Raw genomic sequence first — 109,607 nt, 5'->3', positions numbered from 1 at the left:
GGCAGAAGTTGACGATGTTCTTGACCAGATGGCGCTTGCGCGGATTGCCGTCGAGGCCGGCGATGAAGTGGCGGTCGATCTTCACATAGTCAACCGGAAAGTCGCACAAGAGCTTCATCTCGCCGTGGCCGACGCCAAAATCGTCGATTGCCAGCTTGAAGCCGGATTTCCGCAGCCGCGCCACGAGGCCGGCAAATTCCGGCACGCTGGTATTGTCGAAGCGTTCGGACAGCTCGAAGCACACCGAGGATGGCGGTATATTGGCCAGGCGCAGGTGTTGCAGCACGCTGTCGAGCAGTTCGTCGCCCTGGGCGATCAACCGGACGTCGAGATTGAGAAAGAGCGTGGTGTCGGAGAAATGCGGCAGCGTGGCGAACTTGGCGAGCGCCCGGCTCGCCACCATCTGCTCGATCGATACCAGCTGGCCAGAGGCCGCCGCCTGGTCGAGCAGGTCGAGGGGGCTATCGAAGCCGATCCGATCATGGCCGCGCATCAGGCTCTCATAGCCGAACACGGCGCCCGTGCCGACCTCGACGATCGGCTGCAGGGCGTTTTCGACGACCAGCTTGGCAAGGGTCAGCAACTGGTCATTGGCAAAGCGGCGCAAGATGCCCGTCTCCAACGCGGCGCCAGTAACCATTGTCTTTCTCCAAAATCCATTTGTTTTTATGGCCGCAAGGCTTGCTTGGAAATCGTCAAGAAAACCTTTCCGAAATGTGAAGGTTCGATGAAGGTTTCATGACCCACGGACCGGACAAAGCCGAAGGCCCGCTGCCGACGAAGCGGGCGGCGCGTAGCTCTCGCGCGGCACGGCATGCGCGGGGAAGGCTGAGGGATCAGACGGCTCGGGCGCCATCGAGCAGGCGACAGCCGAGCGCGACGATGGCGTTCTTGTCCCGGCGATATTTGTCGTCGAGCTCCGCCAGCGCCTCGGGATCGTCGAGCACGACCTTGGGATTGGGTTCCTCGAACGGGAACTTCCTTATCAGCGTACCCATGCTGGCCAGTTCCGTCCGCGTCAGGATGTCCTGCAAGGCCTCCATCACCTGCCAGCCCTTGGCGGTCAGCGAACGATTGATGGCGAGATTTCCCGGCGGAACGAAAAGTTCGACAGGGACACCGGGCGCCAGAACATCGAGCACCGCGCCAGGAGCATCGCGATAGTGCTCGTAGGTCCAGACCGTCAGCCGGTCGGCGCCCACCACGTTTGCAACATCGGCCACGACCTCGGCCCAGCCACGCGCGCCACCCAGGAAATCCGCCGTCACGCTTTCGAGCGGAGGCACACGCCTGCCCTGGATGACCAGATGAAGGTACATCGAGACGATGAATTCCGGGTAGTTGCGGATGCAGAGGAAATAGTGGGCGTCGTTCGGCCCGGCCGCGCGTTTGACCGCGGAGACCATGCGCACGGCATGGGGATAGAGCCTGTGTTTGGCCGCGATCGGTGCCAGGCCGCCCAAAAGGTTCTCATCCGAGATCACCACCAGGGACGAGCCCGACGAAGGGACAAGCTGGTCGCGAAACCTGCTTTCGATCGTCGGCGAAAGCAGCCTGATGAAGGCGGGGTATCTGTTTTCAATCCGGTTGAGAAAGGCCGAATAACGCTTTCGGAACTCCGGCATGGGGATATAGGCCATGCCGGCGTCCGCGAATTTCGCCTCGTTCTTGCGCAAGTGAAACTGAAGAGAGGTGCTGCCCGTCTTGTGGGCGCCAAGATGGATATGCAGCTTCATAAGACCCCTTCAGCCTTCACCGATGCCGACCGGCTTTGGCGAAAGCGGTCCCGACGCTTCTAGCATGTTTGCCGACACGGCCTCAACTCGAGAGGGCGCTGCGGCTGCGCGAGAAAGAGGTTTCAACAGCGGAACACTGCGCGGTCGAGCACGGACGACGCGTTGAAAGGCCGTCCGTTGCGTCAAGCCACAGGCCCGCCGGACCACGCATCCGGTCTCACCTGCTGCCCGGATCAAGGCCTGCGATCAGACGAACATCATCAGGACAACATAGCCGACCGTGATCATGATCAGCCCGACGATCAGCATCGGCAAAAGGGAACTGCCGCCGTCGATCGTCTCGGCCGCCAGCGTCTTCGGAGTGTCTTTCTCGGGGGTCTCGGCCATGGTTGTTCTCCTCTTGTCAGGGCAGGGTTCTTGGGGCGGCCGGCGTGGTGTCCCCCACGGAGGACACGGTCTCGGCCCTCCGGCGATAGGGCCTGCGCGGGCGGGGCGGCGCGTCGGGCAGAAAGGCGGCGAAGGCGGCGGGCTCGAGCGCGATATCGGCGAGCGTGTAGCGGTCCAGCGCCGACAGGAAAGCGCCGATCGCATCGCCCAGCATGCCCGAAAGCTTGCATGTGCGGGTCAGGACACACTGGTTGCCGGTGGCGAAACATTCGACGACGGCGAAATCCGGTTCGGTCAGCCGGACGACATCGCCGATGCGGATCGTCTCGGCGGGCCGGGCGAGCAGCAGCCCTCCCGACCGGCCGCGCAGCGCCTTGAGGAAGCCGCCGCGCGTCAGCGTGCTGGCGACCTTGTTGAGATGGGTCTTCGATACGCCGAAGGCGCGCGACGCCGCCTCGATGGTGAACGACGTCTCGCCGCTCGATGCGGCGAACATCAGCATGCGCAGCGCATAGTCGGAAAAACTCGTCAGGCGCATGGCCGTGCTCCGCGCTGCGTCACCTCAGCGGCATATCCCGCCGCGATCACAGCGCGTCCTCGCCGATCGGCAGGATGTGCATGGCGTTCTCGCCGCGGTGAAAGGCGATCGCCAGGCGGAAGCTGTGGGCGATGCGAAGCGCGCGGTTGATGAACAATTGCGCGACCTCGGGCGGACAGAGCCGCCGGACGGTGGCGCGAAACAGTGAGAGCCAGCGGCGAAAATGCCGTTCGTCGAGGCCCTCGATCGCCAGATGCGGCGGCAGCGGCCGGCCGTCATAGCGCGACGTGCGCAGCAGGGTCGCCGACCAGAAGTCACACATCTTGTCGAGATGCGCCGGCCATTCGTCGGCGGCGATCTCCGCCGCGAAGACGGGTCCGAGCAGGTCGTCGCCGCGGATCTCGTCATAAAAACCATGGACCACGGCGCGGACCGTTTGCTCGTCCAGCATGTCGGGCAAGGGGATGCCGTCTATGAGGATGGTCCTGTCGATCCGGCTTTCTTCGATCACGCCTGCCGCTCCTTGTCTCTCATCGTGGGATCAAGCCTGATCGTTAAAACATAGATTGTCAATCTATGTTTTAAACCGGACTTCCAGCCCATCGCGGGGCCGCCGCTGTCGGCGATCAAGAGGTGTCGCAAACGGAACGGAATCTGGCCTCGCTAAAAGGGGACTCTGGCCCTTTGCCCGCTTATATGCTTGGCTCAGCGAAGAATTTGCCGGATCATTGCCAGACTGGGGTCGAACATGCGCGCACAGCCGAAAGCCAGCCATTTCATCGACGGTGAATATGTCGAGGATACCGAAGGTGCCGTCATCGAGAGCCTTTATCCGGCGACAGGCGAGGTGATCGCCAAGCTGCATGCGGCAACGCCGTCAATTGTCGAGAAGGCCATCGCTTCGGCCAAACGGGCGCAGAAGGAATGGGCGAAGTTAAGCCCGATGGCCCGCGGCCGGATCCTCAAGCGCGCCGCGGAGATCATGCGGGAGCGTAACCGCGCGCTTTCCGAACTCGAAACGCTCGACACCGGCAAGCCGATCCAGGAGACGATCGTCGCCGACCCGACCTCGGGGGCCGACGCCTTCGAATTCTTCGGCGGCATCGCGCCGACCGCGCTCAACGGCAGCCAGATCCCGCTGGGCGGAGACTGGGCCTATACCAAGCGTGTGCCGCTCGGCGTCGTAGTCGGCATCGGCGCGTGGAACTATCCGCAGCAGATCGCCTGCTGGAAGGGCGCGCCGGCGCTCGCCGCCGGCAATGCCATGGTGTTCAAGCCGTCGGAAGTCACCCCGCTCGGGGCGCTGAAGATCGCCGAGATCCTGATCGAGGCCGGGCTGCCGAAAGGCGTGTTCAACGTCATCCAGGGCGACCGCGACACCGGGCCGCTGCTGGTCTCCCATCCCGACGTCGCAAAAGTGTCGCTCACCGGCTCGGTGCCGACCGGCCGCAAGGTGGCAGGGGCGGCGGCGAGCCAATTGAAGCACGTCACCATGGAGCTCGGCGGCAAGTCGCCGCTGATCGTCTTCGACGATGCCGATGTCGAAAGCGCGATCTCGGGCGCCATGCTCGCCAATTTCTATTCCACCGGCCAGGTCTGCTCGAACGGCACGCGCGTCTTCGTGCACAAGGGCATCAAGGAGAAGTTCCTCGCCCGGCTGAAAGAGCGCACCGAGGCGATCCTGATCGGCGACCCGCAGGACGAGGCAACCCAGATGGGACCGCTCGTCTCCTGGGCGCAGCGCGAGAAGGTGCTCGGCTACATCGCCAAGGGCAAGGCGGAAGGCGCCACCCTCGTCACCGGCAGCGGCATCCCGAACAACGTTTCGGGCGAAGGCTATTTCGTCCAGCCGACCGTGTTTGCCGACGTGACCGACGAGATGACGATCGCCAGGGAAGAGATCTTCGGGCCGGTGATGTGCGTGCTCGATTTCGAGGAAGAGGCGGACGTGATCGCGCGGGCCAATGCCAGCGAATTCGGGCTTGCGGGCGGTGTCTTCACCGCCGACATCACCCGCGCCCATCGCGTGGTCGACGAACTGGAAGCCGGCACGCTGTGGATCAACACCTACAATCTCTGCCCGGTCGAGATTCCCTTCGGTGGCTCAAAGCAATCCGGCTTCGGACGGGAGAATTCGGCCGCCGCGCTGGAGCACTATACCGAGTTGAAGACGGTCTATGTCGGCATGGGCAAGTGCGAGGCGCCGTATTGATTGAAATCTGCCCCTCACCCTAACCCTCTCCCCGCAGGCGGGGAGAGGGGACGCGGCCCAAGGGGCGTCACCAAAAATGGAACCGGCGCGGCATATCCCTTCTCCCCGCTTGCGGGGAGAAGGTGGCGGCAGCCGGATGAGGGGCAGTCCAGATGCAGAACGCAGACTACATCATAATCGGTTCCGGCTCGGCCGGATCGGCCATGGCCTACCGCCTGTCGGAAGACGGCAAGCACACCGTCCTGGTGCTGGAATATGGTGGGTCGGATGTCGGGCCGTTCATCCAGATGCCGGCCGCGCTCGCCTGGCCGATGAGCATGAAGCGCTACAACTGGGGTTACCTGTCGGAGCCCGAACCGAACCTCAACAATCGGCGCATCACCGCGCCGCGCGGCAAGGTGATCGGCGGATCGTCGTCGATCAACGGCCTGGTCTATGTGCGGGGACACGCCGAGGACTATAACCGCTGGGAAGAGCTTGGCGCGCGCGGCTGGGCCTATGCGGACGTTCTGCCCTATTTCAAGCGGATGGAGACCTCGAGCGGCGGCGAGGCCGGATGGCGCGGCACCGACGGGCCGCTGCATGTGCGGCGCGGGCCGGTCAACAACCCCCTCTTCCATGCCTTCATCAAGGCCGGCGAGCAGGCCGGCTTCGAGCTGACCGAGGACTATAACGGCTCCAAGCAGGAAGGCTTCGGCCTGATGGAGCAGACGATCCACAAGGGCCGGCGCTGGTCGGCGGCCAATGCCTATCTGAAACCCGCGCTGAAGCGGCCCAACGTGTCGCTCACCCGCTGCTTCGCGCGCCGCGTCATCATCGAGAACGGCCGCGCCACCGGCGTCGAGATCGAGCGCAACGGAAAAATCGAGGTGGTGGGCGCCAATCGCGAGGTGATCGTCTCGGCCTCGTCGTTCAATTCGCCGAAACTGCTGATGCTGTCGGGCATCGGACCGGCGGCGCATCTGAAGGAGATGGGGATCGAGGTCGTCGCCGACCGTCCCGGCGTCGGCGCCAACCTGCAGGACCACATGGAATTCTACTTCCAGCAGGTCTCGACCAAGCCGGTATCGCTCTATTCCTGGCTGCCGTGGTTCTGGCAGGGGGTGGCCGGCGCGCAATGGCTGCTCTCCAAGGGCGGGCTTGGCGCTTCCAACCAGTTCGAGGCCTGCGCCTTCCTGCGCTCCGCGCCGGGCCTCAAGCAGCCGGACATCCAGTATCATTTCCTGCCGGTCGCCATCTCCTATGACGGCAAGGCGGCGGCGAAGAGCCACGGCTTCCAGGTGCATGTCGGCTACAACCTGTCGAAGTCGCGCGGCAGCGTGACTTTGCGCTCGCCCGACCCGATGGCCGATCCGGTGATCCGCTTCAACTATATGAGCCATCCGGAGGACTGGGAGAAGTTCCGCCACTGCGTGCGGCTGACCCGCGAGATCTTTGGCCAGCAGGCCTTCGACCAGTTCCGCGGCCCGGAAATCCAGCCGGGCGAGCATGTGCAGACGGATGATCAGATCGACGCCTTCCTGCGCGAACACCTGGAAAGCGCCTACCACCCTTGCGGCACGAACAAGATGGGTCGCGCCGACGACCCCATGGCCGTGGTCGATCCGGAATGCCGGGTGATCGGGGTCGAGGGGCTCAGGGTGGCGGACTCATCGATCTTCCCGCACGTGACCTACGGCAACCTCAACGGCCCGTCGATCATGACCGGCGAAAAGGCCGCCGACCATATCCTCGGCAAACAGCCCCTGCCCCGCTCCAACCAGGAGCCGTGGACCAATCCGCGCTGGCAGACCAGCGACCGGTAAGGCTCAGTGGTAATCATCCTCGCGCTGGTGGCGGACGGCGGCGATCGTCACCGTTCCGCCGTCATCCACGCGAAAAAGCACCACATAGCCGCTCGAGCCGAAAGGAACAACGAGTTCGCGCAGAAACGGATCTCCTCCGCGAGCCTTTCGACAACTGAAGGGAAATCGTTCCAAGAACGTTACGGCTTCTGCAATCGCCTCATAGGCGTGTACCGCCGTGTCCTCATCTCGATCAAGCAGATAGGCGTAGAGCCGTCGCACATCTTCGCGTCCCTTTACCGACCACTTGACCGCGTAGATCATTTTACGGCGCTTTCCGCGCGCTTGGCGTCAAGCATGCCCTTCAGTTCGCTCAACACCTCTTCCGACGTGAAATAGACCCCCGTCCGCTCCGATTCCGCCAGCGACGCCAACCCTCGGGCGATGAATTCGGCCTGGGTCTTGCGGTAGTGGATCTGGGCCTTGACCGAATTCTCGACGAAGGCGGAGAGGCTTTCACCCTCCTCGAGCACGCTTTCGGCGGCGGCCCGCAGTTCGGGATCGACGCGGAGCGAGGGAAGCGTTGCGGTCTTCATGGGAACCTCCTGCGTTGCAAATGCGATGCATCGTACCGCCGCGTATGGACGTGGTCAACTTCGCCGGGGCCGTTGCTTTGAAACCGACCCAGAACTCCTCCATCTGGCGTGCCATTCAGCGTCGGTTCCGTCGCCTCAGAGCTGATAGGGCATGCGCATTCCCGGATTATCAGGCGGAAAGTCCTTGCTGTTGCGCGTGACCAGGATCGCCCCGCGACTGTCGGCGCTCGCCCAGATGATCGCATCTGGCAATTTGATGCGTTGCGTTCGTCGCAGTTCGACCGCCCTCTCCGCCACCGCCTCGTCCAGCTGGATCACCTCGAAACCGGACAGAAACGACCTTGTCGCCTCGGCGAGCGGCGCCGGCGCGCCGACCATGACTTCCATCCAGGTGACGATGCTGATCGCCCTCTCCTCATAGAGGCCGAGTTCTTCCCTCGCCTGCGGGATGCCGTTCAGATAGTCGATCAGGATATTGGTATCGAACAGCGCCGCTACCATTCTTCCCGCAGTGCCTTCTGATAGGCCAAGCCATCGACACCCGCCTCGCCCCAAAGGCCGAAGGCCGCCTGCTCCTCCGGCCGCTGCTTCTTGGCCAAAAGATCGCCGACGGCTTCACGGATCAGGGATGCGCGCGAAACCCGTTGACGCTGCGCAATCTGATCGAGAGCGGCCAGGGCTTTCTCATCAATGTCCACGAGCGTGCGCATGGCGAAACCTCATAACTGATATCGCACGATGATATACATCCGATGCGGGCAGATTTAAAGCCCGGTTCCCGCCCTCGCCTCGATCGAAACCGCCCTCTACTGCCCGAACAGCTTCCACCGTGTGGGACGGAAGCGGATGTCGGCGCCGACGGCGACGGGGGCGTCGAGGGGTACTTCGATCTCGAGATGGTAGGGCTCGTGGCCGTTGTTGGCGACGTCGATCTCGGCGATGCGCGTTCCCGCAAGGCGGCGGCAGGCGGTGACCTTGCCGTAGAGGGATTGGCTGTCGGTGGTCACCACGACGTCCTGCGGGCGGAAAAACAGCTCGCCCGGCCCCTCGCCGTTCTCGGTCGTGCCGATCGGCTCGCCCTGGAACAGAACCATCTTGTCGCGGACCGTCACGGGCACATGCGAGGACTCGCCGATGAAGGAGAAGACGAAGGGCGAATTGGGCGTGTCGTAGACATCGTCGGCGGTGCCGACCTGCTCGACCTTGCCCTGGCTCATGACGACCACACGGTCGGCGAGTTCCAGCGCCTCCTCCTGGTCGTGGGTGACGAAGAAGGTCGTGTGGCCGGTGCGGTCGTGGAATTCCTTCAGCCAGCGGCGCAGTTCCTTGCGCACCTTGGCGTCGAGCGCGCCGAAAGGCTCGTCGAGCAGCAGCACGGTTGGCTCGATCGCCATGGCCCGGGCGAGCGCCACGCGCTGGCGCTGGCCACCCGAGAGCTGCGCCGGATAGCGTTTTTCCAGACCGGTCAGGTGGACCATGTCGAGCAGGTCGGAGACACGCTTGCGGATTTCATGGGCGGGCGGGCGGTTGGCCTTGGGGCGCACCTTCAGGCCGAAGGCGATGTTTTCTGCGACGGTCATGTGGCGAAACAGCGCGTAGTGCTGGAAGACGAAGCCGATATGGCGCTCCTGCACGCTCTTTTCCGAGGCATCCTCCTCGCCGAAGAAGATCTTGCCGGCGGTCGGCTGTTCGAGGCCGGCGATCAGGCGCAGAAGCGTCGTCTTGCCGGAGCCTGAGGGGCCGAGCAGCGCGATCAGTTCGCCGGAGCGGATATCAAGCGAGAGGTCGTAGAGGGCCGGAAACTGGCCGAACTCCTTGCGGATATTGGTGATCGTGACATCCATCGGAGGACCTTTCAGTGTTTGCGGCTGCCGGCGATCGCGTGGCCGTAGCGAAGTTCCAGAACGGTCTTCAGCGCCAGCGTCACGAGGGCAAGGAGAGCAAGGAGCGTCGAGACGGCGAAGGCCGCGACGAAATTGTATTCGTTGTAGAGGACCTCGACATGCAGGGGCATGGTTTCGGTCAGCCCCCGCACATGGCCCGACACCACCGAGACGGCGCCGAACTCGCCCATGGCGCGGGCGTTGCAGAGCAGGACGCCATAGAGCAGGCCCCATTTGATGTTGGGCAGCGTCACGTACCAGAAGGTCTGCCAGCCGCTGGCACCGAGCGAAAGCGCCGCCTCCTCGTCGCCTGTGCCCTGTTCCTGCATCAGCGGGATCAGTTCGCGGGCGACGAAGGGGAAGGTGACGAAGACGGTGGCAAGCACGATGCCGGGCACGGCAAACAGGATTTCGATGCCGTAGCTCTTGAGGAACGGGCCGAGCACGCTCTGCGAGCCGAACAGCAGCACATAGACCAGGCCGGAAATGACCGGCGAGATCGAGAAGGGCAGGTCGATCAGGGTGATCAGGAAGGTTTTGCCCTTGAATTCGAACTTGGCGATCGCCCAGGCTGCGGCCACGCCGAAGACCAGGTTGAGCGGCACGGCGATCGCCGCGACCGTCAGTGTCAACTGGATTGCCGAGAGCGTATCCGGATCGCCGAGCGCCTCGAAAAAGGCCGGCACGCCCTCGCGGAAGGCCTCGATGAACACCAGAACGAGCGGCAGGAGCAGCACGAAGGCCATGAAGGCAAGCGCCACCGCCATCAGCGACAGCCGAGCGAGCGGGCCTTCGGTCGAGGCGTCGCGGAAACGGGGCTTGGCCATGGAGGAGGGCTTAGCGGACATTGGCATATCTCCTCCGGCTCCACATCTGCAAAAGGTTGATGAACAGCAGCATGGCGAACGAGATCACCAGCATGATGCAGGCGATCGCGGTGGCGCCGGCATAGTTGAACTCCTCCAGCCGGATGACGATCAGAAGCGGCGCGATCTCCGAGACGTAGGGGATGTTGCCGGCGATGAAGATGACCGAGCCGTATTCGCCGACGCCGCGGGCGAAGGCGAGCGCAAAGCCGGTGAGGATCGCCGGGGTCAGCGCCGGAAGGACGACCATGCGCAGCGTCTGGAACCGGGTGGCGCCGAGCGTCGCCGAGGCCTCCTCGACCTCGCGGTCGAGCTCCTCCATCACCGGCTGGACCGTGCGCACGACGAAGGGCAGGCCGACGAAGACCAGCGCCACGACGATGCCGACCGGGGTGAAGGCGATCTTGATGCCGAGCGGGGCGAGCAGCGCGCCGATCCAGCCGTTCGGGGCGTAGAGCGCGGCAAGCGAGATGCCGGCAACGGCGGTCGGCAGGGCGAAGGGAAGATCGACCACCGCATCGAGCAGGCGTCGTCCGGGAAAATCATAGCGCACCAGCACCCAGGCGACGATGACGCCGAAAACGGCATTGATGGCGCCGGCCGCCAGCGCCGAGCCGAAGCTTACCTTCAGGGCGAGCATGGTACGCTCGTCGGCGGCGATGGAAAAGAACTCCGCCCAGCCGAGCGAGGCCGAACGCCAGACCAGGCCCACCAGCGGGATCAGGATGATCACCGTGAGATAGAAGATCGTGTAGCCGAGCGTCAGCCCGAAGCCCGGCAGGATGCTCGGCTGGCGCCAGTTCTTCATCATCTGTCCCGTCGTCATTGCCTTGGGCCCACCCGCATAATGCCTTGAATACCGCCTGCCACAAGCCCCGGACGATTACTGAGGTCGGGGCTTCATCGACCGATCGACGATCGCCTACCGAGCCGGCTTGTAGATCTGGTCGAAGATGCCGCCATCGGCGAAGTGGGCGGGCTGCACCTTGGCCCAGCCGCCGAAAATCGGATCGTCGATCGTGACAAGATCAACCTTGGCGAATTTGGCCAGGTCTTCCGCCGCCACCAATTCCGGCCTGGACGGACGGTAGAAGTGCTTCACCGCGATCCTCTGGCCTTCCTCGGAATAGAGATATTGCAGATAGGCCTCGGCGACCTTGCGCGTGCCCTTGGCATCGACATTTCCGTCGACCACGGCAACCGGAGGTTCGGCGAGGATCGACTGCGGCGGGGCGACGATCTCCACGGCGCTGTCGCCGAACTGCTCCAGCGCAAGATAGGCTTCATTCTCCCAGGAAAGCAGCACGTCGCCGATCTGGCGCTGGGCAAAGGTCGTCAAGGCGCCCCGTGCGCCGGTATCGAGCACGGGCGCGCGCCTGAACAGTTCGGCGATATAGTCGCGGATTTTTTCCTCATCGCCGCCATATTGCTTGTGGGCCCATGCCCAGGCGGCGAGATAGTTCCAGCGCGCTCCGCCGGAGGTCTTCGGATTGGGCGTGACGATCTGCACGTCGCCCTTCACCAGGTCGCCCCAGTCGCGGATGCCCTTGGGGTTGCCCTTGCGCACCAGGAAGACGATGGTCGAGGTAAAGGGCGAAGAGTTGTTTTCCAGACGGCCGCGCCAGTCCTTGGCGATCTTGCCGGTCTTTTCCGCGATGGCGTCGATGTCGCCTTCGAGCGCCAGGGTGACCACATCGGCATCGAGGCCGTCGATCACGGAACGGGCCTGCTTGCCGGAACCGCCGTGGGATTGACGGATGGCCACGTCCTCGCCGGTCTCGGCCTGCCAGTGCTTGGCGAAGGCGGCATTGTACTCCTTGTAGAGTTCCCGGGTGGGATCATAGGAGACATTCAGCAGACGGGTGTCGGCATGAGCCGGAACGACGAGACCTGTGGACAGCGACAGCCCGACAAGGAACCTGCCCAACTGTTTCGTGAAGCTGTTCATCGCAACCTGTCCTTCCCCGTTTCCTCACGTTAAGACTACTGGTCAGGTCGTGTTAGTCAACGCGAGCGGAAAAATAGCAAAACAGTACCCTGAGCCACAGGGCGAGGGAAAATGCGGGACGGTGCCCGGCGCAAGAATGCAGGTAATTTCGTTCGCCAAACCGGGATGTCACAGAAAAGTCACGTTTGCGAAAACCACCGCCCAAAAGTGCAGGAGCGAAACATTTCCGCTCCCGGCGGCAGATCTACACCGTTTCCTCGATGGCAATCCGAGCCGGATGCCCGTTGAGAGCATCGGCAATCGTCGTGGAGAACAGCACGGCGCGCGTCTCGTCGGCGACACGGGCAAAGACATGGCGGACCTCGCAATCGCTTTCGCCATTGCAGTCCTCGCAGCGGCGATAGGCCGTGAGTGACAGGCAGGGCAGCGGCGCGATCGGCCCGTCGATCAGCCGCAGCACCTCGCCATAGGTGATCTCGTTTGCGGGTTTCAGCAAAAGATAGCCGCCCTGCTTGCCGCGGCGGCTGGTGACCAGGCCGTTGCGCTTCAAGTCCAGCAGGATCTGCTCGAGGAACTTCTTCGGGATGTTCTGCCGGTCGGCGATGTCGGAAATCTGCAAGGGTTCGCCGGCCTCGGCGCGCCCCAAGGCCGAAAGCGCTCGCAAGGCGTATTTGGCTTTTTGCGAAATCATCGAAGAACCGATTGCTGGCCGATGCGGTCGCCCGACCGCCTGCTTCGCAGCGTTTAGCCCAATTCGCATGGAAAAACAAACTGGCGCCTGCACGCCTAGCGGAGAGACGAGGAGCGGACCCGCGGCGGCTTTTCTTCCGAAACCGCCAGTGAGAGAGATATTTGCTCGCCGGTCCGGTTGTTTGGGAATGGCTGTTTCTCGTCCTGCCGGCATTTTGTTGCGATACTTTCACACAGCTCAGCTAGCAGGATCGACACATGACCTCCCAAGACCATGAGATGCGTGCGCAACGGCTCGATGCCGAACTGGCCGGCCTCGACCTTCCCGGCCGGCTGGCCCTCGTCGCCGCGTTCGGCGGCCGCGCCGTGTTCACCACCAGCCTCGGCATCGAGGACCAGGTGATCACCGCCGCGATCGGCCTGGCGCGGCTGCCGGTCGAGATCTCGACGCTGGAAACCGGCCGGCTGTTCAAGGAAACCGCGGATCTGATCGGCGAGACCGAGGAGCGCTTCGGCATTTCCATCAGGCGCTTCCATCCCGAACAGGACGACATCGACGCCTATGCGGCGAAGTATGGCCTGAACGGCTTCTATGAGAGCGTCGAGGCCCGCCATGCCTGCTGTCATGTGCGCAAGCTGGTGCCGCTCGCCAAGGCGCTTTCGGGCGCCACGATCTGGATCACCGGCCTTCGCCGCGGCCAGTCGGGCAACCGTGCAGCCACCCCCTTTGCCGAATATGACGCCGAGCGCGATCTCATCAAGGTGAACCCGCTGGCCGACTGGTCGCTCGAAGACATCAATGCCTATGTCGAGGCCGAGGCGGTGCCGACCAATCCGCTGCACAAGCGCGGTTATCCCTCGATCGGCTGCGAGCCGTGCACAAGGGCCATCAAGCCCGGAGAGAGCGAACGCGCCGGCCGCTGGTGGTGGGAGAACGACGAAAAACGCGAATGCGGCCTGCACGTGCCGGAAGCGGCAGCGACGCCGCTGGAACGCACACCGGCCTGATTTGAAGGAAATGCCCCTCACCCTGACCCTCTCCCCGCAAGCGGGGAGAGGGGACGGAGACAGCGCAATGCGGCCTTCTCCCGATCTCTATGCTGAAAAGGGGCGGAGACGGTGCGGCAAGTCCCTTCTCCCCGCCTGCGGGGAGAAGGTGGCGGCAGCCGGATGAGGGGCAAGGCCCGACGAAATGATACCCGGCATCACCGGGCGCCAAGGACAAGAGACAATGCATCATTCGGAATTCGACCCCCATTCCAAGGACCAGCCGGCCAAGCCGCCGCTCGATCCGCATCTGAAGGCGCTCGAGAACGAGGCGATCCACATCTTCCGCGAAGTGGCCGCCGAGTTCGACAAGCCGGTCATGCTCTATTCGATCGGCAAGGATTCGTCCGTGCTGCTGCACTTAGCGCGCAAGGCCTTCTATCCCGGCCGCGTGCCCTTCCCGCTCCTGCACGTGAACACCGGCTGGAAGTTCGCCGAGATGATCGCCTTTCGCGACGAGATCGTCGAACGCTACGACCTCGACCTGATCGAGCACATCAATCCGCGCGGGGCGGCCGAGGGCGTCACCCCGTTCAGCCATGGTTCGGCGCTCTACACCGACATCATGAAGACGGAAGGCCTGCGCCAGGCGCTCGACGCCGGCCAGTTCGACGCCGCCTTCGGCGGCGCGCGCCGCGACGAGGAAGCGAGCCGCGCCAAGGAGCGCATCTATTCCTTCCGCACCCCCGACCATCGCTGGGACCCGCGCAACCAGCGCCCGGAACTGTGGAACCTCTACAACGGCCAGATCCGCCGCGGCGAGAGCGTGCGCGCCTTCCCGCTGTCCAACTGGACCGAGGTCGACATCTGGCGCTACATCCAGGCCGAGGACATTCCTCTGGTGCCGCTCTACTACGCCAAGAAACGGCCTTATGTGGAGCGCGACGGCATGATGATCCTCGCCGAGGATCCGCGCCTCGAACTGCTGCCCGGAGAGGTCAAGCAGGAAGGCATGATCCGCTTCCGCACGCTCGGCTGCTTCCCTCTCACCGGCGCCATCCGCAGCCACGCGACGACGCTGGAGGAGGTGATCGCCGAGCTGGAAATCGCCACGGTCTCCGAGCGCCAGGGCCGGGCCATCGACCGCGACCAGTCGGGATCGATGGAGAAGAAGAAACGCGAAGGATATTTCTGAGATGACCGCCGCCATTACCGCCCTCGCCGCCGAGCTTCCGGACGTCCATCCGGCCTTCGTGACCCGCGATTCACGTCCGCTGCGGCTCATCACCTGCGGCTCGGTCGACGACGGCAAGTCGACGCTGATCGGCCGCCTGCTGTGGGACACCAAGGCCGTCAAGGAAGACCAGGCCGCGACGCTGCACCGCGATTCGGGCAAGCAGAACGACCTCGGCCTGCCCGACTTCGCGCTTTTGCTCGACGGCCTGCAGGCCGAGCGCGAACAGGGCATCACCATCGACGTCGCCTATCGCTATTTCGCCTCGGACAAGCGCTCCTTCATCGTCGCCGACACGCCCGGCCACGAGCAGTATACCCGCAACATGGCGACCGGCGCCTCGACCGCCGATCTCGCCATCCTGCTGGTCGATGCCCGCACCGGCCTGCTGGAACAGACCCGCCGCCACGCCACCATCGCCTCGCTGATGGGCATCAAGCAGTTCGTGCTCGCGGTCAACAAGTTCGACCTCGTCGGCTACGACCGCGCCGTCTTCGACCGGATTTCCCATGACTTTAAAGAACTGGCGCTGACCCTCGGCGTACGTCAGGTCACCGCCATCCCGATGTCGGCGCTGAAGGGCGAAAACGTCGTCTATTCCGGCGCAGCCGTGATGCCGTGGTACGACGGCCCGACACTGGTCGAGGCGCTGGAACTCGCCACGCTGCGGTCTGCCCAGACCACGGGCTTCCGCCTGCCGGTGCAGCGCGTCTGCCGCCCGGGCGAAAGTTTTCGCGGCTATCAGGGCACGGTCGCCGGCGGCGCGGTGAAGCCGGGCGACGGCGTCATCATCCTGCCGTCGGGCCAGATCGCCAATGTCAAGCAGATCGTCACCTTCGACCTGGTGCGCAATGCCGCGGTTGCGGGCGACGCCATCACGCTGGTGCTCGACCGGCAGGTCGACGTGTCGCGCGGAGACATGATCGTCTCGCTCGACAGCCAGCCGCAGTCGGGCATGTCCTTCGACGCCCATCTCGTGGCGCTCCAGCCGGACGGCATCCAGCCAGGCAGGCGCTACTGGCTGAAATCCGGCTCGCGCCGCCAGCGCGTGCAGGTCAATCCGGTTTCCCAGCTCGACCTCAAGTCGGGCAAGTGGAACCCGGCCGAGGCGCTCGCTATGAACGCCATCGGCAAGGTGCACCTCGCCTTCGACGAAGCGGCGATCTTCGACCCCTACGAGCAGAACCGCTCGACCGGCGCCTTCATCCTGATCGATCCGGACACCAACAACACGGTGGCCGGCGGCATGGTGACGGCCAAACGGGCCGATCTGGGCGGGCTCAACGCCAATGACGGCCGGGTGATCCTGTCGCTGCCGGCGGATCTCGCCGAACAGATCATGGCCACCGAACTGCTCGCCAGCCGCCGCGACGAGGTGGAAACCCGCCGCGTCACTAATGCCGCCGCCCGCGACCTCATCGACGGCATCGACGGCTGACACGAGGTTCTCCCCGGACGCCAAGCGTCCCACATGCCCGCTCCCTCACCCGGAGCGGGCTTTTTTTTCGTTCGGATGGTTCGAGGATCAGGCCTTGTGGTCGCGGCGGACCGGGGCACCGCGGGCGATGTTCAGTTCCTCGCGGATGACCCGGTCGTCGCCATCCAGAACGGCGCGCCAGATGCGATTGCCGATGCGCAGGCTCAATCGGCTGGTGCCGGCATCCTCGCCCTCGCCCACCTCGACGGTGCTTTTCACCAGCCCCTGCGCCTGCTGGCGGCGAAAATCCTGGGGTGCCAGGCCGAAACGCCGGGCAATCTCGGCCGGATCGAGGATGAAGTCGCCCTTGCCGTCGCGTTCGATCTGCATCCGCTTCTCCTTCGCGTTCATCCGTTTCAGCCGACCGCGAGCATCGGCCTATTGAGCTGAGGTTTCAAGTCCCGCCCCTCCCCGAGGGCCAGGGCACGTGAAACGGCGGAGAGCAGATCGGTTTGCGAGATCAGCCCTTCGATCCGTTCGTCCTCGTCGATGATGACCACGGCATGGGCCTTTCCGTCGGTCAGAAGCGGCAGGAGCGCCAATGCCGGATCATGCGGCGAGGCGGTTGCAGCCCGCGAGATATTCGCTCCGATCGCACCGTCGGCGCCGATCAACTCGCGAAGACCGACCGTGCCGAGCAGCCGGCCTTCGGCATCGGTGACCGGCAGCGTGCGGATATTGTGCCGCAGCAGAAGCGCCCGCGCCGTCTCCGGCGTATCGTTCTCACTGACCCGGATGACGTCGCGCGACATGATGTCTCCGCAGGACAGAGGGCCATGCCGGCGGATGGTGGCCTGCAGTTCCACCTGCCTCAGCAATTGCTTGAGATCGCCGCGGTCGATGTCAAAGGTCTCGTGCATGGCCGCAAGGGCCGCCTCGATATCGGCCTCGCTGAAGCCTGCGCGCAGTTGCGGGGGAAGGTCGCGCGTCTGATGGAGATTGGCGACGACGGGTGGGGCAAGGTGCGGATAGGCGCGGCGCGACAGCTTGTGTGCCACGATGCCGAGCGTAACCAGGATGGCCGAGTTGAGGCCGACCGGGACGATGGGAAAGAGCAGCCCCCAGTCGGCGATCGCCTGCCCGCCGAGCACGGTCATCATTGCGACCGCCCCGCCCGGCGGGTGAAGGCAGCGCGTGAGCGACATGGCGGCGATCGCCAGCGAGACGGCAAGGCCAATGGCAAGGGCCGGCTCATGGATGAAATGTGCCACGACCAGGCCGGAAAGCGCCGAAAGAGAATTACCGCCGATGATCGACCAGGGCTGGGCGAGCGGGCTGGCGGGAACGACGAAAAGAAGGACGGCGGACGCACCGATCGGCGCAACGATCAACGGCAGATGCGGATCGGGACCGAGCAGCAGGCCGCAGAGAAAGCCGGTCAGGGCCGTCGCGACCAGCGCGCCGAGGCAACCGATGAGCCGTTCGGTGAGTGTCGCGCCGGCAAGGATCGGGTTGAACAATTGCCTGAGGGCAGCCCTTGCCGAACGGCGGGCGGGATCGCTGGTGGTCATCGAAGTGCTTTGTCCCGGAATTCTGGCAGCGTTGGCAGGAAACAGGTCCCCCCTTATTGGCCAGATCGGCTTCTTGTTAAAGGTAGGAAGTTGCGCAATTGCACCCTGCACCGGAATGTTTCTTCAGGCGCCGGACACGCCTGCCGGTGACCGTGCCGGGAGCGGAGCGACCTCGTTGGCAGCCGCTCTCCAGGTCCTCTTCATCCGGGGACGTGAGCGATCCAGTTCTTAAAGGGCAATGCCAAGAAGACGACAACTTTGCGAATCTGGAAAAAGGCATAGTGTTGAAACGAAAAAAGCCCGCAATCGCGGGCTTTTCTAGCTGGTCGGAGTGGAGTGATTCGAACACTCGACCCCCACGTCCCGAACGTGGTGCGCTACCAGACTGCGCTACACTCCGTGCCAGCGGCGCCTCTATAGACCAGCGTTTTTTCTTGCACAAGCGGTGATTTGAAGATTTCCTGCGGAAGACGTAAATTTCGTGACGGATGCGGGCGCGTCCTCTCCGCCCAAGAGGGCGGGAGCGCCTGAAAATACGGCGGAACGTGGCCCCTTGGCATCATTGGCGAAAAATACGCGGTACAGCCGGAAGAGGCGATTTTCATCCACCCGGTTTGCGGCTAAAGCCGGCATTGCGAAACGGCGCCGATGGGCGGAGAATCAGGGGCTCCGGGCGGCCGTCTTCGCCGACATGAGCTCAAGGGACAGAGAAATGAATTTCCGCGTGATCACCATGGCCGGCCTTGCGCTGGCACTTGCCGGTTGCACCACTACGGGTGTCGCCACGAACCCGATCGAGGCGCGCTGGAACGGCCAGCAGGCCGGCGCCTTCTTCGCCAAGTTCGGCCCGCCGATTACCGATGTCGAGACCGGTGGCACGACGCTCTACACCTGGCGCGGCGGCTACAAGACCCGCGCCGTGCCGGCCGTCTACGAGGATCTCGGCAATGGCAAGAAGGGCAAGCTACTGAAGCCGGCGCGCTCCGAATATCTGCGCTGCGAAGTGCAACTGACGGTGTCGCCCGACTACGTGATCCGCGGCGTGCGCACCGTCGTCGACAAGCGCACGGACGGCAAGAGCTATTGCGAGGAATTCCTCGCCGGCGAATGATCGATCGCCGCGACTCGTTCGTGACAGGCAAAAGCGCCCGCGGATCATTCCCGGGCGCTTTTTCGTCGTCGTCGCTTGCTGCGGGGTAACGTCAGAGCAGCAGGTCGAGGAAGCGCTCGGTTCCGGAATTGGCAATCTGCAGCGCCTGGATGCCGAGCTGTTCCTGGGTCTGCAGTGCCTTCAGCCGTGTCGCTTCGGCATTGAGGTCGGCATCGACCATCTTGCCGACGCCGGATTCGATCGAATCCTGCAGGTCCTTGGTGAATTCCGACTGCAGCTCGATGCGCGTGCTGATCGCGCCGAGCGATGTCGCCACCTCGATGGTGCGTTCCGCCATGGCATCGACGACGCTGATCATTTCCTCGATCTCGGCGTCGGTCGTCGCCTCGGTCAACATGATCTCGTCATAGGCGCCGCCGTTCTCGCCGTTGAACAGCACCCAGGACTTGGAGGTGCCGAGCTCGGTGGCGAAACCCGAGCCGGTGAGGATGCCGCTGTCGCCAGACAGGTCGTCGACGAGGAAATTGACGTCGGTCGTGCCGGCCGTCCCGGCAATCTCGTAAGTTATGCTCGTCACCGTCACACCGCCATCCGCATCGCGCCGGAAGGAGCCGACGAGTTCGCGATCGACGTCGTCGGCGAGGTCGGTGCGCTTCAGCCAGTTCTGTTCGGAAAAGCTCGACGCACTGGCGATGGTCTTCAGCTGATCCTTCAGCTGGTCGAGATCGGTATTGACCTTGTCCCGGTCCACCCCCGGCTCGCGCGCCAGAACCAGCAGTTTCTTGATTTCGACCAGCGTGTCGGTGGCGGCGGAGAAGCCGTTGTTGGCGCTGTCGACAATGCCGCTCGCCAAACCAAGCGCATCCTCGACGGCTGACAGCATCTTGTTGTCGGAGCGCATGGTCGTGGCGATCGACCAGTAGGCGGCATTGTCTGCCGCCGTGGCGACCCGCTGACCGGAGGACATCCTCCCCATGGTGGCGTCGCGATCGCCCGTCGTCGACCGGAGAACGTCGAGCGCAAGAATAGCGCCGTTATTCGTGTTAAAACTCAGCATACAACACCTACGCAATACTGTTCGTCCGAAGAGGGCGTCGTGGATGACACCCTCCCGAAAGAAACTCAGAACAAACACGCCTCACGAACGCACTACCGACTGGAAGCCATGTGTTTATACATGCGTTAGGGTTAACGCATGCCTTACGGGCTCCGGTATTTATGGTTAATATTCAGTGTATTACACGAGCTTAGCCAAAACCTCCAACAAAGGCGGGATGGCCTGTGGACGCGGCCGGGCAGGAACCAAGCGCGTCTATGCGCGCCCCCTTGACTTCGTTCCCTCTTTGTTCCATCCGATACTCATGGCCGTCAGCATCGACACCCTCGGAAAGGCAACCCGCCACAACATGCTCGTGGTGGCAACCTGCCGGCATTGCGAGCGGCAGGCGCGGTTCCTCGCGAGCGATCTCGCCGGCTTCTACGGCCATGGGCGCGACCCGCGCACCCTGCCCTTCCGCTGCAAGACCTGCGACCGGCGCGACTGCCGGGTGACGCTGATGGACTGGCCGTTCGACCGCACGCCGGAGACCATCGTCTGGCGGCCGGTGAAGGTGCGGGGATAAATGGGGGCACGACCGGGCGGGCATTCCGGTTGCCACAGTGATGCGCAATTGTTTCTTCGCAATCCATAATAGAATTGCGCCGTCATTAGATTCCGTCATCAGGACTTATAATCGATTATTATTCGAACTGTACTTCGCTACCGATCGAGAAATAACGCCATGACGAAATGTTGACTTCGCAGTCATTATTCATTCAAGAGGGGAAGCGCCATGGCGACCGTCAGTTATTTCTTTCCGGGTGGTATCTATGCGTGCGCTCACCTCCCTCGACTTCTCTGTGATTTGGGCGACACCCGTACCCGTACGCGAGACCACGGTCCGACAGGCCGTGGCCGGCCCATCGGTCTTGTGCGGTTTCGCCTGCGAGCACCGGCGCGTCTTGCTTTGCCTGCGGGCGCGGGGCAGACCTTAGGATCGGCGCCTTACTCGCCCGAGATCGGCTTCCTTCCGCGGATCCGGACGGCCAGACCAAAGCCGATCCTGCTGACGAACATCGTCAGCACGAAGGCGATCGGCCAGGCCATGGCAAACTGCCGGGGCCAGACATGGAGCCATTCGGCGGTAGGGCCCAAGGCGATCAACGACATGATCCCGGACATGGAGAAGGCCATCATGAAGGTCATAAAGATCTGGGCGAGCAGCAGGGTTTTCTTGTCGAGCATAAGGGGTCTCACTGTCTAAGGGTCGAGCGTGACAGGAACCAAAAACCCGTCACGGCACCACCCTGGATTAGGATTGGTGCCGTGGGTTCGCGAGATGCGACTTTATCCCGCAAGGCGGGGACCGGAATAACCAAACCGGCCTCAAATTTTTTCGGCAAGCGCCTGAATAAAGCAGTCGGCCGCCAAGTCAAGTTCAGCGTGCGGCACTCCCTTTCTGCACTTGTCCAATCGGCAAGCGCATGGAAAACTGGGCCGACCTCAAGGAAGGACAAGCATGAAGCATATCACCGGCGCCGGCCTCGTCTTCAAGGCCCTCTTCCTTGCCGCTCTCGCCTCGCCCGCCTTGGCGGCGCTTTCGGGCTTTTACGACAGCGCGGAAAAGATCACGACGATCCTCTCCAGCAGCCTGGTGGCGGATGCCGTCGGCCAGGCACCGGTCGAGTCGATTGCCAACACCGGCACGCGCGGGGACGGAGCCAGCGAATGGCAGGTCCGCACCCAGGAGTGCGATCTCACGGTCTATCTGATCCCGGTCTTGCCCGAGGGACCGGGCAAGACGACCTATAGGCTGGATATTCCCGGTCGCTGTGAGTGAGAGGGATGAGGGCAATGGGTCCCCCTTAAGCGACAGGAACCGTCCGCCAGCCAAGCCGGACGCCCGCCCTGCGCCGATTTGACAAGAAAGCATAGAAAACCGTATATATTTGCTGCACGGCACAATCCTGTGACCGCGTCATGACAGACGGCTTTGGCAGCGCGATGCAACTGACACGCTTTTCCGACTATGGCCTGCGGCTGATGATGATGGCCGCCGCCAACGGCGAGCGGCGCATCACGATCGAAGAAACCGCCCGAACCTTCGACATTTCACGCGCCCATCTGATGAAGGTGGCGCAGCTGCTGGTGCGCGAGGGCTTTCTCAAGGCGGTGCGCGGGCGCGGCGGCGGTCTCACCCTAGCGCGGCCCGCCGAAAGCATCACCATCGGCGCCGTCGTGCGGGCCACGGAAAGCGATTTCGCCATCGTCGAATGCATGGGGCCCGGCAACCAGTGCCGCATCACGCCGGCTTGCCGGCTGCGCGGCGTGCTGGGCGAGGCGCTCGGCGCCTTCCTCCAGGTTCTCGATCGCCATACGCTTGCCGAACTGGTCCTCAGGCCCGAGGATTTCGGCTTCGCCAGGGCGGCATAAGATCTTCAACCTGCCGGCACTGCCTTGCCGGGACCGGCCGGCGTCGCGGATGGCTGGCGCCTATCAAGATAGCGCCGTATCCCGGCCTATTGCCTGACGGCCTGCAGGCAGGCGATCATCTCGCCGGCGCAAGCCTGGGCCCTTAACCGCCCGTCCTCTTCCTTTTCCCGCTCGGCAAGATCGAGATAACAGTCGAGCAGCAATTCGCACAGCGGCACCAGCCTTGCGTCCGCCCCTTCCGGTACGGCATCCAGCACTGCCGACCTGCCGAAGGGCCTCGCCACGGCCGCCGCACTTCGCGCCTGCGCTGCCTCGGCCAGGGCGCGAAACCGCTCGGCCTCCTTGCCCGCAACCCGGAGCGCCCGCGCCTCGAGATGGTCGGAGAGGCGAAGCTCCAGGGCGGCGATCTCGCCGCGCGCCGGGCTTGCGCCGGAACGGCGCAGGTCATGAAACGCCCGGCGTCGCTCGCGCCGCAAGGTCGCGACATGGCCAAGCTCCTCCCTCGCCATCCGCTCCGCCGCCTGACGGATCTCCTCGGACGGCGCGTGGGCCGAGACATAGCTCCAGAAGACGAAGGCGCGCTCCTCGTTGCGCACCGCCATGGAAAAGGCGCGGTAGGAATTGAGGAGTTCGGGCGCGACGAAGGCTGCGCCCTCATCGTCGAACATCGGCTCCTGCAGGGCAACCGGCGGCGGAACGGCGACGTTCGAGTGCGCGATCCAGCGGTCGACGGCCCCGAGATGGCCCTCCTCCTCCGCCACCAGCCTCTCGAAGACGGCAGCCAGATCGGGCCGGTTCTCGTGTCGCATGCGCTCGGCAAGCGCCACATAGCCGGCGATTGCCTCCTGCTCCATCGCTCTGGCGAGCGCCAGAAGTTCGTCCATCGTCTCGACTGCCCAAGGCTCGTCTCTGCTGTCCGTCATGGCACTCCCCCGGATCGGTCACAAGGCCTCACTCAACCGCTGTCATTATGCCGAAAAGATACCTTTTGTATATTTGATTTGAATCAACGAGTTTTTGCTTTAGGCTGAATAAACACAGCGTTATCGCACGAGCACCCGCAGAAAAAGACGAGGCCGATGACAAAGAGCGCGACACTTCAGCACCGCATTCCTTCGCTCCCGGCCTGGTTCGCAATCCTCGTGATCGCCTTCATTGCCGCCCTTTCCTTCGCCTCTCCCGGCCATGCCGCCGGCCAGCTCGCCACCTATCTGGAGAAGGTCGAGCCCTCTGAATTGTTCGACGGGGCCGACCGATTCGGCGAGCTGAGCGGCGATCCACCGATCGCGCCCGTCATGCGCGGCGACGAACTGCTCGGCTATGCCTATCTCAATTCCGACTTCTCCAGTTCGATCGGCTATTCGGGCAAGCCGATCCACATCGTCGTCGGCATCGATCCCAAGGGCGTGATTCGCGGCTTCAAGCTGGTCGACCACAAGGAGCCGATCGTGCTGATCGGCATCCCCGAGGAAAAGGTCGTCGCCTCGATGAACGCGCTCATCGACAAGGACATGGGGCGCGTCGCCTCTGGCGCCGAACGCCCGCCGCAGGTCGACATCGTCAGCGGCGCGACCGTCACCGTTCTGGTCATGGGCGACAGCGTGTCGCGCGCCGCCGTCCAGCTCATTCGCAGCAATCGCTTGGGCGTGGACCTGGCGACCGGCGTTGCCGCCGCGACCGAGACCCGCAAGCTCGACCTGTCGAAGACCGAGACCAGCGACTGGCAGACGCTTTTGGGTGACGGCTCGGTGCGCAGCCTGCGCATGACGGTCGGCGAAGTGTCCGAGGCCTTCCGGCAGGCAGGCCAGACGATCGCCGCCGACAAGCCCGAGACCAAGACGCCGGGCGACCGCTTCATCGATCTCTACCTCGCCCCCGTCAGCGTTCCGACCATCGGCCGGACCCTGCTCGGCGACGCGGCCTATGACCGACTGGCATCGCGGCTGAAGCCGGGACAGACGGCCCTTCTGGTTGCCGGCGACGGCGCCTATTCGTTCAAGGGCTCGGGCTATGTGCGCGGCGGGATCTTCGACCGGATCGAACTCCTGCAGAACGGCCAGGGCGTGCGCTTCCGCGACCGCGACCATACCCGCCTGCCCGCGCTCGCCGCCGACGGCGCGCCGCGCCTGCGCGAGATCGCGCTGTTTGTCGTGCCCGCCGAATTCGCCTTCGACGTCACCCAGCCGTTCGAATTGCAGATGCTCGTGCAGCGCAGTGCCCAGGGACGCGACAAGTCCATTCTGCCCTATAACCTCTCCTACATCCTGCCCGACAGATATGTGACGATCGAGCAGATCCCCGCCCCTGCCGCAGTCCCGGCGCCGGCCACCGCGGCACCGGCTGCTCCGGCAACGGGCGCCGGCAGCGACCAGTTGACCGACCAGCAGATCGCCGACGGCCAGCCGCTGTGGATGCGCATGTGGGACATGAACCGCATCAATATCGGCATCACCATCGCCGCGCTGATCGTGCTGACCGCCATCTTCTTCTTCCAGGACTGGCTGGTGAAGCGTCCCATTCTGTTTGCATGGGTGCGCCGCGGCTATCTGCTGTTCACGCTGGTCTGGCTCGGCTGGTATGCCAATGCGCAGCTGTCCGTGGTCAATGTACTGACCTTCGTCAACTCGCTGATCACCGGCTTCAACTGGGAATTCTTCCTGTCGGCGCCGCTGATCTTCATTCTCTGGGCCGCGGTCGCCGCCGGCCTCTTGTTCTGGGGGCGCGGGCCGTTCTGCGGCTGGCTCTGCCCGTTCGGCGCGCTTCAGGAACTGACGAACAATCTGGCGCAATGGCTGAAGGTGCCGCAGGTTCGCCTGCCCTGGGGCCTGCACGAACGCCTCTGGCCAATCAAATACATGATCTTCCTCGGCCTGTTCGGACTGTCCCTCTATTCACTGGCGCTCGCCGAAATGTTCTCCGAGGTCGAGCCGTTCAAGACCGCGATCGTTCTGAAATTCGCCCGCGAATGGCCCTTCGTCATCTTCGCGCTGACCATGCTGTCGGCCGGCCTGTTCATCGAGCGCTTCTATTGCCGCTATCTGTGCCCGCTCGGTGCGGCGCTCGCCATCCCCGGTCGCATCCGCATGTTCGAATGGCTGAAGCGCTATCCCGAATGCGGCTCGCCGTGCCAGCGCTGCGCCAAGGAATGTCCCGTCCAGTCGATCCATCCGGAGGGGCAGATCAATGTCAACGAGTGCATCTACTGCATGCACTGCCAGGAACTCTACCATGACGACCACCGCTGTCCGCACATGATCCAGGTGCGGCTGAAGCGGGAGAAATTCATGGCCCTTTCGTCGCCGGCCACGCGGGGAGACATCCCGCCGAAGGTCGCCGTCACCCACAATGGCGCACCGATCGGCAAAGCCGACGGCGCGTCCGAACAGCCTGCGTGATCAACCAGCCAAGGAGAGGCAATCATGTCAAACGAAGAAAACCAGATGCGCTTGAACCGGCGCCAGATGCTGGGATCCACGGCTTTCGTGGCCGCGGCCGGGGCGGCGACCGTCGGTGGCGCCATCAGCCTCACCGGTGGTTCGGCAACGCCGGCGGCAGCACAGGACTCAGACGAACACAGCTATGAGGTCAAGCCGGGCGAACTTGACGAATACTACACCTTCTTCTCCAGCGGCCAGTCGGGCGAGGTCCGCGTCGTGGGGCTGCCGTCGATGCGCGAACTCATGCGCATACCGGTCTTCAACCGCTGCAGCGCCACCGGTTGGGGCCTGACCAACGAAAGCCGCAAGGTCCTTCTCGAAGGCATGCTGCCGGAAGACCGCGAATTCATGGCGGACCAGGGCGGCATCTTCCTGAACGGCGACCTGCACCATCCGCATCCGTCCCAGACGGACGGGACCTATGACGGCCGCTATCTCTATGCCAACGACAAGGCCAATACGCGTGTTTGCCGCATCCGCCTCGACGTCATGAAGTGCGACAAGATCATCCAGCTGCCGAACCAGCATACGGTCCACGGCCTGCGCGTGCAGAAGTATCCGAAGACCGGCTATGTCTTCTGCAACGGCGAAGACCGCGTGCCGATCCCGAACGACGGCAAGATCCTCGACGATCACAAGCAGTATCACGCCATCTTCACCGCGGTGGACGGCGAGACGATGAAGGTCGCCTGGCAGGTCATGGTTGACGGCAACCTCGACAATGTCGATGCCGACTATCAGGGCAAGTACTGCTTCGCCACCTGCTACAACTCGGAGGAAGGCGTCAATCTCGCCGAGATGATGGGCAACGAACAGGACTGGATTGTCGTGTTCAACCTGAAGCGCATCGAGGAAGCGGTCGCCAAGGGCGATTTCAAGGAAATGGGCGGCGTTCCGGTGATCGACGGTCGCAAGGGCTCGCCCTATACCCGCTACATCCCCGTGGCCAACAGCCCGCACGGCATCAACACCGCTCCGGACGGCATCCACGTCGTGGCCAACGGCAAGCTGTCGCCGACCGTCACCGTCTTCGACGTGCGCAAGTTCGACGATCTGTTCGACGACAAGATCAAGCCGCGCGACTGCGTCGTCGCCGAACCGGAACTGGGCCTTGGTCCGCTCCACACCGCCTATGACGGCAAAGGCAATGCCTATACCACGCTGTTCATCGACAGCCAGGTGTGCAAGTGGAACATCGAGGACGCCAAGAAGGCCTATGCCGGCGAGAAGGTCGATCCGATCCGCCAGAAGCTCGACGTGCACTACCAGCCGGGCCACAACCACACGTCCATGGGCCAGACCAAGGAAGCCGACGGGAAGTGGCTGATCTCGCTCAACAAGTTCTCCAAGGACCGCTATCTGAACGTCGGGCCGCTGAAGCCGGAGAACGATCAGTTGATCGACATTTCCGGCGACGAGATGGTCATCGTTCATGACGGCCCGTCCTTTGCCGAGCCGCATGACGCGACCATCGTGCATGCCTCGAAGATCAACCCGGTCAACGTGTGGAACCGCGAGGACCCGTTCTTCGCCGATGCGGTGGCACAGGCCAAGGCCGACGGTGTCGACCTGATGGCCGACAGCACCGTCATCCGCGACGGCAACAAGGTGCGCGTCTATATGACTTCGGTCGCTCCGGCCTTCGGGCTTGAAAGTTTCCAGGTCAAGCAGGACGACGAAGTCACCGTCTACGTCACCAATATCGATGAAGTGGAAGACCTGACCCACGGATTTGCCATCATCAATTACGGCATCAACATGGAGGTTCCGCCGCAGGCCACCGCCTCGGTCACCTTCAAGGCCAAGAAGCCCGGTGTCTGGTGGTATTATTGCTCGTGGTTCTGCCATGCCATGCACATGGAGATGAAGGGCCGCATGTTCGTCGAACCGAAGGCGGCATGATGATCCTTCGTCCACTGACGAAAAGACTTGGAATGGCGGCCCTCCTGGCCGCCATTCCAGCCATGGCAGCGGCGGCGGAACGCATCGTTTCGCCGGCCGGCCCGGCATTGCAGGAGGTTGTCGCCCAGGCGGCGCCAGGCGATGTGCTGACGCTCGAGCCGGGCGAATATGCCGGGCCGATCACCATCGCCAAGTCGCTCACACTTGCGGGCAAGCCAGGCGCCACCGTCATCGGCAACGGCAAGGGCAGCGTGGTGACGATCGCCTCGCCCGGGGTCACCGTGCGGGGACTTTCGGTGACCGGGTCCGGTCGAGACCTGACCTTCCGGGATTCCGGCATCTATGCCGCCAAGGAAGCGACCGGTGCGATCATCGAGGACAACACCGTCACCGACAACATGTTCGGCATCTATCTCTACGGCGCGGTCGATTCCATCGCCCGCAACAACCGGGTCGTCGGGCTGAAGTCTGGCCGCATGAGCGAGGTCGGCAGCGGCGTCACCATCTGGAACGCTCCCGGCGCCAAGGTGATCGGCAACGACATCCGCTTCGGCCGCGACGGGATAGCCACCATGGCCAGCAAACGCAACGTCTTCAGCCACAACCGGTTCAGCGACCTGCGCTTCGCCATCCACTACATGTACACGAATGACAGCGAAATCAGCGACAATGTCTCGATCGGCAATTCGGTCGGCTATGCCATCATGTTTTCCAACCGGCTGAAGATCACCGGCAACATTTCCGACGGCGACCGCGACCATGGGCTCCTGGTCAATTCCGCCAACGGTTCGGAGATCCGCGACAATGTGGTGATCGGCCGGCTGCAGCCGATCGATCGTTGGCTCTCGGCCGGGCAACAGACCGGCGAGCACGGTGTTCCCGCCTCTGATGGCACAGACGCGGCCGTCCTCGGCGATCAGCGCCTCGGGCCGCAAAAATGCGTCTTCCTCTACAATGCCAACCGCAACCGATTCATGGACAACAGCTTCGAGAACTGCTCGATCGGCATCCATTTCACCGCGGGTTCCGAGGGCAACCGCATGAGCGGCAACGCCTTCGTCAACAACCGCAACCAGGTCAAATATGTCGGAACGCGCTATCTCGACTGGTCGGATGAGGGCCGCGGCAATTACTGGAGCGACAATCCGGCCTTCGATCTCGACGGCGACGGCATAGCCGACAATCCCTACCGACCGAACGACCTGATCGACCAGGTGCTGTGGACCTCGCCGCAGGCAAAGATCCTGATGTCGAGTCCGGCCGTGCAGGTCATCCGTTGGGCGCAGGCCCAGTTCCCTGCTCTCCTGCCCGGCGGCGTGGTCGACAACCATCCATTGATGGCGCCCATCGCGCCGAAGAAAGCACTTCAATGACGGCGACTGTGAGTACCGCCGGCGTTTCCAAACGCTATGGCGCAGTTCAGGCGGTGAAGGACGTGAGCTTCACGCTCAATGCCGGAGAGACCATTGCGCTCGTCGGCCATAACGGTGCGGGAAAGACGACGCTGATCAAGCTGATGCTCGGCCTGATCCGTCCGACCACCGGGACCATCAGCGTGCTCGGCGAAGACCCGGCGCGCGGCGATTTTCATGTTCGCCAGCGGCTGGGATACCTGCCGGAAAGCGTGTCCTTCCATATGGCGCTGACCGGGCGCGAGACGCTTTCCTTCTATGCCCGCCTTAAGCGCGTGACGCTTTCTTCCGCCGACGCCCTGTTCGAGCGCGTGGGCCTCGCACAGGAAGCGGCCGACCGGCCGGTGCGCACCTATTCCAAGGGCATGCGCCAGCGCCTCGGGCTTGCCCAGGCGCTGCTCGGGAACCCACGCGTCCTCTTGCTCGATGAGCCGACCAGCGGCCTCGATCCCGCGCTGCGGCGCAATTTTTACGACCTGATCACCGATCTGCGCGCCGCCGGCGCCACGGTGCTCCTGTCGTCGCATGCCCTGACCGAACTCGAGGACCGGGCCGATCGCGTCATCATCGTCGATCGCGGCATCAAGATCGCCGACGGCACGCTCGACGAATTGCGCGGCATTGCCCGCCTGCCGACCCGCATCGGCGTTCGCTTGGCGGACACGGGCGCCAGCCCCGGATGGACGCGCGGCGGCACCGAGTGGAAAGGTGGCGCAAGCGGCCTGTTCGAGGCCAATGTGGCGCCCGAGGACAAGATCGCCCTGCTCCATGACATGACGGCCGACCCTTCCCTGCTCGCGGCGCTTTCGGTTGCCGAACCGACGCTCGACGAGCTCTATGCGCATTTCCTCAAAGGGCAGTCGCCGACATGACGAATTTCCTCATCATCGCCCGCAAGGAGATCCAGGAAGGCCTGCGCAATCGCTGGGTGCTGGCGACCACCCTTCTGCTTGCGGCGCTGGCTTTGACTCTCTCCTTCCTCGGCAGCGCACCGACCGGCAATGTCGGCGTCAATCGCCTCGACGTGGTGATCGTCAGCCTGTCAAGCCTGACCATCTTCCTCGTGCCGCTGATCGCGCTCCTGTTGTCGCACGACGCGATCGTCGGCGAGACCGAGCGCGGCACCATGCTGCTGCTCTTGAGCTATCCGATCGGCCGCAGCGAGGTGATCTTCGGCAAGTTCCTCGGTCATCTGGCCATCCTCGCCTTTGCAACAGCAATCGGCTACGGCGCGGCGGCCGGCGCCCTGACCATCACGGGAAGCGAAATCGCGGCCGACAGCTGGCGCGCCTTCCTGTCCATGGTCGCCTCCTCCGTCTTGCTCGGGGCCGTCTTCCTCGCCATCGGCTATCTCACCAGCACGCTGGTCGGCGAACGCAGCACGGCGGGCGGCATTGCCATCGGCATCTGGCTGTTCTTTGTGCTAATATACGACATGGCACTGCTCGGCGGGCTGGTCGCGGCCAAGGGCAAGGCCGTGCCGGCCTTATGGCTCGACCTTCTGCTGCTCGCCAATCCGACCGATGTCTACCGCCTGCTCAATCTCGCATCGGGCAATGCCGGCGCATTGTCGGGCATGGGAGGGATCGCCGCCCATACCGGCCTCACAGCCCCGGTCCTGGTCGCCACGCTGGCGCTGTGGACGATCGTGCCTCTCGGCTGGGCTACCGTCATTTTCTCAAGGAGGGAAGTATGAGACTTTCCATCGCCATCGGCGCACTCGCCGCCTCGCTCCTGCTTGCCGCCTGCAACGACAAGGAGGAAGCCGCCATGCCGCCCCCGTTTGCCCTCACAGAGGAGGCCATGGGGCGTTATTGCGGCATGAACGTGCTCGAACATGCCGGCCCCAAGGGTCAGATCATCCTGGAGCAGATCCCGGAGGCCATCTGGTTTTCCTCCGCCCGCGACACGATCGCCTTCACCATGCTGCCGGAGGAGCCGCGCGACATCGCCGCGATCTACGTCTCCGACATGAGCAAGGCGACGAACTGGGACAAGCCCGGTGCAGAGAACTGGATCGACGCGAGGAAGGCCTTCTTCGTCATCGAAAGCGCCCAGCGCGGCGGCATGGGCACCGAGGAGGCCGTTCCCTTTTCCAGCGAGGCCGACGCCAAGGCCTTTGCCGAAACGCACGGCGGCCGGCTGGTCTCGTTCGACGCCATGCCCAAGGATTACATCCTCGGCTCGGGCAGCGAAGCCCCGACCGACGGCTCCGCCTTCGACCCTGAGGCCAATAGCGACAACGCGGAAGGACACGATCATGGCTGAACCGATTACGCGCCGCCGGGCGATGACCATCATGGCCGCCGCCGCCGGCCTGCCGCTCATTCCCTTTGCCGGGGCGGCATTGGCCGCGGCCGGACCCGTCGTCTGGAAAGGCCAGGCGCTCGGCGCGCCGGCCACCTTGGTCCTCAATCATCCCGACCGGGCCAAGGCCGAAAGGCTGGTCGTCAGGGTCGTCTCCGAGGTCGACCGGCTGGAATCGGTGTTCAGCCTCTATCGGAAGAACTCCGCTCTGACCGAGCTCAACCTCATGGGCGCGCTCGCCGCACCTCCGGGCGAACTCGTCGCCCTGCTCGCGACCTGTCACGAGGCCTGGAAGACCAGCGGCGGCGCCTTCGATCCGAGCGTGCAGCCGCTCTGGTCGCTCTATGCCCGCCACTTCTCCAAGAAGGGATCGGATCCGGCCGGACCATCGCGGCAGCAGTTGGACGAGACCCTGCCGCTGGTTGATTTTTCCCGCGTGCGCTTCAATCGCGACCGCATCGCCCTTCCCCGCGCCGGCATGGCGCTGACGCTGAACGGGATCGCCCAGGGTTATATCACCGACCGGGTGGTCGCGCTTCTGCGGGCCGAAGGCGTTACCAGCAGCCTGGTCAGCATGGGCGAAAGCCGGGCGATCGGGGCGAAGGCCGACGGCAGTCCCTGGCGCATCGGCCTTGGAGAAACCGAGGACGAAGCGACACCCGACACCGTCGCGGCAATCATCGACCGCGCGGTTGCAACCTCGAGCGCCTCGGGCTTCCATTTCGACACGGCGGCCCGCTTCGGCCATATCCTCGACCCGCGGCTCGGGAGCACCGCGCCGAAATACCGGCGCATGACGGTGATCGCCCCGGATGCGACCACGGCGGACGCGTATTCCACCGCCTTCAGCCTTCTCGAGCCGGACGCCATCCGCGCCATCCTCGACTTCGAGCGGGACATCTCGGTCGACCTCGCCATGGTGTCCGGAGACCGCCTGCGCCTCGGCCGCCCGGTCGATATTCGCTGACCGCACCGCGCGCGGCAGGGTGCGCAACGCGTTCTGCCGGGCCGACGGTGCCAACCCTCGGCAAGCCGTTCGGAATGCGCGGGAGAGAACCGCTACCCGCGACAGCGGTTACCGTGCGGATACCCGATACTGAAAGGAACTAAAAGTTCTCAGATTACTTTAGGTGATCACTTGGCTAGACCGGACGTGCAGTGCAACTCCAGTGAGTTGACGGCCACGAAAGGAAGTCAGATGAAAACCACCCTCATGGCGGGCATGGTCCTGCTTTACGCGACGAGCGCGCTGACCGGCGAGCTTCACCCCTATCACGGCGCCGCCGACATCGCGCCACCCATGGCACGCAACGATGCCTATGATGCCGTCCATGCCGAGGGCCTCGGGCCGCTCGTCGACGCAAAGAAAGGCTACCGGATCGAGGATCTGGGCGCCGGTGCCTTCATGGTCACCGAAGGTATCTACCAGATGATGATCCTGCGCACGGGCACCGGCCTGGTCGTCGTCGATGCGCCGCCCTCGATCGGCGACAGGATAATGGCTGCGGCGAACGAGATCGCACCCGGCCAGCCGATCACCCACCTCGTCTACAGCCACGCGCATGTGGATCATATCGGCCATGCCGGAGCCCTGCTCGCGGCGAATCCGGGACTGACGATCGTCGCGCATGGCGAAACAGGCGCTATCCTTCAGCGCGCCAACGACAAGAGCCGGCCGCTTCCGACCGAGGTCTTCGACGGAACAGACAAGCCGTTCTCCCTCGAAGTCGGCGGCGAGACCCTGCGGCTCAACTATTCCGGACCGAACCACGAACCGGGCAATATCGAGATCTGGCACGAGAAGAGCCGCACGCTCATGCTGGTCGATGTCATCTTCCCGGGCTGGATGATGTGGCGCCGCATGGCGATCGCCCACGACATACCCGGCGTCTTCGATCTCGTCGGCGGCATCAACGCGAAATACGACTATACGCGCCTGATCGCCGGACATGTCGGGCGGACGGGCACGCGTGGCGACGTCGAACAGCAGCTGGCCTTCATGACCGACCTGCACGCCGCCGCCGCGACGGCGCTGGGTTCGACCACGCCGGGCGAAGGCATGCGGACGCAGGACAAGACCAACCCCTGGGCGGTCTTTGACAATTACATCGACCGGGTGACGGTGACCTGCGTCGCGTCGCTTACGCCGAAATGGCGCGACAAGCTCTCTGCCTTCGACGTCTTCATCTACGACCAGTGCATGGCGATGGAGCAGAGCATTCGCGTCGACGGCCCGAGCCTTTGATGCCGGCTTAAACGGCGGCGGGCAGCTCCATGTCGGTGGGGCTGCCTTCGACCTCCACGGTTTCCGAGGGCGGCGCAGTGCCGCCCTTCTGCTTTGCCTTCAGGCGATAGCCGACATCGACGATCGCACGGATGGCAGGCAGGAACTCCTGTCCATGCTCCGTCAGCTTGTATTCGACCGAGGGCGGCGAGGTCGGCATGACAGTGCGACTGATGACGCCGCGCTCCTCCAGTTCCCGCAGGCGCTGCGTGATGACCTTGCCCGAGACGAGGGGAATGTCGGCGCGCAGCTCGGAGAAGCGGCGCGGCCCCGACGAGAGATACCAGAGGATGTTGGGCGTCCAGGCGCCACCGAGGACGGCCATGCATTCGGATAGCGGACACAAGGGCGTCGGCGTGCGGTTCTTTCGGCGTTTCAACGGCATGGGCGTCCGATCCGTGCGGGGTGGTGGTTACCGCAGGGATACCGCATTCAGATGGGAACCTCAAGTTCCCAGATTACCTATGGTGACTTTTGAGCTAGATGGGACCTGCAACAGCAAACAGGGAGTTCCCATGAAACTTTACTTCAAGCCCGGCGCCTGCTCCATGGCCTCGCACATCGTGCTGAACGAGATCGGCGACGCGTTCTCGATCGAAGCCGTCGACACAGAGACAAAGCGCACCGCATCGGGCGCCGACTATCTGAAGATCAACGCGAAGGGCAAGGTTCCGGCACTTCAGAGCGACGGCGAGATCCTGACCGAGGGTCCGGCGATCCTGCAATACGTTGCCGACCGCAAGGGGCGGCGGGATCTGGCGCCCGAGGCCGGCACCTTCGCCCGCGCACGCCTGGCGGAAATGCTCAACTTCACCGGCACCGAACTGCATGTCGCTTTCGGGCCGCTGTTCAATCCCGCCGCCGACGAGGGCAGCAAGGCGGCCGCACGCCACGCCGTCGCTGCCAAGTTCGATTGGCTGGAACAGCGCCTTTCCGACGGTCGCCGGTTCCTGATCGGCGACGGTTTCACCATTGCCGATGCCTATGCCTTCGTCGTCACCAACTGGGCCAACTTCACCGGCATCGACCTCAGCCACTGGCCGCACCTTTCGGCCTTCATGGACAGGGTCGCCACACGTCCCGCCGTCCAGAAGACGCTGCGCGCAGAGGGGCTCGTATAAAGATGAGCGATCGCCATTCCCTGGAGGCGGTGGCATCGGTCGTGGAGACCTATTTCGAAGGTCTCCACCATTCGGATACCGATCGCCTTCGCCGGGTCTTTCACCCGCTTGCCCAGTATGTGACCGTGTCGGACGGGACTTTGCTCCACCGCGACATGGACACCTATTTCGACGTCGTCGACCATCGCCCCTCCCCCGCCTCGCGTGGAGAGAGCCGCACGGACGAGATCGTCCCGATCGAGTTCGCCGGCCCCGCGACGGCGCGGGTCAATCTGCGTTGTTCCATCGCCTCGCGGCACTTCATCGATTTCCTGTCGCTGATCCATATCGAAGATCGCTGGCAGATCATCTCGAAGGTCTTTCACTTTTCCGAAGAGGATCGCTGATGCCTTACGTCAACCTGAAAATCACCCGTGAAGGCGCGACGGCGGCGAAGAAGGCGGAATTGATCGCCGGCGTGACCGACCTTCTGGTGCGGGTCCTCAACAAATCGCCGGCCACCACCTTCGTCGTCATCGACGAGGTCGAGACCGAAGACTGGGGCGTCGGCGGCTTGCCGGTGCTCGACTATCGCGCGCGGCTTGCCGGCCCCACGACAGGCTGAACGGATCCGGCGAACCGATCCGACCGCCAAGGGCCCGGGTTCCGCAGTGATGCGGGACCCGGGCCAAATTGCATTCCAGCGAGCCGCGATCGAAATCCGCAGAACGCACAGCAGACTGGTCGGACAGGATGAACCGCCCCGGCAAAACTCGACCGCCCACTGAAGCGATGAACGCCGCTCGGCCCGGTTCGGCTGACGATTCTTGTCGAGTTGAACCGTAATTCGCGTGGTAGGCAGACGCACGCAAATCGGTGCTGCGGAACTTTTCGACACCTCCTTGGTTCTCCGATGAGCCCTTTGGCGGCGATGACGAGTCGAAAATCGCCGCCCTGAGATCATCGATGATCAGACCGAGCAAATCGAACTGTCGGTCTGAGGTCGACAAGAAAGTGAAGGAGTGAGCCATGCATCACATGTCCCCGGAAATGAAGGAATGCATCGACAACTGCCTGTCCTGCTACAGTGAATGTCTCTCGATGGCGATGGGGCACTGCCTCGAAATGGGTGGTAAACACACGGAACCGAAGCACTTCAAGCTCATGATGGCTTGCGCCGAAATTTGCCGGACCTCTGCCCATTTCATGCTGATCGGCACAGAGCATCACAAGCACACCTGTCGAGAATGTGCGGAGATATGCCGCGAGTGCGCCGAAGACTGCGAACGTGTCGGCGACATGCAGAGCTGTGTAGAAGCCTGCCGTCGGTGTGCGGAGAGCTGCGAGCGCATGGCAGCCTAGCAAGAAGCCGGCGAAGGTTCCTGACCTTCTCCGCCTTGCGGCAAGTTCTCTCAGATCGAAACGTCAGTGCGAACTGTATGCGCCGTTTCCTGCCCCATGCGGCTCGCATTGATGCGGTCTTGAAAAGGTCCGTCCGCTGCCAGGCGGACGGACTTTCCTATTGCGCGAGAACCAGGTGATCCGCGCCGACACTCAGATACTCGCTCGCCACCGGCCGATAATCCACGGGACGGATCGGGGTCTTGCGCTCGATCTGGGCGGCTGAGGCACGCTCGCGGCGGCGGCTCGGATCGGCGACTGGAACCGCATCAAGCAGCTGGCGCGTGTAATCATGCCGTGGCCGCTGCAGGACATCATCCGTCGCACCGATCTCGACAATCCGCCCCTGGTCGAGGACGGCCACCCGGTGGCTCATCTTTTCGATGACGGCAATATCATGCGAGATGAAGAGATAGGCGATCCCGTCCTCGCGCTGCAGTTCCTGCATCAGGTCGATGACTTCCGCCTGGACCGAGACGTCGAGCGCCGACACCGCCTCGTCCGCGACGATGATTCGCGGCTTCGACGACAGTGCGCGTGCGATGCAGATCCGCTGGCGCTGGCCGCCGGAGAACTGGTGGGGAAAGCGATCGATGCTGGCGGCCGGCAACCGTACCCGGGCCAGCAGTTCCACCGCCATGTCGCGCCGTTCACGCGCGTTGAGGGCGGTGTGAATGATGAGCGGCTCCGTTACCAGCTCCGCCACGGACATGCGTGGATTGAGGCTGGCATAGGGGTCCTGGAAGATCATCTGCAGGTCCCGCCGCATCGGCCGCATGTGGCGACGCGAAAGCGGCATGAGGTCCTTGCCGGCGAAGAGGATTCGACCGCTTTCCGGCTCTACGAGCTTGAGAACCGAACGGCCGATGGTCGACTTGCCGGAGCCCGATTCACCGACAAGGCCGAGCGTCTCGCCGGCGCGCAGGGTGAAGCTGACATCCTCGACGGCATGAACCCGTGCAACGAGCCGCTTCAGCATGCCTTTGTGGATCGGAAACCGGGTAACGAGGTTGTTGACCTCAAGCACCGTTTCGGCGGCCCGGCCCTCTTCCCTCCGGCGCGCCTCCTCGCCGGCCGTGGAGCGTGGCGCGGCATAGACGGGGGCGCCGGAGCCGAGCTTCGGCACGGCATTGAGCAACTGGCGGGTATAGTCGGCGCGCGGCTGGCGAAACAGCATACCGGTGTCGGCCGTCTCGATCATTCGGCCTTGGCGCATGACGACGACCCGGTCGGCGATCTCCGCGACAACTCCCATGTCATGGGTGATGAAGACGACCGCCGTTCCGCTGCTCTGCTGCAGCTCGCGGATAAGATCGAGAATGCCGGCCTGTATGGTGACGTCGAGCGCCGTCGTCGGCTCGTCGGCGATCAGCAGCCGTGGCGAACAGGCCAGCGTCATGGCGATCATCACCCGCTGGCGCATGCCGCCCGATAGCTCGTGCGGATATTGCGACAGCCGGCGGCCGGGGTCGGAGAGGCGGACGCGGTCGAGAAGGTCGCGCGCCTCGCGCAGCGCCTGACTCGGCGACAGCTGCTTGTGATGGATCAAGGTCTCGCAGATCTGGTCGCCGATCCTCAGCACCGGATTGAGCGAGGTCATCGGCTCCTGGAAGATCATCGAGATGGAATTGCCACGGATGCGCTGCAACTGCGCTTCGCTGCTCGCGGCGAGATCGACGACGCTGTCGTCATCGAGCCGGAAGGCGATACGGCCCTTGTCGAGCCGCCCTCCCTCCCGCTCGATGAGGCGCAGGATGGAGAGGGCGGTGACCGACTTGCCGGAACCGGATTCCCCGACGATCGCCAGCGTCTCGCCGGCAAAGAGATCGAAGGAGAGATCCTGAACCGCGGCCAGCGGCGTGTGGCCCGGACCGAACGAGACCGACAGGTTCTCGACCGAGAGCAGCGGGGTTCTGGCATTGCCGGTCATCGTCATACCTATTCGGCCGCTTGCTGGAGATGGCGAAGCCGGATCTCCGGGTGCTCGTGGAACGGCGGCAGCGGCTCGATCCAGCGGCGTGCAGTCTCTTCGGCATCGAGCGAGACCCGCATGGAATCCTTGCCGAACACGGTCCAGTCGATCCGCTCGGAAAGTTCGAGCAGGGCATAGGAACCGGCGGGCTCGGGATGGGTGGTGAAGGTCTCGGTCAGCGATTGCAGGGTGAAATGCGGCTGGCCGTTGACCATGGTGAGCGTGTTCCAGTGCACGTGGCCGGCAAAGCAGGCGACCGGCACGCGGGCTCCGGCGAGAATGGCACGCACCCGCTCGGCAGCCCCCGGATAGGTCGAGGCGTCCGGATTGCGCTGGAAATAGTAATTGCCGGCCTGGGAATGACCCGAGACGGGAACGTGGCTGAAGATCGCCAGCGGACGCGTTGCATTGCGCACCACGCCGGCCAGCCAGAGCAGGTCGGCCTCCGGCAGGATGAAACCGCCCGGCCTGTGGATCTTGGCGTCGGCCCGCCAGATCACCAGCGTCCAGTCGCCCATGTCGACCGTCGTGCTGGAGAGATCCTGGCCGAGGATGGCGGCGTTCTCGTCGACGCTCAGATAGTCGCGGTCGTGATTGCCGCAGATGTGAAAGCGCGGAACGTTCATGCGAGAAAAGATCGCGGCGACATCCTGCTCCAGTTGCTTGTCCGTCTGCTTGTCGCAATCGGAGATGCGGTCGCCCATGTCGATGACGGCGTCCGGCCTGGTCGCCTCGACGAAACGGGAGAATTCCTCGAGCAGGGAGAGCGCCGAGGAACCTTTCTTGGTGAAGTTGTCCTTGCCGTGATGGATATCGGTGACGATGCAGAGGCGTGTCGTGGCCATGGGAGTTCCGCTTGTGAATGGGAGTGGAACCGGGCGGCTGAGGCGCCGCCCGGCAGTATCGGGTCTTAGTTGGAAGCGACCGAGATCGAGCCGGCACGGAAGTCGAGTACGTAAGGGATGTGGCCCGGCTTCGGAGCCCACTGGATGCCCTTCTGCATGGCCCAGGATTCGTAGGGCTGATAGAGGACGAGCATCGGCGGGTCCTGCTTGATCCGGTCCATCAGCTCGGCATAGGCGGCCTTGCGGTCCTCGACCTTCTCGGAGAAGCGGAACTTCTCCCAGGTCTTGGCATAGGCTTCGTCGGTCTTGAATCGGCCCTCGCCTTCCGACGGACCTTCCGGTGCCCACATCACGCCGAACGAGCCGAAGGGGTCGGCGAAGTACATCGGGTTCGACCAGTTGCGCACCATCATGGTCGGATCTCCGCCCGTCCACTTGTCGTCGACATTGATGCTGGTCTTGATGCCGATCGCATTCCACATCTCGGCGATCGCCTGCATGGCGAGCAAGCCGTTGGTGTAATAGACGGCCGAAGTATCCATGCGGATCTCCTCGCCCTTGTAGGAGGATTCGGCCAGCAGCTTCTTGGCCTTTTCCAGGTCGTATTCGAAGGTCTTCAGCTCCGGCATGTAGAGTTCGCCGAACTGCTTGTAGGTATGGGTCGAGGGGACCACGGCCTTGCCCAGCCACAGCGCCTCGTTCAGCGTTTCGCGATCGACCGCGTAGCTAATCGCCTGGCGGAACTTCGGATCCTTCATCACTTCGTTCTGGGTGTTGAAGATCAGGATGTGGAACAGCGGCGTGACGTCGCTGGCAACCTTCAGATTGCTGTCGGCCTCGATCGTTGACAGCTGGTCCGGCGGCACGTTGGTGATGAGGTCGACTTCCTTGTTCTTCAGCGCCGTGATGCGGCTCGCCATTTCCGGAACGTAGGAGACGGTCACCTTATCGAAGGGCGCCTTGTCGCCCCAGAACGCGTCATGGCGCTCCCAGACGAGCTTTTCGCCGGGCACGAACTGCGCGATCTTGTAGGGGCCGGTGCCGACCGGGGCGAGCGAGAAGGCTTCGAAGTCGGCATCCTCGGCGACGTTCGGATCGCCGGTGAGCGCCTTGGTGTATTTCTCCGGAATGACCATCAGCTGCTGCATGTTGATCAGGGTTTCCCAGAGCGGCTCGGGGCGCTTGGCGACGATGCGGATCGTGTGATCGTCGACCTTCTCGGCGCGGTCGAAATTGCCCAGACGGTCCTTGGCGCGGACGATATAGGGCTTGAAGGTCGGCTTGAGCATGCGGTTCAGCGAGAAGATGACGTCGTCGGCTGTCATCGGGTCGCCGTTCTGGAAGACCACCCCTTCGCGCAGCTTCAACTCCATCACGGTCGGCTCGACGAGCTTCCATTCGGTCGCGAGGCCCGGACGGAACGTCGTCTCGGCGGTCTCCGAATCCTTGTCGATCAGGACGTCGAAGCTGTTGTAGTAGAACTGCGAACCGACGTTGGAGTGGTCGCGGCCCGGATCGAGATAGGGCGGCATGTTGGCCGAGCCGACCTTCAGCTCGGCGGAAAGGGCACTGCCGCTCATGAGCGCGAAAAGCGTCGAAGCGATGATCATCGTGGTCTTCATGGTGGTCTCCGTTGCAGGGCTTGAAAGATCCGGACGGTTTGTCAGGCCGCCGGCAATGAGGTCGGCGGCGGACCGCCGCTTGGGGTCTTGGCGCTCAGCGGTCCCGCAGGCGCACGTCCATACGATCGCGCAGCCGGTCTCCGAGCATTTGCACGACGAAGGTAATCAACAGGATCAGCAGGGCCGGCGCCGCGACGATCCAGGGGGCGGTGTGCATGTAATCCCGGCCGATGCCGACCATGGAACCGAGCGTCGCAGTCGGCGGCCTGAGGCCCAGCCCGAGGAAGGAAAGGCTCGATTCCAGCAGCACGATGTTCGAGAAGTTGAGCGTGAACATCACGACAAGCGGCGAAACCACGTTGGGCACGATGTGCCGGAAGGCGATCCGGAGCGGCGAAGCACCGGCCGCGCGCGATGCCTCGATGAAGGGCATTTCGCGAAGCTTCAGCACCTCACCGCGGATGATGCGGGCATACTGCTCCCAATAGGCGATCCCCAGCACGACGATGAGCACCTGCATGTCGCTGCCGAAGACGGCGACGGCCAGGAGGGCGACAAGGGTGAAGGGAACGGCGATCTGGATATCGACAAGCGCCATGACCAGGGCATCCGCGCGCCCGCCCGCAGCGCCGGCCAGAAGGCCGAGCGTCCCGCCGATCAGCATTCCGATGATCGCGCCGGAAAGGGCGATCGACAGCGTCATCTGCAAACCGTAGAGGCAGCGCGACAGCACGTCTCGGCCGAGTTCGTCGGTCCCGAAGATATGGCCGACCTTCGCGCCGGCAAAACCGACGGGCGGCTTCAACCGCGATAGCAGGCTCTGTGCATTGGGTTCGAACGGCGAAATGAGCGGCGCGGCGAGAGCCGCAAACACCAGCAAGGCGCCCAGAACCAGAACCAGCCGCATCGGCCAGTCCAGTCCGGACCAGACGCGCCGCACCGTGGCCGGCCACCGCAGGCGAGCAAAGAGCGGGCTGCGGGACGTTTCGGGCAAGGAATCAATCGTGGTATCGGACATTTTCGCCACCCTTTCTCACGCGTTCCTTCCGAGGCGGACCCTCGGATCGGCAAGGCCGTAGGCAAGATCAACCAGGAGGTTGATGACGATGACGGCGAGCGCAACGGCAAGCACGCCGAACTGAAGGACCGGATAGTCCCGGCGAATGGCCGCGGAGACCAGGAGCTCGCCAATGCCGCGCCAGGAGAAGACCGTTTCGATGACGACGCTGCCGGCAGCGGCAAGGCCGGCGATCTGCAGGCCCAGCACCGAGAGGATGGTGATGTTGGCGTTGCGCAGCGCATGCTTGAAGATGACGACCCGCTCCGGCAGCCCCTTCGCCCGCGCCGTGCGCAGGTATTCCTGGCTGAGCACATCCAGCATGGCATTGCGCGTGAAGCGCGTCATCCCCGCGATATAGAAGGTCGAAAGCGCCGTGACCGGCATGACGAAGTGCAGCCAGGTGGAATTGCCGGTCGACGGAAGCCAACCCAGCCAGAAGGAGAAGATCAGCAGCAGCAGGATGGCGAGAACGAAATTGGGGATGGCATAGCCGAAGAAGGCGCCCCCCATGATAGCATTGCCGATCCATGAATTGCGATAGATCGCGGCGGCAATGCCCGCCGGCACGGACACCACGAGCGTCAGCAGCACCGCGCCGATCAGAAGCTGCAACGAGGGCCAGACCCGCTCGGCAAAGATGACCGCCACCGGACGCCGCTCGATCAGCGACAGGCCGAAATTGCCGTCCATCAACGACGCGATGTAGCGGACGAACTGCTCGCCGTAAGAGCCGTCCAGCCCGTAATACTCGACGAGCAACTGGCGGTCCTTCGCACCGAGACCCTCGCCGGCCAGGAAATCGATCGCATTGCCGGAAAGCCGGGTGGCGAAAAACACCGCCGTGACGATGACCGCGACGGTCAGGCACGTACGCAACACTCTGCTGATGACGAATTCGAACATTCGCTCCACCTCGTAACTTGTCTAGACTGTATGGACATGTTCTGTTACAGCGATGTTGCCGACACATGATTGTTTTGTGACGCGGCTTGAGCCGGCTGGAAGCACCGGACAAAGAGGGAATACGGCGCGCACAGCGCCTCAATTTCGGTCAGGCAAGGGTCAGCGAATGGACATTTCGAACAACCCCATGTGGCGCGACCGGGAACTGCCGGTCTGGCGGCAAATCGAGGCGGACCTGGAGGTGGACATCCAGACCGGCGTGTTCGGCGCCGGCGAAAGGCTGCCGAGCGAGCATGAACTGACAGCCAAATACGGCGTCAACCGGCATACCGTGCGCCAGGCGCTTGCCAGCCTGGCACAGAAAGGCATCGTCAAGGCACACCAGGGCAAGGGTGTCTTCGTTGCCGACGAACCATTCGAATACCGGCTCGACCGCAACGCCAAATGGAGCGAGGTGGAGAAGCGCTTCGACGGCGGCTCCGGCGGACGGCTTCTCGACAGCTACGAGCAACCCGCCAGCCAGGCGATCGCCCGCGCGCTTCAACTCGAGGTCGGCACGCCGCTGATCGTCACGGAAACCCTGCGCACGGTCGGTCCCGGTATCGCCACCTATGGCTATCACATGTTTGAAAAGCAGAGGTTCGAGGGAATAGCCGCGGCTTTCCAGGAGACCGCGAGCTTCACCCGGGCGCTTGCCACCTTCGGCGTCGATGCCTTCTTCCGCGCCTCGACCTGGATCGACTGCCGCATGCCGCGGCCGCGCGAAGCGGCGGCGCTTGCCGTATCCATTTCGCTGCCGGTCATGATCATGACCTATGTCGACACCGACGGCGCCGGGACACCGATCCTCTATGGCCACGGGGTTTTCCCGAAACGCATGATGCGGATCAGGATCGACACCTGACCGCGCAGTTTCGCATCTGTCCCAAAGCAGCGGAGCCATTTAGACTTCGTCGATGACGGCTCGCGTTCTCGACCTTCCATGCGGAGGATTGAGACAAGACCCGTCGTCGCCGTGAGCGCAATCCCATTGGACGGGGCCAGGATCCTGGTCGTCAGCGCCCGCCATGGCCGCATAATCTAAACCAAACGGTCTCCGGCAAAGCCGAGGCGGTTCACCGTGCAGGAGCGGACGCTTCCCTTGGCGACAGTCATGTACGGCAGTCAATGACGACAATCGCTGACGACAATCGCTGACGACAACGTGTCAAGATCGATTCCAAGCTGACGGAATATGCTGGAAATGCTGGCTTTCGGCTTGAAAAGGAGAGACTTGGCTGGGGCGCCAGGATTCGAACCTGGGAATGCCGGTACCAAAAACCGGTGCCTTACCGCTTGGCGACGCCCCAACGTGCGCGGCGGCGAATAAGCCGCTTGCGGATGGGCGTCTGATTAGCAAAGGCCGGCCCGAGCGGCAATGACCTTGTGACGCTTTTTTTGGAGGCGCAAGACGGTCGAAGGTTTCGGCCGACACAAAGGGCCCTGGCTGGCACGGGTACAGTCGGGGCCAATCCTTTTTGCACGGAACGAATGGCGCCGTCGGGGGTTTTGCCTTGCATCCACCGCTCAACGCAACCAGGCACAAGGAGTTTATCATGCCCTCCATCAATTCCGCACGTATCCTCATTCTCGCCACCGACGGCTATGAGCGCTCCGAACTGCGCTTTCCCCTCGACAAGCTGAAGGCCCATGGCGCCAAGGTCGAAATTGCTTCGCTCAAGAAGGAGCCGATCAAGAGCTGGGACGAAAAGAACTGGGGCGACACGGTCAATGTCGACCACCTTGTCGGCGATGTCGCGGTCGATGACTACGACGCGCTGGTCATCCCCGGCGGCCAGATCAATCCCGATATCTTGCGCGCCGACAAGGGTGCCGTGGACCTGGTGAAGAGCTTCGTGCAGTCCGGCAAGCCGGTCGCCGCAATCTGCCACGGTCCGTGGTTGCTGGTCGAGGCCGGCGCGCTCAAGGGCCGCAAGGCGACGTCCTATGCCTCGATCAAGACCGACCTGATGAACGCCGGCGCGGCCTGGCGCGACGAGGTGGTGGTGACCGACCAGGGCATCATCACCTCGCGCAACCCGAACGACCTCGATGTCTTCGTCGCCAAGATCGTCGAGGAGGTCGAGGAAGGCCGTCACGACCGCCGCGCGGCTTAAGCTGCGCATTCGCGGGCGCAATGAGCGTCATCCGGCTTGCGCACTCCGTCCGAGGACGGATGCCCCCTCTCCCGGTCTCGACCGGGAGAGGTTTTTTACGTCAGGCGTACATTTGCCTCCCGCACGCCTCGCCTTCCCACGCTCGCTTCGCGAACCTCCTGATTTATGCCGGAGCGCGGTAACGGGAGGTTTCGCATGGCCCTTTACGGCAACCCTCCTGCGGTGCGATAGCTGAGGCCTAGTCTCGCATCGCCAAAGGAGCTTCTCGATGCCCGGATATTCCGCCCGCCCGCCCGCCATTCCCACGCTGCTGGTCGACGACGCCGTGGTGCGGGTGACCCGCTGGGATTTCGAGCCGGGCGCGGCAACCGGTCATCACGTCCACGGCATGGGCTATGTCGTCGTCACCATGACCGAATGCGAATTCCTGATCGAGGACGCGACCGGCGAACATCGGTTGAAAAGGCCGGTCGGCGAGGTCTATCGCCGCGATGCGGGGGTCGAACACAATGTGATCAACGGCGGCAAGAAGCCGATGTCCTTCATCGAGATCGAATACAAATGAGCGCGCCGCGCGATCAGGCCGAGGCGCCGGAATTCGACCTTTCGTTCCAGCCTCTCCATGGGCAGGCGGTGCCGGTGGCCGAGGATGTCCAGCGCATCACGGTCAACAATCCCGGCCCGTTTACCTTCCACGGCACCAACAGCTATATCGTCGGCGAAAAATCCGTCTGCGTGATCGATCCGGGTCCGGAAGACGAGGCCCATTTCGCCGCGCTGATGGCGGCACTTGCCGGCCGCGAGGTGACGCATATCGCCGTCAGCCATACCCACAAGGACCATTCGCCGCTGGCCCGCCGACTGAAGGCCGAAACCGGGGCGATCATCGTCGCCGAAGGCCCCTATCGCCCGGCGCGGCCGCTGCACGAGGGCGAGGCCAATCCCTTTGCCGAAAGCTCCGACCTCGACTTCGTCCCCGATATCACCCTTGCCGATGGAGACGTGATCGAGGGCGACGGCTGGCGGCTGTCCACCATTCTCACCCCCGGACACACGGCCAACCACGCAGCTTTTGCCCTCGACGATCGTGGCATCCTCTTTTCCGCCGATCATGTCATGGCCTGGGCGACCTCGATCGTAGCCCCGCCGGATGGCGCGATGGGCGACTACATGGCCTCGCTGGAGCGGCTTCTCGAGCGCGACGACCGGATCTATTTTCCCGGGCATGGCGGGCCGGTAAAGGACCCGACGGCCTTCCTGCGCGGGCTTCGCACCCACCGCCGCATGCGCGAGCGGGCCGTGCTGGAGCGCATCCGGGCCGGCGACCGGCTGATCGCCGACATGGTCAAGGTGATTTATGCCAGCACCGACCCGCGCCTGCATGGCGCGGCAGCGCTCTCCGTGCTGGCCCATCTGGAGGACCTGGTCGAAAAGGGCGAAGTGGCGACCGACGGGCCGGCGCGGCTCTCAGGCGTCTACCGGCTCGGCTGAAAGCGCGAGACGGGTCAGTCGCCGGCAATGCCGAGCAGTTCCGCGTCGAGCGCGTGCAGGAAATGTTCGGCGATCTCGGTGCCGATGCCAAGATCGTGCGGGCCATAGCGGCTGGCGACACGCAGGTCGACCAGGGTCGTCTCCACCTCCTCGCGCAAGCGGATGACCACGTCGAACGGCAGGCCGAGCGCGAAGGTGCGGGTCACGGCCTGCAACCGCACGGTACCGATCGGTTCGGGCGGCAGGGTCGTTGCGGGGGATTCGGGTTCGGGGCGCGGCAGAGGAACGGGAACGCCTTGCGGCGCGGCATTCGGATCGAAACCGGGATTGTCGGCTGCCTCCGGTGCCGCAGGCGAAAGTGGCTGGAACTCGGGCACGGCAAATTCCTGCCCTCGCTCGGCGATGACCATAAGACCGTTGGCATCGGCCACCTTGCGCACCGCTTCGTAAACGCGGTCGAGTGCGCCTTCATAGCGTCGGCCGGTAAAGCCCGGATAGGCCCGCGCCTGGAGGTCGCGGCTCTCCCGCGTGACCGGCGGCCGGTCCAGCCATTGCTGCCGGGCTGTGGGTTCCCGCAGCCATTGCGGCGGATCGACGAGATCGCTCGAGACGTCGTAGATCGGCGGGCGATCGAGATAGCGCCAGGCCGCCCAGCCGGTCAGCCCGAGCGGCAGCGTGGCATAGAACAGCGCCCAGCCAGCGGCCACTCCGCCGAGCGCTCCCACCTGCCAGAGCCGGCCAAGGCCGATCAGGGCAAAGGGCACGGCGAGCGCCGCCGGCACGGCGGCAAGCGCCGACAGCGCGACGAAATCCGGGGTGGTGAGCGGCCCGAAGCGGTGGGCGAGGACGACGATCGCCAGCACCGCGGCGCCAAAGACCCCGAGCCGCCAGGCGAGGAAGGCCGAGCGAGATACGGGTCTGTCATAGCGGATGGTCATCGGGGCGACACCGGATCAGTCGGGAGGAGAAGCGAAGCAGTCGACCCTGTTTATCGTCTGGCCGTTTGGGCGACAAGCGGACACAGCGTGCCCGCCTCTTGCGCTCGCGACCTAGGATTTGGGCGGCGTGGGCTCAGCGGATGTGGATGGCGCAGGGGCCGTCGGCTCCGGTGCGCCGACCGTGCCGTCGAGATCCAGGACCTCGCCGTTCAGCGTCGGCGCCGAGCCGTCCTCGGGGACCAGAAGTTCGATAGCACCGCCATCCGGCTGCGACGGATCGGGCAGCGACGGCGCCTTGAGCGGCATCGGCACATAGAGCGACACCAGCACGATGACGCCGATGACGATCAGCCAGCTTCCGACGATGCGCGAAGGGATCTTGAGCCAGGGGCCGCGAAAATGGCGCAGCATGAGGGCGGGCGCGAGAACCAGCCAGAGTGCGCTCAAGACCGTGCCGAAGGCGAAATCCACGAGGCCGACGCCGAGGTCGTCGAGGCCGACGAAAAGAGAGAAGGAGAAGGCCACGGCAGCGGCGGCCAGCATCACCGCCCATTGACGCCAGCGCCCGGTCAACCAGAGCGCCGCACCGGTCGATATGACAGCCGCCGGGGCGATCAGATAGAGCACCTCGCCCAGCGGCGACGAGAGAATGAGGCGGAAGATCGGATCGAAGAAGGTCAGCATGACGGCCAGCACGCCGAGGAAGATCCCGACCACGGCGAGGAAATCGCGGCGGGTCTCGGCCATGGCGGCGCCGAGCGCCAGGCCCAGCATGGCGAGCGCCAGGTCGTAGACCGAGAAGGTGAACAGCGCGCCGAGTTCGAGGAAGCCGTAGTCGTGTGGGATGCCCTGCGACAGCAGCAGGCCGATGACGCCGGCATTGAGCAGCCAGAGCGAGCGGCGAAACGACGGGTTGGCGAAGATCGCGGCGAAATCGGGCCGGTTGCCGGCGTCGGCCGGGCTTGCGGCCGAGGCGGCAGACTGGGCGGAGGCGGCAGCCGCACCGGCCGCGGACTTTCCGCTCGCACTGGCGGCGCCCCTGGTCTTGACCTTGACTTCAGCCTGTCCCTTCGGCGCGGGCGTGGCCGTCTCCGGGCGGGAACGCTGGCCGTTCGCGGTGCTGCCGTCGGCCCTTACCCTTGCCTTCGGACGGGATCTCTGGCTCTGGCGGCGCTTGCTCATCGGTCGTCCCGTCTTTCTGCTGTCTCGATTGAAAGGCTAGGCCTCGGCTATTCCACAAACGGCTTGCTTTGTCATCCGCCGTGACGAGAATCGCCGGCAGACAGGCCGGCAGACAGGCAAGTGCGGGAATGGCCGACATGATGCGGATCTTGATGTTGAACGCCGTCACGCGGCGCGAGCGAAAGGACGCCACCAGTTTCGTCTTCGACACCGTCAATCGGCTCGGCGGCTGGATCGACGACGTGCAGATGTATTCCAACCTGATGAACACGATCCGCCTGACGCTTACCGCCGGCGCCTACCCTGCCCTCATTGCCGCGCTGCGCGAAGGCGACATTGCGGTCGATGAGCCTGAGGCGGGCCCGGCCCCTGCAAATCCGGCGGCCGAGCGCATGGCCACCTTGCAGATCACCTTCATGCACGACGAGCCGGACATGAAGCGCGACGTTCCGGCGGTGCCCGGTTAGGGATCAACCTTCGCGGCACTGCCGATCGCCGCCTGTGCCGCCGACAACCTGGCGATCGGCACGCGGAAAGGGGAGCAGGACACGTAGTCCAGATTGGCGCTTTCGCAGAAGTGGATCGAGGCCGGGTCGCCGCCGTGTTCGCCGCAAATGCCGAGCTTCATGTCGGGCCGGGTCTTGCGGCCGCGCTCGGCGGCGATACGGATCAGTTCGCCCACGCCGTCGAAATCGAGCGAGATGAAGGGATCGTGCTCGATGATGCCCTTGCGCTGATAGGTCGGGATGAAGGCCGAGGCATCGTCGCGGGAGATGCCAAAGGTGGTCTGCGTCAGGTCGTTGGTGCCGAAGGAGAAGAATTCGGCGGCCTCGGCGATGACATGGGCACGCAGCGCCGCGCGCGGGAGCTCGATCATCGTGCCGACGAGATAGGAGATTTCAAGGCCCGCCTCGGTCATGACGTCGTTCGCCACCTTGTCGATCAGCGCCTTGACATAGTCGAGCTCGGCTTTCAGGCCGACCAGCGGCACCATGATTTCCGGAACGACGGCCGCGCCGGTTTCGCGGGCGGCAACGACGGCGGCCTCGAAGATGGCGCGGGCCTGCATTTCGGCGATTTCCGGATAGGAAATGGCCAGGCGGCAGCCGCGATGGCCGAGCATGGGGTTGAACTCGTGCAGCGCGTCGACCCGCTGGCTGAGCAAGTGCGGGTCCATGCCCATCGCGCTCGCCACTTCGGCGATCTCTTCCTCGGTCTTCGGCAGGAATTCGTGCAGCGGCGGATCGAGCAGGCGGATGGTCACCGGCAGGCCGTGCATGATGGAGAAGAGTTCGGTAAAATCGGAGCGCTGCATCGGCAGAAGCTTGCCGAGCGCGGCGCGGCGACCTTCCTCGTTCTCGGCGAGGATCATCTCGCGCATAACCTGGATGCGATCACCCTCGAAGAACATGTGCTCGGTTCGGCAGAGGCCGATGCCCTCGGCGCCGAAGGAGCGTGCGGCGCGCGCGTCGACCGGCGTGTCGGCATTGGTGCGCACCGTCATGCGACGCGCCTTGTCGGCCCATTCCATCAATTGGGCGAAATCACCGGACAATTCCGGCTGGAGCATGGCCACTTCGCCCTTCAGCACCTGGCCGGTCGAGCCGTCGATAGTGATGACGTCACCCTTCCTCAGCGTGATCCCGACGCCGATCAGCAATTCGTTTCGCAAGTCGACACGCATGGTGCCGGCACCGGCGACGCAAGGGATGCCCATGCCGCGCGCGACGACGGCGGCGTGGCTGGTCATGCCGCCGCGGGTGGTCAGGATGCCCTGGGCCGCATGCATGCCGTGAATGTCTTCCGGGCTCGTCTCGACCCGGACGAGAATGACCTTGCGGCCCTCCTCCTCGGCGATCACCGCCTCTTCGGCGGTAAAGACGATGGCGCCGGTGGCCGCCCCCGGCGAGGCCGGCAGGCCCGAGCCGATGACATGGCGCTCGACCTTGGGGTCGATGGTCGGATGCAGCAACTGGTCGAGCGAGGATGGCTCGATGCGCAGCACGGCCTCCTCTTCGGTGATCAGCCCTTCGGCCACCATGTCGACGGCGATCTTCATCGCCGCCTTGGTGGTGCGCTTGCCGGAACGGGCCTGGAGCATCCACAGCTTGCCGCGCTCGATGGTGAATTCGAGATCCTGCATGTCGCGATAGTGCCCTTCCAGCCGGTCGCAGATGCGGCCGAATTCGGCGAATGCCTCGGGCATGACCTTTTCCAGCGACGGCTTGTCGGAGCCACTGTCGATACGGGCGGCCTCGGTGATCGACTGCGGCGTGCGGATGCCGGCGACGACATCCTCGCCCTGGGCGTTCACCAGGAATTCTCCGTAGAGGGCCTTCTCCCCGGTCGAGGGATTGCGGGTGAAGGCGACGCCGGTGGCGGACGACGAGCCGAGATTGCCGAAGACCATGGCCTGGACCGTGACGGCCGTGCCCCATTCGGCGGGAATGGCGTGGAGATGGCGATAGGTGACGGCGCGCGGATTCATCCAGCTGGCAAACACCGCGCCGATCGCGCCCCAGAGCTGGACATGGGGGTCCTGCGGGAAGGGTTGCCCAAGCGATTCCTCGATCACTTCCTTGTAGAGAGCGGTGACATGCTGCCATTCGACGGCGGAAAGGTCGGTGTCGAGTTCGTGGCCGAAACGGGTCTTTTCGTCCTCGAGGATTTCCTCGAAGGCCTCGTGGTCGATACCCATGACGACGTCGCCATACATCTGGATGAAGCGGCGGTAGCTGTCCCAGGCGAAACGGGCATCGCCGGCATTGCGACCGAGCGCCTCCACCGTCTGGTCGTTGAGGCCGAGATTGAGCACGGTGTCCATCATGCCGGGCATGGAGGTGCGGGCGCCGGAGCGGACAGACAAGAGCAGCGGCAGCGTGGTATCGCCGAAGCCCCGACCCGTGACGGTCTCCATGCCCTTGATGCCTTCCAGCACCTGGGCCTTCAGGTCATCCGGCAGGCTGCGGCCGTTCTTGTAGTAGAAGCCGCAGGCGTCGGTAATGATGGTGAGGCCAGGGGGAACCGGCAGGCCGAGGCTGGCCATTTCGGCGAGATTGGCGCCCTTGCCACCCAGATGGTCCCGGTCGGCAGCACTTCCCTCGGCCGTTCCGTTGCCGAAGGTATAAACCCATTTCCTCATGCCTCATCTCCACCCGAACAGGCCATTTGTCGACGGTTTACAGCATATGTGACGGAATGAAAACGCCGAGCACGCATGATTATGTTGCATTGCATCATAATTGCGGCAGAGAGTTAATGCAGAAGGCACCGGTCGTGGTCGATCGACGCTCAGTCCGCGGCAAGCACGTCGAGTTCGGCCGGGTTCGGCTCGCCGAGCACGATGGTTCCGAGCCTCACGTCAGCGATCCGCAGCACCGCCCGCTTGCCGTCCTGGGAATAGAGAACGCGGAGCGCACTGGCGGCGCAATTTCCCGGTTGGCAGGCGGCAAACAGCTGCATCGACTTGCCCTCTATCTCCACCCGTTTCGAGGCGAGCGCCACGTAGCGGTCACGGCTCACCATGTTGCGCACCCAGGCCGGCAGGCCGGGCTTGCCGCGGATCAGGCCGACCAGTGCCTGGCGATGCGGCTCGGAGCCGGCGAGGACGGCGGGGAGGAAATTGCCCGACAGGGAGGGTTCGGCAGCGGTCGCGACGGGCGGGCCGGCGAGCGCCATAAGGAGCACAAGCAGGAAAACCGGTGCCGATGCCCACTGCTGTCTTCCTGTCCTCATCGCGCTCGGTCCTCCTTGACGAATCAGACGCCAGGGCGCCCTCCCCATCCTTTCGCGATGTCGGCGCGATGGGAAGAGCCATTGCCAAGGGCGAAATCGTGGTCGGGCGCAGTCGACAGGGGCCGTGCGGGAGCACGGGCCGCGGTCAGACGATCGAACTGTCGACGATGACCATCGGACGGCTCAGCGAGCAACGCTCGACGCGGGCGTCGACGCGGTAGATGTCGCGCAGCATGTCGCGGGTGATCACCTCTTCCGAGGGGCCGCTGGCGACCAGCCTGCCCTCGGCGATCACCAGTGTGCGCTCGCAGTAGCGCAGCGCGTGGTTCAGATCATGAAGCGCGATGACCACCGCCATGCCGGTGCGCTTTGCCAGCGCCGACATATAGGTCAGCACCTCGATCTGGCGATAAAGGTCCAGCGCCGAGGTCGGCTCGTCCATCAGCAGGATTTCCGGCTTGCGGATCAGCGCCTGGGCGATCGCCACCAGCTGGCGCTGGCCGCCCGAGAGTTCGCCGAGGTTGCGGAAGGCCCAGGGGGTGATCTTCAGCGAGGCCAGCACCCGGTCGATATCGGCCAGCTCGTGGTCGGCCACCTGCCAGCCGGAGCCCTGCTTGGCCGCCATCAGCACGGATTCGTAGACCGAGAGCACCGCATTGCAGGCGGTGTCCTGCGGCATGTAGGAAATGCCGGCATCGCCCTTTTCGCCCTCGACCACGACGACGGTTCCCGTGCCCTTGGCAAGCCCGGCTATGCGTTTCAGGAAGCTCGACTTGCCGGCGGCGTTCGGACCGATGACGGCCGTCAACCCGCCGGGAGAGGGAATTTCGGCGCTGATGCCGGAGACGATCTCGGTGCGTCCGTAGCGGACGGAGAGATCCTGCATTGCCAGGCCTACCATGCGCGCCTCCGCTGGGTGAAAATCAGGACGAAGAAGAACGGTACGCCGACCAGCGCGGTGATCACCCCGATCGGCAGGATGGCGCCCGGGATGATCGACTTGCTGACCACCGAGGTGGCCGAGAGCAGCAGCGCGCCGCAGACCACCGAGGCAGGCAGGAAGAAGCGCTGGTCCTCGCCGACGAGCATGCGGGCGATGTGCGGCCCGACCAGGCCGATGAAACCGATCGTGCCGACGAAGGAGACGGGAATGGCGGCAAGCAGCGCGACCACCATCAGCGTGGTGAGCCGCAGCCGGCGGACGTTGACGCCGAGGCTTGCCGCCTTCTCGTCGCCCATTCTGAGCGCGGTCAACTGCCAGGCATTGCGGGCAAAGAGCGGGATTGCGACGACGAGCATGATGCCGGTGACCGCGACCTTGACCCAGGTCGCCTTGGTCAGGCTGCCCATGGTCCAGAAGACGACGGCGGCGAGCGCCTGTTCGGAGGCGAGATATTCCAGCAGCGACAGGGCCGCGTTGAAGGTGAAGACGAGCGCGATGCCGAGCAGCACGATGGTTTCGACGGTGACACCGCGCAGCGTCGAGGCGAAATGGATGAAGAGCGCGGCCAGCATGGCCATGATGAAGGCATTGATCGGCACCATGAGATGCACGGCGATCGGCACGAGCGAGACGCCGGCGACGAGGCCCAGCGCCGCGCCGAAGCTGGCGGCGGCGGAAATGCCGAGCGTGAACGGGCTCGCCAGCGGATTGGCGAGGATGGTCTGCATCTGCGCGCCGGCGAGCGACAGCGAGGCGCCGACGGTCACCGCCATCAGCGCGATCGGCATGCGGATGTCCCAGATCACCACCTGGCGCTGGACATCGACGCTGTCCTTGGAAAACAGCGCCTTCAGCACTTCGGCAATGGTGTAGTTGGCCGGCCCGACCGCCATGTCGGCGGCGACCGACAGGAACAGCAGACAGCACAGGAAGGCGATCAGCAGGATGCGCCTGAAGGACAGGGCGCGGTAATGACCGCGCCCCTCCCTGATCGTGACGGTTTCGACGACAGCGGCCATGTCAGTTGCCGGCGTTCAGCGAGACCCAGTAACCGGGCCGATAATCGACGGGCAGGAAGCGCTCATGCAGGCTGCGGAAGGTCTGGTCCGGATCGAGATCCTTGAACAGGTCCGGATGCAGCCACTTGGCGATCTGCTGCACGGCGACGAACTGGTAGGGGTTGTTGTAGAACTGGTGCCAGATCGCATGGACATTGCCGTCCTTAACGGCCTTGATGCCGGTAAACGCCGGGCGCTCCATCAGCTTGGCGAGCTTTTCGGCGCTCTTGGCGGCATCCGCACCCGGACCGACGCCGACCCATGCACCGCCGGGGACATAAAGCTCCCAGTTGGCGCCGGTGATGATGACCTGGTCCGGATTGGAAGCGATGATCTGCTCGGGATTGACCGTGCCGAAGGTGCCGGGGATGAAATCCGAGGCCATGTTGGTGCCGCCGGCAAGCGCGACCATCTGGCCGAAGTTCTCGTTGCCGAAGGACATGCAGCAATCGTCGGAATAGCCGCCGGCGCGTTCCATGAAGACGTTCGGGCGCTTGAGATCGGCGACCTTGGCGAGCACGTCGGTGACCTTGGCGATCTCGGCGGCGCGGAAGGCGATGAAGTCCTCGGCGCGGGCCTGCTTGCCGAACAGTTCGCCCATCAGGCGCATCGACGGCTCGGTGTGGAGCATCGGCTTTTCACGGAAGTCGACATAGACCAGCGGAATGCCGACCTTGCCGAGCTTTTCGATGTAGCCGGCTTCCTCGGTGGCGGTCTTGGCGTCGATGTTCATGATGATGACGTCGGGCTTCAGCGCCACGGCCTGCTCGATGTCGAAGGTGCCGTCCTTCATGCCTCCGAAGGTCGGCAGCTTTTCCATCTGCGGGAATTTTTCCAGATAGGCATTGTAGCCGTCGAGGTCGGCCTTCTTGAAATCGTCGCGCCATCCCACCACGCGCTTGAACGGCTCTTCGCTGTCGAGAGCGGCGACGAAATACATCTGCCGGCCTTCGCCGAGGATCACATGCTCGACCGGCACCGCCACCTCGACCTCACGGCCGGTGATGTCGGTCACCTTGACCTTGTCCCGGGCGTAAGCACTGCCGGAAAAAAGCACGGCAAGACCCAGGGCGGCTGACGCCACCTTATTGAAGATATTCATATTTTTCTCTCCAGCACCTGAATTAGTGCTGGAATATGTTTCATGATCTTTACAGTCAAGATTTATCTTTTATAACGCTTCCAAACTCGGCGTGTATCGGAGCAAGAGAATGAACCTGGCGAGCAATTTCAGCCTGAAGGACGAGATCAAGGCCTACTGGTCGGAGCGCGCGGCGACCTTCGACGAACAGCCGGGTCACGAGATTTTCTCCGAAGGGGAACGCGCCGCCTGGCAGGCACTGTTCATCCGGCATCTGGGGCGCGGCGAAGGACGGCGGGCGGTCGACCTTGCCTGCGGCACGGCGGTGATTTCCCACCTGCTCGACGACATCGGCTTCCGTGTCACCGGCATCGACTGGGCCGAGCCCATGCTGGAGCGGGCAAGGTGCAAGGCCGCGGCCCGCAAGCGCCCGATCGAGTTTCTGCTCGGCGATGCGGAGGTGACGATGGAGCCGGACAATTCCGCCGACGTGGTAACCAATCGTCACCTCGTCTGGACACTGGTCGATCCGGCCGCGGCCTTTCGCGAATGGCACCGCATCCTGAAGCCCGGCGGCAAGCTGCTGATCGTCGACGGCGATTTCGTCAATCCCGGCCCGCTGTCACGGCTGTTCTCCCGCCTCTCCGCGCTTGCGCAGAAACTCGGCCTGATGGCGCCCGACAAGCGACACGGACCCGGCGCGCTGGGCGAAACCCATCGCAGCATCCTGTCGCGCGTCTACTTTTCCAATGGTGCGCGGGCCGAGGAAGTCGCGCGCCTGCTGACCGAAGCCGGTTTCACCGACATCCGTGTCGATTTCGACCTCAAGGCGATCCACCGCCAGCAGCGCAAGAATTTCTCGCTGCTGAAGGGGCTGGAGCGGGCAACGCAGCACCGCTACGCGATCTCGGCGGTCAAGCCGGTCTGACAAGGCGCAGCCGGCGGCCGACCTCAGGAGCCCCATGCCGGCGCCAGAAGGTGGGAATCGGAAACCTTCGATTTCCCTAATTTATTCATAGTTCATAGTTCCGGCCCATAATGACCATCGAAATTGCCTGAACGATGGGAACCAACAGCCGGTGAATACAGTGCAGATTGCGGACAAACTGGCGGAGCTTCGCGAGGAATCGGCGGCCCTCATTGCCGTCTACGACGCGCAAGACCGGCTGCGTTACGCCAATGCCGCTTTCCGCAAGACCTACTTTGTCCAACCCGGCGAAACGCCCCTGTGGTCGGACCTGTGGCGCCGCAACTGGGAGGCGGGGCGTGGCGCAATCATCGCCCATCCCGACATCGATGCCTGGCTCGCCTCGGCCATCTCGCGCCGGGGCAAGGTGCCGCGCCGCTCGTTTGAAAGCGATCTCGTCGACGGGCGCTGGCTGTGGATCGTCGAGACCGTACAGCCGGACGGCTGGATGCTGTTCATCGCCACGGACATCACCGAACTTCGGCGCGACGAACGCGAACTGCGGCAACTCCGCGACCTGGCCACCCGCGCCTCGGAGACCGACGAACTCACCGACATTTCCAATCGCCGCCATATGTGGGCGCTGCTGGAAAATCTGCTCGGCGGCACACACCCGTCGACCAAGCGACAGGGCTGCCTGTGCCTGTTCGACCTCGACCTCTTCAAGCAGATCAATGATCGCTTCGGCCACCAGGCCGGCGACACGGTGCTGGTCGACTTCGCCCGCACGGTTCAGGGCAGCATCCGACTGCGGGACGGTTTTGGCCGCATCGGCGGCGAGGAGTTCATGCTGCTCATGCCCGACACCTCGATCCTCCATGCAAAGAAGATCGTCGATCGGATCTTTGCCGCGATCCACGAACGCCGGCCGCTGCCGGACGCTCAGGACTTCGCCTACACCTTCTCCGCGGGCCTCGCCGAGATCAAGGCCGGGGACACGCCGCAGGCCGTCTATTCGCGCGCCGACCAGGCGCTCTACCAGGCCAAGCACGAAGGCCGGGACCGCCTGGCCCTGGCGGCGTGAAGCCGCAGCTCTCAAGGCAAGCGCCGACCATGCCGGCGATCTAGACCGCGTCGCGCTCTCGCAGCGCTTCGGCCGTCTCCAGGTCGACCGACACCAGTTGGCTGACCCCCTGCTCGGCCATTGTGACGCCGAAAAGGCGGTTCATGCGGGCCATGGTGATCGGATTGTGGGTGATGATGACGAAGCGTGTCTCGGTCGAGGCGGCCATTTCGTCCATCAGGTTGCAGTAGCGCTCGACATTGTGGTCGTCGAGCGGCGCGTCCACTTCGTCCAGCACGCAGATCGGCGCGGGGTTGGTGAGGAAGACCGCAAAGATCAGCGCCATCGCCGTCAAGGCCTGCTCGCCGCCGGAAAGCAGCGTCATGGTCTGCGGCTTCTTGCCCGGCGGGCGGGCGAGGATCTCAAGACCGGCTTCGAGCGGGTCGTCGCTCTCGATCAGCTGCAGCTCGGCCGTGCCGCCGTTGAAGAGGTGGGTGAAAAGTCGCTGGAACTGGGCGTTGACCACATCGAAGGCGGCGATCAGGCGCTCGCGGCCCTCCCGGTTGAGGCTCTGGATCGCGCCGCGCAGCTTCTTGATCGCGTCAATGATGTCGTCGCGCTCCTTGATGAGCGCCGCCAGCCGCTCCGACAGCTCCTTCTGTTCCTCGTCGGCCCTGAGGTTCACGGCGCCGAGGCGCTCGCGCTCGATGCGCAGGCGGTCGAGATCACGTTCGACCTCGCGCAGGTCGGGGATTTCAGACGGATCCTTTAGCCCCGTAAGCCGGAAGGCCTCGTGCGGTAGAACGGCCAAGGCCTCGTGAATGCGGGTCTCGGCCTCCTTGCGCCAGTCGCGGGCGGAGACCAGGCGTTCTTCGGCGCGGCCGCGTTTCTCGCGGCTTTCGGCGAGCTCGGCGAGCGCTGCGGCGGCCTTCTGGTCGGCCTCGCGCTGGCGCGTCTCGGCTTCGACCAGCCGGTCGGCGGCGGCGCGGCGTGCGGCCTCGGCCTTTTCCAGCTCGGTCATCAGGGCTCGGCGCTTTTCCTCGACCTCGTCGGGCGCCATTTCCAGCCCGATCATCTCGTCTTCCGCCTCGGCGACGCGGTCGCGCAGCGTGGCGATATGCTCCTCGGCGTTTCGCGCCCGCGCCTGCCAGGTCGAGCGCTCCTGGCGAATGGCGAGGATGCGACGCCGACGGCTCTCGTCCTCGCGGGCAAGGCCCTCGAAACGGGCGCGCGCCTCGGCAAGCCGTCCGCGGTCGGTCGCGACCTCGGCCTCGGCCTCGCGCAGCCTGACATCGAGGGCCGACAGGTCCGGCGTCTCCTCGATCTCGATGCGGGCGTTCTCCTCCTGTTCGAGCGCTTCCTCGATCTGCGCCTTCAGGCCGTTCACCGCCTCCTCAATGACGACACGGCGGCGGATCAGATCACCCGAGGCGCGCTCGGCCTGGGTCAGCGCCTCGCGCGCTTCGGCAAGGTGGCGGATCGACAGGCGCTGCCTGTCGCGCGCCTCGGCCAGACGAGACTCCTCGCTGCGGATCGCATCGAGCGCTTCGGCGAGACGCTCCTCGGCGTCGGTGAGCGCATATTGCGCCTCTTCGACCTCCGTCTCGATCTCGGTCAGGCGGTTCTTCTGGGCCAGGCGAAGAGCGGCCGCGCTCGGGGCTTCGGAGCCGGCCACATGGCCGTCCCAGCGATAGACGGCGCCTTCACGGGTGACGAGGCGCTGGCCGGGGCGAAGCTCCGGCATCAGGCGAAGGGCCGTCCCCTCGTCGACGATGCCGATCTGGCGCAGGCGGCGCGTCAGCGCCGGCGGCGCGCGCACATGATCGACCAGCGAGGCAATACCCGCCGGCAGGGCCGGATCGCCGGCACCGTCACCGTTCAGCATCCAGTGGGCTGGCGCGGCTGCATCAAGCGGGCTGTCGAGGTCGTCGCCAAGCGCTGCACCGAGCGCCGTCTCGAAACCGCGGGTGACCGTCAGCTCTTCCGCCACCGGGGTGAAATCGCCCGAGACGGCCGAGGCCAGCATGCGGGAAATGGTGCGCGCCTCGGTTTCCAGCGCATTGAGTTTCGAGCGGGCGGCCTCGAGCGGGGCGCGGGTCAGGCTTTCGGCCCGGCGGGCCTCGGCCAGGCGGTCCTCGATCTCGGCGGTTGCTCCCTCGCTGTCGGCCAGCGCCTGCTCGGCGGCCTCGACCATCTCGCGCTTTTCGTCCGGATCTGGCAGCGCCGAGATGCGCGCCGCGATCTGTTCGAGCTCGCCATTGGCCTCCGCCACCTGACGCTCCAGCCGCTGACGGCGGTCGGCGAGGTCGCGGATCAGGCGTTCCAGCTGGTTGCGGCCGGCAGCGGCCTCGGCGCGCTCGGCGGTGAGCGCGGCAAAGCGTTTTTCGCTGTCGGACAGGGTTGCCGCGGCCGCCTCGAAGGTGATGCGGGCTTCTTCGCCGGTGCGGCCGGAATCGGCGAGGATGTCCTCGAGTTCGACCTCTTCCGCCGTCAGCCGCTCCAGCACTTCGGCATTCTCGGCGACCAGGCGTTCCTCGCGGCGAATGTCCTCGCCGAGCTGGGCAAGCCGGCGGGTGAGTTCGTCGCGTCGGCGCAGCAGACGGCCGGCCTCCTCGTCAAGCTGGGTGCGGGCGATCTGCAGGCGCTGCAGGGCGGCAGCGCAGCGGGCCTCCTCCTCGCGCAGTTCCGGCATTTTGAGGCTGGCGATGCCTTGCGCCTTGGCCGCCTCCATCTGGCCTTGCGCCTTCTCCGCGACGATCGAGGTCGCCTGGTTCAGCGCGCTTTCCGCCTCGCCCTCGGCCTGCTTGGCCTGGCTCCATCGGATGTGCAACAGCATGGCCTCGTGCGCCCGGATGTCGGCGGAGAGCATCTTGAAGCGGTTGGCCTGGCGGGCCTGGCGTTTCAGGCTTTCGATCTGCGCCTCGAGCTGGGCGGTGATGTCTTCCAGCCGCTCGAGATTGGTCTCGGCGGCGCGCAGGCGCAATTCCGCCTCGTGGCGGCGCGAATGCAGGCCGGAAATGCCGGCCGCCTCTTCGAGCAGCTGGCGGCGCGCCTGGGGCTTGGCCTGGATCAACTCACCAATGCGGCCCTGGCCGACCATGGACGGCGAGCGGGCGCCGGTCGAGGCGTCGGCGAACAGGAGCTGCACGTCCTTGGCGCGCGCTTCCTTGCCGTTGATGCGATAGACCGAGCCCTCGCCGCGCTCGATGCGGCGCGTCACCTGGATCTCGTCGGCATCGTTGAAGGCGGCGGGCGCGGTGCGGTCGGAATTGTCGAGATAGAGGCCGACTTCGGCGGTGTTGCGAGCCGGCCGGTTGCCGGAGCCGGAAAAGATCACGTCGTCCATGCCGGATGCGCGCATGTTCTTGTAGGAGTTCTCCCCCATCACCCAACGCAGCGCCTCGACGAGGTTCGACTTGCCGCAGCCGTTCGGCCCGACGACGCCGGTCAGGCCCCGTTCGATAATGAATTCGGTCGGTTCGACGAAGGACTTGAAGCCAAGCAGGCGCAGGCGGTTGAACTTCATGCCGAAAGCCCCCTCTTCTCCCCAGCGGGGAGAAGGTGGCCCGCAGGGCCGGATGAGGGGGAGCGTCGTGCGCGAAGCCCCCTCATCGCCTCACTTCGTTCGGCACTTCTCCCCGCCGGGGAGAAGAGGGAAAGAGCGAAGCCGCACAAGATCGCCCCCCTCTGCCCTGCCGGGCATCTCCCCCTCAAGGGGGGAGATCGGCGTGTGGCCGGCGCCTTGATACCGTCTAGCGAGCACGCAGACGATGCTTTAGCACCCGCAATTGCCGCAGGAATCGGGGACGGCTGGAGACGATGGTTGGGTCGAGCGGGTCGCGTGCGGCCGATCTCTCCCCTTGAGGGGGAGATGCCCGGCAGGGCAGAGGGGGGTAGTCCCAGGCTTGACGATTGAACACGGACCAGCAGGTCGATGTCGCAGCCCCTCATCCGCCTGCCGGCACCTTCTCCCCGTCCCGACGGGGAGAAGTACGATTGCTGCGACGTCGGCGCCCCCTCGCCCCGCTTGCGGGGAGAGGGTTGGGGTGAGGGGCAAGTGCTCGCCTTCACCATTGTTGCAGACAGCAAAACGGGCGCGCGGGTTTCCCCGCCGCCCGCCAGGATGCCGGAGCGCCGATCAGAGCATGCTGTCGATGAGCGCCGACATGGTATCAACCGACATGTCCCCCGAATAGCTCTTGCCGTTGATCAGGAAGGTCGGCGTCGACTGAATGCCGAAATCCTTGGCCCCGCGATCCCGGACTGCGGACACATCAGCGGCAAGTTTCTGGTTCGTCAAGCAGGCGTCGAAGCTCTCCTGTGTAAAACCGCCGAGTTTCGACAATTGCAGCATGGCGCCGCGCACATCGTTGTTGGCCGGGGCCGCCCAGGTCATCTGCTGCTTCATGAACATCGAGACGAAGGGGAAGTAGCGTTCCTCCGGCGTGCAGCGCGCCAGCATGAAGGCGGCGAGCGATGCGGTGTCGCCCGGGAAGGGGAATTCGCGGACGATGAAATAGGCCTTGCCGCTGTCGACATACTTGGCCTTGATCGCGTCGAAGGTCCTCGTGTGGAAGTTGGCGCAGTGCGAGCAGGTCATCGACATGTATTCGATGATCTTGACCGGAGCGTTCGGATCGCCGAGCGCCATTTCCTTCAACGGGCCGGGCTTCAGCGCCTCGGCCATGTCGATGTCGCGGTCGGAGGTCGGCGGTTCGACCTTGGCGGCGGGTGCTGCCGGTTCGGCTGCGGGGGCCGGAGCCTGGGCGGTCTCGCCGGCGGCAGGAGCCGGGGTGGCAGCCGGTGAAGGAGCCGGAGTTGCGGCAGGCGCCGTTGCGGTTTCGGCCGGGGCTGCGGGTGCGGCCGGAGCGGCAGGAGCGGCAGGCGCCGTCGTGCTGGTTTCGGCCGGCTTCGACGCTGCGTCGGCAGGCTTCTTTTCGCTGTCGTCGCTGCAGGACGCGAGCACGGCGGCCATGGCGATGACGGCGGCGCCGCCGAGCAGGCGGCTCTTGGTGAGGATCGGATCAAGTTTCGGCATCGATGCACCCTGAAGACTGTTTTTGACGTTGCCAACCGTTATCGCGGCAATCGGCAGCAAACAAGGCGGGCACCGGCCCGATGCATCAAAGAATCGTGACTTCAGGAGGCTAACGCATTAAATCTTCTTCATGTTCGCGGCGTATCGGCTATTTGCGCCGCGCCGACATGACGCCCGTACCCAGCCGCTCGATCGCCAGGCGAAGCTTGTCGTCGGTGATGCCTTCCATCATGCCGGCGAGCCTCTTCGCCTTTTCGCCCTCCAGCTTGCGCGGCCGCGGACGCTTCGGCGTCGCGGTGGAGACCGGCTTCTGGACGATGCGGATCTGGCCGATCGCCGGATAGCCGAAGAAGCCGTTGATGCGGGCGATCAGTTCGCCCTGGGCATGGGAGAGAAAGAGCGCGCGGGCGCCTTCGCAGGCGATGGTCAGCACGCCGGGCCTGTGGCCGCCTTCGTCGCTGGAATCGCTGCGGCGCGGCCAGGCGATCTTTTCCGGCCTTGTGCAATCGGCGAAATTCTCGCCGGCGATCTCGTCCCAGGAGCCGAGCAGCGCCGTGGTGATGCCGGCGCGGCGGGCGAGCACCGGATCGATGATGCCGTTCGCCACCTCGGAAATCTGGATCACGCCTTTTCTGGGAGCACGCATGGAATACCGTGGACGCCTTTCGCCTCACCCCTTGAACGGCCGGGTGATTTGGCCAGATATAGGGCACTTTCCCTTCAAGCGGCAAATGACCAGCGTGACAATCCAGAAGAAACCCGCGGCCGCGCCCCTGCTCGCCTGGTATGATCGCCACCACCGCGACCTGCCCTGGCGCATATCGCCGGCCATGGCCGCGCGTGGCGTGACGCCCGATCCCTATCACATCTGGCTGTCGGAAGTGATGCTGCAGCAGACCACGGTCGCCGCCGTGAAGGCCTATTTCGCCAAGTTCGTTGGGCTTTGGCCGACCGTTGGCGATCTGGCGGCCGCTCCCTCCGAAGACGTGATGGTCGCCTGGGCGGGGCTTGGCTATTACGCCCGGGCCCGCAACCTGAAGAAGTGCGCCGAGGCGGTGGCGTCGGTGTATGGCGGACGCTTCCCCGACACGGAGGAAGGGCTGAAGGCGCTTCCCGGCATCGGTGATTATACGGCAGCCGCCGTCGCGGCGATCGCGTTTAACCGTCCCGCGGCGGTGATGGACGGCAATGTCGAGCGGGTTATCTCGCGACTCTTTGCCATCGACGCCCCCCTGCCCGGCTCGAAGCCGCAGATGAAGACACGCGTCGCGGCGATGACGCCGCAGGACCGGCCGGGCGATTTCGCCCAGGCGATGATGGATCTCGGTGCGACGATCTGCACGCCCAAACGGCCCGCCTGCGCGCTCTGTCCGTTCAACGATGTCTGCATCGCCCTGGCCACCGACGATCCGGAGCGGTTTCCGGTCAAGGCGGCGAAGAAGGACAAGCCGGTGCGGCTCGGCGCCGCCTTCGTCGCTGTGGATACGGACGGCCACCTGCTCTTAAGGCGCCGGCCGGACAGCGGCCTGCTCGGCGGCATGACCGAGGTGCCGACGACGGCCTGGACGTCGCGGGTCGACGGCGAGACGGGGGTCGAGGCGGCGCCCTTTGCCGCCGGTTGGCAGGCCTGCGGCACCGTCACCCATGTATTCACCCATTTCGAGCTCCGGCTCGGCGTCTATCGCGTTCTGGTGTCCCGCGCGGAGGCCGGCCCGGTTCACGGCTTCTGGGCGCCGGTCACAAATCTTGACGGCGAGGCGCTGCCGACTGTCATGAAAAAAGCAATTGCCGCCGCTATTCCGACCGCGTTTCCGACCAGCAAAGGATAAGACATGCGAGAACCCATCCGCCATATCGTCTTCGACATCGGCAAGGTGCTGATCCATTACGACCCCAACCTGCCCTATTCCCGCATCATTCCCGACGAGGCGGAGCGTCGCTGGTTCTTCGACAATGTCTGCACCCATGACTGGAACCTGGAGCAGGACCGCGGGCGCGGATGGGCCGAGGCCGAGGCGGAGGTGATTGCCCGCTATCCCGAGCGCGAAGAGCAGATCCGCGCCTTCCGGCTCAACTGGCACGAAATGGTGCCGTATGCCTATGAGGACAGCGTGGCGATCATGAAGGGCCTGATCGATGCCGGGCGCGACGTCACCATGCTGACCAATTTCGCCGCCGACACGTTCCGGGACGCGCGACGGATGTATCCGTTCCTCGACCTGCCGCGCGGCGTGACCGTGTCCGGCGAGATCGGCCTGCTGAAACCTGATGTAGCGATCTACCAGCGCCACGCGGCCGATTTCGGTCTCGACCCGGCGGCCAGCCTGTTCATCGACGATGTCACCGTCAATGTCGAAGGCGCCCGCGCCGCCGGCTGGCAGGCGGTGCAGTTCCTCGGAGCGGACAAGTTGCGGGCCGACCTGAAGGATCTAGGCGTCGAGGTTTAAGGTCGGAGTACGGGTTAGCCCGCGGCAATCTCGAGGAACTTCTCCTCGAGCCGGCGGGTGAAGAGTTCCGTGTCGAACAGCGGCGCGGTCATGCGCGCAGCGATCAAGTCCTGGCGCAGGCGGAGATGGCGGTCCCCGTCCTGCGCCAGTTCGACCGCCAGGCGGACGAATTCTGAAAGGTCACCGGAAACGAGCTGCGGCTGGCCGACGGCGGAAAGCAGGCTTTCCGACACGCGGCTGGCAAAGCTCGTGCCCTTGACGGTCACCACCGGCACACCACACCAAAGCGCGTCCGAGGTCGTGGTGTGGCCGTTATAGGGTGCGGTATCGAGGGCGATGTCGGCCTCGACGAGGCGGCGCAGATGCTCGGCCAGCGGCTTTTTCGGCGCAAAGACCAGGCGGGCCGGGTCGATGCCATGCGCTTTCGCCGCCTTTTGCAGGTTTGCCCTTGTGAGCGGCGACTGCTCCATCAGCCACAATACCGAACCTTCGACGGCGGCCAGCACCTGCATCCAGGCGGCAAACATGTCGCCGCGGATCTTCTGTGGCTGGTTGAAGGAGCAGAACACGACGCCCTCCACCGGCAGGCCATGGGCCCGGCGTGCCGCGGCGCGGTCGGGGGCGCGCTCCACCGCCTCGCGGCTGCGGTCGTTCGCCTGGTAGCTGCCGTCGAGACGCAGCAGCTTTTCCTGGTAGAAGGGGATCGAGCGGTCGGGCGTGACGATGCGGTCGGTGACGGCATAGTCGATGCCCACCCCCGTGACCGAACCGGGGAAACCGAGATAGGTGACCTGCACCGGTGCCGGACGGCGGCAGAAGATGCCGAGCCGATTACCCTGGGTGAAACCTTTCAGGTCGACGAGAATGTCGAGTTCGAGCGAGCGCACCAGTTCGGTGGCGGCATCGTCGTCGAGGGCGAGAATGTCGATATAGAAATCGATTGCCTCGAGGAAACGCTCGCGCACCGGGCCTTTGCGCTGGTCTTCCGCCGTGTGGCAGATGCCGTAGACGGCGAAGTTGTCGCGATCATGGGCTTCCAGTACGCCGGCAAACAGCGCCATTGTCGCGTGGTCGCAGAAATCGGACGAGAGATAGCCAATGCGGATCGGGCCGGGCGTGCGTTCGGCACGCGACCATTTCGGTGCGACCGGAGGAAAGACGGCTTCCGCCGTGCGGCGGGCGCAGCGGGCGTGATATTCCTCGTCGCCGGACCAGACGAGCGCGCGGAAGGCGTTTTCGCGGATGTCGGCGGTCACGCCCTCGCGGGCATAGGCTGCCTGAAGCTCGGCCTGCAAGCGGTCGGCCAGCGGGAAATCGCAGAGGTTTCCGGCGCACCAGAAGAGCTCGGACAGTGCCAGCCGTTCTTGCGGGTTCGCCGCATAGGCCTGAAGCAGCGGGGGATAGGCCTCCTCATAGAGGCCGAGCCCCGACAGCACGATACCGGCATTGAGGAAATTGCCGAAGTTCTGGCCCTTCTCCGCCAGCGTGCGGGCATAGGGCAGCGCGTCGGAATAGCGGCCGGCCTCGCGATGAAGGCTGCAGATCGAATGGGCGAGATCAAGATCGTCCGGCAGATGCCTTTCCAGCATCCGCAGGGCGGAAAGGGCTGCATCGCCGTCGCCGACGGCGAGATAGTGGGAAGCGGCGCGGAAGGCGACTTCGCGCTTGAGGTTGGGGGTGAGATCGATGGCGCCGGCATAGAAGGTCGCGGCCATGCCCCGGTCGCCCAGCCGCTCGTGGATGGTGGCGGCGAGGATCATCGGCTGGGCATCGCCGCGCTCGGTCTCGAACAGCGCATACAGCGTCGCCAGGGCCGACTTGAGATCGCCCTCGTTGAACTGCCGCTTGGCCTGATCGAGCAATGCCGTCACGTCTTCGTCATCCCCATGTTTCGCCGCCATGGTTAGGCGGACCGACTTGTCCGAAACTGTCGGCTGGGCGAAGGTGGCGCCCGGCCGCAACGATCCGCCTGCAGCCTTTCAGCCCCCCCCCGCGCGCCTCCTGGAGCCCCCATGACCTTCGATCCCGTCGCCGCCGCCAAGCGTTATCTCGACGCCGTCAACGATCTCGACTTCGCCGTCATCGAAGATTTCTACGCAGAGGAGGCAGTCTATGGCTCCGTCAAGGTCGGAGGCCTTCAGGGGCGCGACGCGATCCTGAAGGCGTTTCGGCAGTATTTCACAACCTATCCCGACCAGCAGGCGATCGACGAACTGATTGAGGCGGTCTCGCCGCTTTCCGCCCGCGCGGTCTGGCGGCTGAAGGCGACGAATGCCGAGACCGGCGAGCCGCTCATCCGCTTCGGCGAGGAGACCATCACCTTCAATGCCGACGGCAAGATCGTCTCGATCGAGGTCACCGACTACAAGGTCTAGGACCAGGTGTGCCTGGAAACGAATGACGCCCGGCGCTTTCGCACCGGGCGTCAAGGCTCTCCTGCCGGGACTAGAGGTACAAGACCGGCCGGGGAAACTCCGGACTGGCAAAGCTGGGCGGATCGTCAGTCCAGCTTTGCCAGCCCACTGCGGACGACAGCCCGGAGTTCATCGATCGGACGCAGGGTGTGCCCGTCATCGATGTGCCAGAAGGTCCATCCGTTACACGCATCAACGCCCTGCACCTTGGCGCCCAGACGGTGAATGGAACCGGCGTCGCTGCCTGAAGCGAGCGTGCCGTCGGCGCGCACCACCGCCGAATGACGGCGGCGGGCGCAGGTGAGAACCTGGCCGGGCTTGACCATGCCGCTCTCGACCAGGGTGTTGAAGGCGACGCGCGGCTCGGCCTTCTTGCCGGTCAGCACGGTCAGTTCGGTCTTGCCGAGCGGGGTAACCGAAGCGATGCGGGCCGAGGCCGCGTCGATGTAATCCTGCTCGCGCTCGATGCCGACGAAGTTGCGGCCGAGACGCTTGGCCACCGCACCGGTGGTGCCGGAGCCGAAGAACGGGTCGAGCACGATGTCGCCCGGCTTGGTGGAGGCCATGATGATGCGGGCGAGCAGCGCTTCCGGCTTCTGGGTCGGATGGACCTTCTTGCCGTCGTCGCCCTTCAGGCGCTCGCCACCCGAGCAGATCGGGAAGAGCCAGTCGGAGCGCATCTGGACGTCGTCATTCGACGCCTTCAGCGCATCGTAATTGAACGTATAGCCCTTGGCCTTGGCATCCGGCGAGGCCCAGATCATCGTCTCGTGGGCGTTCTGGAAACGGCGGCCCTTGAAGTTCGGCATCGGGTTGGTCTTGCGCCAGACGATATCGTTGAGGATCCAGAAATTGAGGTCCTGCAGGGTCGCGCCGACGCGGAAGATGTTGTGGTAGGAGCCGATCACCCAGATGGTGCCGGTCGGCTTCAACACACGGCGGCAGGCGAGCAGCCAGGCGCGGGTGAAGGCGTCATAGGCCTCGAAGGAGGCGAACTGGTCCCATTCGTCGTCGCAGGCATCGACGAGGCTCTGGTCCGGGCGGTGCAGCGCACCGCCGAGTTGCAGATTGTACGGCGGATCGGCGAAGATCGCATCGACGGACTTGTCGGGCAGCGCTTCGAGTGCGGCGACGCAGTCGCCCTTGATGATCGAATTGACCCAGGAGAAGGGGTCAGTGGAACGGCGGAGATCGGCGAGCGGGAATACGGAAGCCATCGGTTACTCACTCTTACGCTGACGCAGCACTGGAATAGAGGCCTATGGTTACCGAACTTGGTTACCAAAGGCTGAAGGAGCGTTGAGAAATTCCGCTGACCGGGGGGCGCCTGTGCCGAAAAGGGCCGGAGGGTTGCGGGACAGGTCCGGTCGAGTCGGCTCGGGGCGCGGTCGCTGCCATCCTACGAGACAGATCCCCTCCTGGCCCGTCATTGACAGATTCCTCTCCTTCTCCCAGCAGGTCTCCCCTTCCCCCACAGAGCCAGAGGTTTCCCCTCCCCAACCCCTCCCCACAAGGGGGAGGGGCTTTACCGCCGGCGGGGTGAAGGGGAAACTGGCACGCCGTCGCAAACGCCTCCCTTGGCGGCACGTCTTCTCCCCCCTTGTGGGGGAGATGGCCGGCAGGCCAGAGGGGGTAGCGTCAGACCGACAACCCTGCCCTTTGCCGCAAAAGTTCGGCACGAGACAAAAGCCTCACCCATGAACCGCCCGGCTATCCTCCGGCGCCTCCTCCCGCTCTTGAAGCCCGTAATCCCTCAGCACGTGGGCAACCCGCAGGCGATAGTTGGCGAAGACGCCGCCGCGGCCGGCCATTTGCGCCTGGCGGTGCTCCTCCGTCTCGCGCCAGCGGGCGACCGCCGCCTCGTCCCGCCAGAAGGACAACGACAGGAGCTTGCCGCGAACGGTGAGGCTCTCGAAGCGCTCGACGGAGATGAAACCGTCCATCGTTTCGAGCTTCGCCTGCAAGTCTCCGGCGAGGTCGAGATAGCGGTGCCGCTCGCCGAGATAGGGCGTCACCTCGAAGATGACGGCGATCATGGCTGCACCATGAGCGCAGGGAGTCCGGATACGCATTTGAGGAAGAGCCGGTCCTCCTTGAGGATGAAGCGGGCATTGCGGGCGAATTCGTAATTGGCCTTGCCGAGCGGGTCGGCGGCGAGCCGGGCGCGATAGGCCTCGTAGGCCGCGAGATCCTTGACGTGGTAGATGCCGTAGGCCGTGGTGGCGGAGCCTTCATGCGGGGCGAAATAGCCGACCAGATCGGCGCCGCAGCGCGGGATCGCCTCGGCCCAGTTGCGGGCATAGGTGGTGAAGGCATCCCTGGCGAAGGGGTCGATCTCGTAGCGGATGACGCAGGTGATCATGGGTTTTCCTTTCATGCTGTGGCCCTGTCGATGTCCCGTCCTTGCATATTGCCCGACGGCAATGCTTCGATTACGATCGAAGCATGAGTGAAGGACCCGACATTGCCCGCCTCGCCGCCCTGATCGGCGATCCCGCCCGCGCCAACATGCTGCTGGCGCTGATGGACGGACTTGCGCTGACCGCCACCGAGCTTGCCGGCGCCGCCGGTATCGGCCTGCCGACGGCCAGCTCGCACCTCGCCAAGCTCGAGGACGGCGGACTTCTGGCCCAGCGCAAGCAGGGCCGGCACCGCTATTACACGCTGGCCGACCCGGCGGTGGGCCGCATGATCGAGGGCCTGATGGGCTTTGCCGCCGCGCGCGGCCATGTGCGCCATAAGGCGGGGCCGAAGGAGCCGGCGCTGCGCAAAGCGAGGATCTGCTACGACCATCTCGCTGGCGATTACGGCGTGCGCATGCTCGATAGCCTGCGGAGCCTGGGTGCCATCGTCGGCGAGGAGGAGCACCCGCAGCTGACGCCCGTCGGCGAGGCGCTGGTCTGCGACAACGGCATCGACCTTGCGGGCCTGAAGGCGCAACGCCGGCCGCTCTGCCGCGCCTGCCTCGACTGGAGCGAAAGGCGCATCCATCTCTCCGGCGCGCTTGGCAAGGCGCTGCTCGCCCACTTCCTCGACCGTGGCCATGCGCGGCGCGCGCCGGGCAGCCGGGCGATCGTCTTTTCGCCCGAGGGCGAGCGGCGGTTTGCGGCGATGTTCCCGCTGCCGTGACAGGACCAGCCCGATCGATCCCGGCGACTGCCGCAGAAACCACGGACACCGTCCCGGCGTAGCGCCGCGCCGACAGTGTCGGGCGCCCTCGGCCGATACGCCCCTTGCGAAGATACCGACCATACGGTATCTTTCTAGACAGTCGCCAGTATAGGAAAGAGACCCTGATGAACCCCGTACTTCTCTCCTACGGCTCGCTGGCCGGTGCCATCGTCTGCGAAGTGGCCGGCACCGCCTTTCTCCAGCAATCGGCGCAGTTCACCCGGCCGGTGCCGACGGCTGCCATGGTCGGGCTCTATGTCGTCTCGTTCTACCTTCTGTCGCAAGCCTTGAAGGGCATGCCGCTCGGGATTGCCTATGCCATGTGGGGTGGGCTCGGCATCATCCTCACCGCGATCATCAGCGTCACCCTGTTCAAGCAGACGCTCGACATGCCGGCCCTCATCGGCATCGGCATGATCGTCGCCGGGGTCGTGGTGATGAACACGTTCTCCAGCGCGGTCGCGCACGGATGAGCGACAATGCCTACAGCCGCAAGAAACAGCCGGAACAGGTGCGCCGCGCCCTGCTCGACTGCGCAGCGACGCTGGCGGTCGAGGGCGGGCTTTCCGCCGTCACGCTCCAGGCCGTCGCCGCGGCGGCGGGCGTGACCAAAGGGGGGCTGCTGCATCATTTCGCCAGCAAGCAGATCCTCGTCGAGGCGGTCTTTGCCGATCTACTGGCGGAGCTCGGCCGTGAGATCGACGGCTATATGACAGCGGATGACGAAGCCTATGGCCGCTTCACGCGCGCCTATGTGCGCGCCGCCTTCGCCGATCACGAACTCGGCATGCGAAGCCCCTGGGCCGCCTTGTCGGTCTCGCTGATTGCCGAACCGGCACTCCGCCAGCTGTGGTCGGACTGGCTGGAGGCCCGGCTTTCGGACCATCGCGGAACGGACGGCGCACCGATGCTCGAAATCGTCCGGCTCGCGGCCGACGGCGTCTGGCTCGCCGACCTCTTGCAGCCGGACACCGGCCCGCGACGCGACCTGACAGGCCTCAGGTCCCATTTGCTGTCGCTCGCCTCGGGAATGGCCGTGCCCGCCGCCTGAGCATCGACTTGGCGATTGTTCTTTGCCGCCGCCTCGTGTAGGGGAAGCGCCTTCCCAGGACGACAAGACGGATCTCCCCATGAGCGGTTTCGACCTCACCATCTTCGATTGCGACGGCGTGCTCGTCGATTCCGAAATCATCGCGGCCAAGGTCGAATCCAAGCTGCTCGCCGAGGCCGGCTATCCCATCTCGGTCGAGGAAATGGGCGAACGCTTCGCCGGCATGACGTGGAAGAACATCCTGCTGGCGGTCGAGCAGGAAGTCGACATTCCGCTTTCGGCAAGCCTGCTCGACAAGTCGGAGAAGTTGCTCGACCAGCGGCTGGCCCGCGAGGTGAAGATCATCGAGGGCGTGCAGTTCGCGCTCGCCCGGATCAAGGGACCGCGGTGCATCTGCTCCAATTCCTCGGCCGAGCGGCTCGACATGATGCTGACCAAGGTCGGCCTCAAGGACTTCTTCGCGCCGCACATCTTTTCGGCCAAGGATCTCGGCGCCGACCGCGTCAAGCCAAAGCCGGATATCTTCCTGCATGGCGCCGCCCAGTTCGGCGTTTCGCCGGACAAGGTCGTGGTCATCGAGGACAGCGTGCACGGCGTGCATGCGGCGCGCGCCGCCGGCATGCGGGTGATCGGCTTTACCGGCGCCTCGCACACCTATCCGTCGCATGCCGACAGGCTGACGGATGCGGGCGCCGAGACGGTAATCTCGCGCATGGTCGACCTGCCGGCGGTGATTGCCGCCATGGAGGAATGGACCGGCGTATTCTGAAACGAATGGCGGCACCGCGACGCCCGTGATGCCCTGCGTTCACATCTTCAGGCTGAGCGCCGAAGGCATGACCCCGACGCGCAGCCGGTCGAAGGCCAGCGCCTCGCCATCCGCCTCGATCGACACAGGCCGATCGCCGAGCGGCTCGATCTCGATGACCCGGCCGCGATGGAAACTGATCAACGGGTGGCCGACATGCGAGGCGGAGTAGAGGCGCGCCAGTATGCCGAGCACCCCCATCCTGCTTGCGCCGCGCAGGATACCGATGTCGAGCAGGCCGTCGGCCAGATCGGCGAAGGGCACGACATGCATGCCGCCGCCGAACCAGGCGCCGTTGGCGACCGCCGCAACCGTCACCGGCCCCTTGAATATTTCCTCCCCGTCGACAGTCACCCGCACCGTTTCGGGCCGGTAGCGCAGGATCTCACGCACAGAGCAGAGAAAGAAACGCAGCGAGCCGCTGGCCACGCGCCGGCCGCGACCGTTGACGGCCTGAACGATGCGGCCTGAAACGCCGACGCTGGCGATATTGGCGAAGTGCCGCGCCTCCTCTTGCCCGCCGAGGGAAGGACCGGTCAGGCGCGCGACGTCAATCCGGCGCACCGACGCCTCCGCGATCCGGCGGACCATGGCCTCCGGATCGCGCGGCAGAGCGAAGTTGCGAGCGAAATCACATCCCGTACCGGTGGGGATGAAGGAAAATGCCGTGCCTGGCCTCGCCGATCGCATCAGGCCGTCGACCACGTCGCCGATCGTGCCGTCGCCACCGACGGCGATGATGAGGTCGCACCCCGCCTCGACCAGTTCGATCGCCAATCGTGCGGCGTCACCGCTGCGCGCGGTCTCGCGAACCTCGCGCTCGCCGAAATGCGTGGCCAATGCAATATTGATGCCCCGCCATTGCGCGCGGCCGGAACGGCCGCCCGAGACGGGATTCCTGATGACGCCGATTTTCACCCTTGCCCCCCGGCATTCGGGTGTCAGCGACGACGGAGACAGGCGCGTTTCACGGCGCTGTTCGCCGGATGAAACGCGGCGGCCCGCGATCGCTTCCCCTTGCTGATTACTTCTTCTTCGTCGGTCCTTCGTCAAAACCGATGTGAACCTTGGTGAGACCGCCGATCTCGGCGGGCACGGTCACGTCCTTGGTGAAGACGAACTGTGTCGCCTGGGCGACATCGGTCATGGTGACCGGGAACTGGGTCAGTTCGGAAAAGACGACTTTTTCGCCTTCCGTCACGGCAACCCGGATCGGCAGATTGAACTGCCCCGGCTTGCCCTCGGGGCCGGCCACCAGCCTGCCCTGAACCATGGCGGTAATAGTCAGCGTGGTTTCCGAGCGTGTGCACGAACGCGTCGTATCGGCCAGCGAGGCCTGGTAGACGACCTTGGCCGGATCGTCCTTCGCGCCCTTGGCGTAGACCCGATGGTAGGCCGTGCCGTCGCGCAGGGTGATCGGCGGGCAGAAGCCCTGAACGGCTGCCGCCGCGTTGACGGCCGGCGTCGCTGCCGGCTTGTCGGCGGCCGAACCGAGAACGCCTCCCGGATTGCCGGCATTGCAGCCGGAAAGAAGCATCAACAAGGACGCGGCCAAGATCCCGCGCGATACGTTCACAGACACGATACTCCAACCTTCCGCAATGCAGGCTTCGAGAAGCCAGAAGCCATTCGAATTGAGGCCTTTTCATGCCCCTTGTCGATGGTCTATACCAGCGGCGCTGTAAAAAATCGATTGGGTCGCCGGTGTTTTGGTTTAATTTTCAACGGCTGCGGGCCATCCATCCACCGGGCGAACCCGTCGGCGGCGATCCGCTGCTGCCGGGTGCAAATATCCCGTCCGCCATCGCCGGCACGAAAAGACCCGTAACCACGCCCGGAATGGCGTAAGCCTCCGACCCCCAGACAGGCCTTCCTTCTTCAAGACCAAGGACAAGCATCGTGGACTACATCTCGACCCGCGGAGAGGCAAAGAGCCTCGGTTTCTGTGACGCTCTCCTCGCCGGGCTCGCCCGCGACGGCGGCCTTTACGTGCCGCGCAAGTGGCCGCACATGACGAAGAAGGAAATCCGGGCGCTGCGCGGCAAGAGCTACCAGGAGATCGCCTTCGAGGTGCTCTACCGCTTCACCGGCGGCGAGATCGAGGCCGACCTGTTCCGCGCCATGATCGACGAGGCCTACGCCACCTTCCGCCATCCGGCGGTCGCTCCGCTCATCCAGACCGGGCCGAATTCCTTCATCCTGGAACTGTTCCACGGCACGACGCTCGCCTTCAAGGACGTCGCCATGCAGCTGCTGGCGCGGCTGATGGACCATGCGCTCGCCCAGCGCGGCGAACGGGCGACCATCGTCGGCGCCACCTCGGGCGACACCGGCGGGGCGGCGATCGACGCCTTTGCCGGCCGGGCCCGCACCGACGTGTTCATTCTGTTCCCGCATGAGAAGGTTTCGCCCGTCCAGCAGCGGCAGATGACCACCTCGAAGGCCGAGAACGTCCACGCGCTCGCCATCAAAGGCAATTTTGACGATTGCCAGAACCTGGTCAAGGCGATGTTCAACGACATCGACTTCCGCGATCGCCTGCAGATCTCCGGCGTCAACTCGATCAACTGGGCGCGCATCATGGCGCAGGTGGTCTATTATTTCACCGCCGCGATCTCGCTCGGCAGCCCGGACCGCAAGGTCTCCTTCACCGTGCCGACCGGCAATTTCGGCGATATTTTCGCAGGCTACGTCGCCAAGAAGATGGGCCTTCCGATCGACAGGCTGGTGATCGCCACCAACGAGAACGACATTCTTGCCCGCACGCTGAAGACCGGCCGCTACGAGATGCGCGGCGTCTCGGCCACCACCTCGCCGTCGATGGACATCCAGATCTCGTCCAACTTCGAACGCCTGCTGTTCGAGGCCTATGACCGCGACGACAGCGCTATCCGCGCGGCGATGGAAAGCCTCAAGCAATCCGGTGGTTTCGAGATCAAGCCGGGCGCGCTGAAAGCGATCCGCAAGGAATTCCGCGCCGGCCGCGCCAGCGAGAAGCAGGTGGCCTCGACCATTCGCGATACGTTGGCGGAGACGGGCTACCTGCTCGATCCGCACACCGCCGTCGGGGTCTTCGTCGCGCAGAAGTTCGAGAAGCCGTCGAGCCCGATGGTGACGCTTGCCACCGCCCATCCTGCGAAATTTCCGGCCGCGGTAAAATCTGCGAGCGGTATTGACCCCGCGCTTCCGGCGTGGCTTGCTGACCTGATGAACAGGGAGGAGCACTTCGACATCCTGGACGCCGAGCTCAAAGCCGTCGAAACCTTCGTCGGCGCGCATGCCCGACGGGAAAAATAAGAAGTGCAGAAAGACAGATCGATGAGTGTTGAGTGTACCCGGCTGCCCTCCGGGCTGACGGTCGTAACCGAGACCATGCCGCATCTCGAAAGCGTGGCGCTCGGAACCTGGATCAAATCGGGAGCCCGCGACGAGATGGAGGGCGAGCACGGCATCGCCCATCTGCTCGAACACATGGCCTTCAAGGGAACCCACAAGCGCAGCGCCCGGCAGATCGCCGAGGAAATCGAGAATGTCGGGGGCGAGCTCAATGCCGCGACCTCGACCGAGACGACCTCCTATTATGCGCGCATATTGAAGGACGACGTTCCGCTCGCGGTCGACATCCTCGCCGACATTCTGACCGATTCCGTCTTCGACGAGGACGAACTCGGCCGCGAAAAGCACGTCATCCTGCAGGAGATCGGCGCGGCCAACGATACACCGGACGACGTGGTGTTCGACCGCTTTTCCGAGCTCGCTTATGCCGGACAGCCGCTCGGCCGACCGATCCTCGGCACGCCGGAAACCGTTCAGTCCTTCTCAAGCGCGGAAATCCGGGCCTATCTCGACCGCAACTACACGACCGACCGGATGTTCGTCGTGGCCGCCGGGGCCGTCGATCACGACGCTTTCGTCCGTCAGGTGGAAGACCGCTTCTCCTCGCTCAAGACCAAGCCGGAGATCAGCCCGATCGCCGAGGCGGCGCGCTATACCGGCGGGGAAGCCCGCGAGGAGCGCGACCTGATGGACGCGCAGGTGCTGATCGGCTTCGAGGGCCGCCCCTATCACGCGCGCGACTTCTACGCGTCGCAGATCCTCGCCAACATCCTCGGCGGCGGCATGTCCTCGCGGCTGTTCCAGGAAGTGCGCGAGATCCGCGGCCTCTGCTATTCGATCTATGCCTTTCACTGGGGCTTTTCCGACAGCGGCATCTTCGGCATCCATGCCGCGACCGGCGGCGAGAACCTGCCCGAACTGGTGCCGGTGATCATCGACGAACTGCGCAAGGCCTCGCAGAGGATCGACCTGCAGGAAATCGACCGGTCGCGCGCCCAGGTGCGCGCCCAGCTCCTGATGGGCCAGGAAAGCCCGGCGGCCCGCGCCGGCCAGATCGCGCGCCAGATGATGCTCTACGGCCGCCCCATCTCCAACCAGGAGATGATGGAACGTCTCGCCGGAATCACGCCGGAACGACTGACCGATCTTGCCGGGAGGCTGTTCTTCGAGACGACGCCGACGCTGTCGGCCATCGGACCGCTCGAGCACCTGGCCCCGATGCACGAGATTTCGGGCGCGCTTTCGGCCGGATCGACCGCTTCGCTTAAGGCCGCCGGCTGACGACGCGCCGGGATTGCACCAGATTCCGCCAGCGGGCAGTGCCCGCCGGCCGAGGCTTTCGGGGGGTTCGATGACACGTTCGGTCTTTCGGTTTCTGTCGCGGCAGCCGGAAACACCGGACCTGAACAGCGCATCGCACCGGCTGCGGCTGCCGCGTTATGACGACTTCGAGCAGTGGCACGCGCTTCGCCGCGACAGCCGCGCCTTCCTGCAGCCCTGGGAGCCGACCTGGCGAAGCGACGAATTGACCGAGCGCGCCTTTCGCGCCCGCGTCGTGCGCAACAGCCAGGAGTTCCAATCCGGGCTTGCCGTCCCCTTCCTGCTGTTTTCCCAGGCCGACCAGGTCCTGCTCGGCGGGCTCACCATCGGCCTCATCCGGCGCGGCGCATCACAAAGCTGCATGATCGGATACTGGATGGGCGAACGACATGCCGGCAAAGGTCATATGTTTGCCGCACTTCAAATGGCAATTCCCTATATCTTCAGGGTGCTCGAGTTGCACCGGATCGAAGCAGCCTGTATTCCAGAAAACGAAAAAAGCATCCGGCTCCTCGAGAAGGCCGGCTTTCAGCGGGAAGGTCTCTTGCGGGAATATCTGAAAATCGACGGGAAATGGCGCGACCATGCGATGTTATCGCGATTGAGCGACCGCGCCGCGGGGAACGGGAACAAAGAGAACTCATGACGTTTGACCGGAACAGGCAAGCGGGGGCCGGCCAGTGGCTGGCGGCTGCGCTGGCCACGGCGATGCTTGCGTTCGTCGCACTTTTCTCCTCGATAGCGCTGGCTGCGGAACCCGTGAAGATCGCCCGCGACGACACCGCGCTCAACCTGACCGCCACGACCGAGATCTACACCAACCAGGGCAATGCCTTCCAGGTCTCGACCGCCGCCGGCGCCGACGGCATTCGCCGCCGCATCGAGGTGCGCGCCTCCTCGCCGGCGCATCAGGGGGACTGGGCGGTGTTTGCGCTCGCCAACGTCTCGGAAGAACAATTGGAGCGCGTCATCGTCGCGCCGCATTTCCGCCTCGCCGGCTCGCGCATGTTCTGGCCCGACCTCGGCTCGCAGCGCATCATCTCGATCACGCCGTCGGAAGGTTTTGCGCTCGACCGCGTGCCGAGCCCGGACGCCGACGTCTTCCGCATCACCCTCAATCCCGGCTCCGTGATCACCTTCGTCGCCGAGCTTGCGACCCCCAGCCTACCACAGATCTATCTGTGGGAGCCGGACGCCTACAAGGACACGGTCAACGCCTTCACGCTCTATCGTGGTATCGTACTTGGCATTGCCGGCCTGTTGGCGGTGTTCCTGACGATCCTGTTCGTGGTCAAGGGCACGTCGATGCTGCCGGCGGCGGCGGCGTTGGCCTGGGCGGTGCTCGCCTATATCTGCGTCGACTTCGGCTTCCTGGAAAAGCTGATCAGCATCACTGCCGGCGACCAGCGCATGTGGCGGGCGGGCGCGGAAGTGGTGCTGGCTTCGAGCCTCGTCATCTTCCTCTTCACCTATCTCAACCTCAATCGCTGGCACGTGCATCTCGGCTACGCCACCTTCGCCTGGATCCTCGGCCTGGCACTCCTGTTCGGCGTGGCGATCTACGATCCTTCGATCGCCGCCGGCATTGCCCGCCTGTCGTTTGCGCTGACCGCGACGGCCGGCATCGTTCTGATCTTCTATCTCGGCTTCAACCGCTACGACCGCGCCATCCTTTTGATCCCGACCTGGGCACTGATCCTCGTCTGGCTGTTCGGCGGCTGGCTGACGGTGACGGGACAGCTCGACAATGACATCATCCAGCCGGCGCTCGGCGGCGGGCTGGTGCTCATCGTGCTTCTGATCGGCTTCACCGTGATGCAGCACGCCTTTGCGGGCGGGGCCTACCAGCAGGGCCTGTTCTCCGACCTCGAGCGCCAGTCTCTGGCGCTGACCGGCTCGGGCGATACGGTCTGGGACTGGGACGTGGCGCGTGACCGGGTGGTCACCTCCCCCGACATTTCGCTCCGTCTCGGCCTGTCGCCGGGCACCATGCACGGCCCGGCGCGCAACTGGCTGCCGAGGCTCCATCCCGACGATCGCGACCGCTTCCGCGCCACGCTCGACGTGCTGCTCGAACACCGCAAGGGTCGCCTCAACCACGAATTCCGCATCCGCGCGGAAGACGGCCACTTCCATTGGCTGAAGATCCGCGCCCGCCCCGTACTCGGCTCGAACGGCGAGGTCATCCGCTGCGTCGGCACGATCATCGATGTCACCGAGCAGAAGAACTCGATCGACCGGCTGCTGGCCGACGCCATGCACGACAACCTGACCGGCCTGCCCAATCGCGAGGTCTTCCTTGACCGGCTGCAGTCGGTGCTGACGCTGGCGAGCGGCACGGAGACGGTGCGCCCGACCGTGATGGCGATCGACATCGACCGCTACAAGCAGGTCAACGACAGTCTCGGCATCGCCGCCGGCGACAATATCCTGATCGCGCTGACGCGTCGGCTGCGCCGCCTGATGAAGCCGCAGGACACGCTGGCACGGCTTTCGGGCGACGAGTTCGGCCTGATCCTCGTGTCAGAACGCGATCCTGCCAAGATCGCCGACTTTGCCGATGCCGTGTCGAAGGCGATCATGGTGCCGCTCAATTTTGCCAATCGCGAGATCATCCTGACCGCCTCGATCGGCCTCGTTTCCTGGGTCGACCAGCAGGAGAACGCGGCCGGACTTTTGTCCGACGCCGAGCTTGCCATGTACCGCGCCAAGCGGGCGGGCGGAAACCGGGTCGAGCCCTTCCGCCCCGCCTTCCGCGGCGCCGGCACGGACCGGCTGCAACTCGAGACCGACCTGCGCCGTGCCATCGAGCGCAAGGAGCTGTCGATGGTCTACCAGCCGATCGTGCGGCTGGGCGACGGCGAAGTCGCCGGCTTCGAGGCGCTGATGCGGTGGGACCATCCCAAGCGCGGCAATGTCCCGCCGTCGGAATTCATCCCGATCGCCGAGACCTCGGACCTGATCGAACCGCTCGGCATGTTCGCGCTCGAACGGGCGACCAGCGACCTGATGGAGTGGGAGCGACAGACGGGCGAGATACCGGTCTTCGTCTCGGTCAACCTGTCGAGCGCCCAGCTCCTGTCGAGCGAACTCTACAACGACGTCCGCGCCCTTTTGACCAAGACACAGTGCGACCCGCACCGGATCAAGCTGGAGCTGACCGAAAGCGTCGTGATGGAGAACCCGGAACAGGCGCGCCTGGTTCTGGCGAAGCTGAAGGAGACCGGCATCTCGCTGGCGCTCGACGACTTCGGCACCGGCTATTCATCGCTCGCCTATCTGACCCGCTTCCCCTTCGACACGATCAAGCTTGACAAGGCGCTGGTCAACGACCGTTCCGACAAGCGGGCCGTGCTCCTGAAATCGGTGATCGCCATGGCTTGCGGGCTGGAAATGCAGGTGGTGGCGGAAGGCATCGAAAGCGATGCGGATGCCGAGGAACTGGGCAAGCTCGGTTGCGATTTCGGCCAGAGCTACCTGTTCGGCGCACCGCTCGGCGCGGACTCGGTGCAGCGGCTGCTGAAAGAACGCTTTCCGCTGACCAAGCGGGCGTGAGATCACAGATCACCGGCGGGCACGGATGCGCCCGCCTTCGATGGCCTCTACTCAGGCGTGACCGGCTTCCATCGACAGCATGGCGGGGCTGACGCCCATGAGGGCCAGTGCCCGGTCATATTTGTTGTCGAGCGCGCGGTCGAAGATCAGGTCCTCGGTTGCCGGGCAATTCAGCCAGCCGTTATTGGCCAGTTCGAATTCGAGCTGGCCCGGCCCCCAGCCGGCGTAACCGAGCAGCATGGTGGCGCGGCGCGGGCTGCGACCCTCCGAAATGGCGCGAACGATGTCGACGGTTGCCGTCAGCGAAATGTCATCGCTCACCGGAATGCTGCTGTCGCTGGTGTAGTCGTCGCTGTGCAGCACGAAACCGCGCCCGGTCTCGACCGGCCCGCCGCTCTGGATGGGGAAGTCCCGGGCATGCTGCGGCAGCATGATCGCATCGGTCTTGTCGATCAGGCCGAGGTGCAACAGCACGTCGGCGAACGTCACCGGCTGCTTGCGGTTGATGATGAAGCCCATGGCACCGGCCGGCGAGTGGGCGCAGATATAGACGACCGCGCGAGAAAAATTGCCGTCCGCCATGCCCGGCATGGCGATCAGAAGCTGGCCGTCGAGGAAGCCCCGTTCACGATCCTTTTTCAGTGTCGAGAAAGCCATACTCCACCTCCACTGGCCCTGACGGGCGCCGGCTCCAGAACGGACGGCCGGGCGCTGATCCCGTCTGCCTTAGAAAGATGGGACAGGATCAGCAATCAATCAACTAAAAATGATCCCGGTCTCGCAAGCGTGACTGGTGAAGCGCCAAGGCTTGCTCTAAACGGCTCGTCCATGATGTTCATCGCGCCCACCAAACTTTCCCGGCTGTGCCTCGCGCTGACCGCGCTGACGCTCGCCATATCCGGCGCCCTGCCCGGCGCGATTGGTGCGGCGCGTGCGGAAATGAGCGACTGGGCGGTGAACGAGGGCGGACGCATGCGGCTGGTGGTGCTGCCGGCCGATGAACATGGCAAGCGGGCCGGCGCCCTGCAGATCGAACCGGCGCCGGGCTGGATCACCTATTGGCGCGAGCCGGGCGATGCCGGCATACCGCCCTCGATCACACTTGCGCCGGACACCGGCTATACGTTGACCGAAGTCGCCTATCCGGTGCCGAAGCTGATCGACAGCGGCGATCTGCGCGACATCGGCTATGACGGCCCGGTGACCCTGCCCTTGACGCTTTCCGGGCCAGCCGATGGCCGCCCCTCTTCCGGCGAGCTGAAGGCTTCCGTGTTCATCGGCCTGTGCCGCAATATCTGCATTCCCTTCCAGGCCGAATTCCAGCTGTCGCTGACGCTCAGCGAAACGGCCGATGCGGCGGAGGCCGAACTGGTTGCCGCAGCGCGACAGAGCCTGCCGGAACCGCCGTCCGCGGACTTCGCGGTCCAGTCGCATGCTCTGTCGGCCGACGGCAAGGAACTCTCGCTCACCGTGACCGTGCCCGAGGCGACACGGCCGGACGAGGCCGAGATCTTCGTCACCGGACCGAGCGGCCATGTGTTCTTCAAGGAACGCGAGCGTCGGCTTGAGGGCAATGCGCTGTCCGTCGTCCTGCCGATCAGCGGGTTGCCGCGCAAGTACGACATCCACGGCAAGAGCTGGGGCGTGCTGGTCAAGGCCGGCGGGCGTGCCATGGAAACCACCCTTGCCTTTGACTAGCGTCAATCTATATTCCGCGACTGACGGCGAGCCGAGCCCGGCACGACCGAAACCAGCGAGGAGGATTTGATGACCATCGCAATCGGCGAACGCCTGCCCCAGGCCACATTCAAGGAAAAGACGGCGGACGGCGCCGTCGAGCTTTCGACCGACGACCTGTTCAAGGGCAAGCGCGTCGTGCTGTTTGCCGTGCCGGGCGCTTTCACCCCGACCTGCACGCTGAACCACCTTCCCGGCTATCTGGAAAACCGCGACGCGATCCTTGGCCGCGGCGTCGATGACATTGCGGTGATTTCGGTCAACGACTGGCACGTCATGGGCGCGTGGGCCGAGCAGAGCGGCGGCATGGGCAAGATTCACTTCCTCGCCGACTGGAACGCGGCCTTCACCAAGGCGATCGGCCTCGATGCCGACCTGTCGGCCGGCGGCCTCGGCGTGCGCTCCAAGCGCTATTCCATGCTGGTCGAGGACGGTGTGGTCAAGTCGCTCAACGTCGAGGAGAACCCCGGCCAGGCAACCGTCTCGGCGGCCGCAGCTATGATCGAGCAGCTCTAAGGGCTCGAATTCCGATTGACCGGTGGCGGCGGAGCGATCCGCCGCCTTTGTCGTTTCAGATTTCCATGTCGAACACGAGCACGCCGGAAAGCCCCCCATCGGTCGCCTTGACGATGCGGTCGCCGACCACCACGTGGTCGGGATGCTTGAGGTAATAGTCACGCACCATGGCGTCCTCGAAGGTGATGATGAAACCGTCGAGATAGCCGCCGTTCAGCCCCTCGGGCGAGATATTCGGCCCGAACTTGACCTCCAACATGCCCGGCACCACGGCCTTCAGCGCGGCAATGCCTTCATAGATCGCCTTCTTTTCGGCCTCCGACGTCGCCGCCTTGAAGCGCAGGAATACGCAGTGCTGGATCATGACGTCTCTCTCCCTGTGTGGTCTTTTGCCGGCGCAGGATAGGGCCAACGGTCGAGATGGCAAGACGGGAAAGCGACGCGAATTCCAAACGCGGGATAAGGAAGCGATTGAGGCCACCGCTCGTCCCTCAAGACGAGGCAACGGCGCCCGCCCTCACCTGCCCTGCATCAACGCCCGCCCGAGATTGGGTTTCTTGAAGGGTTCCATGCCCTTGCGGGCAAGCTCGTCGGCGCGCTCGTTTTCCGGGTGGCCGGCGTGGCCCTTGACCCAGTGCCACTTGACCTTGTGGCTCTGGTTGGCGGCGTCGAGTTGTTGCCAGAGTTCGCCATTCTTGACGGGCTTCTTGTCGGCCGTTCTCCAGCCGTTCTTCTTCCAGCCGAAGATCCACTTCGAGATGCCGTCCATCACATATTTGCTGTCGGTGTAGAGGTCGATCTCGCACGGGGTCTTCAGCGCATTCAATGCCGTGATCGCCGCCATCAGTTCCATGCGGTTATTGGTCGTATCGGCCTCGCCGCCGAACAGTTCCTTTTCCGTCTCGCCATAGCGCAGGACAGCGCCCCAGCCGCCCGGACCGGGATTTCCCGAACAGGCGCCATCGGTGTAGATATCGACATGCTTCATGGTTTGAGCCCGTATTCGGCGCTGCTCGCCACCTTTTGGTGGAAGCGCAATTTCTTCAGATATTCGAGCGGGTCCTTCTTGACCACGAGCGCGCCGGCCGGCGTGGTCAGCCAGTCGTAGAGGCGGGTGAGGAAGAAGCGCAGCGCCGAGCCGCGCGACAGGATGGGCAGGGCTTCGATTTCGGCCGTCGAGAGCGGACGCACCGACTGGTAGCCCTCGATCATCGCCATGCCCTTGGTGATGTTGTAGGCGCCGTCCTTCTCAAAGCACCAGGCATTGAGTCCGATCGACAGGTCGTAGACGAGGAAGTCGTTGCAGGCGAAATAGAAGTCGATCAGGCCGGACAGTTCGTCGCCGAGAAAGAAGACATTGTCGGGGAAGAGGTCGGCATGGATGACGCCCGCGGGCAGGTCCGTCGGCCAATGCTTTGCCAGGAAGGCCAGTTCGTCGCCAATCTCGGTCTCGAGCCCGGTCTCGACCTCGTCGGCGCGGTCCTTCGACTTCGCCCACAACGTCTTCCAGCCTTCGAGCGACAGAGCGTTCGGGCGCTTGAGCTCAAAACCCTCGCCGGCGACGTGCATGGCGGCCAGCGCCTTGCCGACCTCGCGGCAGTGCTTCGCCTCGGGCTTGCGCAGCCACATGCCCTCCAGGAAGGAAATGAGCGCCGCCGGGCGGCCGGAAAGCTCGCCCAGCAAGGCGCCGTCCTTGCGCGGCAGCGGCAGCGGGCAGGAAAGGCCGCGATCGGCGAGATGGTGCATGAGGCCGAGGAAGAACGGCAGGTCGTTCTTCTCGACGCGCTTCTCGTAGAGCGTCAGGATCAGCGGCGCTTTCGACGTGTGCAGCAGGAAGTTGGAGTTCTCGACCCCTTCGGCAATGCCCTTGTAGGACAGGAGTTCACCGGCGTCATACTGCTGGAGAAAGGCCTTTAGGTCGATTTCGTTGATGTCGGTGTAGACTGCCACGTCAAAAATTCCCGCGCTGCGTTCTCTGTGCCGCCGATGATAGCGCAAGCCATACAGCGGGGGAAAACGGAGTGCCAGTCCCGAGGGGAAAAAGCGATGTGGGAATCGAAGAAACCGGCGCCTGAGCACCATTGCCAGCCGCGCGACGGCGCGACCGGCTATTTTAATCTAGGGTCTCAGATAGGCGTAGCCGTCAGCCTGGAGTTCCATCAGCCTGACCACACCCGAAGGGACTATCTCCGCCTCGGACAAAAGCTCGATCTCGTGTCCGGCGCTTTTCTTCATCGCCGCCAGCGTGTTGCCACAGGCAGAGAACTGAATTTCAGGATTCTCCAGCGACATCACGGCGATACGATCCTTGACCGGGCTGTTGGCGGTGTACATTTCGACACCCGGCCCATAGGCGACAATCTCGATCGAAATCTCCTCCCCCTTTGCGGCAAAGGCATTCTTGGCATTCAACGCATTGTTGAGTACGAGCCCCATAACAGCGGGATCGCTCTGGTCGACGTGGATTGCCAATTTGTTTCGTTCCGTGGCGCCGCCCACGTTTGCCGATAAGAGCAAGGCCCCCACTGCTGCGGCCAAAATGCGATATTTCATATTCCTCTCCTCCCGAGGTTAGACGATAGTCGCACATAGAAACATGCGCTTATATGAATGTGAAGACAAGACGGAATGTCGGGACAATTGCGGCGGTGAAACGTGCAAGAGTGTGATCCTTGCTCGGGCCTCCCCCTGCCGCCCCGACGACGATTCGCCGGGGCTCAGTGCGTTGACGCTGGAAAGGGTTCACTCAAGGGTTTCGCCAGCCACACGGTCCAATGGAGTGACGAACTGATCCTAGCCCGCGACATAATGCTCCGCGCACTCGGCCGCATCGTAACCCGGCCCGCCGCCCTAGGCTCCGGGCGTTCGTCACGGCAATCGATTTGCAGGATCGATTGCTCGGGCTTCGTCGTGCCAGCGCCTCGCTCTAGGCTCAGCGCGTTCGTTGCTAGAAACGATTCACTGGATCGTTTTTCCGGCTACGCAGTCGCAACTCACCCATTCACCCAGGCCATATCTTCGTGGGTGAGTTCGATGTCGCGCAGTTCGCGGTTGACGAGGAAGTGCTCGTTCTCGATCGAGAACTCGGCAAGCTCGATCGTCGCGTCGTAGCGGGCCTTGAAGGCCTCGATGATCTCGTTGACGATCACTTCAGGGGCGGAAGCGCCGGCGGAGAGGCCGAGCGTGCCGATCGGGCCGATGTCGTCCCAGTCGATCTCCTCGGCGCGTTGCACCAGCAGCGAGCGTTTGGCGCCGGCCTTCAGCGCCACTTCAACGAGGCGCTTGGAGTTGGACGAGTTGGGCGCGCCGACGATGATGAAGAGGTCGCAGCCGGGCGCCGCCTGTTTGACCGCCTCCTGGCGGTTGGTCGTCGCGTAGCAGATGCTGTCGGCCGAAGGTGCGGTCAGGTTGGGGAAGCGCTCCTGCAGCCGCTGGATAACTCCAGCGGTGTCGTCGACCGAGAGCGTGGTCTGCGTGACATAGCCGAGATTGTCGGCATCGACCGGATCGTAGCGGTCGGCGTCCTCGATCGTCTCGATCAGCGACACCGAGCCTTCCGGCAATTGCCCCATCGTGCCGATCACTTCCGGATGGCCGGCATGGCCGATCAAGACGACATGGCGGCCGAGGCGCTGGTGGCGCATGGCCTGTTTGTGCACCTTGGAGACCAGCGGGCACGTGGCATCCAGATAGAAGAGATTGCGGGCCCTGGCATCCTCCGGCACGGATTTCGGCACGCCATGGGCGGAGAAGACGACCGGCTTTTCGCGATGCTCGGCGGGGATCTCGTCCAGTTCCTCAACGAAGACCGCGCCTTTTGCCTCCAGCCCCTCGACGACGTAGCGATTGTGGACGATCTCGTGGCGGACATAGACCGGCGCGCCAAAACCTTTCAGCGCCAGAACGACGATCTGGATGGCGCGGTCGACGCCGGCGCAAAAGCCGCGCGGGCCGCAAAGTCGGATCGTCAGGGGCGGTCGGGACACGGTTACATTCATCATCAGCCAGCCAGCAGCACAAGGATCAAAGCGAGGACGGCGGGAAGCGCCTGGATGTAGAGGATCTTCCGCGAGGCCGTCACGCTTCCATATAGTCCGGCGACGAAGACGCAGCCAAGGAAAAACAGCTTCAGCTGGAAGGCGAAATCGGGGTTCGGCTGGCTGAGCGCCCAGAACAGGCCGAGCGCCAGGAAGCCGTTATAGAGGCCCTGGTTGGCGGCGAGCACCCTGGTCGCTTCGGCTTGCTGCGGCTTCATGCCGAAGGCCTTCAGGCCGGCGGGCCTTGTCCACAGGAACATCTCCAGCACCAGAATATAGACATGCTCCAGCGCCACGAGGGCGACCAGCAGATCGGCAAGGGTCTTCATCGGCATCTCCTCAAGGCGCAACCGGCGCCATTTGTGTGCGGAACCGATCGCCGGGAAGGTGGTGAGCCATCTCCCCCCGCTCGGCGGCGTCAGGCCTTGCGGCGAAAGGCGGCGTAGGCGACGACCCCGGCCAGCGCGAGCGCCAGGCCGTACCAGGTGATCGCATATTGCAGGTGGCTGTTCGGCAGGGCGATCTCGGTAACGCCGCCCTCCGGCATGCCGCCAGGCACCGGCGTTGCGTCGGCATCGAGGAAGAAGGGCAGGACCTTTTCGGCCGGCAGACCGGTGCTTGCGGCCATCCGGTCGAGATCCTTCCAGTAGAAGATGTTCTGGCCTTCGTCATTGTCCGGCACCATGGAGGACGGCTTTTCGCTCAAGCGGGCGCGGGCAAGGCCCTCCACCGTCTGTGGACCGTCCAGCAAACCCTCGGGGCGCTTCGCCGGATCCTTCAGTTCGTAGGGCACGAAGCCGCGATTGACGAACAGGTAGCGGCCATCGGCAAGTTCGAGCGGCGTGTAGACGTAAAAGCCGGCGCGGCCGCGGAAGGTGGCGAGGAAATGGCGCTCCTTGTCATTGAGGTAGGTGCCTTGAGCCTCGGCCGCCCGATAGTCGACATCACCGCCCTTGGCCAGGATCGCCTCGATACCGGCGAGATCCAGGGGGGCCGCGTTGCGGCGTTCCTCGATGTCGGCGATCAGCGCTTCCTTCCAGTGAAGGCGCTTCACCTGCCAGGTCCCGAGCGACAGCAGGATCGCCATCGCAATGGCGACCGCGGCGACGGTGAAGGCGAGACGCACGGGTCCGCGCTGGGTTGTATCAGCCACGGTCGATCGTCCCCTGGGAGGCCTTGTTCTTGTATTGCAGGGCGATCAACAGCGCCTTGATGGTGCGCAGGAGCCAGAGCGAGACGACGATCGCCAAGGGGCCGAACAGGACGAAATGCAGCCAGACCGGCGGCTGGTAGGTGAGTTCGGTCCAGACCGCCAGCCCGACGACGAGGAAGTCGGCCAGCAGGATGACGAAGATCGCCGGGCCGTCGCCCGAATCGGCGAAGGAATAATCCAGACCGCAATTGCTGCAGCCTGGCTTGATGGTGGAAAAACCTTCGAACAGGCGCCCCTGGCCGCAGCGGGGGCAGGACGCAGAGAACCCGGCCTTGACCGGATCGACCGGAGCGAAATGGGCTTTGTCCTCGTTCATGATCATCCTTCCGTCTTGACGCCGGCTTCTCTCGCCATAGCCGTGATCCATTGCCCTTGGCTTATACGCCGCGAGCGGCAAACCGCAAATGCCGGGCTTGGTTCCGATCATCGCCGATCAGTGTGCCATAAAAAAAGGCGGCACCCTCGAGGTGCCGCCCTTTTCGTTTCTGTCGCCACGATCAGTGGGCGAGCGGTGCGCCCCAACCACCCCAGACATAGATGGTGAAGAACAGGAACAGCCAGACCACGTCGACAAAGTGCCAGTACCAGGCAGCCGCCTCGAGACCGAAATGCTGCTTCGGCGTGAAGTCGCCCTTCAGCGCGCGCAGCAGGCACACGATCAGGAAGATCGTGCCGATCAGCACGTGGAAGCCATGGAAGCCGGTCGCCATGTAGAAGGTCGCGCCGTAGATGCTTTCCTTGAAGCCGAAGGGCGCATGGGCGTATTCATAGGCCTGGACGCCCGAGAAGATGATGCCGAGCACGACGGTCAGGGCGAGGCCATTGACCAGTCCCTTGCGGTCGTCATGCAGGAGTGCATGGTGGGCCCAGGTCAGCGTCGTTCCCGACAGCAGAAGGATGATGGTGTTGTAGAGCGGCAGATGCCAGGGATCGAGGACCTCGATGCCCTGGGGAGGCCACTGGCCACCGGTGAATTCGACGCGGCTCGCCTGGATCGCCTCATTGGCGAACAGGCTGGCATCGAAGAAGGCCCAGAACCAGGCGACGAAGAACATCACTTCCGAAGCGATGAACATGATCATGCCGTAGCGCAGGTGCAGCGACACAACGCGGGTATGGGAGCCTTCGTGGGCCTCCTTGATGGTGTCGGCCCACCAGCCGATCATCGTGTAGAGGACGATGGCCAGGCCGATGAAGAAGACCCACGGATTGGCCAGTTCGAGACCAAACATCTCGAAGGAGCCGCCGTTGAGGTATCGCATGTAGCCAACACCGCCGAAGGTGAGGAGAAACGCGCCGATCGAGGCCAGGAGCGGCCACGGGCTTGGATCGATGATGTGGTAGTCGTGATTCTTCTGATGCGCTTCGGCCATGTCAGCAATCCCCGAATGTCAAATTTCCTTAGAGCCCGGCGGACCGGACCCCTCCTCTCACAGTTTCGGCTGTCCCTTGTCACCCTGCTGCGGCAGCGAGGCCACAGGCTTCTCCTCCTCATGCGGATAGAAGGTGTAGGACAGCGTAATCGTCCCGATGTCCTTCGTCTCGGCGGCCTCGGTAATGGCCGGATCGATGAAGAAGACCACCGGCATTTCCAAGCTTTCGCCGGGTTTCAGTTTGGTCTCGGTAAAGCAGAAGCACTCGACCTTGTTGAAATAGGCCGCCGCTTCCATCGGCGTGACGTTGAAGATGGCCTGGCCAGAGGTCGCGACCGAAGAACGGTTGGTCGCGGTGTAACTGATCTGGACCGTCTCGCCGATCTTCGGCGTGATGAAGCGGTCGACCGGCTTGAAATCCCAGTTCAGACCGGACGAGACATTGGCGTCGAAGGTGACCTTGATCGACTTGTCGAGCACCACGTCGGAAACCTGGTCGACGCGCTGCGTCGTGCCGTTGTAGCCGGTCACCTGGCAGAACAGCCGATAGAGCGGCACCGACGCGAAGGAGACGCCCAGCATGCAGCCGACGAACACGACGCAGGCAACCAGGATCCTCGCATTGCCGCGCGGTGCCGCCTTCATTTCGTTTCCCGTCGTCGCCATGATCGCCTCCCCGCCGTCAATTGCCCACGGCGCCGAACTTGATCAGCGTCACGACATAAAAAATGGCGACCAATGCGGCCAGCACCATGCCGAGCGCGATGTTGCGACCGCGGCGCGATTTCTTCTGCGCATCATTGAGCTTGATGGTTTCCATCAGGCAGCACCTCCGAATAGCGTCGCAAGCGTGGCGACGTAGTGATCGACCAGCAGGGCCGAGAAGATGGCGAAGAGATAGACGATCGAGTAGCCGAACAGCTTCTTGGCCGGCACCATCTTCTCGTCGCCGTCCGGCATCCGCCAGACGGCGATGGAACAGATGACGAGGTAGACGCCGAGCGCGCCGGCAAAGGCGCCGTAGTAGAGCGAAGCCAGGCCGGTGAAGGCCGGAATGACGGCGGTGATCGCGGTCAGCACGGCATAGAGCGTGATCTGGTGCTTGGTGACGCGCTCGCCCGAGACATTCGGCAGCATGGGCACGCCGACGGAGCCGTAGTCACGCATCTTGAACAGCGCCAGCGCCCAGAAATGGGCCGGCGTCCACAGGAAGATGATCAGGAAAAGCACGATGCTGTCGAGCGATACGCCGCCGGTGACGCAGGCCCAGCCGACCATCGGCGGGAATGCGCCGGCAGCGCCGCCGATGACGATGTTCTGCGGCGTCGAGCGCTTCAGCCACATGGTGTAGACGACAGCATAGAAGAAGATGGTGAAGGCGAGCAGGCCTGCCGAGAACCAGTTGACGGTGAGGCCGAGGATCGACACCGAGAACACCGACAGGACCAGGCCGAAGGCGAGCGCCTCGGCGGGCGCGATGCGGCCAGCGGGGATGGGGCGCGTGGCGGTGCGGCTCATGACGGCGTCAATATCGGCATCATACCACATGTTGAGCGCACCGGAGGCGCCGGCGCCAACAGCGATGCACAGGATGGCGATGAAGCCGAGAACAGGATTGATGTCGCCCGGGGCCAGCACCAGGCCGGCAAAGGCGGTGAAGACGACGAGCGACATGACGCGCGGCTTCAGGAGCGCGAAGAAATCGCGTGCGCCGGCTTCCGAAAGGCGAATCTCGCCTTCGAGCCCCGCGATGTCGCGATCATCGATAACCGTCATTGTCTCCGTCCCATGCTCGTTCTTGTTGTTGTCGGGCGCCGCGCCCTTGAAGAGGCGCGGCACCCGCGATGCGTTGAGGCCAAGCCCGCCGCTTACTTGATGCGCGGCAGCTGTTCCCACTGGTGGAACGGCGGCGGCGACGACAGTTGCCACTCGAGCGTGGTTGCGCCCTCACCCCACGGATTGTTGCCGGCGATGCGCTTCTTGGCGAAGGCTTCGAACACGCCGACCAGGAAGATCAGCACGGCGAAGGCCGAGATGTAGGAGCCGATCGACGACACATAGTTCCAGCCGGCAAAGGCGTCCGGATAGTCGATGTAGCGGCGCGGCATGCCAGCGAGGCCGAGGAAATGCTGCGGGAAGAACACCATGTTGACGCCGATGAACATGACCCAGAAGTGCAGCTTGCCGAGGAACTCGTTGTACATGTAGCCGGTCATCTTCGGGAACCAATAGTACCAGGCGGCGAAGATGGCGAAGACGGCGCCGAGCGACAGGACGTAGTGGAAGTGAGCCACAACGTAGTAGGTGTCGTGCAGCGAACGGTCGAGACCGGCGTTTGCCAGCTGGACGCCGGTGACGCCACCGACGGTGAACAGGAAGATGAAGCCGATCGCCCAGACCATCGGCGTACGGAAGGTCAGCGAACCGCCCCACATCGTCGCGATCCACGAGAAGATCTTGATGCCGGTCGGCACCGCGATGACCATGGTGGCGAACAGGAAGTAACGCTGGGCGGCGAGCGACAGGCCGACCGTGTACATGTGGTGGGCCCAGACGATGAAGCCGACGGCGCCGATCGCGACCATGGCATAGGCCATGCCCAGGTAGCCGAAGACCGGCTTCTTGGAGAAGGTCGAGACGATGTGGCTGATGATGCCGAAGCCGGGCAGGATCAGGATGTAGACTTCCGGGTGACCGAAGAACCAGAACAGGTGCTGGAACAGGATCGGGTCGCCGCCACCTTCCGGTGCGAAGAAGGTCGTACCGAAGTTGCGGTCGGTCAGAAGCATGGTGATGCCGCCTGCCAGAACCGGCAGCGAGAGCAGCAGCAGGAAGGCGGTGACCAGAACGGCCCAGGCGAACAGCGGCATCTTGTGCAGCGTCATGCCCGGAGCGCGCATGTTGAGGATGGTGGTGATGAAGTTGATCGCACCGAGGATCGACGACGCACCCGAGATATGGATGGCGAAGATCGCGAGATCCACCGCCGGGCCGGGCTGGCCGGAGGTCGCGAGCGGCGGATAGAGCGTCCAGCCGCCACCGACGCCATAGGCGCCGGACGGGCCTTCGACGAACATCGACAGCACCAGCAGCAGGAAGGCCGGAATGACCAGCCAGAAGGAAATGTTGTTGAGGCGCGGGAAGGCCATGTCCGGAGCACCGATCATGATCGGGATCATCCAGTTGGCAAAGCCGCCGATCAGCGCCGGCATGACCATGAAGAAGATCATGATGAGCGCGTGCGCGGTGGTGAACACGTTGAACATGTGCTTGCCGCCGTCGATGGCAGCATCGCCCTCGAAGCCGTAGACGATCGAGGCCAGGCCGTGGAAGATCTGGATGCCAGGCTCCTGCAGCTCCATGCGCATGGCAACGGAGAGCGCACCGCCGATGAGGCCGGCGAAGATCGCGAAGATCAGGTAGAGGGTGCCGATGTCCTTGTGGTTGGTCGAGAAGAACCAACGGGTGAAGAAACCGGGCTTGTGGTCATGATTGTCGTGATGCGCGCCTTGACCGTGGGCGTGATCGTCGTGGGCAACAGGTCCAGCCATTGTCCGATCCTCTTCCTTAATTCGATACGTTTTCGGCGAGCTGTACGGACGCGTCCGCACCGTCGACGGCGGCCATCAGGGCCCGGTTGGCGCCTTCCAGGTCGGACGCCGCCGCCTGCAGCCAGGCTGCGTAGCGTTCATCGGAGACGACGCGGATGGCGATCGGCATGAAGGCATGGTCCTTGCCGCAGAGTTCCGAACACTGACCGTAGAACAGACCTTCGCGGTCGGCCTTGAACCAGGTTTCGTTCAGGCGACCCGGAACGGCATCGATCTTGACGCCGAAGGCGGGCATCGCGAAGGCATGGATGACGTCGGTCGGCGCCGCCGTCACGAGCAGGCGGACGGACTTGCCGACGGGCACGACCATCTCATTGTCGACGGCGAGAAGGCGCGGATAGACGGCCTTGTCTTCCTTGCCGGCGGCAGCGCGCTCATCTTCCTTGAGCATGTAGCTGTCGAAAGACAGCGCGGCATCACCCGCATATTCGTAGTTCCACTGCCACTGGGTGGCGGTGGCCTTGATCGTCACATCGGGATTTTCCGGCTGCGTCAGCTGTGCCGAGAGCAGATTGAAGGACGGGATGGCGAAGAACAGGAGAATGAGCACCGGAGCGACCGTCCAGACGATCTCGATCGCGGTATTGTGGCTGGTCTTCGACGGCACCGGATTGGCACCGGCGCGGAAGCGCAGCGCAACGACGATGAGAAGCAGCAGGACGAAGACCGTGATCGGCACGATGAACCACAGGGTGTAGTTCTCGAACCAGCGAATCTGCTCCATGATCGGCGTCGCCGCCGGCTGCAGGTCCATCTGCCACTCTGTCGGCTGGGCCGCGAGGCTGCCGGAAGCGAAAAGCAGACAGGCCGTGGCGGCCATTGCTGCAAAAGCTCTCTTCATCACGATGTCTCTCCCCAAGCGTTTGATCCACATCAAATCAGAACGCAAAATTCATGCTATCATGTGCGTTTAAAATCACAGATTGGCCGCATTCGCAATACGCCGATCCAAATGCCCCCGCGGCATTTTTGCGCTTCATCAATTCTACTCGGAAACCGTCCACCGCCAATGAAGGTCCCGCCATCCTGACGGCCCGCCCTGCTGCCAGGATGGCCGCAATTAAGCCTCACTCCCTTGGAAAACACGGGTTCGGGGCTTTCATTTTGCCCGCCCGGACGCCATGAATGTCAGGGATGATTCGATTTCCAGAGGTACCCATGGGTCTTCCTAGACTTTACCGGACGGGCCTGGTTGCAGGCGCCGTCGCGATTGCGGCGCTCGTCGCACCGGCCGGGGCCCAGCAGCAGCAGCCCGGCACCATCCGCTCCAACCATGGCGCATGGTCGGTAATCTGCGACACGCCGGCGGGCGCCTCCGCCGAGCAATGCGCGCTGATGCAGAATGTCATTGCCGAGGACCGCCCCGAAGTGGGTTTGTCGGTGGTGGTGCTGAAAACCGCCGATCGCAAGGCCAAGATCCTGCGAATCCTCGCCCCGCTCGGCGTTCTGCTGAAGGACGGCATGGAGCTTTATGTCGATGGCAACAATATCGGCCGGGCCTATTTCACCCGCTGCTTCTCCGAGGGCTGCTACGTCGAGGTCGAGATCGACGAAGAACTGATGAAGATCTTGCGCGCCGGCAAGAGCGCCGTCTTTGCCTTGCGCGAGTCCGCCGACCAGGACCGGGTCGGCATCCCGATCGAGCTTGCCGGCTTCGCCGAAGGCTATGACAAGCTGCCCTGAGAACACCGGCAGGCCGATTGCCCGCAACCTTCTCCATAAAGTGATGTGCGACCGGGGCCCTGGCTCCGGTCGAACCTTGTCGGCGCATCGCAATGCGCCTACATCGGAGCCATGTATCGCAAGGAGATATCGATGACTGAAGACCTTCTCGGCCTGTTCGACTGCGACGAAATGACGCTGCGTCAGCATGTGTCGAAAGCGCTCGCAAATGCCGACGACGGGGAGTTGTTCGTCGAACATGCCCAGGCAGAATCACTGACCTTCGACAACGGGCGCCTGAAAGGCGGCAGTTTCAACACCGACCAAGGTTTTGGCCTGCGCGCGGTGGCGGGCGAAGCGGTCGGCTATGCCCATGCGGGAGAGCTTTCGCTCGCCGCCCTGTCGCGGGCGGCTGATGCAGTGGGCGCCGTGACCCATGGCTATTCCGGTTCCTATGCGAGCGCCCCGCAGCGCACCAATGCCAAGCTCTACGGCGAAGGCAATCCGATCGGCGCGCCTTCCTTCGAGGAGAAGGTCAAGCTGCTCGCCGAAATCGACGCCTATCTGCGCGGCAAGGGCGATACCGTGCGCCAGGTCACCGCCTCGATCGCCGCGAGTTGGCAGGTGGTGGAAATCCTGCGGGCCGATGGCCACCGGGTGCGCGACATCCGGCCGATGACGCGGATCAACATTTCCGTCGTCGCCGGCAAGGGTGATCGCCAGGAGAGCGGCTCCTATGGCACGGGCGGCCGCATGGCCTTTTCCGACTTCCTGACCGAGGAGAGCTGGCAGCACGGCGCCGACGAGGCGCTGCGGCAGGCATTGGTTAATCTCGAGGCGATCGACGCGCCTGCCGGCACTATGGACGTGGTGCTCGGCAATGGCTGGCCGGGCGTCATGCTGCACGAGGCAGTCGGCCACGGGCTGGAAGGCGACTTCAACCGCAAGAAGACCTCGGCCTTTGCCGGCCTGATGGGCGAGATGGTCGCCGCCCCCGGCGTGACCGTGGTCGACGACGGCACGATCGACGCGCGGCGCGGCTCGATCACCATCGACGACGAGGGCACGCCCTCAGGATATAACGTGCTGATCGAGAACGGCCGCCTCGTCGGCTACATGCAGGACCGGCAGAACGCCCGTCTGATGGGCATGAAGGCGACCGGCAACGGGCGCCGCCAGGGCTATTCGCACCAGCCCATGCCACGCATGACCAACACCTACATGCTGTCGGGCGACAAGAGCCCAGAAGAGATCATCGCCTCGGTCAAACGCGGCATCTATGCCGTCTCCTTCGGCGGCGGCCAGGTCGACATCACCTCGGGCAAGTTCGTCTTCGGCTGCACCGAGGCCTACATGATCGAGGACGGGAAGATCGGCGCGCCGGTCAAGGGCGCCATGCTGATCGGCAACGGCCCGGATGCGATGAAGCGCATTTCCATGGTCGGCAACGACATGGCGCTCGACAAGGGCATCGGCAATTGCGGCAAGGCCGGCCAATGGGTTCCCGTCGGCGTCGGCCAGCCGCATCTGAGGATGGACCAGGTGACGGTCGGCGGGACAAGGGCCTGAGGGGCGTGCCGGAAATAGGCCTGGGATCGGACGAAGGCATGATCGCGATACGCAAGGCTGACGAGGCCGATCTGGAACCATTGTTGACCCTCTATCCGGATGCATTTCCCGATGAGGACCTCACGGCGCTGGTTCGGGACCTATTTCAGGCGCCTGAGGGCGAAGTCCTGTCCTTGGTGGCGACAATCGGCGATCAGATCGTCGGGCATGTCGCCTTTACCCTGTGCAACGTGGACGATAGACCTCGAACGGCGGCTATGCTGGCGCCGCTTGCGGTCGCCTCAGCCATGCAACGACGCGGTATCGGCAAGGCGCTGATCGCGGAGGGAATGCGCCTCGTCAAGGCGGAGAAGATCGAACAGGTTCTGGTTCTCGGCGACCCGAAATATTACAGCCAGTCTGGCTTCAGCGCCGAACAAGCGATCGCACCGCCCTACCCTCTTCCTCTCGAATGGGCGGGAGCATGGCAATCAATCAAGCTGATCGAGACTGCCCAGAACCCCGCCGGCCCCCTCAGGCTGCCGGTCTACTGGATGAAACCGGCCCTCTGGGCTCCCTGAACGAGCGCCCACACACCGATCGATCGAAGCGGTCCCAGGCCCGACCCGATCGATCGGGACGAAACGTCGGGGCCTAGCCCCGCGCCGGCATCAGCACGCAATCATAGCGGTTCTTGACCAGCTGGTCGCAGACCGAGCGGGCCTCCGTCTTGCTGGCGAAGCCGGTGAAGCGGGCCCGATAGAAGGTCGACCCGTCGCGGATGACGGCTTCGGTATAGGTGTCGCGATCGGCGAGCGCCCCGCCGATCTTGGCCTTGGCGTCGGCGAGCAGATCCATTGCCAGTTCGGCACTGGAGGCGGCAGCGATCTGGATCTGCCAGCCGCGGGCCGCGCCGGTCGCAGCCGCGGTCTTTGCGAGCGGAAGCTCCGCCTGAGGGTTCAGCGGCGCCACATCGCTGGCGACGGCAGCGGCAGCCACCTCGACCGGCTGGGCATAGGCCGTGCCAAGCGTCGACGCAGCGACCGGACTCGCACTCGCCAGGCCGATCACGGCAGCCACCGCATCCTGGCGCGGGGCGGGAACCGGCACATTGTCGCCGAGGCGGGCCAGATCCATGCCGACGCGGGTCGAATTGCTGGCCAGCAGCTGCGTTCCGCCCGATGCCCTGGCGATATTGCCTGCGATCAGCTTTTCCATGATCTTGTCGCGGCTCGCCGCTGAACGGCCGCCCATGACCACGCCGATCACCCGGCGGTTGCCGTCCCGGACGGCGCTGACGAGGTTGAAGCCGGAGGCATTGGTATAGCCGGTCTTGATGCCGTCCATGCCCTTGTAGCGGTACATCAGGTTGTTGTGGCCGTTGATGGTGCGGCCGCGGAAGGCGAAGCTCTTGGTGTTGAACAGCTTGTATTCTTCGGGGAAGTCGCGCAGCAGCGCGATGCCCAAGGTCGACATGTCGCGCGCCGTGGTGATCTGGCGGGCATCGGGAAGGCCCGAGGCGTTGACGAAGACCGTCCTGGCCATGCCGAGCGCGCGCGCCTTGCGCGTCATCTCGGCGGCAAAGGCGCTTTCGCTGCCGCCGAGCTTTTCCGCCAGGGCGGCGGCAGCGTCATTGGCCGACTGCACGATCAGGCCGAGAACAGCTTCCTTGACTGTGATTGCATCGCCCGCCTTCACCCGAAGCTTGGTCGGGGGACGAGATGCGGCATATTTCGAGAAGGGCACGCGGCTGTCCCAGGACAATTCGCCGCGGCGAATTGCCTCGAAGGTCATGTACAGCGTCATCATTTTCGTCAGCGAGGCCGGATGATTGAGGCTGTCGGGATTTTCCGAGGCGAGAACCTCGCCGGTGTGGGCATCGAGGAGAAGTTGGGCGCTTCCGGCGGATGCAGTGGTCGAAAACGAGGCGATCGCCAGAAAAAACGAAAGCGCGATCAACAACTTCTGCATAATTCCTCCAAAAGGCGGCGGGCTTGAACGAGGGCCCCGGACGGTCGGCGCGAATGGCGATGGCGTTTGCTAGTACAAGAATGGGGCGACAATCGTGCAAGCCTGAAGGGGATCCACAAGCGTTAACCGAAAGTTTCACGATATAAGTAAATGAAAGGTTAATAGCGGGTGACCATATCGCGGGGCTTGCGTGGCGAAAGCCGCCACGACGGGTAAAGCAAGGTTTAACCGGCATGTGCAAGTCTGGGTGGCGAAAATCGTGTCGGGCACCAGAAGCCGCCGGGGCGGGAGAATGGAAAGACGATGAAGGCCACCCTCAAGGGCCTCGTGCGCACCGCCGCGATAGCCGGCGGGCTCGAGGTATCCCACCTTATCAGTCGCCTGGGCGCTTTCAGCGCGGCGCGAGGCCTCGGCGCCGTCTTCACCCTGCATCACGTGCGGCCCTACTCACCGCGACCGTTCGCAGCCAATGGTCATCTGGAGGTCACGCCGGACTTTCTCGACGCGGCGATCCGTCGGCTAAGGGCCGAGGGCTATCGCTTCCTGGCGCTCGACGAGGTGGTCGCTCTCCGAGGAACCCCGACGGACGGCAGACCCTTTGCGGTCTTCACCCTCGACGACGGCTACCGCGACAATGCCGAACATGCCCTGCCCGTGTTCGAGCGCCACGGCGTGCCGTTCACGGTGTTCGTCACCAAGGGCTTTTCGGAGCGCAGCCACACGATGTGGTGGGAAACCGCTGAGGCGTTGCTGAACGCCACCGAGAAATTCACCATCGAGACCGACAGCGGACCGATTACCCACAAGGTCGAGACCCTCGCCGCCAAGCGGGCAGTCTTTGGCGAGCTCTCGCAGGCCATCTGCGGGCCGCAGGAAAGCCTGGCGATTGCCCGGCTCGATGCAGCCGCGCGAAGCGTCGGGATCGACCCGGCCGCGATCGTGGCGGATCTGGTGATGACGGCCGAAGAGCTTCAGGCTCTGGCGCGCCACCCGCTGGCCCATCTCGGCGCCCACACGATCAGTCACCGGGCACTGGATTTTCTCGGCGATGCGGAACTGCTGAGCGAACTTTCCGGCAGTGCCGACTACGTCGAGGCGCTCGTCGGCCATCGGCCGAAGTGCCTGGCCTATCCCTATGGCGATCAGCGCAGCGCCACCCGGCGTGTCGCCACGCTTGCCGCCAGGGCCGGCTTTACGCTGGCCGTGACCACCCGGGCTTCGACCATCGACAAGGACACGCTGGCCGAGCCCCTGCTCCTGCCGCGCATATCGCTCAACGGCCTGTACCAGAAGCCGCGCTACGTCGCCGCGCTCGCCTCCGGCATTCCCTTCCGCCTGACCGGCTAACCGCCCGCGCCGCAGGGGGCCGGGGGACGGTCGCAGGTTCACCGCTCAGGGATACATTCGCACCTTGTGCCACGGCGCATCCGGCGTCTCGCGACGGAATTCGATGCGGTCGTGCAGGCGGAACTTGCGGTCGTGCCAGAACTCGATCGACGTGGGCTTGATGCGGAAGCCGGACCAGTGAGGCGGACGAGGGACATTGCCGAGCGCGTAGCGGGCGGTGTATTCGGCGACCGCCTTTTCCAGCGCAAAGCGGCCTTCGAGCGGGCGCGACTGCTTGGAGGCCCAGGCGCCGATGCGGCTGCCGAGCGGGCGCGACTGGTAATAGGCGTCAGCCTCTTCGTCGGACACGACCTCGACCTCGCCGCGCAGGCGCACCTGGCGGCGCAGCGATTTCCAGTGAAAGCACATGGCCGCCTTTTTCTGGCCGAGAATTTCCTGTCCCTTCTGGCTCTCGAAATTCGTGTAGAAGACAAATCCCCGGTTGTCGAAATCCTTGAGCAGAACCATCCGCACGTTCGGCAAGCCGTTTTCGTCGACGGTGGCCACCGCGACGGCGTTCGGATCGTTGAGCTCCGAGGCCTCGGCATCCTTCAGCCAGAAGCCGAAAAGTGCGAAGGGCTCGTTCTCCTCGGTGAAGTCACCGCTTGTTAACCCAGTTTCTGACATATTGATTCAATGGCTCCCGAACTTCATCATCATTGCCCAGGGGCGAAGCACCGGACAGGACGTCTGTTGAGAGACATAGCAAAGTCGAACGAGTGCAAAAAGAGCGCGCCTTTGCGTAAGCGCGGAATACTCGTCGTTCTCGCCGCGACGCTGCCGCTTTGCGGTTGTTTCGGCGGCAGCATGGATCTGTTCGGCGCCGATGTCGACCGTTCGATTTCCACCAGCACCGTCTCGACGAAGAAGACCGATGAAGGTCGCTCCGACGAACTGACGGTACAGAACGCCGTGTCTTCCGCCGATCTTACGCGGACCGACAGCCCGCTTCCCTGGGCCAATGCATCGACCGGCAGCGCCGGCGTGGTCACGGCGATCAATGAGCAGAAGGCCGATGGAGTCGTGTGCCGCAACTTCTCGACGACCCGCCACTCTTATGAAGGCATCGCCTATTTCTCCGGCAAGACCTGCACGGCGGGCTCCGGCCAGTGGCAGTTGATGAGCTTCGACCGCAAGCCGTGATGCGGCCCCGCCGGCCGGGCTTCCCGTCCCGGCCAGACCCGGTTCGCCCCCTGGCCCGCAGTGCGGGCGTAACCACTGATTAGCAACTTCTTGCCATACTCCCCGGCATATAAAACCGCACCGCCGGAACAAAGGCGTGTCGGTACCTGTTTTCTTGCCGGCGCATCGGCTTTTGGGGCTGTGATGCGCGGTCCATTGTCAATTGGTGGCCTAGATGCGCGATTTCTATTCAGTGCTCGGCGTAAAGCGCGATGCGGGAGCCGAGGAGATCAAGTCCGCCTGGCGGATGAAGGCAAAAAGCGTGCATCCCGACCAGAACCGCGACGACCCCGACGCCAATCGCCGCTTCACCGAGGTGGGCCGCGCCTATGAGGTGCTGAAGGATCCGGAAAAGCGCACCCGTTACGACCAGCAGCGCGACAAGGTCGAGGCGCTCGCGCGCGAGCAGACCATCATGCAGCAGCGGCAGAATGCCCGCGAGGCGGCCGAGAAGGCCAAGATCGCCAAGGCCAATGCCGAGCGCATCCTCGCCGAACTCGCCCGCGCCGAAGCGGAAAAGGCCAAGGCCGACAAACTGGCCCAGGCCCAGGCCCAGGCCCAGGCCCAATCTCAGGCACAGGCACCACAGGCCGCGCAAGCGAAGTCGGAAAAGTCCCAGCCCAACGCGACACAGGCTCAAGCCCAGCCTCAACCCCAATCTCAGGCCCAGACACAGGGCAAGCCGCATGTCGCGGGGGAGAGCCCCGAAGACCTGGTCTCGCGCATCTTCGGCGACACACCCGAGGCGGCGGCAGCGGCGGAGACGCTGAAACGAGAGACGGAGGCGGAAGCCGAGCGCGCCGACAGTGGGGAACCGTCCGGCACTGTCAAGCCAGCATCGATCCTGGCACCGATCGAGCTGTTGAGCTCGCTCGTCCGGCGGATCCGCGGCGTCCAGCCGCCGCCGGAAAAGGCGCCCGACCTGGTGGTCGAGGCAACTGTCACGATCGACGACCTCCTGGCTCAGAAGCCCGTCCCGATCACGCTGTCCGATGGCCGCGAGTTGCGTGTTCCGCTCGAAGGCGGCGCCACCCAGGGCCATATCGTGCGGCTGAAGGGCCAGGGCCTGAAGCTGCCTGGCATGAGCCGCGGCGATGTGGCGGTCACCCTGCGGGTGGCAAAGGACGAAAAATTCACCGTCGACGGCTATGACCTGAAGACCGCCCTGCCGATCACATTGGAGAATGCGGTGCTCGGCTGTGATGCCAGGGTCGACACGCCGAACGGCCCTCTCGACATTTCGGTTCCGGCCTGGTCGAGTTCGGACCAGGTGATCCGTCTCGACGATCTCGGCCTGCCGAACGACGAGGGGGGACGCGGCGCTCTGGTCGTCGAACTGCGCGTCATGCTGTGGGAAAAGCCCGACGACAAGGTGACGGATTTGATGCGCGTCATGCGCGAAGGTCTGTTTTTGTGAAGTATTTGTAAAGACCACACCCTTTGTTACGCTGCCTTACAGTTGATGATCCGGTCCAATCTTGAACCGTGATGCGGGCTATGCCATAGGCAGGTTCAACTGAAAGTCTTAAGGAAGCAGAACATGGTTCAAGGTTCCGGCCTCATGGCAGGCAAGCGCGGCATCATCATGGGCGTCGCAAACAATCGCTCGATCGCATGGGGTATCGCCAAGGCCTGTCATGAACAGGGAGCCGAAATTGCCTTCACCTGGCAGGGCGAAGCGCTGAAGAAGCGCGTCGAACCGCTGGCCCAGGAACTCGATGCCTTCATGGCCGGTGACTGCGACGTCACCAATCTGGACAGCATCGACGCGGTCTTCAAGAATCTCGAGGACAAGTGGGGAAAGATCGACTTCGTCGTGCACGCCATCGCCTTTTCCGACAAGGACGAACTGACCGGCCGCTATATCGAGACGACGCGCGAAAACTTCGCCCGCACGATGGACATTTCCGTCTACTCGTTCACCGCGGTTGCCGCTCGCGCCGAGAAGATCATGAACGACGGCGGCTCGATCATCACGCTGACCTATTACGGCGCCGAGAAGGTCATGCCGCACTATAACGTCATGGGCGTCGCCAAGGCCGCACTCGAGGCTTCGGTGCGCTACCTCGCCGTCGACATGGGCGGTCGCGGCATCCGCGTCAACGCCATCTCGGCCGGCCCGATCAAGACCCTGGCCGCTTCCGGCATCGGCGACTTCCGCTACATCCTGAAGTGGAACGAGTATAACTCGCCGCTGAAGCGCAATGTAACGACCGACGAAGTCGGCCGCTCGGGCATGTATCTCCTGTCCGACCTGTCGACCGGCGTGACCGGCGAGGTCCACCATGTCGATTCCGGCTATCACACCGTCGGCATGAAGGCCGTGGATGCGCCGGATATCAGCGTCGCCAAGGAATAGTTCTCTCGCTCGAGGTCGCATGCCGTGCTCATCTATCTGATCCGTCACGGCCAGACCGACTGGAACGCCGAGGGCCGGCTGCAAGGGCAGAAGGACATCGGCCTGAACGAGAACGGACGACGCCAGGCGACCGAGAACGGTGTCCGCCTGGCGGAGGAACTCGGCGACAGCGCTGCCGCCTTCGACTATGTCGCCTCCCCGCTCGGCCGCACCCGCGAGACCATGGAGCGCGTGCGCGCCGCCATGGGTCTCGATCCTCTGGCCTATCGCACCGACCCCCGGCTGGTCGAACTGTCCTTCGGCGATTGGGAGGGATCGACGATCCCGGAACTGCAGCGTGTCATGCCTGAGCGGGTCGAGGCACGCGCGCGCCACAAATGGGACTTCATCCCGCCGGGCGAACAGGCCGAGAGCTACGAAATCCTGTCGTGGCGGGTCGGGGCCTGGTTGAAATCGGTGGATCAACCAACCGTCTGCGTCAGCCATGGCGGCATCGTCCGCAGCGTGTTTCGTATCGTCGGCGGCTGGAGCGGCAACAAGGCCTGCGACATGAACGTGCCGCAGGACCGCGTGCTCAAGATCGACCGCGACGGCGGGCTGATCGGCTGGCTCTGACGAGCCCTTGAACCCTTGCCCTACTGGACGATTTCCAGATCATCGACGACGCGCTTGCCGTCGACCTCGGTGTAGAACACGATGACTTTCACACCGCTTTCGAGCCCGTCGAAATTGAACTCCTCCGGCAGCGAATAGGTTTTCCCGTCATCGAGCATCAGGCTCAGGCCGTCGACATTGACCGCCTTGATGGTCGCCTCGACATCGTCGCTGCCTGCCAGCACGCTGAGCGGCGAGAGAAAGCTCGCTGTCGCCAGAAGCACTGCAATCATCATACGCATGCGGGTTACCTTTGCCATTCTCGACGAATTGAGTTTGAGTGTCAAAATAGGCCTCCAGAATGTGGCAAAAATTGCCCGCAATAGTGACTTTTTCGGTGCGATTGATGAACGGAAAAACGCCGCCGTTCAAGCAGGCGAAACGGATATCGCAGGCTTTACACCACTTTTAGTGCGAGTTTCGCCAGCCGCGCGCAATGAACCGCCGATCCACCTTTGACGCGAATGTATTGGCACGCCGACACTACTGCCGGATTCAATTCTATATTAACCGCCGCCCTTTAGGCTTGCCTCACAAACCTGGGGACTATCCTGACTTGAGAATGTTCAATCGAAACCGGCACCGCGACGGAGGCCAGACGCCGGGCGCGGGCGTGTTCCTCATCGGCCTTGTCATCGTCGGCCTGACGATCGTCATCGCCGGGCTCGTGCTCGACCTGCGCAGCAGCGTCGCCGCCGGCCTCGCCATGATCATTCCGCTGCTTTTCAGCCTCTATCTGCTGCGCGAACGCAATCGCAACATTGTCAAGCTGGAGGGCCGCGAGGAGAAGCTGCTCGACCTTTCACGCCGCTTCAACCTCGCCATGGAGACGGCCAATATCGGGATATGGGAAGTCTCCGAAGCCGAGGACATCTTGTCCTGGGATGCGCGCGCCGCCGCGCTGCACGGCTTAGAACCCAGCGAAGGCCGCGATCGCCTTGCCCACTGGTACAAGGTCATCCATCCCGACGATGTGCAGGCTATCGAGGCGGCCTTCTTCGACAGGCTACATGGCGGCTCGACCGCCAGCTGGGACATTACCTACCGCATTACGCTGCCGGACGGCACGACGCGGCACCTGCGTTCTGTCGGCGCCCATTCGAGCGGCAACCCCGACACCCGGCGACTGACCGGCATCGTCTGGGATGTCACCAATGACACGCTGTTTACACAGGCGCTGCGTGCGGCGAAGGCGACCAGCGACATCAAGAATGCAGAGCTGGAACTGGCGCTCGACGAGCTTTCCAGCCGCGAGCACGAGCTCTCCGAACTCTCCCACAAGCTCGACCTGGCGCTCGCCTCCTATAATTGCGGCATATGGGAAGGCGATCCGGTGACGACCACCGCCTATTGGGACGAGCGGATGCACCAGTTGTACAATGTGCCGTTCAGCGATCAGCCGGTGACGCGCCAGCAATGGCTGTCGGCCCTTCATCCCGACGACCGGCAGGAGATCCTGCTCGCGACCAACCGGGCGACGAGCTTCGGCACCACCGTCAACACCATCCAGCGCGTGCTACTGCCCAACAACGAATTGCGCTATGTCCGCTCCGTCGGTCAGGTGCATGTCGGCCGGGACGGCAAGAAGAAGATCATCGGCATCGCCTTCGACGTGACCGCAGATGCACTTTTGGCCGAACAGCTGCGTTCCGCCAAGGCGGAGGCCGACAGCCGCAATCTCGAGCTGGAACTGGCCAAGAACCGGATCGAGTTCAATGCGCTCCACGATCCGCTGACATCGCTTGCCAATCGTCGCAAGCTCGACATCGAACTCGACGAACTCAGCCAGGCGGGTCAGGGTCATCGCGTCAAGTTCACCATCCTCCATCTCGACCTCGACCGCTTCAAGGAAATCAACGACACGCTCGGCCATGCCGCGGGCGACGCCATGCTGGTCCACACCGCCAGGGTGCTTTCCCGCACCGTGCCGCGCGGCGATCTCGTGGCGCGCATCGGTGGCGACGAATTCGTCATCCTGGCGCGCCGGGCGACGTCGGGCCAGGAGATCGCGCAACTGTGCGAGCGGATCATCGAGGAGATGAGCAAGCCGATCGATTTCGAGGGCTTTTCCTGTCGCTGCGGCATTTCGATCGGCATCGCGCAAGCCGCCGGCATCGCGCCCGACGCCCGCCGCGTGCTGGTCAATGCCGACATCGCGCTCTACCAGGCCAAGGAAAAGGGGCGGAACTGCTTCGAATTCTTCACCCCCGACCTGCAGGCCAATATCGTTTCCAAGAAGCGAATGGCCGACGAGATCCTGACCGGCCTTGAGCGCGACGAATTCACCGTCTGGTACCAGCCGCAACTGGAAGCCGCGACGATGCAGCTCTCCGGCGCCGAGGCGCTGGTGCGGTGGAACCATCCGGACCGGGGCGTGCTGGCCTCCGGCCATTTCCTCAAGGTCGCCGAGGAACTGAACGTCATGGCCAGGATCGACCAGCTGGTACTGGAAAAGGCGCTCTGCGACCAGATGCGCTGGACGGCGCTCGGCGTGAAGGTGCCGCGCATCTCGGTCAACGTCTCGTCGAAGCGCCTGCACGATTCCACCCTGGTCGAGCAATTGCACGGCCTTGCCATTTCGCCCGGCACCGTCTGCTTTGAACTGGTGGAATCGATCTTCCTCGACGAGAGCGACGACATCGTCACCGAGAACATCGAGAAGATCAAAGCGCTCGGCATCGACATCGAGATCGACGATTTCGGCACCGGCCATACCTCGATCGTCAGCCTCTTGAGGCTGAAGCCCAAGCGGCTGAAGATCGACCGCCAGCTGGTCATGCCGATCGTCAACGCGCCGCAGGAACGCGCCCTGGTACGCTCGATCATCGAGATCGCCCGTTCGCTCGGCGTAGAGACCGTGGCCGAAGGCGTCGAGAGCCTCGACCATGCCGGCCTGCTGCGCCAGCTCGGCTGCGACTACCTCCAGGGCTATGCCTTCGCCAAGCCCCTGCCCTTCGACGAGTTCAGCCGCTTCACCAAGGGTTTTCCGCAGCGCAAGGCATCCTGAGACGACTGCAAATCCCGAACGCAGCGTTTCCAAGAAAGGCTTGTCGCGCTTGGGGCTTTTCCACTATGAGTGAGCCCCAACAAAAGCCGCGGCGGCACGGTGAGATCCCAGTGCCGCCCGAACACCGGTGCATATGCCATGTCGCACAATACCTTCGGTCACCTGTTCCGCGTCACCACCTGGGGCGAAAGCCACGGGCCGGCGCTCGGCGCGGTGGTCGACGGCTGCCCGCCCGGCATCCGTTTCACCCTCGACGACCTGCAGTCCTTCCTCGACAAGCGCAAGCCCGGCCAGTCGCGCTTCGTGACGCAGCGGCGCGAGGAGGACCTGGTCAAGGTGCTCTCCGGCGTGATGCCGCAGGATGACGGCTCGATGATTTCGACCGGCACGCCGATCTCGCTGATGATCGACAATACCGACCAGCGCTCCAAGGACTATGGCGACATCGCCAAGCGCTACCGGCCGGGCCATGCCGACTACACCTATGACGTCAAATACGGCATTCGCGACTATCGCGGCGGCGGCCGCTCGTCAGCACGCGAAACCGCGGCGCGCGTCGCCGCCGGTGCGCTCGCCCGCCTCGTCGTGCCCGGCGTCACCATTCGCGGCGCGCTGGTGCAGATCGGCAAACACAAGATCAACCGTGCCAACTGGGACTGGGCTCAGGTAAGCGAAAACCCGTTCTTCGCCCCGGATCCGGAAATCGTTCCCGTCTGGGAGGCCTATCTCGACGAGATCCGCAAGGCAGGCTCCTCGGTCGGCGCGGTGATCGAGGTGGTCGCCGAGGGCGTTCCCGCCGGCATCGGCGCACCGGTCTATGGCAAGCTCGACCAGGACATTGCCAGCCTGCTGATGTCGATCAACGCGGTCAAGGGCGTCGAGATCGGCAACGGCTTCGGTTCAGCCGAGATCACCGGCGAGGAGAATGCCGACGAGATGCGCATCGGGGCCGACGGCAAGCCGGTGTTCCTCTCCAACCATGCCGGCGGCATTCTCGGCGGGATTTCCACCGGCGAACCGATTGTCGCGCGCTTTGCCATCAAGCCGACCTCGTCGATCCTCACCGAACGGCGCTCGATCGACGCCGACATGAACGAGGTCGATGTGCGCACCAAGGGCCGCCACGACCCCTGCGTCGGAATCCGGGCGGTTCCCGTCGGCGAGGCGATGCTCGCCTGCGCCATTGCCGATCATTATTTGCGAGACCGCGGCCAGACCGGCCGACTGAAGTGACGAGGACTTTCCATGAGCTATGACCAGAGCCGCGTCGTCGACGCCATCCGCGCTTTCGAGGCCGGCGAAATTGTCGTCGTCACCGATGACGACGACCGCGAGAACGAGGGCGACCTGATCGTCGCCGCCGTCCATTGCACCGCCGAGAAGATGGCCTTCATCGTGCGCCACACCTCGGGCATCGTCTGCGCCCCCATGCCGAAGGAAGAGGCCAAGCGCCTCAACCTCAACGCCATGGTCGCCGAAAACGACAGCGCCCACACCACCGCCTTCACCGTGACCGTCGACTTCAAGCACGGCACGACCACCGGCATCTCCGCCGAGGACCGCACGCTCACCGTGCGCAACCTCGCCAACCCGAATGTCGGCCCGGCCGATTTCGTCCGTCCCGGCCACATCTTCCCGCTGGTGGCCCGCGAAGGCGGCGTTCTCATGCGCTCCGGCCATACCGAGGCCGCCGTCGATCTCTGCAAGCTTGCCGGGCTTCCGCCGGTCGGCGTGATTGGCGAGCTGGTCAACGATAACGGCACGGTCAAGCACGGGCCGGAGGTTTTTGCCTTCGCCGAGGAACACGGGCTCAAGCGCGTTTCGGTCGCTGATCTCATCGCCTATCGCCAGCGCAAGGAAACGCTGATCCAGCTCGCCTCGAGCTTCAGCATCGAGACACCCTACGGCCCGGCCAAGGCCCATGCCTATTCCCTGCCCTGGGACCCGATGCAGCATCTCGCCGTCGTCTTCGGCGACATCCGCGACGGCGTCGACATTCCGGTGCGCCTGCATCTCGAACATGTCGGCAAGGACGTGTTCGGCAAGGACCGCCAGATCGACGAGATCATGAAGAAGATCGCCGCCAAGGGCCGCGGCGTCATCGTCTACCTGCGCGAAGGCTCGGTCGGCGTCGGCGTCTCGACCACGGCCCGCACCGGCCTGCACGAGCGCGAAGCCCACGAGCAGGCCCAGGCCCGCGACAGCGAATGGCTGGAAATCGGCCTTGGCGCGCAGATCCTCAAAGACCTCGGCGTCAGCTCGATCCGGCTCTTTGCCTCGCGCGAACGCCATTATGTCGGGCTGGAGGGCTTTGGCATTCGGATCAGCGGGACGGAGATCGTCTGAGGACGGTCCGGTGATCCGGCCATAGCCGTGGACCGGGTCTACCGGCCTCGTTGATTTGACGGGCCGGTATTGCCTCCTCTCCGACGCTCGTTGAGCGCGTAGTGAGGCCGGACATAGACAATGATGTCGGAACGGTAGTTTCGGCCGAGATCGGAAACGATTTCGATACTGCAACGCGCTTTCGACGATCCCATCATGGAAAACGTGATGGACGCTTCCGCGAGCCAGCTTCGGGGCATCGCGCTTGCGTCCATCAGCCTCGATATCGCTCGTCGATAGTACGCAGCCGAAGCGGTAAACCTGGCATCTTCAGGCACAATCGACCCGTCTTGCAGCTGAAACACCAGTTGGTCTTCGCCGCGGGCCATCAGGAAAGCTGCGTATTGGCCCAGGGCCCAGTAGCCGTCCAGATCGTTGTATCTGCTCACAAAACTATCAAGAATATCGTGACAGATTCCGCTGAACTGCTTTCTTCTCGGCATAGGAACTCTGGCTCGGGTGTTGCGCGACGATCTCGGGACGAGAGGCACAAGCTACTGAGACTTTTCACAATAGCAACGTCGAACGCGGTCTGCCTTTCTCCTGTTAGCGCGCAAATCCGTCACGGCTAACCCTCCGCCCCACCGCCCCCCTC

Annotated in this window: 113 protein-coding genes, 2 tRNA genes and 1 pseudogene (1 of these 116 running past the window's edge); 54 read left to right on the top strand and 62 right to left on the bottom strand. The window is 64.1% G+C overall.

Annotated elements, in window-relative coordinates; translation table 11 throughout:
- The 5 genes from RHIZ70P_RS14235 to RHIZ70P_RS14220 all read right to left on the bottom strand — a co-directional run.
- On the bottom strand, nt 1-640 hold the start of the coding sequence (locus RHIZ70P_RS14235; RefSeq protein ID WP_181904028.1) for a bifunctional diguanylate cyclase/phosphodiesterase. The gene continues 1,163 nt to the left of window position 1, outside the view; only the first 640 of its 1,803 coding nucleotides appear in the window; it begins with the start codon at nt 638-640; its stop codon lies off the left edge, out of view.
- A gap of 196 nt (nt 641-836) precedes the next feature.
- Nucleotides 837-1,736 (bottom strand): hypothetical protein, encoded by a 900-nt coding sequence (locus RHIZ70P_RS14230; protein ID WP_115671074.1) that lies wholly within the window; start codon nt 1,734-1,736, stop codon nt 837-839.
- A gap of 246 nt (nt 1,737-1,982) precedes the next feature.
- Nucleotides 1,983-2,123: a hypothetical protein gene (locus RHIZ70P_RS23045; protein ID WP_154721872.1), complete on the bottom strand. Its 141-nt coding sequence runs from the start codon at nt 2,121-2,123 to the stop codon at nt 1,983-1,985.
- 16 nt (nt 2,124-2,139) lie between these two features.
- Nucleotides 2,140-2,661 (bottom strand): RrF2 family transcriptional regulator, encoded by a 522-nt coding sequence (locus RHIZ70P_RS14225; protein WP_115671072.1) that lies wholly within the window; start codon nt 2,659-2,661, stop codon nt 2,140-2,142.
- Between the two features lie 46 nt (nt 2,662-2,707).
- Complete coding sequence (locus tag RHIZ70P_RS14220) at nt 2,708-3,172, bottom strand: group III truncated hemoglobin (RefSeq protein WP_235842235.1); 465 nt, start codon at nt 3,170-3,172, stop codon at nt 2,708-2,710.
- A 237-nt stretch (nt 3,173-3,409) separates the two neighbouring features.
- Between RHIZ70P_RS14220 and betB the strand changes: the two genes are divergently transcribed.
- Both betB and betA read left to right on the top strand, forming a co-directional pair.
- On the top strand, nt 3,410-4,873 hold the full coding sequence (gene betB / locus RHIZ70P_RS14215) for a betaine-aldehyde dehydrogenase (RefSeq protein WP_115671071.1): 1,464 nt from the start codon (nt 3,410-3,412) through the stop codon (nt 4,871-4,873).
- A gap of 152 nt (nt 4,874-5,025) precedes the next feature.
- Nucleotides 5,026-6,678, top strand: coding sequence for a choline dehydrogenase (betA, locus tag RHIZ70P_RS14210; protein WP_115671069.1), 1,653 nt, complete (start codon nt 5,026-5,028; stop codon nt 6,676-6,678).
- Between the two features lie 3 nt (nt 6,679-6,681).
- Here the strand turns inward: betA and RHIZ70P_RS14205 are convergent, their stop codons facing one another.
- The 9 genes from RHIZ70P_RS14205 to RHIZ70P_RS14165 form a co-directional block, all read right to left on the bottom strand.
- Nucleotides 6,682-6,981 (bottom strand): type II toxin-antitoxin system RelE/ParE family toxin, encoded by a 300-nt coding sequence (locus RHIZ70P_RS14205; protein ID WP_115671067.1) that lies wholly within the window; start codon nt 6,979-6,981, stop codon nt 6,682-6,684.
- Nucleotides 6,978-7,253 (bottom strand): YlcI/YnfO family protein, encoded by a 276-nt coding sequence (locus tag RHIZ70P_RS14200; RefSeq protein ID WP_115671065.1) that lies wholly within the window; start codon nt 7,251-7,253, stop codon nt 6,978-6,980. The genes RHIZ70P_RS14205 and RHIZ70P_RS14200 overlap by 4 nt, the downstream gene beginning before the upstream one ends.
- A gap of 135 nt (nt 7,254-7,388) precedes the next feature.
- Nucleotides 7,389-7,754: a type II toxin-antitoxin system VapC family toxin gene (locus RHIZ70P_RS14195; protein WP_115671063.1), complete on the bottom strand. Its 366-nt coding sequence runs from the start codon at nt 7,752-7,754 to the stop codon at nt 7,389-7,391.
- The gene (locus RHIZ70P_RS14190) at nt 7,748-7,963 is read right to left on the bottom strand and encodes a ribbon-helix-helix domain-containing protein (RefSeq protein WP_115671061.1); all 216 of its coding nucleotides are present in this window, start codon (nt 7,961-7,963) and stop codon (nt 7,748-7,750) included. The genes RHIZ70P_RS14195 and RHIZ70P_RS14190 overlap by 7 nt, the downstream gene beginning before the upstream one ends.
- Before the next feature lie 96 nt (nt 7,964-8,059).
- Complete coding sequence (locus RHIZ70P_RS14185) at nt 8,060-9,097, bottom strand: sulfate/molybdate ABC transporter ATP-binding protein (RefSeq protein WP_115671060.1); 1,038 nt, start codon at nt 9,095-9,097, stop codon at nt 8,060-8,062.
- An 11-nt stretch (nt 9,098-9,108) separates the two neighbouring features.
- Nucleotides 9,109-9,984, bottom strand: coding sequence for a sulfate ABC transporter permease subunit CysW (cysW, locus tag RHIZ70P_RS14180; protein ID WP_115671059.1), 876 nt, complete (start codon nt 9,982-9,984; stop codon nt 9,109-9,111).
- Complete coding sequence (gene cysT, locus RHIZ70P_RS14175) at nt 9,974-10,828, bottom strand: sulfate ABC transporter permease subunit CysT (RefSeq protein ID WP_115671058.1); 855 nt, start codon at nt 10,826-10,828, stop codon at nt 9,974-9,976. The genes cysW and cysT overlap by 11 nt, the downstream gene beginning before the upstream one ends.
- 96 nt (nt 10,829-10,924) lie before the next feature.
- Nucleotides 10,925-11,950: a sulfate ABC transporter substrate-binding protein gene (locus tag RHIZ70P_RS14170; protein WP_115671057.1), complete on the bottom strand. Its 1,026-nt coding sequence runs from the start codon at nt 11,948-11,950 to the stop codon at nt 10,925-10,927.
- A gap of 244 nt (nt 11,951-12,194) precedes the next feature.
- Nucleotides 12,195-12,641, bottom strand: a complete 447-nt coding sequence (locus RHIZ70P_RS14165) for an RrF2 family transcriptional regulator (protein ID WP_115671056.1) — start codon at nt 12,639-12,641, stop codon at nt 12,195-12,197.
- Nucleotides 12,642-12,898: 257 nt separating this feature from the next.
- Between RHIZ70P_RS14165 and RHIZ70P_RS14160 the strand changes: the two genes are divergently transcribed.
- From RHIZ70P_RS14160 to cysN, 3 genes are all read left to right on the top strand, one after another.
- Complete coding sequence (locus RHIZ70P_RS14160) at nt 12,899-13,648, top strand: phosphoadenylyl-sulfate reductase (protein ID WP_115671054.1); 750 nt, start codon at nt 12,899-12,901, stop codon at nt 13,646-13,648.
- Nucleotides 13,649-13,871: 223 nt separating this feature from the next.
- Nucleotides 13,872-14,822 carry a sulfate adenylyltransferase subunit CysD gene (cysD, locus tag RHIZ70P_RS14155; protein ID WP_115671052.1) on the top strand — a complete coding sequence of 317 codons (951 nt, stop codon included), beginning with the start codon at nt 13,872-13,874 and terminating at the stop codon, nt 14,820-14,822.
- A 1-nt stretch (nt 14,823) separates the two neighbouring features.
- Nucleotides 14,824-16,299, top strand: coding sequence for a sulfate adenylyltransferase subunit CysN (gene cysN, locus RHIZ70P_RS14150; protein WP_115671050.1), 1,476 nt, complete (start codon nt 14,824-14,826; stop codon nt 16,297-16,299).
- Between the two features lie 87 nt (nt 16,300-16,386).
- Here cysN and RHIZ70P_RS14145 read toward each other — a convergent pair whose 3' ends face one another.
- The 3 genes from RHIZ70P_RS14145 to RHIZ70P_RS14135 form a co-directional block, all read right to left on the bottom strand.
- Nucleotides 16,387-16,668, bottom strand: a complete 282-nt coding sequence (locus RHIZ70P_RS14145; protein ID WP_115671214.1) for a DUF6522 family protein — start codon at nt 16,666-16,668, stop codon at nt 16,387-16,389.
- A gap of 26 nt (nt 16,669-16,694) precedes the next feature.
- Complete coding sequence (locus RHIZ70P_RS14140; RefSeq protein WP_115671048.1) at nt 16,695-17,849, bottom strand: HPP family protein; 1,155 nt, start codon at nt 17,847-17,849, stop codon at nt 16,695-16,697.
- Between the two features lie 323 nt (nt 17,850-18,172).
- Nucleotides 18,173-18,249: transfer RNA gene (locus RHIZ70P_RS14135), tRNA-Pro, on the bottom strand.
- A gap of 312 nt (nt 18,250-18,561) precedes the next feature.
- On the opposite strand from RHIZ70P_RS14135, the gene RHIZ70P_RS14130 reads away from it, so the two are divergent.
- Complete coding sequence (locus RHIZ70P_RS14130) at nt 18,562-18,960, top strand: hypothetical protein (RefSeq protein ID WP_115671047.1); 399 nt, start codon at nt 18,562-18,564, stop codon at nt 18,958-18,960.
- A gap of 91 nt (nt 18,961-19,051) precedes the next feature.
- On the opposite strand, the gene RHIZ70P_RS14125 is transcribed toward RHIZ70P_RS14130, so the two are convergent.
- Complete coding sequence (locus tag RHIZ70P_RS14125) at nt 19,052-20,017, bottom strand: flagellin (RefSeq protein ID WP_115671045.1); 966 nt, start codon at nt 20,015-20,017, stop codon at nt 19,052-19,054.
- A gap of 304 nt (nt 20,018-20,321) precedes the next feature.
- Here RHIZ70P_RS14125 and RHIZ70P_RS14120 point away from each other — a divergent pair, with 304 nt between their 5' ends.
- Entirely contained in the window at nt 20,322-20,582 is a 261-nt protein-coding gene (locus RHIZ70P_RS14120; protein WP_147294001.1) for a hypothetical protein, read from the top strand.
- Nucleotides 20,583-21,004: 422 nt separating this feature from the next.
- On the opposite strand, the gene RHIZ70P_RS14115 is transcribed toward RHIZ70P_RS14120, so the two are convergent.
- Nucleotides 21,005-21,244 carry a DUF2798 domain-containing protein gene (locus RHIZ70P_RS14115; protein WP_115671041.1) on the bottom strand — a complete coding sequence of 80 codons (240 nt, stop codon included), beginning with the start codon at nt 21,242-21,244 and terminating at the stop codon, nt 21,005-21,007.
- A 274-nt stretch (nt 21,245-21,518) separates the two neighbouring features.
- Between RHIZ70P_RS14115 and RHIZ70P_RS14110 the strand changes: the two genes are divergently transcribed.
- Nucleotides 21,519-21,839, top strand: a complete 321-nt coding sequence (locus RHIZ70P_RS14110; protein ID WP_115671039.1) for a hypothetical protein — start codon at nt 21,519-21,521, stop codon at nt 21,837-21,839.
- A gap of 164 nt (nt 21,840-22,003) precedes the next feature.
- Nucleotides 22,004-22,432: an RrF2 family transcriptional regulator gene (locus RHIZ70P_RS14105; protein WP_115671213.1), complete on the top strand. Its 429-nt coding sequence runs from the start codon at nt 22,004-22,006 to the stop codon at nt 22,430-22,432.
- 86 nt (nt 22,433-22,518) lie between these two features.
- On the opposite strand, the gene RHIZ70P_RS14100 is transcribed toward RHIZ70P_RS14105, so the two are convergent.
- Nucleotides 22,519-23,355 carry a ferritin-like domain-containing protein gene (locus RHIZ70P_RS14100; RefSeq protein ID WP_115671038.1) on the bottom strand — a complete coding sequence of 279 codons (837 nt, stop codon included), beginning with the start codon at nt 23,353-23,355 and terminating at the stop codon, nt 22,519-22,521.
- A 156-nt stretch (nt 23,356-23,511) separates the two neighbouring features.
- Here RHIZ70P_RS14100 and RHIZ70P_RS14095 point away from each other — a divergent pair, with 156 nt between their 5' ends.
- The 8 genes from RHIZ70P_RS14095 (at nt 23,512) to RHIZ70P_RS14060 (ending at nt 33,735) form a co-directional block, all read left to right on the top strand.
- A complete protein-coding gene (locus tag RHIZ70P_RS14095; protein ID WP_115671036.1) occupies nt 23,512-25,827 on the top strand; it encodes a NosR/NirI family protein in 2,316 nt (771 codons plus the stop codon).
- Between the two features lie 24 nt (nt 25,828-25,851).
- Nucleotides 25,852-27,771, top strand: coding sequence for a TAT-dependent nitrous-oxide reductase (gene nosZ / locus RHIZ70P_RS14090; protein WP_115671034.1), 1,920 nt, complete (start codon nt 25,852-25,854; stop codon nt 27,769-27,771).
- 32 nt (nt 27,772-27,803) lie between these two features.
- A complete protein-coding gene (locus RHIZ70P_RS14085) occupies nt 27,804-29,144 on the top strand; it encodes a nitrous oxide reductase family maturation protein NosD (protein ID WP_235842234.1) in 1,341 nt (446 codons plus the stop codon).
- Nucleotides 29,141-30,055, top strand: a complete 915-nt coding sequence (locus RHIZ70P_RS14080; RefSeq protein WP_115671032.1) for an ABC transporter ATP-binding protein — start codon at nt 29,141-29,143, stop codon at nt 30,053-30,055. The genes RHIZ70P_RS14085 and RHIZ70P_RS14080 overlap by 4 nt, the downstream gene beginning before the upstream one ends.
- Entirely contained in the window at nt 30,052-30,879 is an 828-nt protein-coding gene (locus tag RHIZ70P_RS14075; protein WP_115671031.1) for an ABC transporter permease, read from the top strand. The genes RHIZ70P_RS14080 and RHIZ70P_RS14075 overlap by 4 nt, the downstream gene beginning before the upstream one ends.
- The gene (locus RHIZ70P_RS14070) at nt 30,876-31,451 is read left to right on the top strand and encodes a nitrous oxide reductase accessory protein NosL (RefSeq protein WP_115671029.1); all 576 of its coding nucleotides are present in this window, start codon (nt 30,876-30,878) and stop codon (nt 31,449-31,451) included. Before RHIZ70P_RS14075 ends, RHIZ70P_RS14070 begins: the two co-directional genes overlap by 4 nt.
- Nucleotides 31,444-32,457 carry an FAD:protein FMN transferase gene (locus tag RHIZ70P_RS14065; RefSeq protein WP_115671027.1) on the top strand — a complete coding sequence of 338 codons (1,014 nt, stop codon included), beginning with the start codon at nt 31,444-31,446 and terminating at the stop codon, nt 32,455-32,457. The genes RHIZ70P_RS14070 and RHIZ70P_RS14065 overlap by 8 nt, the downstream gene beginning before the upstream one ends.
- 231 nt (nt 32,458-32,688) lie before the next feature.
- On the top strand, nt 32,689-33,735 hold the full coding sequence (locus RHIZ70P_RS14060) for an MBL fold metallo-hydrolase (protein ID WP_115671025.1): 1,047 nt from the start codon (nt 32,689-32,691) through the stop codon (nt 33,733-33,735).
- Nucleotides 33,736-33,742: 7 nt separating this feature from the next.
- Here the strand turns inward: RHIZ70P_RS14060 and RHIZ70P_RS14055 are convergent, their stop codons facing one another.
- Complete coding sequence (locus RHIZ70P_RS14055; protein ID WP_115671024.1) at nt 33,743-34,159, bottom strand: winged helix-turn-helix transcriptional regulator; 417 nt, start codon at nt 34,157-34,159, stop codon at nt 33,743-33,745.
- A gap of 130 nt (nt 34,160-34,289) precedes the next feature.
- Here RHIZ70P_RS14055 and gstA point away from each other — a divergent pair, with 130 nt between their 5' ends.
- The 4 genes from gstA to RHIZ70P_RS14035 all read left to right on the top strand — a co-directional run bounded on the left by gstA (nt 34,290) and on the right by RHIZ70P_RS14035 (nt 36,236).
- Nucleotides 34,290-34,895 (top strand): glutathione transferase GstA, encoded by a 606-nt coding sequence (gene gstA / locus RHIZ70P_RS14050; RefSeq protein WP_115671022.1) that lies wholly within the window; start codon nt 34,290-34,292, stop codon nt 34,893-34,895.
- Between the two features lie 2 nt (nt 34,896-34,897).
- Entirely contained in the window at nt 34,898-35,281 is a 384-nt protein-coding gene (locus RHIZ70P_RS14045) for a nuclear transport factor 2 family protein (protein ID WP_115671020.1), read from the top strand.
- On the top strand, nt 35,281-35,499 hold the full coding sequence (locus RHIZ70P_RS14040) for a tautomerase family protein (protein ID WP_115671019.1): 219 nt from the start codon (nt 35,281-35,283) through the stop codon (nt 35,497-35,499). Before RHIZ70P_RS14045 ends, RHIZ70P_RS14040 begins: the two co-directional genes overlap by 1 nt.
- Nucleotides 35,500-35,903: 404 nt before the next feature.
- Complete coding sequence (locus RHIZ70P_RS14035) at nt 35,904-36,236, top strand: four-helix bundle copper-binding protein (RefSeq protein WP_115671017.1); 333 nt, start codon at nt 35,904-35,906, stop codon at nt 36,234-36,236.
- Nucleotides 36,237-36,393: 157 nt separating this feature from the next.
- On the opposite strand, the gene RHIZ70P_RS23445 is transcribed toward RHIZ70P_RS14035, so the two are convergent.
- The 5 genes from RHIZ70P_RS23445 to RHIZ70P_RS14010 form a co-directional block, all read right to left on the bottom strand.
- The gene (locus tag RHIZ70P_RS23445; RefSeq protein ID WP_115671211.1) at nt 36,394-38,205 is read right to left on the bottom strand and encodes an ABC transporter ATP-binding protein; all 1,812 of its coding nucleotides are present in this window, start codon (nt 38,203-38,205) and stop codon (nt 36,394-36,396) included.
- Nucleotides 38,206-38,213: 8 nt separating this feature from the next.
- Complete coding sequence (locus RHIZ70P_RS14025) at nt 38,214-39,092, bottom strand: metallophosphoesterase family protein (RefSeq protein ID WP_115671015.1); 879 nt, start codon at nt 39,090-39,092, stop codon at nt 38,214-38,216.
- Nucleotides 39,093-39,157: 65 nt separating this feature from the next.
- Nucleotides 39,158-40,714: an ABC transporter substrate-binding protein gene (locus tag RHIZ70P_RS14020; protein ID WP_115671013.1), complete on the bottom strand. Its 1,557-nt coding sequence runs from the start codon at nt 40,712-40,714 to the stop codon at nt 39,158-39,160.
- A 94-nt stretch (nt 40,715-40,808) separates the two neighbouring features.
- A complete protein-coding gene (locus RHIZ70P_RS14015) occupies nt 40,809-41,732 on the bottom strand; it encodes an ABC transporter permease (protein WP_115671011.1) in 924 nt (307 codons plus the stop codon).
- Nucleotides 41,733-41,747: 15 nt separating this feature from the next.
- Nucleotides 41,748-42,677, bottom strand: coding sequence for an ABC transporter permease (locus RHIZ70P_RS14010; RefSeq protein ID WP_115671009.1), 930 nt, complete (start codon nt 42,675-42,677; stop codon nt 41,748-41,750).
- Between the two features lie 166 nt (nt 42,678-42,843).
- On the opposite strand from RHIZ70P_RS14010, the gene phnF reads away from it, so the two are divergent.
- Nucleotides 42,844-43,581, top strand: a complete 738-nt coding sequence (phnF, locus tag RHIZ70P_RS14005) for a phosphonate metabolism transcriptional regulator PhnF (protein ID WP_181904027.1) — start codon at nt 42,844-42,846, stop codon at nt 43,579-43,581.
- Nucleotides 43,582-43,951: 370 nt separating this feature from the next.
- Here phnF and RHIZ70P_RS14000 read toward each other — a convergent pair.
- Nucleotides 43,952-44,026, bottom strand: a tRNA-Gln gene (locus RHIZ70P_RS14000).
- A 246-nt stretch (nt 44,027-44,272) separates the two neighbouring features.
- Between RHIZ70P_RS14000 and RHIZ70P_RS13995 the strand changes: the two genes are divergently transcribed.
- The 3 genes from RHIZ70P_RS13995 to RHIZ70P_RS13985 all read left to right on the top strand — a co-directional run bounded on the left by RHIZ70P_RS13995 (nt 44,273) and on the right by RHIZ70P_RS13985 (nt 46,324).
- Nucleotides 44,273-44,833 carry a type 1 glutamine amidotransferase domain-containing protein gene (locus RHIZ70P_RS13995; protein WP_115671005.1) on the top strand — a complete coding sequence of 187 codons (561 nt, stop codon included), beginning with the start codon at nt 44,273-44,275 and terminating at the stop codon, nt 44,831-44,833.
- Between the two features lie 268 nt (nt 44,834-45,101).
- Nucleotides 45,102-45,398 (top strand): cupin domain-containing protein, encoded by a 297-nt coding sequence (locus RHIZ70P_RS13990; RefSeq protein WP_115671004.1) that lies wholly within the window; start codon nt 45,102-45,104, stop codon nt 45,396-45,398.
- Entirely contained in the window at nt 45,395-46,324 is a 930-nt protein-coding gene (locus RHIZ70P_RS13985; protein ID WP_115671002.1) for an MBL fold metallo-hydrolase, read from the top strand. The genes RHIZ70P_RS13990 and RHIZ70P_RS13985 overlap by 4 nt, the downstream gene beginning before the upstream one ends.
- A gap of 14 nt (nt 46,325-46,338) precedes the next feature.
- Here the strand turns inward: RHIZ70P_RS13985 and RHIZ70P_RS13980 are convergent, their stop codons facing one another.
- Together RHIZ70P_RS13980 and RHIZ70P_RS13975 are read right to left on the bottom strand one after the other, a co-directional pair.
- Complete coding sequence (locus tag RHIZ70P_RS13980) at nt 46,339-47,262, bottom strand: DUF1499 domain-containing protein (protein ID WP_115671000.1); 924 nt, start codon at nt 47,260-47,262, stop codon at nt 46,339-46,341.
- Between the two features lie 111 nt (nt 47,263-47,373).
- Entirely contained in the window at nt 47,374-48,444 is a 1,071-nt protein-coding gene (locus RHIZ70P_RS13975; protein ID WP_115670999.1) for a hypothetical protein, read from the bottom strand.
- Nucleotides 48,445-48,581: 137 nt separating this feature from the next.
- Here RHIZ70P_RS13975 and RHIZ70P_RS13970 point away from each other — a divergent pair, with 137 nt between their 5' ends.
- Entirely contained in the window at nt 48,582-48,911 is a 330-nt protein-coding gene (locus RHIZ70P_RS13970; RefSeq protein ID WP_147294000.1) for a hypothetical protein, read from the top strand.
- On the opposite strand, the gene ppdK is transcribed toward RHIZ70P_RS13970, so the two are convergent.
- From ppdK to RHIZ70P_RS13945, 5 genes are all read right to left on the bottom strand, one after another.
- The gene (gene ppdK, locus RHIZ70P_RS13965; RefSeq protein WP_115670996.1) at nt 48,908-51,586 is read right to left on the bottom strand and encodes a pyruvate, phosphate dikinase; all 2,679 of its coding nucleotides are present in this window, start codon (nt 51,584-51,586) and stop codon (nt 48,908-48,910) included. The genes RHIZ70P_RS13970 and ppdK overlap by 4 nt on opposite strands.
- A gap of 149 nt (nt 51,587-51,735) precedes the next feature.
- Nucleotides 51,736-52,179: an Ivy family c-type lysozyme inhibitor gene (locus tag RHIZ70P_RS13960; protein ID WP_235842233.1), complete on the bottom strand. Its 444-nt coding sequence runs from the start codon at nt 52,177-52,179 to the stop codon at nt 51,736-51,738.
- A 145-nt stretch (nt 52,180-52,324) separates the two neighbouring features.
- Nucleotides 52,325-53,080 (bottom strand): ABC transporter ATP-binding protein, encoded by a 756-nt coding sequence (locus tag RHIZ70P_RS13955; RefSeq protein ID WP_115670995.1) that lies wholly within the window; start codon nt 53,078-53,080, stop codon nt 52,325-52,327.
- Nucleotides 53,074-54,141 (bottom strand): FecCD family ABC transporter permease, encoded by a 1,068-nt coding sequence (locus RHIZ70P_RS13950; protein WP_115670994.1) that lies wholly within the window; start codon nt 54,139-54,141, stop codon nt 53,074-53,076. The genes RHIZ70P_RS13955 and RHIZ70P_RS13950 overlap by 7 nt, the downstream gene beginning before the upstream one ends.
- A gap of 1 nt (nt 54,142) precedes the next feature.
- Nucleotides 54,143-55,282, bottom strand: a complete 1,140-nt coding sequence (locus tag RHIZ70P_RS13945; protein WP_115670993.1) for an ABC transporter substrate-binding protein — start codon at nt 55,280-55,282, stop codon at nt 54,143-54,145.
- 109 nt (nt 55,283-55,391) lie between these two features.
- On the opposite strand from RHIZ70P_RS13945, the gene RHIZ70P_RS13940 reads away from it, so the two are divergent.
- Nucleotides 55,392-56,189 (top strand): class I SAM-dependent methyltransferase, encoded by a 798-nt coding sequence (locus RHIZ70P_RS13940; RefSeq protein ID WP_115670992.1) that lies wholly within the window; start codon nt 55,392-55,394, stop codon nt 56,187-56,189.
- A 160-nt stretch (nt 56,190-56,349) separates the two neighbouring features.
- Nucleotides 56,350-57,252 (top strand): GGDEF domain-containing protein, encoded by a 903-nt coding sequence (locus RHIZ70P_RS13935; protein ID WP_210209744.1) that lies wholly within the window; start codon nt 56,350-56,352, stop codon nt 57,250-57,252.
- Nucleotides 57,253-57,292: 40 nt separating this feature from the next.
- Here RHIZ70P_RS13935 and RHIZ70P_RS13930 read toward each other — a convergent pair whose 3' ends face one another.
- The 3 genes from RHIZ70P_RS13930 to RHIZ70P_RS13915 all read right to left on the bottom strand — a co-directional run bounded on the left by RHIZ70P_RS13930 (nt 57,293) and on the right by RHIZ70P_RS13915 (nt 62,915).
- Entirely contained in the window at nt 57,293-60,757 is a 3,465-nt protein-coding gene (locus tag RHIZ70P_RS13930) for a chromosome segregation SMC family protein (RefSeq protein WP_115670989.1), read from the bottom strand.
- A 612-nt stretch (nt 60,758-61,369) separates the two neighbouring features.
- Nucleotides 61,370-62,269: a DsbA family protein gene (locus tag RHIZ70P_RS13920; protein ID WP_115671208.1), complete on the bottom strand. Its 900-nt coding sequence runs from the start codon at nt 62,267-62,269 to the stop codon at nt 61,370-61,372.
- A gap of 148 nt (nt 62,270-62,417) precedes the next feature.
- Nucleotides 62,418-62,915, bottom strand: a complete 498-nt coding sequence (locus RHIZ70P_RS13915) for a DUF721 domain-containing protein (protein WP_115670987.1) — start codon at nt 62,913-62,915, stop codon at nt 62,418-62,420.
- Between the two features lie 85 nt (nt 62,916-63,000).
- Between RHIZ70P_RS13915 and mutY the strand changes: the two genes are divergently transcribed.
- Nucleotides 63,001-64,098, top strand: coding sequence for an A/G-specific adenine glycosylase (mutY, locus tag RHIZ70P_RS13910; RefSeq protein WP_115670985.1), 1,098 nt, complete (start codon nt 63,001-63,003; stop codon nt 64,096-64,098).
- A gap of 3 nt (nt 64,099-64,101) precedes the next feature.
- Nucleotides 64,102-64,716, top strand: coding sequence for an HAD family hydrolase (locus RHIZ70P_RS13905; protein WP_115670983.1), 615 nt, complete (start codon nt 64,102-64,104; stop codon nt 64,714-64,716).
- Between the two features lie 14 nt (nt 64,717-64,730).
- Here the strand turns inward: RHIZ70P_RS13905 and RHIZ70P_RS13900 are convergent, their stop codons facing one another.
- The gene (locus RHIZ70P_RS13900; RefSeq protein WP_115670981.1) at nt 64,731-66,677 is read right to left on the bottom strand and encodes a hypothetical protein; all 1,947 of its coding nucleotides are present in this window, start codon (nt 66,675-66,677) and stop codon (nt 64,731-64,733) included.
- Between the two features lie 51 nt (nt 66,678-66,728).
- On the opposite strand from RHIZ70P_RS13900, the gene RHIZ70P_RS13895 reads away from it, so the two are divergent.
- Nucleotides 66,729-67,091 (top strand): nuclear transport factor 2 family protein, encoded by a 363-nt coding sequence (locus tag RHIZ70P_RS13895; RefSeq protein WP_115670979.1) that lies wholly within the window; start codon nt 66,729-66,731, stop codon nt 67,089-67,091.
- A gap of 125 nt (nt 67,092-67,216) precedes the next feature.
- Here RHIZ70P_RS13895 and RHIZ70P_RS13890 read toward each other — a convergent pair whose 3' ends face one another.
- The 3 genes from RHIZ70P_RS13890 to RHIZ70P_RS13880 all read right to left on the bottom strand — a co-directional run bounded on the left by RHIZ70P_RS13890 (nt 67,217) and on the right by RHIZ70P_RS13880 (nt 69,492).
- The gene (locus tag RHIZ70P_RS13890; protein WP_115670977.1) at nt 67,217-68,347 is read right to left on the bottom strand and encodes a site-specific DNA-methyltransferase; all 1,131 of its coding nucleotides are present in this window, start codon (nt 68,345-68,347) and stop codon (nt 67,217-67,219) included.
- Between the two features lie 474 nt (nt 68,348-68,821).
- Nucleotides 68,822-69,166 (bottom strand): antibiotic biosynthesis monooxygenase family protein, encoded by a 345-nt coding sequence (locus tag RHIZ70P_RS13885; RefSeq protein WP_115670975.1) that lies wholly within the window; start codon nt 69,164-69,166, stop codon nt 68,822-68,824.
- The gene (locus tag RHIZ70P_RS13880; RefSeq protein ID WP_115670972.1) at nt 69,163-69,492 is read right to left on the bottom strand and encodes an NIPSNAP family protein; all 330 of its coding nucleotides are present in this window, start codon (nt 69,490-69,492) and stop codon (nt 69,163-69,165) included. Before RHIZ70P_RS13880 ends, RHIZ70P_RS13885 begins: the two co-directional genes overlap by 4 nt.
- Nucleotides 69,493-69,575: 83 nt before the next feature.
- On the opposite strand from RHIZ70P_RS13880, the gene RHIZ70P_RS13875 reads away from it, so the two are divergent.
- From RHIZ70P_RS13875 to RHIZ70P_RS13860, 4 genes are all read left to right on the top strand, one after another.
- Nucleotides 69,576-70,259 carry an ArsR/SmtB family transcription factor gene (locus RHIZ70P_RS13875; RefSeq protein WP_115670970.1) on the top strand — a complete coding sequence of 228 codons (684 nt, stop codon included), beginning with the start codon at nt 69,576-69,578 and terminating at the stop codon, nt 70,257-70,259.
- 167 nt (nt 70,260-70,426) lie between these two features.
- Nucleotides 70,427-70,774, top strand: coding sequence for a DMT family transporter (locus RHIZ70P_RS13870; protein WP_115670968.1), 348 nt, complete (start codon nt 70,427-70,429; stop codon nt 70,772-70,774).
- Complete coding sequence (locus tag RHIZ70P_RS13865; protein WP_115670966.1) at nt 70,771-71,352, top strand: TetR/AcrR family transcriptional regulator; 582 nt, start codon at nt 70,771-70,773, stop codon at nt 71,350-71,352. Before RHIZ70P_RS13870 ends, RHIZ70P_RS13865 begins: the two co-directional genes overlap by 4 nt.
- 79 nt (nt 71,353-71,431) lie before the next feature.
- Nucleotides 71,432-72,121, top strand: a complete 690-nt coding sequence (locus RHIZ70P_RS13860; RefSeq protein ID WP_115670964.1) for an HAD family hydrolase — start codon at nt 71,432-71,434, stop codon at nt 72,119-72,121.
- Nucleotides 72,122-72,160: 39 nt separating this feature from the next.
- Here RHIZ70P_RS13860 and RHIZ70P_RS13855 read toward each other — a convergent pair whose 3' ends face one another.
- A complete protein-coding gene (locus RHIZ70P_RS13855) occupies nt 72,161-73,078 on the bottom strand; it encodes a diacylglycerol/lipid kinase family protein (RefSeq protein ID WP_115670962.1) in 918 nt (305 codons plus the stop codon).
- 106 nt (nt 73,079-73,184) lie between these two features.
- Complete coding sequence (locus RHIZ70P_RS13850) at nt 73,185-73,742, bottom strand: hypothetical protein (RefSeq protein ID WP_115670960.1); 558 nt, start codon at nt 73,740-73,742, stop codon at nt 73,185-73,187.
- 65 nt (nt 73,743-73,807) lie between these two features.
- Between RHIZ70P_RS13850 and RHIZ70P_RS22800 the strand changes: the two genes are divergently transcribed.
- The 5 genes from RHIZ70P_RS22800 (at nt 73,808) to RHIZ70P_RS13830 (ending at nt 80,371) form a co-directional block, all read left to right on the top strand.
- Entirely contained in the window at nt 73,808-74,008 is a 201-nt protein-coding gene (locus RHIZ70P_RS22800) for a hypothetical protein (protein ID WP_147293999.1), read from the top strand.
- 51 nt (nt 74,009-74,059) lie between these two features.
- Nucleotides 74,060-75,457: a threonine synthase gene (thrC, locus tag RHIZ70P_RS13845; protein WP_115670958.1), complete on the top strand. Its 1,398-nt coding sequence runs from the start codon at nt 74,060-74,062 to the stop codon at nt 75,455-75,457.
- A gap of 21 nt (nt 75,458-75,478) precedes the next feature.
- A complete protein-coding gene (locus RHIZ70P_RS13840; protein WP_115670956.1) occupies nt 75,479-76,777 on the top strand; it encodes a M16 family metallopeptidase in 1,299 nt (432 codons plus the stop codon).
- 70 nt (nt 76,778-76,847) lie between these two features.
- Complete coding sequence (locus tag RHIZ70P_RS13835) at nt 76,848-77,462, top strand: GNAT family N-acetyltransferase (protein WP_115670954.1); 615 nt, start codon at nt 76,848-76,850, stop codon at nt 77,460-77,462.
- Nucleotides 77,463-77,524: 62 nt separating this feature from the next.
- Nucleotides 77,525-80,371, top strand: a complete 2,847-nt coding sequence (locus RHIZ70P_RS13830) for an EAL domain-containing protein (protein ID WP_235842237.1) — start codon at nt 77,525-77,527, stop codon at nt 80,369-80,371.
- Nucleotides 80,372-80,422: 51 nt separating this feature from the next.
- Here RHIZ70P_RS13830 and RHIZ70P_RS13825 read toward each other — a convergent pair whose 3' ends face one another.
- Entirely contained in the window at nt 80,423-81,028 is a 606-nt protein-coding gene (locus RHIZ70P_RS13825; RefSeq protein ID WP_115670951.1) for a YqgE/AlgH family protein, read from the bottom strand.
- Nucleotides 81,029-81,199: 171 nt separating this feature from the next.
- Here RHIZ70P_RS13825 and RHIZ70P_RS13820 point away from each other — a divergent pair, with 171 nt between their 5' ends.
- Both RHIZ70P_RS13820 and RHIZ70P_RS13815 read left to right on the top strand, forming a co-directional pair.
- The gene (locus RHIZ70P_RS13820) at nt 81,200-82,069 is read left to right on the top strand and encodes a protein-disulfide reductase DsbD domain-containing protein (protein WP_115670949.1); all 870 of its coding nucleotides are present in this window, start codon (nt 81,200-81,202) and stop codon (nt 82,067-82,069) included.
- 69 nt (nt 82,070-82,138) lie between these two features.
- Nucleotides 82,139-82,624 (top strand): peroxiredoxin, encoded by a 486-nt coding sequence (locus RHIZ70P_RS13815; RefSeq protein ID WP_115670947.1) that lies wholly within the window; start codon nt 82,139-82,141, stop codon nt 82,622-82,624.
- A gap of 55 nt (nt 82,625-82,679) precedes the next feature.
- Here the strand turns inward: RHIZ70P_RS13815 and RHIZ70P_RS13810 are convergent, their stop codons facing one another.
- The 14 genes from RHIZ70P_RS13810 to coxB all read right to left on the bottom strand — a co-directional run bounded on the left by RHIZ70P_RS13810 (nt 82,680) and on the right by coxB (nt 93,699).
- Nucleotides 82,680-82,988, bottom strand: a complete 309-nt coding sequence (locus RHIZ70P_RS13810) for a Dabb family protein (protein ID WP_115670945.1) — start codon at nt 82,986-82,988, stop codon at nt 82,680-82,682.
- A 153-nt stretch (nt 82,989-83,141) separates the two neighbouring features.
- The gene (rnhA, locus tag RHIZ70P_RS13805) at nt 83,142-83,612 is read right to left on the bottom strand and encodes a ribonuclease HI (RefSeq protein ID WP_115670943.1); all 471 of its coding nucleotides are present in this window, start codon (nt 83,610-83,612) and stop codon (nt 83,142-83,144) included.
- Nucleotides 83,609-84,574 (bottom strand): homoserine kinase, encoded by a 966-nt coding sequence (locus RHIZ70P_RS13800; protein ID WP_115670941.1) that lies wholly within the window; start codon nt 84,572-84,574, stop codon nt 83,609-83,611. The genes rnhA and RHIZ70P_RS13800 overlap by 4 nt, the downstream gene beginning before the upstream one ends.
- 168 nt (nt 84,575-84,742) lie before the next feature.
- A complete protein-coding gene (locus tag RHIZ70P_RS13795; protein ID WP_115670940.1) occupies nt 84,743-85,177 on the bottom strand; it encodes a DsrE family protein in 435 nt (144 codons plus the stop codon).
- Between the two features lie 440 nt (nt 85,178-85,617).
- Nucleotides 85,618-86,622 (bottom strand): 4-hydroxy-3-methylbut-2-enyl diphosphate reductase, encoded by a 1,005-nt coding sequence (ispH, locus tag RHIZ70P_RS13790; RefSeq protein WP_115671207.1) that lies wholly within the window; start codon nt 86,620-86,622, stop codon nt 85,618-85,620.
- 2 nt (nt 86,623-86,624) lie between these two features.
- Nucleotides 86,625-86,990 (bottom strand): DUF1304 domain-containing protein, encoded by a 366-nt coding sequence (locus tag RHIZ70P_RS13785; RefSeq protein WP_115670938.1) that lies wholly within the window; start codon nt 86,988-86,990, stop codon nt 86,625-86,627.
- A gap of 89 nt (nt 86,991-87,079) precedes the next feature.
- On the bottom strand, nt 87,080-87,748 hold the full coding sequence (locus RHIZ70P_RS13780; protein ID WP_115671205.1) for an SURF1 family protein: 669 nt from the start codon (nt 87,746-87,748) through the stop codon (nt 87,080-87,082).
- Nucleotides 87,749-87,806: 58 nt separating this feature from the next.
- Nucleotides 87,807-88,190, bottom strand: coding sequence for a DUF983 domain-containing protein (locus RHIZ70P_RS13775; RefSeq protein WP_115671206.1), 384 nt, complete (start codon nt 88,188-88,190; stop codon nt 87,807-87,809).
- Nucleotides 88,191-88,371: 181 nt separating this feature from the next.
- Complete coding sequence (locus RHIZ70P_RS13770) at nt 88,372-89,247, bottom strand: cytochrome c oxidase subunit 3 (RefSeq protein WP_115670936.1); 876 nt, start codon at nt 89,245-89,247, stop codon at nt 88,372-88,374.
- A gap of 57 nt (nt 89,248-89,304) precedes the next feature.
- The gene (locus tag RHIZ70P_RS13765; protein ID WP_115670935.1) at nt 89,305-89,913 is read right to left on the bottom strand and encodes a cytochrome c oxidase assembly protein; all 609 of its coding nucleotides are present in this window, start codon (nt 89,911-89,913) and stop codon (nt 89,305-89,307) included.
- Between the two features lie 16 nt (nt 89,914-89,929).
- Nucleotides 89,930-90,067, bottom strand: coding sequence for a hypothetical protein (locus RHIZ70P_RS13760; protein WP_115670933.1), 138 nt, complete (start codon nt 90,065-90,067; stop codon nt 89,930-89,932).
- A complete protein-coding gene (locus tag RHIZ70P_RS13755; protein WP_115671204.1) occupies nt 90,067-91,023 on the bottom strand; it encodes a heme o synthase in 957 nt (318 codons plus the stop codon). The genes RHIZ70P_RS13760 and RHIZ70P_RS13755 overlap by 1 nt, the downstream gene beginning before the upstream one ends.
- A gap of 92 nt (nt 91,024-91,115) precedes the next feature.
- Nucleotides 91,116-92,798, bottom strand: a complete 1,683-nt coding sequence (gene ctaD, locus RHIZ70P_RS13750; RefSeq protein ID WP_115670931.1) for a cytochrome c oxidase subunit I — start codon at nt 92,796-92,798, stop codon at nt 91,116-91,118.
- 16 nt (nt 92,799-92,814) lie between these two features.
- A complete protein-coding gene (coxB, locus tag RHIZ70P_RS13745; RefSeq protein ID WP_115670930.1) occupies nt 92,815-93,699 on the bottom strand; it encodes a cytochrome c oxidase subunit II in 885 nt (294 codons plus the stop codon).
- A 317-nt stretch (nt 93,700-94,016) separates the two neighbouring features.
- On the opposite strand from coxB, the gene RHIZ70P_RS13740 reads away from it, so the two are divergent.
- The 3 genes from RHIZ70P_RS13740 (at nt 94,017) to RHIZ70P_RS13730 (ending at nt 96,649) form a co-directional block, all read left to right on the top strand.
- A complete protein-coding gene (locus RHIZ70P_RS13740; protein WP_115670928.1) occupies nt 94,017-94,541 on the top strand; it encodes an invasion associated locus B family protein in 525 nt (174 codons plus the stop codon).
- A 132-nt stretch (nt 94,542-94,673) separates the two neighbouring features.
- The gene (tldD, locus tag RHIZ70P_RS13735; RefSeq protein ID WP_115670926.1) at nt 94,674-96,089 is read left to right on the top strand and encodes a metalloprotease TldD; all 1,416 of its coding nucleotides are present in this window, start codon (nt 94,674-94,676) and stop codon (nt 96,087-96,089) included.
- A 38-nt stretch (nt 96,090-96,127) separates the two neighbouring features.
- The gene (locus RHIZ70P_RS13730) at nt 96,128-96,649 is read left to right on the top strand and encodes a GNAT family N-acetyltransferase (protein ID WP_181904026.1); all 522 of its coding nucleotides are present in this window, start codon (nt 96,128-96,130) and stop codon (nt 96,647-96,649) included.
- A 73-nt stretch (nt 96,650-96,722) separates the two neighbouring features.
- Here RHIZ70P_RS13730 and RHIZ70P_RS13725 read toward each other — a convergent pair whose 3' ends face one another.
- Nucleotides 96,723-98,039, bottom strand: a complete 1,317-nt coding sequence (locus tag RHIZ70P_RS13725) for a D-alanyl-D-alanine carboxypeptidase (protein WP_115670922.1) — start codon at nt 98,037-98,039, stop codon at nt 96,723-96,725.
- A gap of 303 nt (nt 98,040-98,342) precedes the next feature.
- Here RHIZ70P_RS13725 and RHIZ70P_RS13720 point away from each other — a divergent pair, with 303 nt between their 5' ends.
- Nucleotides 98,343-99,386 carry a polysaccharide deacetylase family protein gene (locus RHIZ70P_RS13720; protein ID WP_115670920.1) on the top strand — a complete coding sequence of 348 codons (1,044 nt, stop codon included), beginning with the start codon at nt 98,343-98,345 and terminating at the stop codon, nt 99,384-99,386.
- A gap of 45 nt (nt 99,387-99,431) precedes the next feature.
- On the opposite strand, the gene pdxH is transcribed toward RHIZ70P_RS13720, so the two are convergent.
- Nucleotides 99,432-100,052, bottom strand: a complete 621-nt coding sequence (pdxH, locus tag RHIZ70P_RS13715) for a pyridoxamine 5'-phosphate oxidase (protein ID WP_115670918.1) — start codon at nt 100,050-100,052, stop codon at nt 99,432-99,434.
- A gap of 66 nt (nt 100,053-100,118) precedes the next feature.
- Between pdxH and RHIZ70P_RS13710 the strand changes: the two genes are divergently transcribed.
- The 4 genes from RHIZ70P_RS13710 to RHIZ70P_RS13695 all read left to right on the top strand — a co-directional run bounded on the left by RHIZ70P_RS13710 (nt 100,119) and on the right by RHIZ70P_RS13695 (nt 103,581).
- Nucleotides 100,119-100,568, top strand: a complete 450-nt coding sequence (locus tag RHIZ70P_RS13710) for an RT0821/Lpp0805 family surface protein (RefSeq protein ID WP_235842232.1) — start codon at nt 100,119-100,121, stop codon at nt 100,566-100,568.
- A gap of 214 nt (nt 100,569-100,782) precedes the next feature.
- Nucleotides 100,783-102,024, top strand: coding sequence for a DnaJ C-terminal domain-containing protein (locus RHIZ70P_RS13705; protein WP_115670914.1), 1,242 nt, complete (start codon nt 100,783-100,785; stop codon nt 102,022-102,024).
- 123 nt (nt 102,025-102,147) lie between these two features.
- Nucleotides 102,148-102,966, top strand: a complete 819-nt coding sequence (gene fabI / locus RHIZ70P_RS13700) for an enoyl-ACP reductase FabI (RefSeq protein ID WP_115670912.1) — start codon at nt 102,148-102,150, stop codon at nt 102,964-102,966.
- Between the two features lie 24 nt (nt 102,967-102,990).
- A complete protein-coding gene (locus RHIZ70P_RS13695; RefSeq protein WP_115670910.1) occupies nt 102,991-103,581 on the top strand; it encodes a histidine phosphatase family protein in 591 nt (196 codons plus the stop codon).
- Between the two features lie 20 nt (nt 103,582-103,601).
- Here RHIZ70P_RS13695 and RHIZ70P_RS13690 read toward each other — a convergent pair whose 3' ends face one another.
- A complete protein-coding gene (locus tag RHIZ70P_RS13690) occupies nt 103,602-103,862 on the bottom strand; it encodes a DUF1344 domain-containing protein (protein WP_115671203.1) in 261 nt (86 codons plus the stop codon).
- Between RHIZ70P_RS13690 and RHIZ70P_RS22795 the strand changes: the two genes are divergently transcribed.
- The 4 genes and pseudogenes from RHIZ70P_RS22795 to ribB all read left to right on the top strand — a co-directional run bounded on the left by RHIZ70P_RS22795 (nt 103,861) and on the right by ribB (nt 108,973).
- Nucleotides 103,861-104,079 (top strand): hypothetical protein, encoded by a 219-nt coding sequence (locus RHIZ70P_RS22795; RefSeq protein ID WP_147293998.1) that lies wholly within the window; start codon nt 103,861-103,863, stop codon nt 104,077-104,079. The genes RHIZ70P_RS13690 and RHIZ70P_RS22795 overlap by 2 nt on opposite strands.
- Before the next feature lie 229 nt (nt 104,080-104,308).
- Nucleotides 104,309-106,627: pseudogene (locus RHIZ70P_RS13685) on the top strand (EAL domain-containing protein); the annotation flags it as partial.
- Nucleotides 106,628-106,765: 138 nt separating this feature from the next.
- Nucleotides 106,766-107,860 carry a chorismate synthase gene (gene aroC, locus RHIZ70P_RS13680; RefSeq protein ID WP_115670906.1) on the top strand — a complete coding sequence of 365 codons (1,095 nt, stop codon included), beginning with the start codon at nt 106,766-106,768 and terminating at the stop codon, nt 107,858-107,860.
- Between the two features lie 12 nt (nt 107,861-107,872).
- Entirely contained in the window at nt 107,873-108,973 is a 1,101-nt protein-coding gene (gene ribB / locus RHIZ70P_RS13675) for a 3,4-dihydroxy-2-butanone-4-phosphate synthase (protein WP_115670904.1), read from the top strand.
- A 38-nt stretch (nt 108,974-109,011) separates the two neighbouring features.
- On the opposite strand, the gene RHIZ70P_RS13670 is transcribed toward ribB, so the two are convergent.
- Nucleotides 109,012-109,455, bottom strand: a complete 444-nt coding sequence (locus RHIZ70P_RS13670) for a hypothetical protein (protein ID WP_115670902.1) — start codon at nt 109,453-109,455, stop codon at nt 109,012-109,014.
- Nucleotides 109,456-109,607: the final 152 nt, after the last annotated feature.

This window comes from Paenirhizobium selenitireducens ATCC BAA-1503 (assembly GCF_900492185.1).
Lineage (GTDB): Bacteria > Pseudomonadota > Alphaproteobacteria > Rhizobiales > Rhizobiaceae > Allorhizobium > Allorhizobium selenitireducens_A.
The sequence above is the reverse complement of the archived record's forward strand: the minus strand, read 5'-3'. Positions and strand labels throughout refer to the sequence as shown.

Bases quoted from the DNA above. Each gene is read 5' to 3' on its own strand.
- RHIZ70P_RS14230 (WP_115671074.1), bottom strand. From the start codon at position 1,736: ATGAAGCTGCATATCCATCTTGGCGCCCACAAGACGGGCAGCACCTCT.
- RHIZ70P_RS23045 (WP_154721872.1), bottom strand. From the start codon at position 2,123: ATGGCCGAGACCCCCGAGAAAGACACTCCGAAGACGCTGGCGGCCGAG.
- RHIZ70P_RS14225 (WP_115671072.1), bottom strand. From the start codon at position 2,661: ATGCGCCTGACGAGTTTTTCCGACTATGCGCTGCGCATGCTGATGTTC.
- betB (WP_115671071.1), top strand. From the start codon at position 3,410: ATGCGCGCACAGCCGAAAGCCAGCCATTTCATCGACGGTGAATATGTC.
- betA (WP_115671069.1), top strand. From the start codon at position 5,026: ATGCAGAACGCAGACTACATCATAATCGGTTCCGGCTCGGCCGGATCG.
- RHIZ70P_RS14205 (WP_115671067.1), bottom strand. From the start codon at position 6,981: ATGATCTACGCGGTCAAGTGGTCGGTAAAGGGACGCGAAGATGTGCGA.
- RHIZ70P_RS14200 (WP_115671065.1), bottom strand. From the start codon at position 7,253: ATGAAGACCGCAACGCTTCCCTCGCTCCGCGTCGATCCCGAACTGCGG.
- RHIZ70P_RS14195 (WP_115671063.1), bottom strand. From the start codon at position 7,754: ATGGTAGCGGCGCTGTTCGATACCAATATCCTGATCGACTATCTGAAC.
- RHIZ70P_RS14190 (WP_115671061.1), bottom strand. From the start codon at position 7,963: ATGCGCACGCTCGTGGACATTGATGAGAAAGCCCTGGCCGCTCTCGAT.
- RHIZ70P_RS14185 (WP_115671060.1), bottom strand. From the start codon at position 9,097: ATGGATGTCACGATCACCAATATCCGCAAGGAGTTCGGCCAGTTTCCG.
- cysW (WP_115671059.1), bottom strand. From the start codon at position 9,984: ATGTCCGCTAAGCCCTCCTCCATGGCCAAGCCCCGTTTCCGCGACGCC.
- cysT (WP_115671058.1), bottom strand. From the start codon at position 10,828: ATGACGACGGGACAGATGATGAAGAACTGGCGCCAGCCGAGCATCCTG.
- RHIZ70P_RS14170 (WP_115671057.1), bottom strand. From the start codon at position 11,950: ATGAACAGCTTCACGAAACAGTTGGGCAGGTTCCTTGTCGGGCTGTCG.
- RHIZ70P_RS14165 (WP_115671056.1), bottom strand. From the start codon at position 12,641: ATGATTTCGCAAAAAGCCAAATACGCCTTGCGAGCGCTTTCGGCCTTG.
- RHIZ70P_RS14160 (WP_115671054.1), top strand. From the start codon at position 12,899: ATGACCTCCCAAGACCATGAGATGCGTGCGCAACGGCTCGATGCCGAA.
- cysD (WP_115671052.1), top strand. From the start codon at position 13,872: ATGCATCATTCGGAATTCGACCCCCATTCCAAGGACCAGCCGGCCAAG.
- cysN (WP_115671050.1), top strand. From the start codon at position 14,824: ATGACCGCCGCCATTACCGCCCTCGCCGCCGAGCTTCCGGACGTCCAT.
- RHIZ70P_RS14145 (WP_115671214.1), bottom strand. From the start codon at position 16,668: ATGCAGATCGAACGCGACGGCAAGGGCGACTTCATCCTCGATCCGGCC.
- RHIZ70P_RS14140 (WP_115671048.1), bottom strand. From the start codon at position 17,849: ATGACCACCAGCGATCCCGCCCGCCGTTCGGCAAGGGCTGCCCTCAGG.
- RHIZ70P_RS14130 (WP_115671047.1), top strand. From the start codon at position 18,562: ATGAATTTCCGCGTGATCACCATGGCCGGCCTTGCGCTGGCACTTGCC.
- RHIZ70P_RS14125 (WP_115671045.1), bottom strand. From the start codon at position 20,017: ATGCTGAGTTTTAACACGAATAACGGCGCTATTCTTGCGCTCGACGTT.
- RHIZ70P_RS14120 (WP_147294001.1), top strand. From the start codon at position 20,322: ATGGCCGTCAGCATCGACACCCTCGGAAAGGCAACCCGCCACAACATG.
- RHIZ70P_RS14115 (WP_115671041.1), bottom strand. From the start codon at position 21,244: ATGCTCGACAAGAAAACCCTGCTGCTCGCCCAGATCTTTATGACCTTC.
- RHIZ70P_RS14110 (WP_115671039.1), top strand. From the start codon at position 21,519: ATGAAGCATATCACCGGCGCCGGCCTCGTCTTCAAGGCCCTCTTCCTT.
- RHIZ70P_RS14105 (WP_115671213.1), top strand. From the start codon at position 22,004: ATGCAACTGACACGCTTTTCCGACTATGGCCTGCGGCTGATGATGATG.
- RHIZ70P_RS14100 (WP_115671038.1), bottom strand. From the start codon at position 23,355: ATGACGGACAGCAGAGACGAGCCTTGGGCAGTCGAGACGATGGACGAA.
- RHIZ70P_RS14095 (WP_115671036.1), top strand. From the start codon at position 23,512: ATGACAAAGAGCGCGACACTTCAGCACCGCATTCCTTCGCTCCCGGCC.
- nosZ (WP_115671034.1), top strand. From the start codon at position 25,852: ATGTCAAACGAAGAAAACCAGATGCGCTTGAACCGGCGCCAGATGCTG.
- RHIZ70P_RS14085 (WP_235842234.1), top strand. From the start codon at position 27,804: ATGGCGGCCCTCCTGGCCGCCATTCCAGCCATGGCAGCGGCGGCGGAA.
- RHIZ70P_RS14080 (WP_115671032.1), top strand. From the start codon at position 29,141: ATGACGGCGACTGTGAGTACCGCCGGCGTTTCCAAACGCTATGGCGCA.
- RHIZ70P_RS14075 (WP_115671031.1), top strand. From the start codon at position 30,052: ATGACGAATTTCCTCATCATCGCCCGCAAGGAGATCCAGGAAGGCCTG.
- RHIZ70P_RS14070 (WP_115671029.1), top strand. From the start codon at position 30,876: ATGAGACTTTCCATCGCCATCGGCGCACTCGCCGCCTCGCTCCTGCTT.
- RHIZ70P_RS14065 (WP_115671027.1), top strand. From the start codon at position 31,444: ATGGCTGAACCGATTACGCGCCGCCGGGCGATGACCATCATGGCCGCC.
- RHIZ70P_RS14060 (WP_115671025.1), top strand. From the start codon at position 32,689: ATGAAAACCACCCTCATGGCGGGCATGGTCCTGCTTTACGCGACGAGC.
- RHIZ70P_RS14055 (WP_115671024.1), bottom strand. From the start codon at position 34,159: ATGCCGTTGAAACGCCGAAAGAACCGCACGCCGACGCCCTTGTGTCCG.
- gstA (WP_115671022.1), top strand. From the start codon at position 34,290: ATGAAACTTTACTTCAAGCCCGGCGCCTGCTCCATGGCCTCGCACATC.
- RHIZ70P_RS14045 (WP_115671020.1), top strand. From the start codon at position 34,898: ATGAGCGATCGCCATTCCCTGGAGGCGGTGGCATCGGTCGTGGAGACC.
- RHIZ70P_RS14040 (WP_115671019.1), top strand. From the start codon at position 35,281: ATGCCTTACGTCAACCTGAAAATCACCCGTGAAGGCGCGACGGCGGCG.
- RHIZ70P_RS14035 (WP_115671017.1), top strand. From the start codon at position 35,904: ATGCATCACATGTCCCCGGAAATGAAGGAATGCATCGACAACTGCCTG.
- RHIZ70P_RS23445 (WP_115671211.1), bottom strand. From the start codon at position 38,205: ATGACCGGCAATGCCAGAACCCCGCTGCTCTCGGTCGAGAACCTGTCG.
- RHIZ70P_RS14025 (WP_115671015.1), bottom strand. From the start codon at position 39,092: ATGGCCACGACACGCCTCTGCATCGTCACCGATATCCATCACGGCAAG.
- RHIZ70P_RS14020 (WP_115671013.1), bottom strand. From the start codon at position 40,714: ATGAAGACCACGATGATCATCGCTTCGACGCTTTTCGCGCTCATGAGC.
- RHIZ70P_RS14015 (WP_115671011.1), bottom strand. From the start codon at position 41,732: ATGTCCGATACCACGATTGATTCCTTGCCCGAAACGTCCCGCAGCCCG.
- RHIZ70P_RS14010 (WP_115671009.1), bottom strand. From the start codon at position 42,677: ATGTTCGAATTCGTCATCAGCAGAGTGTTGCGTACGTGCCTGACCGTC.
- phnF (WP_181904027.1), top strand. From the start codon at position 42,844: ATGGACATTTCGAACAACCCCATGTGGCGCGACCGGGAACTGCCGGTC.
- RHIZ70P_RS13995 (WP_115671005.1), top strand. From the start codon at position 44,273: ATGCCCTCCATCAATTCCGCACGTATCCTCATTCTCGCCACCGACGGC.
- RHIZ70P_RS13990 (WP_115671004.1), top strand. From the start codon at position 45,102: ATGCCCGGATATTCCGCCCGCCCGCCCGCCATTCCCACGCTGCTGGTC.
- RHIZ70P_RS13985 (WP_115671002.1), top strand. From the start codon at position 45,395: ATGAGCGCGCCGCGCGATCAGGCCGAGGCGCCGGAATTCGACCTTTCG.
- RHIZ70P_RS13980 (WP_115671000.1), bottom strand. From the start codon at position 47,262: ATGACCATCCGCTATGACAGACCCGTATCTCGCTCGGCCTTCCTCGCC.
- RHIZ70P_RS13975 (WP_115670999.1), bottom strand. From the start codon at position 48,444: ATGAGCAAGCGCCGCCAGAGCCAGAGATCCCGTCCGAAGGCAAGGGTA.
- RHIZ70P_RS13970 (WP_147294000.1), top strand. From the start codon at position 48,582: ATGATGCGGATCTTGATGTTGAACGCCGTCACGCGGCGCGAGCGAAAG.
- ppdK (WP_115670996.1), bottom strand. From the start codon at position 51,586: ATGAGGAAATGGGTTTATACCTTCGGCAACGGAACGGCCGAGGGAAGT.
- RHIZ70P_RS13960 (WP_235842233.1), bottom strand. From the start codon at position 52,179: ATGAGGACAGGAAGACAGCAGTGGGCATCGGCACCGGTTTTCCTGCTT.
- RHIZ70P_RS13955 (WP_115670995.1), bottom strand. From the start codon at position 53,080: ATGGTAGGCCTGGCAATGCAGGATCTCTCCGTCCGCTACGGACGCACC.
- RHIZ70P_RS13950 (WP_115670994.1), bottom strand. From the start codon at position 54,141: ATGGCCGCTGTCGTCGAAACCGTCACGATCAGGGAGGGGCGCGGTCAT.
- RHIZ70P_RS13945 (WP_115670993.1), bottom strand. From the start codon at position 55,282: ATGAATATCTTCAATAAGGTGGCGTCAGCCGCCCTGGGTCTTGCCGTG.
- RHIZ70P_RS13940 (WP_115670992.1), top strand. From the start codon at position 55,392: ATGAACCTGGCGAGCAATTTCAGCCTGAAGGACGAGATCAAGGCCTAC.
- RHIZ70P_RS13930 (WP_115670989.1), bottom strand. From the start codon at position 60,757: ATGAAGTTCAACCGCCTGCGCCTGCTTGGCTTCAAGTCCTTCGTCGAA.
- RHIZ70P_RS13920 (WP_115671208.1), bottom strand. From the start codon at position 62,269: ATGCCGAAACTTGATCCGATCCTCACCAAGAGCCGCCTGCTCGGCGGC.
- RHIZ70P_RS13915 (WP_115670987.1), bottom strand. From the start codon at position 62,915: ATGCGTGCTCCCAGAAAAGGCGTGATCCAGATTTCCGAGGTGGCGAAC.
- mutY (WP_115670985.1), top strand. From the start codon at position 63,001: ATGACCAGCGTGACAATCCAGAAGAAACCCGCGGCCGCGCCCCTGCTC.
- RHIZ70P_RS13905 (WP_115670983.1), top strand. From the start codon at position 64,102: ATGCGAGAACCCATCCGCCATATCGTCTTCGACATCGGCAAGGTGCTG.
- RHIZ70P_RS13895 (WP_115670979.1), top strand. From the start codon at position 66,729: ATGACCTTCGATCCCGTCGCCGCCGCCAAGCGTTATCTCGACGCCGTC.
- RHIZ70P_RS13890 (WP_115670977.1), bottom strand. From the start codon at position 68,347: ATGGCTTCCGTATTCCCGCTCGCCGATCTCCGCCGTTCCACTGACCCC.
- RHIZ70P_RS13885 (WP_115670975.1), bottom strand. From the start codon at position 69,166: ATGATCGCCGTCATCTTCGAGGTGACGCCCTATCTCGGCGAGCGGCAC.
- RHIZ70P_RS13880 (WP_115670972.1), bottom strand. From the start codon at position 69,492: ATGATCACCTGCGTCATCCGCTACGAGATCGACCCCTTCGCCAGGGAT.
- RHIZ70P_RS13875 (WP_115670970.1), top strand. From the start codon at position 69,576: ATGAGTGAAGGACCCGACATTGCCCGCCTCGCCGCCCTGATCGGCGAT.
- RHIZ70P_RS13870 (WP_115670968.1), top strand. From the start codon at position 70,427: ATGAACCCCGTACTTCTCTCCTACGGCTCGCTGGCCGGTGCCATCGTC.
- RHIZ70P_RS13865 (WP_115670966.1), top strand. From the start codon at position 70,771: ATGAGCGACAATGCCTACAGCCGCAAGAAACAGCCGGAACAGGTGCGC.
- RHIZ70P_RS13860 (WP_115670964.1), top strand. From the start codon at position 71,432: ATGAGCGGTTTCGACCTCACCATCTTCGATTGCGACGGCGTGCTCGTC.
- RHIZ70P_RS22800 (WP_147293999.1), top strand. From the start codon at position 73,808: ATGCCCCTTGTCGATGGTCTATACCAGCGGCGCTGTAAAAAATCGATT.
- RHIZ70P_RS13840 (WP_115670956.1), top strand. From the start codon at position 75,479: ATGAGTGTTGAGTGTACCCGGCTGCCCTCCGGGCTGACGGTCGTAACC.
- RHIZ70P_RS13835 (WP_115670954.1), top strand. From the start codon at position 76,848: ATGACACGTTCGGTCTTTCGGTTTCTGTCGCGGCAGCCGGAAACACCG.
- RHIZ70P_RS13830 (WP_235842237.1), top strand. From the start codon at position 77,525: ATGCTTGCGTTCGTCGCACTTTTCTCCTCGATAGCGCTGGCTGCGGAA.
- RHIZ70P_RS13825 (WP_115670951.1), bottom strand. From the start codon at position 81,028: ATGGCTTTCTCGACACTGAAAAAGGATCGTGAACGGGGCTTCCTCGAC.
- RHIZ70P_RS13820 (WP_115670949.1), top strand. From the start codon at position 81,200: ATGATGTTCATCGCGCCCACCAAACTTTCCCGGCTGTGCCTCGCGCTG.
- RHIZ70P_RS13815 (WP_115670947.1), top strand. From the start codon at position 82,139: ATGACCATCGCAATCGGCGAACGCCTGCCCCAGGCCACATTCAAGGAA.
- RHIZ70P_RS13810 (WP_115670945.1), bottom strand. From the start codon at position 82,988: ATGATCCAGCACTGCGTATTCCTGCGCTTCAAGGCGGCGACGTCGGAG.
- rnhA (WP_115670943.1), bottom strand. From the start codon at position 83,612: ATGAAGCATGTCGATATCTACACCGATGGCGCCTGTTCGGGAAATCCC.
- RHIZ70P_RS13795 (WP_115670940.1), bottom strand. From the start codon at position 85,177: ATGAAATATCGCATTTTGGCCGCAGCAGTGGGGGCCTTGCTCTTATCG.
- ispH (WP_115671207.1), bottom strand. From the start codon at position 86,622: ATGAATGTAACCGTGTCCCGACCGCCCCTGACGATCCGACTTTGCGGC.
- RHIZ70P_RS13785 (WP_115670938.1), bottom strand. From the start codon at position 86,990: ATGAAGACCCTTGCCGATCTGCTGGTCGCCCTCGTGGCGCTGGAGCAT.
- RHIZ70P_RS13780 (WP_115671205.1), bottom strand. From the start codon at position 87,748: ATGGCGATCCTGCTGTCGCTCGGGACCTGGCAGGTGAAGCGCCTTCAC.
- RHIZ70P_RS13775 (WP_115671206.1), bottom strand. From the start codon at position 88,190: ATGAACGAGGACAAAGCCCATTTCGCTCCGGTCGATCCGGTCAAGGCC.
- RHIZ70P_RS13770 (WP_115670936.1), bottom strand. From the start codon at position 89,247: ATGGCCGAAGCGCATCAGAAGAATCACGACTACCACATCATCGATCCA.
- RHIZ70P_RS13765 (WP_115670935.1), bottom strand. From the start codon at position 89,913: ATGGCGACGACGGGAAACGAAATGAAGGCGGCACCGCGCGGCAATGCG.
- RHIZ70P_RS13760 (WP_115670933.1), bottom strand. From the start codon at position 90,067: ATGGAAACCATCAAGCTCAATGATGCGCAGAAGAAATCGCGCCGCGGT.
- RHIZ70P_RS13755 (WP_115671204.1), bottom strand. From the start codon at position 91,023: ATGACGGTTATCGATGATCGCGACATCGCGGGGCTCGAAGGCGAGATT.
- ctaD (WP_115670931.1), bottom strand. From the start codon at position 92,798: ATGGCTGGACCTGTTGCCCACGACGATCACGCCCACGGTCAAGGCGCG.
- coxB (WP_115670930.1), bottom strand. From the start codon at position 93,699: ATGAAGAGAGCTTTTGCAGCAATGGCCGCCACGGCCTGTCTGCTTTTC.
- RHIZ70P_RS13740 (WP_115670928.1), top strand. From the start codon at position 94,017: ATGGGTCTTCCTAGACTTTACCGGACGGGCCTGGTTGCAGGCGCCGTC.
- tldD (WP_115670926.1), top strand. From the start codon at position 94,674: ATGACTGAAGACCTTCTCGGCCTGTTCGACTGCGACGAAATGACGCTG.
- RHIZ70P_RS13730 (WP_181904026.1), top strand. From the start codon at position 96,128: ATGATCGCGATACGCAAGGCTGACGAGGCCGATCTGGAACCATTGTTG.
- RHIZ70P_RS13725 (WP_115670922.1), bottom strand. From the start codon at position 98,039: ATGCAGAAGTTGTTGATCGCGCTTTCGTTTTTTCTGGCGATCGCCTCG.
- RHIZ70P_RS13720 (WP_115670920.1), top strand. From the start codon at position 98,343: ATGAAGGCCACCCTCAAGGGCCTCGTGCGCACCGCCGCGATAGCCGGC.
- pdxH (WP_115670918.1), bottom strand. From the start codon at position 100,052: ATGTCAGAAACTGGGTTAACAAGCGGTGACTTCACCGAGGAGAACGAG.
- RHIZ70P_RS13705 (WP_115670914.1), top strand. From the start codon at position 100,783: ATGCGCGATTTCTATTCAGTGCTCGGCGTAAAGCGCGATGCGGGAGCC.
- fabI (WP_115670912.1), top strand. From the start codon at position 102,148: ATGGTTCAAGGTTCCGGCCTCATGGCAGGCAAGCGCGGCATCATCATG.
- RHIZ70P_RS22795 (WP_147293998.1), top strand. From the start codon at position 103,861: ATGCGGGTTACCTTTGCCATTCTCGACGAATTGAGTTTGAGTGTCAAA.
- RHIZ70P_RS13690 (WP_115671203.1), bottom strand. From the start codon at position 103,862: ATGCGTATGATGATTGCAGTGCTTCTGGCGACAGCGAGCTTTCTCTCG.
- aroC (WP_115670906.1), top strand. From the start codon at position 106,766: ATGTCGCACAATACCTTCGGTCACCTGTTCCGCGTCACCACCTGGGGC.
- ribB (WP_115670904.1), top strand. From the start codon at position 107,873: ATGAGCTATGACCAGAGCCGCGTCGTCGACGCCATCCGCGCTTTCGAG.
- RHIZ70P_RS13670 (WP_115670902.1), bottom strand. From the start codon at position 109,455: ATGCCGAGAAGAAAGCAGTTCAGCGGAATCTGTCACGATATTCTTGAT.